The sequence below is a fragment of the Candidatus Pantoea bituminis genome (assembly GCF_018842675.1).
Lineage (GTDB): Bacteria > Pseudomonadota > Gammaproteobacteria > Enterobacterales > Enterobacteriaceae > Pantoea > Pantoea phytostimulans.
Genome location: NZ_JAGTWO010000005.1, coordinates 288,358 through 403,700, shown reverse-complemented (window position 1 = coordinate 403,700; position 115,343 = coordinate 288,358). Strand labels below are relative to the sequence as shown.

Sequence of the window (115,343 nt, the reverse complement as noted above, 5' to 3'; positions counted from 1 at the left end):
ATAAAGTTAACGAGTCGTTTGGTGTCACCGGCATTTTGCTCTTTAACGGCACCCACTTCTTTCAAGTATTGGAAGGCCCAGATGCAGCAATAAATAAAGTTTACGATCGCATCTGCGAAGATCCTCGCCATCATAATCTGGTTGAATTGCTGCGTGATTACGCACCCTTCCGTCGCTTCGGTAATGTCGGCATGGAACTCTTTGACTTGAGAGAGCATGACAAAGCGACCGTGCTTCAGGCGGTTTTAGATAAAGGCACCTCAAAATATCAACTCACTTATGAAGATCGTGCGCTGCAATTCTTGCGCACTTTTGTCGAATCTCGAGAAAAAGAAAACTACTTCGAGATCCCACCGGCGAGTGCCTGGGAGTTTATCGTTGATGATCAACCCGCAATAGAAAGAGAGATACCGCTTTCCATTGCTGAAAATTACAGCTTTGCCTTTCAGCCTATTATCGATCCGCTTTCACAGCGTATCGTCTCGCTTGAAGCCTTAATGCGAAACGCCACTGGCGGTTCTCCGCGTGAATTTTTTGCTCAACATTCCCAGGAAGCGTTTTATCGGTTAGATCTCGAATCTAAAAAACTCGCTTTTGCGCTGGCTAATAGGCTAGACGTTCAAGGATTGACGCTTTCTATTAATTTGCTGCCGATGTCGTTGGTTATGGTGCCCAACGCCGTTGATTTTTTGCTAAATGAAATTGCAGCAAATGGCTTAGTCCCAGAGCAAATTGTGGTTGAAGTGACCGAAAACGAAGTCATTTCACGCGCCGAAGAATTTGACTCTGCTATCAAGCAACTGAAAGCGGCGGGCATCAGCCTGGCAATTGATGATTTTGGTGCGGGATCTGCCGGGCTGTTATTGCTCGCACGCATTCAGCCGGACAAAATCAAAATTGATCGTGACATCATCTGTGATGTACACAAAAGTGGACCTAAACAGGCTATCGTCCAGGCAATTTTAAAATGTTGTTCTGCACTGGAAATATCAGTGATTGCGTCAGGCGTTGAAAAGCCCGAAGAGTGGATGTGGCTGGAAGCGGCAGGCGTCTGTTATTTCCAGGGTTCACTCTTTGCTCCACCAAAATTAACCGGCATTTCAGCGGTGGCCTGGCCTGAATTAAAATAATGTTCATTGCCCTTGTCAGGATATCGGATGCGCTGACAAGGTTTTCCGCTTATGACTCAACCATTTTGAGCATAGTGAAAAAACATTTCCTTTCTCTTCACGCTTCCCTTAAAAATTCCCATTCTTGTTTTGACTCTCTCGCCTCGCTTATTTAAACCATGTTCATTTCCTGACCAAATAAATGCCGAATCGAAGCAGCGCCTTATTTCTTACACTACGCTTTAACTTCATCGCCTGTTACGCAACAGCTTGTCTGTTAATCAATATATGCGTGCGATAAACAATTCGCTTTATATGAACAGCGCTGATTTGCTTGTGCTGCCACGAAAAACAATTTAACCCCTGTAAAAGGAGACCTTATGTCAACGAAAAATCGTCCACAGCCTCCCTTTCCAGAGCAACAGCTGAGCTGGCCGGGTAACACCGCCGAGATGCAGCCGCTGCCCGATCACGGTGAAAACAGTTACAAAGGTTCTGGTCGCCTGGCTGGCAAAAAGGCAATTATTACCGGTGGTGATTCCGGTATTGGCCGTGCGGTTGCCCTTGCTTATGCACGAGAAGGCGCAGATGTGCTGATTTCCTATCTCGATGAACATGAAGACGCGCAGGAAACCGCCCGTTTGGTCGAACAAGCGGGGCAAAAAGCGGTATTGGTGCCGGGTGATATTACCGAAGCCGAAATCTGTAAAAGCATTGTCGATAAAGCGGTTGAAGCCTTTGGTGAGATCAACATCTTAGTGAACAATGCCGCCTTTCAGATGACGCGCCAGTCACTGGATGAGATTAGCGATGAAGAATTTGATCGCACCATGAAAACCAATATTTACGCCATGTTCCGTATTACCAAAGCTGCGGTGCCGCACATGCCGCCGGGCGGCTCGATCATCAACACAGCCTCTATTAACGCCGATCAGCCCAAACCACTGTTAATTGCCTATTCAGCCACCAAAGCCGCCATTGTTAATTTTTCCGGCAGCCTGGCCGCGCTCTTGGCTGAAAAAGGGATCCGTTCGAATGCTGTGGCGCCCGGCCCCATCTGGACGCCGCTGATCCCAACCACAATGCCGACTGAAAAAGTTAAAGATTTTGGCAGTGAAGTTCCCTTAAAACGGCCTGGTCAGCCCGCAGAACTGGCTTCCAGTTACGTCATGCTAGCAAGCGATGAGGCAAGCTATATTTCAGGTGCAACGATTGCTGTAACCGGTGGCGTCGCGGTGATCTAATGCCATATGTTCAGCGCCTGCTTAGGGCAGTAAGCAGGCGCTTACAGAAGGAGCTGAACCATGAAAGCCTATCCTTTGTCACTCTCTTTACCGCTGGCTTATCACGTTTTTGGCGGTGATCTGATTCAATCCCGCTTGGGTAAAACAGGCTTGCCTGATAAACGAATCGCTGAAACCTGGGAAGTCAGCGATGTTGATGGCATGAACGCTACTGTAACCAACGGCGAGTACGCCGGCCAGACCCTACGCGAGCTCACGCAGCGCTATCCCGATGAAATGGTCGCACCCGGCTGGGTTGGGCCTCATTTCCCCTGCTAACCAAATTTATAGATGCGTCACATATGTTGCCGGTGCACCTCCACGCTAACGACACCGCCGCGCAGCAGCTTGAGCAGCAGCCCAATGGTAAAACCGAAGCCTGGCATATTTTATGGGCAGCTCCGAATGCGTCTTGTCTGGCTGGCATTAAACCCAATCTTACGCCTGAAGAGGTTCGCTCCGCCTTACTGGCTGAAAAGTACGATGAGGTGATGGTGCGTAAACCGGTCAAAACTGGCGATACCTTTTACATACCCGGCGGCATGCTGCATTCATTCGGACCCGATACGCTGATCTATGAAATAGAACAAACCTCCAATATTCAGCAGCACGCCATGCCGTGGCGAATGGAAGATGGCAGCGAAATTTCTCGGCCAGAGCGAGAAAAAATATTGATGCGCTCATGGCAGAACTTCGCCCGACGCTGACAACTGAACCGCAGCCCGGTTTAATCATTGAAGAAACAGCAAACATTTCCCGTCTGATGTGCTGTGCTGGCCCCTACTTCGCACTTGAGCGGTGGAAAATTGCCACAGCTTATGAATATGCATTTAACGGGACGCGCATTTTTTCCAACCTCGGTGATCCTCTTCATATTGAGGCCGCAGGCGAAAGTTACACCTTAGGACGCGCGGAGACGCTGCTCCTGCCCGCTGCTTTAGCCAATATTCGCTTGCAAGGCACAGGTGAGCTTCTGGTGGGTTATCTGCCGAACATGCAACGTGATGTCGTTGAGCCGCTAAGCAGGCAAGGTTACGACCAGCAAACCATTGAGCGCATGGGTGATATTTTGGGCAAAAAGCGCTAACGAGATACGCGGGCTCAAATCAATGGGTTCCAAAATAGCGATCACTTATGCTATGGGCCGAAAAAAGTTATCCACAGAAAATGGGGATAGCCTGTGTATGGATGCGTATGAATGGTAACGCAGCAGGCACAAACAGGCTTTATGCCTGCCCCAAAACCGCGAATTTTACGGGGCTGTATTCAACGCACCCCAAGATTTAACGTCAGCGCCTGCACTTTTCAATGCGCTCACTTCTTAACCAGCCTCGTCGTGGATCTTATGGTTAAAAAACCGTATCAACCTCTGTAGCTCTCTTATCAGACCGCCTTTGTAATGAAGTTTTACTCTTTTTTCGCACCCTCTTTTCCTTTCTCCGCCTTCCCTTTATTCAACACAGTAAACCTACCGCTGTAGAAAACCGCTTATAACTAAAAATTCCATTAACATATTGGTATTAACAAAATCCGCTAACGCGTTGTAATAAATCAAAAAGAAATGGAGCATTCGAATTCAAGGCGCGCTTTTCGTGCTTTATTAATAAGTACATAACATAAATTTGACATTTTTTACGGTCAAATACTCAGCAACACATTGATTCATAATAAAAACTCATAAAACTGCGCCCGCAAAATTAATCATTGAGTCCCACCTCAAAAAGTCCTATATTGGCCGCGCTTTTTTAATGAACGGTTCACTTTTTATTCAATTATTCAACTGAGACCTAACCTGACGTCTTGGTTGTAGGAGAGATATGATGACGGATAAAGTCCGTATTGACAGTGTAGATGCGCATTCATTAAACCGTAATAATGAGACTTATTTGGCCAGACAGGCTGAATTTGAATCAAACGTCAGAAGTTACCCTCGCAAATTGCCCTTAGCCATCGCCAAAGCACAAGGCGTATGGATTACTGACGTTGAAAATAAGCAATACCTCGATTGTCTGGCCGGCGCAGGAACACTGGCGCTGGGTCACAATCATCCTGATGTATTGCAAAGCATCCAAAATGTCATTACCAGCGGCTTGCCGTTACATACCCTCGATTTAACAACACCGTTAAAAGATGAGTTTTCAGCTTATCTGCTCTCGCTGTTGCCAGGCCAAGGTAAAGAGTATTGCCTGCAGTTCACCGGTCCATCGGGTGCCGATGCGGTTGAAGCAGCGCTGAAGTTAGCGAAAAACACACTGGCCGTACGGGTGTGATCAGCTTCTCCGGCGGTTATCACGGTATGACGCACGGCGCACTTTCCGTGACCGGTAACTTGTCACCAAAAGAAGCCATTAACGGCATGATGCCTGAAGTGCAGTTTATGCCTTACCCGCACCTTTACCGTTGTCCGTTGGGCATTGGCGGTGAAGCAGGCGTGAAAGCCTTGACCTACTACTTCGAAAACCTGATCAACGACGTGGAAAGTGGCGTTCGTAAACCGGCTGCCGTCATTCTGGAAGCGGTTCAGGGCGAAGGCGGTGTGAACCCAGCACCTGCAGAGTGGTTGCAACGTATTCGTAAAGTGACTCAGGAGCACGGCATCCTGTTGATCATTGACGAAGTACAAGCGGGCTTTGCGCGTACCGGTAAACTGTTCGCCTTTGAACACGCAGGTATTGAGCCAGACATCATCGTGATGTCAAAAGCGGTGGGTGGCGGTTTGCCATTAGCGGTTCTGGGCATCAAAAAACAGTTCGATGCGTGGGAGCCAGGCCATCATACCGGTACTTTCCGTGGCAACCAGTTGGCCATGGCTACCGGCCTGACCACGCTGCGCTACCTGAAAGATAACAACGTTGCCAGCAAAGTGGCTGAGCAAGGTGAATGGCTGAAAGGCAAACTGGCGGACCTGCAGAAACGCTATCCAGTGCTGGGTAACGTGCGCGGTTTGGGCTTGATGATCGGTATTGAAATGGTCAAGCCAAACGAAGCGAAAGATCACATGGGTTGCTTCCCGGCTGATGGCGAACTTTCCGCGCTGGTGCAGAAAAAATGTTTTGAAAATGGCCTGATCCTTGAGCGCGGCGGTCGTCACGGTAGCGTGCTTCGTCTGCTGCCATCGCTGCTGATCACCAATGCAGAGCTGGAAATCTTTATCGATAAGTTTGAAAACGCCCTGCTTTCCGCTGGCGTCAAACCGGTTTGAGTGGAGTGAATTCGATGTCCCGGTTAAATCCCATTCTGGCTGCCTCAGCACAGAGTACCGAAGCGTACCAGCAAGCGATTGAGCAGAGCAGCCAGGCCGTGGTTAAGTGGCTGCAACAGCCTGAAATGTATCAGGGAAAATCTGTAGCAGAACTGCGCGACCGCATTACGCTGGATTTCAATCCGCAAGGCCTGGGCAACCAGGCAGCCATTGAGCGTGCGATTGAATACTTCCTGAAAGACAGCTTGTTAGTGCACCATCCGCAGTGCGTGGCGCATTTACATTGCCCAAGTCTGGTGGTGAGCCAGGCTGCTGAGGTGATGATCAACGCCACGAATCAGAGCATGGATTCCTGGGATCAAAGCCCTTCCGCTACCATCATTGAGATGAAGCTGATTGAATGGCTGCGTACTCAGGTTGGTTATCAGCCTGGCGATGCAGGCGTGTTCACCAGCGGCGGTACGCAAAGTAACCTGATGGGTTTGATGCTGGCGCGTGATGCGTTCTTTGCGCGTCAGGGTCACTCCATTCAGCAGGATGGGTTGGTTGGTAATCTGCGTAAGATCAAAGTGTTCTGTTCTGAGAACGCACACTTTTCGGTGCAGAAAAACATGGCGCTGCTGGGTCTGGGTTATCAATCCGTCACGCTGGTGAAGACCGATCGCTTTGCGCGCATGGATCTCAACGATCTTCGCGAAAAAGTGGCGCAGGCGAATGCCAACGGCGAGCAGATTTTGGCTATCGTTGCCACCGCAGGCACCACTGATGCTGGCGCGATTGATCCGCTGCGAGACATTGCTGCGCTGGCTGCTGAACACAATATCTGGGTACATGTTGATGCGGCATGGGGCGGCGCGTTGTTGCTGTCTGAAAAATACCGCGATTATCTGGACGGCATTGAGCTGGTGGATTCCATTACGCTGGACTTCCACAAGCAGTTCTTCCAGACCATCAGCTGCGGTGCTTTCTTGCTGAAAGAGGCGCGCCACTATGAGCTGATGCGCTATCAGGCGGCTTATCTGAACTCTGAGTTCGATGAAGCACAAGGCGTACCTAATTTGGTATCCAAATCTTTGCAGACCACCCGCCGTTTTGATGCGTTGAAACTGTGGATGGGCCTGGAAGCGTTGGGACAAAAGCAGTACGCCGAGATCATCGATCACGGCGTTACGCTGGCAAAGCAGGTTGCGCATTACGTTGCTGAGCAAGCTTCACTGGAACTGGTGATGCAGCCGCAGTTAGCCAGCGTGCTGTTCCGTTATCGTCCCGCTTCACTGGCAACGGCTGACGACGCTGCCATTGCCTTGCTGAACCAACGCATTGGTGATGCGCTGCTGGACTCTGGCCGCGCGAATGTCGGCGTAACTGAATTTGATGGCGTAACCTGCCTGAAAATGACGTTGCTGAACCCGACAGTGACCTTAGAGGACATTCAGCTGCTGTTGGCATTAGTAGAGAAGACGGCTGAGCAGCTGCAAACCGCGTAATTTGCGTTAACGAAGAGATAAATAAAAAGCCGATAACGTTTTGTTATCGGCTTTTTTATTGCTGTGAAATTGCGTTAAACGCGCGTCCTATATCTCATCATCCAGATCACGCAGATGGTCATCTTTACGTAGCGTCATCAATGCCGTAATGCTGACCAGCGCAGTTGCCATCACATACCAGGCAGGAATATCCAGATTACCGGTTTGTTTAATCAACCCGGTGATGATCAGTCCCGCGCAGCCAGAGAACACCGCATTTGAGAGCGAATAAGCCAACCCAAGGCCGGTGTAGCGTACACGCGTGGGAAACATCTCCGCTAACATAGCCGGTCCCGGCCCCGCGAGCAGACCAACAATGGCACCAGCAATAAAAACCACCACGCTTTTAATCAACAGCGTGGAGGATTGATCCTGCAATACGTGTAACAACGGCAAGGCCAACAGCAGTAATAACACCGCAGCGAATACCATCACCGAGCGCCGGCCTATTTTATCGCTCAGCATGCCAGCGGGAATAATAGTGGCAGCAAAACCCAAATTAGATATTACCGCGATCAACAATGCCGTATTGAATCCGGTATGTAAGGATGATTGCAAATAGGTAGGCATGATCACTAAATAGGTGTAACCCGCTGCTGACCAAACCATAACGCGGCAAATTCCGATCATAATCGTTTTTAGCGTATCGCTGAGATTGGCTTTTTTCTGCGTCAAAACAGGCTCTGTTTTTTGCTTAATAAAAGTGGGCGTCTCTTCCATATTGACGCGCAGCCATAACGCCACCGCACCCAGAGGTAAAGCAATAAAGAAAGGAATGCGCCAGCCCCAACTTAGCATCTGCTCAGGGCTTAACAGCACGGAAAGCAAGGCGACAATGCCCGCACCCGCCAGCAAACCTAACGCAACGGTAAATGATTGCCACGCACCAAACAGACCGCGTTTACCGCGTGGCGCAAATTCTGTCATCAATGAAACTGCACCGCCATATTCTCCACCCGCAAACAAACCTTGCAGGATACGCAAACCGGTAATGATCAACGGCGCAGCAATACCGATGCTGGCATAGGTGGGAATAAGACCAATAGCTGCCGTGGCCAGCGTCATCATGATCAGCACCACGATTAAGGTTGGTTTTCGCCCTATTCGATCGCCGATGCGGCCAAAAACAATAGCACCCAGCGGTCGGAAGAAAAAGGCAATCGCAAAAGAGGCATAGGTAAGAATAATGCCGGTTAGTTCCGCTTCTCCCGCCAAGCGAAAAAAGTTTTGCGCAATAATTGTGGCCAGGAAGCCATAAACCGCAAATTCATACCATTCAATAAAGTTACCGACCGAACCGGCAATTAATGCGCGCTTTTGTGATGCGATAATATCAGCAGGTTGAAGATGAGAACTCATGGTGAAGCGATCCCTTTCGACAATTCATCAGTGCCTTACCAATACCACAACCCAACGATGAATGCCTGCCAGCGAATGACCGGGGTTATTTCACTATAGCCCCGTGAGTTGGCTGCAAGACGTTTTGGGGCAACCCGTGACGCAAGCGGTTTACAGCGTTTAGCCAGCCATATTGTGCCTGTTCGGCCAATTGACATGGATTTAAACCTGCTATCAAATGCGCCATCCTCTTTGCTGAACCGTTGTTATGAACAAACCGACTCTTCCTGGCTTTCTCTTTAGCTTGCTGATGCTTTCCACCAGCGCCTCTGCCACGCAATATAATGTCTGGTATGAAAGCAACGGTGTGCGTACTGGCATGACGCAAACCCCTGATGAACAACCCGTGATGATTAGCATCGCTTTTCCCGGTCATCCGCAGTCAAATATTATGATTTCGTATAGCGCGAATGAAAAATGCACCAACAGTGCCAACACCTTCTCTTTGCCGGTTGATAACACCACTTTTGAGGTTGATTACCGCTGTACCCTAATCGATGAAAAATCGAGCGTGCAGCATTTCACTATTACTGATGCCAAAGCCGTTGCTTACCTCTACGGAAGGCTACAGGCGGGATTTACCGTGGTGCTGCAACGCAGCATCAAAGTTTATGTCGCTAATTTTACCTATCCAAAACAGGGTTCCTCACCCGATTTGTAAGACTTCTCCTCACGCTTTTAATCGCAAATCTTGCACATCTGCACGCTGACCGTTAGGGTGTGCAAAATTTTCTGACATCGCTGGATACACCATGACTTCTCACACTTCAAAAGATCCCTTGCACGGCGTTACGCTAGAAATGCAGGTGAATAGCCTGGTTGCGCATTATGGTTGGGTTGAGCTGAGCAAACGCATCAACATCAACTGCTTCAAAAGCGATCCCAGCGTGAAGTCCAGCCTGAAGTTTTTACGCCGAACACCTTGGGCGCGCGCAGAGGTTGAAGCGCTTTATCTCGCTTCGCTAGATGAAGTGGATGATGTAAAAGAGGATGAGCCGGATGAATCGGCTGAGGATCCTTGGTCGAACTGGCGCGGCAACCAAGAGTAATTGCGGGATAAAGACAAAAAGGGCTGGTTTAAAACCAGCCCTTTTACTTTTTAATTCGCGGCATCAGCAATGATTTATCATCCGCGTATCCGCATCATTAATTTTTACGCGAGATTACAGCGCCATGTCGTGTTGCGCGTCTGCCGCTTTATGCTCAGTGGCTGGTGCAGCTGGCGCGTCCGCGGTTTTGCCCGTCATGTTAATCACCGGCGGTTTGGTCAGTTGCAGCGTTGCTGCGGTGTCATCCCAAACGCTTTGCGCCAATGCCGCATCGTCGTTCAGCTTTTTGCCGTAGCTCGGCACAAACTTGTGCACTTTTTCCTGCCACTCTGGCGTTTTAAACTGTTCTGGGAACAGTTTCTGAACCACACTCAGGGCGATCGGTGCTGCAGTTGATGCACCCGGTGATGCACCCAACAGTGCCGCAACGGTTTTCTGCTGATCGGTCACAATTTCGGTGCCCAATTTCAGCACGCCGCCTTTGTCTGCATCTTTCTTGATGATCTGTACGCGTTGACCCGCCTGGATCAGTTTCCAGTCTTCTTTCTTAGCGTTTGGATAGTACTCTTTCAGCGCCTCGAAACGATCTTCTTCGCTCAGCATTACCTGACCAACCAGATATTTGACCAGGTCAAAGTTATCCAGGCCCACGTGCGTCATTGGCACGACGTTTTTGGTAGTGGTCGTGCTTAACAGATCAAACAGCGAACCATTTTTCAGGAACTTGGTTGAGAAGGTCGCAAACGGCCCAAACAGCACAACCTTTTTGCCATCCAGGAAACGTGAGTCCAGATGCGGAACAGACATCGGTGGCGCACCTACAGAAGCCTGACCATACACTTTTTGGTTGTGGCGGTTAGCCAATACTGGGTTTTCTGTTACCAGGAATGAACCACCGACCGGGAAGCCCGCATAGTTATCCGCTTCAGGAATACCGGTTTTTTGCAGCAGCTTCAGTGCACCGCCACCTGCGCCGATGAAGACATATTTCGCATCAACCTCACGCTCTTCACCGCTCTTGCCATCTTTGATGGTGACATGCCAGGAATTGTCGCCGTTGCGTTTGAAGTCGGTAACTTCAGAAGAGGTTTCCAACTTGAAGTTTTCATTCTTCTTCAGGCTACCGATCAGCTGACGGGTGATTTCACCGTAGTTGACGTCGGTACCTACCGGCGTCCAGGTTGCGGCCACTTTTTGTTGCGGATCGCGGCCTTCCATAATCAGCGGAGACCATTGCGCGATCTGCTTATGGTCAGTAGAGAATTTCATGCCCTGGAACAGCACAGTTTTCTGCAGTGCTTCATAGCGTTTGCTCAGGAATTCAACGTTATCACCCCAAACAAAACTCATGTGTGGCGTTGAGTTGATGAAAGAGTGTGGATTTTTCAACACACCGCTTTTCACCTGCGCAGTCCAGAATTGACGAGAAATCATAAACGCTTCGTTAATTTCCAGCGCTTTGCTGACGTCGATTGAACCGTCTGCACGCTCTGGCGTGTAGTTCAGTTCCATGTTCGCTGAGTGGCCGGTACCTGCATTGTTCCAGCCATTAGACGATTCCAGCGCAACACCGTCGAGTTTCTCAACCATGATCTGTTTCCAGTCTGGTTGCAGCTCTTCAAGCCAGGTGCCTAATGATGCACTCATGATGCCGCCGCCAATTAACAGGACATCGGTTTTTTCTGGTGTGGTTGCAGCTTGCGTGGCAGATGTCACTAATAAAGCCAAAAGGGAAAGCGAAGGAAGTACTTTTGTTGATTTAATCATTACGGTCTGCAATTTAACGGTTGTGGTTAAAAAAAGTCCGCGAAGTTTAAAATATTGTTACTTATTAGTTGATTTGTTTTTAGTTAATTAATTAAAAAACAATGCCACTTATTTATTTAGTTACAAAATAATGTACGCTGTAATGCGTCACTTTCTTTGGTTAAGACGAGTCTTATCCCTGTTAAGCTGCAACGCAAGCCTATACTGATGAAGGTTCATCGCGTATGTTTCACAACGTTAAAATGAACTCACCCTTTTACTTTGAAGCATTGCCATGAACCCCTCTTTGCCGCGTAAACCGGGACGTAAACGTCCAATGAAACTTAGCACCCTGACCACGCTAATGATGGTGGCAGTGATCTTTACGGTGCTGCTTAGCGTTCATCTGCTCTATTTTATTCAGATAGATAATTTCACCCGCTCCCACGTCAAAGATAAAGCGCTGGCCGTTGCGCGCACCTTAGCTGACGATCCTCAAATCCAGCGAGGGTTAACACTATCTGCTGACCAGAGCATGATTCAACCTATCGCCAAAGCCGTACAAAAGCGCAACGATTTATTGTTTGTGGTGGTGACTGACATGAACGGCATTCGCCATTCGCACCCCAACACAGCCTTAATTAATCAGCGTTTTAAGGGCGCTGATTTGCTACCCGCCTTGGGCGGTCATGAAAATATCTCGGTCAATCACGGCACGCTGGTTGAGGCATTACGCGTTTTTACGCCCGTCTTTAACGCGCAGCATCAGCAAATTGGCGTGGTGGCGATCGGTATATCGCTTAGCGATGTGTCGGCGCAGATCTCTAAAAGTCGTTGGAATATCTTCTGGACCATTTTGCTTGGCGCTTCGGTGGGATTACTTGGCGTACTCATTCTTGTCAGGCGACTGAAAGGTATTTTGCTGGGTCTGGAGCCTCATGAGATTTCCAGCTTGTTTGAGCAGCGTCAGGCGATTCTCGATTCGATCAAAGAAGGCGTGATTGCCGTTGATGAACAGGCGCGCGTTACGTTGATCAATCAGGCCGCGCAGCAATTGCTACGTGAAACAGCCATTGAAGCCCCGCTTAGCGGCGATCGCGTGCCCGAAAACTCCCTGATGCTGAATCATTTGCGAGACGCGCTGCATGGCGGCAAAGCCTGGCACGATGAAGAGTTGAACGTGCGGGGTCGGATCATGATCAGCAATACCGTGCCGGTTCGTAGCCGTGACCGCATTATTGGCGCGGTGTGTACCTTCCGTGACAAGACCGAAATCAGCCAGCTGATGCAGCGTCTGGACGGCATGGTAAACTATGTCGATGCGCTGCGGGAACGCTCCCACGAATTTATGAATAAGCTGCATGTTATTCTTGGCCTGCTGCATATGAAAAATTATGCGCAGATGGAAGCGTACATTTTAAAAACCGCGAATAATTATCAAACGGAGATTGGTTCGCTGCTACAACGCATCAAATCACCGGTCATTGCTGGCTTTCTGTTAAGTAAAATAAATCGGGCCTCGGATCAGGGACATCGTTTGATGCTCAGCGATGCCAGTTATCTGCCTGACAGCGGCAGTGAACAGCAGGTAGCGGTATTGATTACTGTTATCGGGAATTTGATCGAGAATGCGCTCGAAGCGTTGGATCAACAACAGGAAGGTGAGATACACCTGCTGTTGCATTACCAGCGTGGTTGGTTGTCGTGTGAAGTGAGTGATGATGGGCCGGGCATCCCGGCTGAGATTGAAACCGCTATTTTCGAGAAAGGGTTCTCCTCAAAAGGCGATGATCGTGGCGTGGGCCTGTTTCTGGTTAAACAGCAAACAGAGAGCCTTGGCGGGAATATCAGCGTCGAATCAGAACCGGGCGTGTATACCCAATTTTTTGTACAACTCCCGTGGGATAAAGGAAATAAAGTTTCATGATCAATGTGTTAGTGGTTGACGATGATGCGATGGTCGCAGAGCTGAATCGCTGCTATATCGGCCAGGTTGCAGGGTTTACTTGCTGTGGAACCGCGTCGACCTTACAACAAGCGAAAGATCGATTAATGCAAACCGATCCACCCGTGGATCTCATCCTGCTGGATATTTATATGCAGCAGGAAAACGGTCTGGATCTGCTGCCAGAATTGCGCAGCTCTCAGCGCCCGGTTGATGTCATTATTATCTCTTCAGCGGCCGATGCAGCGACCATTAAAACATCGCTGAACTATGGCGTGGTGGATTATCTGATAAAACCGTTTCAGTTTTCGCGCTTTGAAGAAGCGTTAACCAACTGGCGGCAAAAACGTGTGCAGATGGACAACCAACACTATTATCAGCAAGCAGAGCTGGATCAGCTGATTCATGGTAATCCTCCCGCCACCAACGAACAAAAGCGCTTGCCCAAAGGGCTTACGCCGCAAACGCTTCGCACGTTATGTCAGTGGATTGATGCGCATCCCGGAACGGAATTTTCCACCGATGAGCTGGCAACGGAAGTCAATATCTCGCGCGTATCTTGTCGTAAATACCTGATCTGGCTTGCTGAAATAAATATTCTGTTTACCACTATTCATTACGGTGCCACCGGCAGGCCGGTTTATCGCTATCGTCTGCAAGCGGAATATCACTCTTTACTCAAGCATTATTGTCAGTAAAACAGCTCAACTGATATTGATGATCCAGCAACTCAAAATTGAAGTGGCGTTGTGATGAGCAGATAACGCGCTGATCACGGGTGACGAAAATGGCTTCTATGTCAGCGTGTTCGGCAAGATACGCGATGCCCTTTTCGACACCCATGCCATACAACAGCGTGGTATAGATATCGCCATCAATTGAACGATCAGAGATTATGGTCACGCTCAGTAATTCATTGTTCAGCGGATAGCCCGTTTTAGCATCCAGAATGTGATGATAAATTTGGTCATTAACCTGGAAATAGCGCTCATACACGCCTGACGTCACCACTGATTTATTCACTACTGTGATCACACCAATCAACGCATCGGTTGCGGCAAAAGGCTTTTTGAGGCCAATCGCCCAACCTTGTTGATCAGCAGGCTCGCCCAAGGTTTGTACGTTGCCGCCCAGATTAATCAATCCGCGCGTAACGCCTTGCTGGCGCAGAAAGCCCTGCACGCAATCGGCAATATAGCCTTTTGCAATCGCGCCAAGATCAATCTCCATTCCCTCTTTCGCTAAAAATACGGAATGCGTTGATTCATCCATTATCACGTCATGCGGATCACAGCGCGTCAGACAAGCCGACAGTTCGCTTTCTGGCGGTACACTGTTGCCCTGAAAACCAATCCTCCAACATTTTACTACTGGGCCGATGGTGAAGTTAAAAATGCTGCCGGGTAGCAAGCTGACTGCTTTGGCACAGCGAATCAGCTCGAAAACACGCGGGTTAACCTGAACCGGATGCTGACCTGCAGCCAGATTGATATTCATCACTTCCGAGGGCGTGCGGTTTACCGTAAGCAGATTTTCCTGATGCTTGATTAAACGGAAAACATCTCTGGCCAGGGTTTCATTATGATCGAAGAGTTTGAGCTGAATGGGCGAGCCCATTAATACAGCGGAGTAAGCATAGACTGCGTCGCTTGTTGACATGATCGCCTCTGCTTAAGCGTTGAAAAGCGCTGTGCCCATGTTGTCATGGGCACAGCTGGCGTTTAACGTCGGGCGAAAGCCGCAGCGTTACGTCCCGCCAGAATACCGAAAATGATAATATCTGCCACCGCGTTACCGCCAATGCGGTTAGCACCGTGGATACCACCGACCACTTCACCCGCAGCCCAGGCACCGTTGATCACCTGTTTTTGGCTGTCGAGTACGGCGGTATCAGGATTGATCGTCACGCCGCCCATTGTGTGATGCACACCCGGTGCAATGCGAATTGCATAGAACGGGCCTTCATTCAGCGGATGGCGCAGCGCAGTAGTACGGTTGAAGTCTTCATCTTTCTGCTTAATCACAAACTGATTGTAGCGATCCAGCGTCGCTTTTAAGGCGTTTTGATCCATATTCAGCTTCACCGCCAGCTCTTGCACAGTTGGCGCGCTGTTCACGAATCCTTTGGCAATGTATTCGTCAGCGGCTTTATTGTTTTGACGAACCTGTTCATCAAAGATAATCCAGGCACTTTTTTCCGGTAACGCGATGATCTCTGCAGAGACTTTGTCACGCGTTTCCATCTCATTGAAGAAGCGTTGCCCCGCCTGACTGACTAAGATGGCCCCGCCGCCACGAATAGACTCAGAAATCAGATAAGACGTGGTCTGCTCAACGGTGGGGTGTATTTGGATTTCGCCCATGTCCACGGTATCTGCACCGATGCGTTGCAACATAGCAATACCGCTGCCGGTGGCGCCTTTATGGTTCGTTGTAACAAAGCCATCCAGCTCAGGACGATACTGAACCACCATTTCGCGGTTTGCGCTGAACCCGCCCGTCGCCACAATCACGCTTTTCGCATACAGGATACGGCTGTCGTTATACTCATCAACAACCTTCACCCCAGCAACCGCGCCGTTTTCATACAGGATTTCAGCGACTGACGTTTCTAACAACACCTCAATGTTACGTTTATTAATGTTTTTCACTAATCCGCTGATCAAGAAGCCACCCACCGCAGAGCGGTCAGCTGGACGGTGCGTACGGTCAATACTCATACCGCCTGTGATGGTGATATCGTTCAGTTCGATGCCGTGATCAGCTAACCAGTCAATCGCTTCAGGGGCCAGTTCAACAAATTCTCTTAACAACACCGGATTGTTTTTGAATTTGCCGCCTTTAAGGGTTTCTTCATAGAACAGCTCTTTGCTGTCTTCAATGCCCCTGAGTTTCTGATAACGGGTTTCCGCTGCGTTCATGCCAACGGATGCTTTGATGGTGTTGCCCCCGATGGTAGGCATTTTTTCAATAATGACGACGCGCGCGCCTTCATCACACGCCTGAATCGCCGCAGCCAGACCTGCACCCCCGCTGCCGACAATCACCACATCATAGTTTTGTGGTGCCGCAGGATTACCGCCCTCCTCAATCACGTGCTCTTTGCTGGAGGTGGCCATGGCGCGAGAAACCGCTTTTTTCAACGCTTCACTTTGCGTAGTTGCTCCGGTGATGGCATCCACATGTGGGCTGTTTGCCACCAACATGCGGGTACGCAAGCTTTCAAAAGTGGTGGTGAAATCAACATCCAGCGAATCATCAGGCACCAGCGAAATATCGGTAATACGGTCGGTATCCAGCGTGACGTTGATTTTCAGCTTCAGCGCTTCCGCCTCAACTTTTTCCTGATAAACGCCCGCTTTGTATTTGCGACCGCTGTCGCTGACATCACGAATCATCGCGTCCACCAGCGAGAAGCGCCACAGCGGCTCAGGAATGTTCAGTGCCTCGCGCTGGGTGCTGTCGATGTAAAGTTCAAGCTGCTCATTATTGATAATGCGGTCAGCCCAGTTGGGATAGGCGATGCAGGCTTTACCCACCGCGACCAAATCAAAACCGTGTTCCAGCGCAGACTCCGCATCCGCTTTGTTCAACACGCCGCCGACACCGATCACCGGCACTTTCGCCAGCGTTTCTGAACGCATGGCGCGGAACTTGGTGATCAACGGTGTAGGGTCGCTGGTATCAACAATGGAAGGTCGCAGCAGTTGTCCGACAGAGAAATGCACATAATCCAGCCCGCGCGCCGCCAGTTTCTCCAGCAAATACATCGTGTCGTCAAAACGAATACCGGGCACTTCAAGCTCTTCTGGCGAGAATCGATAGCCAATGATGAAACCTTTGTGCGCGAAGCGGTCTGCCATTTTGTGAGTAATGTCGAGTACTTCCAGCGGAAAGCGGGCGCGATTATCGCGACTGCCGCCCCACTTGTCATCACGCTGGTTGGAGTTTGGCGAGTAGAATTGCTGGATGAGATAAGTATTTGCGCCGTGAATTTCTACGCCATCAAATCCGGCCTTGATGGCGCGGTTAACGGCATCACCAAATTTGGTGATCATCACGTCGACTTCTTCTGCTGTTAACGCTTGTGGCGTCGTAGCCCCTTCACGCGGTGCAGCGATGGCGCTTGGCGCTACCGGCTTTTTGCCGCCGATCAGCTCGGGTTCGACCATGCGGCCGCCGTGGTAAATCTGCAAAATGGCGAGTGAACCTTCCGATTTGATCGCGTCAGCAATGCGCTTTAATCCAGGTATTTTGTTGTCGCTATCAATGCCGATAGCGCCGGGAAACGCAGGGCCTTTGGTGTCAATAAAACAGCATTCAACGATCACGGTACCAATGCTGCCTGCGCGGCAACGATAATACTCCACTAATTCGCTGGTGACGGTTCCATCATAAAAACCGGTGCAGGTCGTCATGGGTGCCATGACAAGACGATTTTTAAGCACGGCACCGTTTGGCAACGTAAGAGGATTGAGGATCGGGGTGAGCGTATTCATTTATGATCGACTCCAAAAATTAAAAAACCTTGAATTCTTTTGCGGACGCTATTTCTCAAAGAATAAAGTGGTCCGATGTCATGCTGTAAATATACCAATTTCTTTAGCTATATAATCGATAAATTTAGTTTTTTAACTTTTTAATTATTTGGAGTTAATTATTGCTTCTTTGCAAAAATAATATTTTACTTAATTGTTAACCATAGGTTGACAAAAATCAACCTTTCATTTACAATTTAAATATATATTTATAAAACAATAAGTTATAAATAAGTAAGACCATACAAAAATAAAGTTTCTGGCTAATCTCAGCCTGCAATAGATTTAATGCATCTAAAATTCACGTTATAAAGAATGAAGCCTGTTAAAAAAGAAAACGTCATTAATTATTTCTTGATCTAGATCAAAATCATTAATTATATAAATCGCAAAATATTCTCATCCACCCAATAAACAGCTTCACAGCAATTGGGAAATAAAAAATGAAATACTTCACCTGTCGCGATTAAACCGCTAAATAATCAGAAAAGAAACTAAAGTAAATGTTAGCGAACTATCGTGGCGTAAACCGCATCCTTATCAACTTGTAGACCAAAACTATGAAACCACTATCAACGATGAGTGAACCCCCAAAAGCGGCACCTGCTGCAACCGGGCAAAAAAACGCTATATCATGTTGTTTCTTCCTGTCTTAGTCGCTGTTCTGTTACTCCTCGTTCCGGTCCCTGCGGGACTTGAACCTCACGCCTGGCATTTCTTTGCTATTTTCGTGGGCGTCATTATCGGTTTGATCTTTGAACCGCTGCCCGGCGCGGTCATTGGGTTAACCGGTGTGGTGGTCATCGCCCTGTTTAGCCAATGGCTGCTGTTTAGTCCGGCGGAACTGGCTGATCCGACATTCAAAACGGCAACGCAAGCCTTTAAGTGGGCAGTCAGCGGATTCGGCAACTCAACCGTCTGGCTGATCTTCGGTGCCTTTATGTTCGCTGCAGGTTATGACAAAACGCAGTTTGGTCGTCGGCTGGCGTTGATTTTAGTGAAGTATCTGGGACGTCGCAGCCTGACATTGGGTTATGCGATTACCTTCGCTGACCTGCTGCTCGCACCGTTTACGCCGTCTAATACCGCACGCAGCGGCGGCACTATCTATCCCATTATCGCTAACCTTCCTCCACTTTACGGCTCTAAACCCAACGACCCAAGCGCCCGTAAAATTGGCTCTTACCTGATGTGGGTTGCTATCACTGCCGCATGTATCACCAGCTCTATGTTCTTATCTGCCTTAGCCCCTAACCTGCTGGCGCTGGCGCTGGTAAAAAGCATCATTGGATTTGAAATCTCTTGGGGAACCTGGTTCCTGGCCTTCCTGCCGCTGGGTATCTTGCTGATTTTAACCATGCCTTTACTGGCGTACTTGTTCTATCCACCAGAAGTCAAAATCAACGATGAAGTACCGCGCTGGGCCAGCAGTGAACTGGAAAAACTGGGTCGTCTGTCACGCAACGAAATTCTGTTACTGATCTTCGTCGTTTGCGCACTGCTGATGTGGATTTTCGCAACAGCATGGATTGAACCGGCTATGGCTGCGCTGCTGGTGGTAGTACTGATGCTGTGGACCGGCGTCCTGAACTGGAACGATATCACCAGTAACAAACCGGCCTGGAACACCTTTGCCTGGTTTGCCACGCTGGTCGCGTTAGCGGATGGTTTAGCACGCGTTGGATTTATCGCCTGGCTGGGTAAAGAAGGTGGGCATTTGCTGAGCGGCTTCGACCCACAAGTCGCGGCGGTAATGCTCATGATCGCCTTCTTCTTACTGCACTACCTGTTCGCCAGCACCACTGCACATACCACCGCGTTGTTACCTGCCATGTTGACCATCGCGGCCTCAATTCCAGGTATCAACATGCCCGTCTTCTGTTTGATGATGGTTACGTCGTTGGGTGTGATGGGCATTATTACCCCATACGGCACCGGCCCAAGCCCGATTTATTACGGTAGCGGCTACCTGCCAACCAAAGATTACTGGCGCCTGGGCACTATTTTCGGTGCCATCTTCCTGGCCGCCATGATGCTGATTGGTTATCCATGGATGGTGTGGATGTTCTAAAAGCGCGATACAAAAGCGTGTAGATCAACGGCTTGTATTATACCATTCCAACACTTGCCAGCCCGTCATCTCCTCGGCGGCTGGCAAGATAATAAAAGATTTCATTCTGCCAATGGTGTTGTTTCTTCTGCGACAAGAGAGAACGAAGCAGCAGATCATTAAGTGAGCATAAAATGTCGAATAAGCCTTTCTATTATCAGAACCCTTTTCCACTTACCCATGAAGAAACTGAATACTATCTGCTGAGCAGCGATCACGTTTCAGTTGCCGAATTTGATGGTCAGGATGTATTGAAAGTTGATCCTCAGGCGCTGACGCTGCTGGCCCAACACGCGTTCCATGACGCCTCCTTTATGTTGCGTCCTGCGCATCAGCAGCAAGTTGCCTCAATCCTGCATGACCCGGAAGCCAGCGAAAACGATAAATATGTGGCGCTGCAGTTTTTGAAAAATGCTGAGATCGCCGCCAAAGGTATTCTGCCCACCTGTCAGGACACCGGCACCGCGATCATCATGGGCAAAAAGGTCAACGCGTCTGGACCGGCGGTGGCGATGAAGCCGCGCTGTCGCAGGGCGTTTACAACACATTTATTGAAGACAACCTGCGCTATTCACAGAATGCTGCGTTGGATATGTATAAAGAAGTGAATACCGGCACCAACCTGCCCGCGCAGATTGATCTCTACAGCGTGGATGGCGATGAGTATAAATTCCTTTGTATTGCAAAAGGTGGCGGTTCGGCCAACAAAACGTATCTCTATCAAGAAACCAAAGCGCTGCTTGCTCCGGGCAAGCTGACAAATTATCTGGTCGAAAAAATGCGCTCGCTGGGCACCGCAGCCTGCCCGCCTTATCACATTGCGTTTGTGATTGGCGGCACTTCTGCTGAAAGTACCCTCAAAACCGTGAAACTGGCCTCAACGCATTACTACGATTCTCTGCCCACTGAAGGTAATGAGCACGGCCAGGCATTCCGTGACGTGCAGCTTGAGCAGGAATTACTGGAAGCGGCGCAAGGTCTTGGTTTAGGCGCGCAGTTTGGCGGCAAATATTTTGCTCACGATATTCGCGTGGTGCGTTTGCCGCGTCATGGCGCATCCTGCCCGATTGGCATGGGCGTATCCTGCTCTGCCGACCGTAATATCAAAGCGAAGATTAACCGCGACGGTATCTGGATTGAAAAACTCGAAGACAATCCCGGCCAATATATTCCCGCAGAACTGCGTCAGAAAGGCGAAGGCAATGTGGTTAACGTTGACCTCAATCGTCCGATGAATGAGATTCTGGCCCAGCTTTCTGAATACCCGGTTTCTACCCGCGTCTCGCTGACCGGCACCATCATCGTGGCGCGTGACATTGCTCATGCCAAGTTAAAAGAGCGTATCGATAACGGTGAAGGTTTACCACAATACATCAAGGATCATCCGGTCTATTACGCGGGTCCAGCCAAAACGCCAGAAGGCTATGCTTCAGGTTCGCTTGGCCCAACAACCGCAGGTCGCATGGACTCCTACGTTGACCTGCTTCAGGCGCATGGCGGTAGCAAAGTGATGCTGGCAAAAGGCAATCGCAGCCAACAAGTGACGGATGCGTGTCATAAGCACGGCGGCTTTTACTTAGGCAGTATTGGTGGCCCCGCAGCGGTGTTGGCTCAACAAAGTATTAAAAGCCTGGAATGCGTTGAATATGCAGAACTGGGAATGGAAGCAATTTGGAAAATTGAGGTGGAAAACTTCCCTGCCTTTATTCTGGTCGATGATAAAGGCAATGATTTCTTCCAACACATTGAGCGTAATCTGTGTGCGAAATGCGTTAAGTGAAGGAATGAAGCCGATGCCGTCTAAACGTCACCTTTGACGGCAGACGGCACAGCCTGAATTGCTAAAAAGGTCTGAGTCCAACTCAGACCTTTTTTATTTCTTCCTGATCATTCATCGCTATTGAGCCATCTCATGACCCGAGGGTGTTCAGCCGCAGTCAGACGCTGAAAAGCGGGCAGCAGCGCTGCAGCGGCATCTTCCAGGGCACCAATCAAGGCTTGCGCTGCGACCGGCAGCTGTCGATTTTGCTGCGTGATAACGCCAAAGAAATAGGGAATATCCTCTTCCAGCGGAACAATCGTGACGCCTTCCAGCGGAATCCCCCACGCCGTTACCGGTTCAAGAATCGCCACGCCCAGCCCGGCGCGAACGCAGGCAAGAATATTGGCCGACGAATTGGTTTCAATCATTTCATGAGGCGCAACCTTGAGTTTTTTCAGCGCCTTTTCGAAACGGCCTCGCAAACGTAGCGGATTCAAGGGTGCAATGAGACGACGTCCTGCCAGGCAAGTCAGCGTAAGCTGCGGCTCTTTCGCTAAAGGATCATCGTGACGTAACGCAACCACACAGCGCGACTGCCCAATCCAGTGTAAATCCATCGCATGGTGTTCCAGCGGCAGGCTGCAAAGGCCGATATCCGCTTCGCCCGTAATCACCGCGTGCGCCGTTTGCTCGGCAGATTCGCTAATAATCTGCACTTTGTTTTGCAGATCCAATGTTGCCAACGCTTGGGGCAGCAGCCCGGCGGCCAAGGCAGGTGTCGCAGCAATACTCAACGGGCGATGCTGTTGATGACCAATTTCTTCCGCACGTAGCCGAATTTGTTGCAGTGATTGCAGCGCTTTTTGCACATATTGATGCAGTTGCAACGCTTCTTCACTGGGGTGAATACGCGGTCCATTACGGATAAAGAGCAGATATCCCAGCGACTGTTCCAGCTCTTTAATCAAGCGCGTAACAGCAGGTTGAGAGCGGTTTAACGCTTTGGCCGCAGCCGTGACGCTGCCGGTAGAAATCACTGCGGCAAAGGCTTCCAGCTGTTTCAAATCCAAATCATGTAACGTTGTCATTCAGAAAACATGTCCTGGCGAAAAGAATTCACGGCAATCATAGGGTAAACCATCATTTTTGTAGAAATCCTGCGACGACCCTTACCGCTTGATGGCGAAAGAAAGTGAGTTTACCGCTGAAAGCGTCACAGCCCGACACCTGCCGGGCTGTAACAACGTTGCGTTAAACAGGGGTTAACCCCATCAGGTTCTGACCCTGAGCGCTGCTTCAATTTTATCGGCGGCTTTTGTCACGATGTAAGCGATAACCATGTAGAACACCACCGCAATCGCAAAGGCTTCGAGATAATAGAAATTTAATGCTGCAGTCAACTGTGCCTGCGCAAAGATATCAATCACCTCAATGGCGAATGCCAGCGAAAGTGCCTTCATGATCACCATGAACGCGTTTGCCAGGTCAGGAATAGCCGCGACGATAATTTGTGGAAACAGCACGCGTCGAAACAATTGCGCTTGGGTATAACCTAAAGAGTGAGCCGCATCAGCCTGACCGGCATCAAAAGAGTTCAATGCGCCCTTCACCACTTCAGCCTGAAACGCTGCAACACAGGCTGTCAGCGCGACAATAATGATCACCCAGTTCGGCAACGAATGCGCATTCACGTCCACGCCAAACATCGACGCCACAAAATGCAGTGCGGGCGGCAAACCGTAGTACGCAAGGAAAATCACCACCACCATCGGAACGCCTTTAAAGGCGATCTTGTAAGTAATGACCAACTGTCGCAACACCATAATGCGTTTGTGTTCAATGAACGCAAACAGGCCGCCAACCAGCGTTGAGAAGAGAAAATCGTCACCGCCATCGCCAACGTGACAGGCACCGCCTCCATAATGCTGAGGAAGTCCGGCAGCAAAACGTCAATATCGAACATAATTATGGCTTCCCCTTTAGACGTTTGCGGTGAATTTGATCTTCGCTGACGCGGTTTTCGAGGTGTATTTCGCATGGCGAAGCTCGAAGAAACGCACAATGATCCAGGCGATCAAGCACAGCAATGAGTAGATACCAGCCAACACCAGATAAGTACCAAACTGATATTGGTTGTAGTCGCGTTCCATAATCAAATGCGCCGTTGCCATCACATCCGCCGCGCCGATATACATCACCAACGCCACATTGTGGATCAGGTAAATAATGGCGTTGCCGTAACCCGGTAAAGCAATGTGTACCGCCTGCGGTCCGATAACACGGGTAAGCTTTTGGCGAAAGGTATAGCCGAGGCTGTCGGCGGCATCATGCTGACCGCGCTCAACCGCCAAAAATGCTGGACGCATCACCTCAGACAAATAGCCGCCGTGGTAAAGACTCAATCCCACCATTGAGGCTGTTGTCGCCGAGAGGAAATCGTCCATCCCGAACAATCCTGTCACCAGCGGTAAACCGTAAAACGCCACAAACAGTTGCAGCACCACGGGAACACTTCGGGCATAGGAGACATAGAGATCGGCCAGCTGGCTAATCACCGCAATCCTGCGTACCCGGAATGTTGTCGCCACCAGCGCCAGCACAAAGCCGACGAGTAAGGCGACAAACATAATGGCGAGCGTCAGCGGCAAAGCCGAAAGTAGCTCGGGAATCATGGAAGAGAGATCCACTTGAAACACTCCTGATTAAAAATTCAGCGTTTACCTGTCATCATCGACTCTGTGATGTTAAGCGGATCGATTACTTCATGTACCGAACAACGTCTTCGCCAAACCATTTCTGTGAAAGCTTATCCAGCGTGCCATCATTTTTCAGCTCTTTAAGCGCCTTGTTAACGTCATCGTTCAGCGCTTTGTTTTCATCTGATTTATGAATCATCACGTAGGTGTTATTGATTGATACCGGTTCGCTCGCTTTGATCGCCAGTTTCTGATTATCAATCACTGTCTGCTCACCCAGGTTAGAGGGCAGAATCAGGGCATCATACTTGCCGCTTTGCACTTCTTTCAGGCGATCTGGATAAGGAATACCGGCGCTTGAGGCTTTAATAGTGACCTCATCACTTGGGTTCTCTTTCTGCCACTGAGTAACAAATTTATAGACGCCGCCACCTGCAGTTACCGGCACGATTTTCTTGCCTGCCAGATCTTTCATCCCGTTGATGTTGCTGTCTTTACGGCTGTAGATCTTCATCAGACTGGCACCGATTGGGCTATCTGGGATCAGGAACTGTTTGCTACGCGCAGGCGCTTTGTAATAACCGCCGGAGACCATGTCATATTTGCCGGTAACAAGGCCGGTTTCTTGTGCCAGATCGGCGGCCCCTCCATTACAAATTTGTACTGCGGCAGTTTAGCGTTGACCGCTTTAAGTACATCCGGCTCATAGCCTTGTGGCTCAACGCCGATAGCGCCCCATGACAGCGGCTTAGATTCTGCCGCCGTGGCAATTTTAATGGTACGCACGCTATCTGCGTAGCTAAACCCAGCGGTGGTCATTGCCAGGGCAATGATGCCCGGCATAGCAAGGCGACGTAATGTGGTTTTGATTGCAGGCATGTCTGTCTTTCCTTTTTAGTTTTTAGAGTACGCGTTCTGAACTGAGGAACTGAGCCAGTCGCGGTGTCGCAGGGTTGTCGAAAATCTCGGCTGGGCTGCCTTCTGCAGCGACCACGCCCTGATCCATAAAGACAATGCGGTTTGAGATACTTTTTGCGAACTGCATTTCATGCGTGACCAGCAATGACGTGATGCCTGAAGATGTCACTTCTTTGATCACTTTAAGCACTTCACTGACCAGTTCAGGATCCAATGAGGAAGTCGGCTCATCAAACAGGATCACATCGGGGCGAACTGCCAGCGCACGCGCAATACCGGTGCGCTGCAACTGCCCGCCAGAGAGCTGCGAAGGATAGTGATCTTGTTTGGCAGACAACCCAACGCGCTCCAGCTCCTGCATCGCAATGTCGCGCGCCTCTTCTTTAGACTTGCGCTGCACCACGACCAGCGGATCCATCACGTTTTGAATCACCGTCATGTTCTTGAAGACGTTGAATTGCTGAAACACCATCGCCGTTCGCAGGCGAATAGCGTTGATTGCCGCTTTGTTGGTGGACTGATAATCCATGCGGATTTGGTCCAAGGCGATGGTACCGGACGTTGGCTTCGCCAGATAATTGATACAGCGCAGCAGCGTGGTTTTCCCGGTTCCGCTTGGGCCGATGATTGATACCACATCACCGCGTTTTACCGAAAGATTGACGCCTTTGAGTATCTGGTTGCTGCCGTACGACAGTGTAATGTCATTGAGTTCAAGCATGGTTATTGACGCCCTTTTGCGTGAGAAACTCTGTTTAACGCGACTGAATTTGCCCTACCTGGCTTAAATAATGCGAATGGCAGAGAGGCGGCCAGCGTGTTCACCCTTAGGAATGGGATCAGATGCGTAGCCAGCGCCTTCGCGGTTCGAACGGTGACGGGAAGAAAGATCACTTTTCGATCTCTGCATGGCCAAGTACATGCATCAAACGATTAGCCCAACCGAAAATCGAAATAGCATGAATCAGGTCGAGTATTTCGTTGTCGTCCAGGCCTTCTGCTCGCAGCGCGTGAATATCTTCTGGCGTTGCCTGTGACGGTGTCACCGAAAGGCGACGGGCAAAACGGTAAATAGCCGCATCGCGTGCGTTAAGCGTTTCGGGTTTATTGAAATAGAGCGCGCTGACCACTTCATCGCTTTTGGTCAGTTGTGCATGGCGGCGGGCGTGAACAACCGCGCAATATTTGCAACCATTGACGATGGAAGCGCCTAACGCCCCCAGCTCACGGTCAGCGCGCGCCAGGCCGCCTTCGACATACATGATCGCGTTAAATAATTCGGTGCGAGCCACATAGCTGTCCGGGTCATGTGCCAGCGTGCGCACATATTCTGAGACCTTCTTGTTAGAAGGCGTCACCTTCATCGCATTAAGTTGCTCGGGCGTGGCCTCGGCAAGTTCAACCGGCGCGATATAGGGATGCCAGGTCAACGGTTTCAGGCTAACTAAGGGGATCATGCTGACCTCATCAGGCGTAAGCCAGCCGCAACGCGTGTCTGGAAATTCACAAATGCAATCAGTTCAGAGAGCGCGACAATCTGGGCATTATTCAGGCCCGCCTGCTCAAGACGCTTAATATCATCTGCTGCTGCCTGATCTGGCGTCACCGTTACCAAATCAACATGCCGCGCAACGGTTGCCAACGGCTCAGGCAAGTCTTGTGTGCCTGCGGCCAGCGCCTGCAATGTTTCTGTCGGTGACAGCGCGGTAAGCTGTGCGCCATATTCAGCAATCAACGCCTGATCTTCATTAAGAGCAGCAATGCGATGCGCTAACGCAATACGCAGATCGGACGCGAGTCCGTGATCATTTGCGGGTTCAAGCACTGAAAGCCGACATTGCTCTGCGCCCGCTACAAATTCTGGGCGGAACCGACGTGCATGGAAAAGCGCGTCTTCCTGTGAAAGCCCAGCGGCCTTATCAATAGCGTCGATCACAACGCATTCTCCTGTTTAATTAAAGGGGTTGAATCAGTCCATTCGTCGCCCTGAAGTTCAGGGATGTCGTAAGCGACCAGGTTGGAGAAATGGGTTTCGACATCTTCGGCAAACAATGAGGCGGTGATGCCGCGCACTAACCGCTCGGCTCCGGCGCTTACAGCGGGAATATCACCTGAAACCTTGCCGTGTGTGAGCATCGCCGCATCGTTAAAGCAGTGGACGTGCGCCAGCAACGGGCAGGAACCAGCAACGCGTTGCTGGAACTCAAATGCCGGGCCGAGATCGGGCGCTTCCAGCATATTGCTACGGGGCTCGCCCATATCTGGCGTGTAGCGACCATCAGCCCAGGTACGAATGTGCGGCGCAAGGGCAGCGAACTCCGCACGTCCGCTGAAATCATTTGAGAAACCCGTTGCTGCAATGAGAAAGTCGTAATGCATCGCCCCTTGCGTGGTGTCGATCAACAGACCTTTCTCATCTTGGTGAACCGCAACAATGCCGCAATCCAGCAAGAAACGGGCATTGGCATGGCGAGATACGCGCAGCGTCGAGGCGCGAGGCGGCGGCGTTTGCGTTGTCGCGGTGTAGTCGACAAATTTCCATTTCCACGCATCAGGCAGTTGATGCATTCCGTGCACCACGCCCTGGCTACCAATGCCGGTCATTTTATTGATACGTGGCATCGCTTTTCGGCGGATCAGCATATCAACAGAACCTGCCCCCGCTTCAAGTGCAGTGGCCGCATTGTCCATAGAAGAAGCCCCAGCGCCAATGACGGCGAGACGCTTACCTTTCAAGGCAGCGAAATTGATCTCATCGGCTGAGTGCGCCCAGAACTGACGGTCAATGCCTTGAAGGAATTCAGGCACAGCAAAGCCGCCTAAACCCGAGCGGCCTGTCGCCAGAACCAGTCGACGGGTATAAACACGCCCGGTTTCTGCGCCTTCAATATCTATCGCAATCAGATCGTCCACGAAGGCAATCGCGGTCATGCGCACGTTGTTCTGTACCGGCAGATCCAGCACGTTGCGATACCAAATCAGATAATCCATCCACTGATCTTTGGGAATTTTGTCCAGTGCTTGCCAGGCTTCCGCTCCCCACTGCGCGGTAAACCAGGCGCGAAACGTGAGTTGAGGTAAACCCAGCGCGGGGCCATGCAGGCTTTTGGGTGAGCGTAGCGTTTCCATGCGCGCAAAAGTGATCCACGGGCCTTCGCGACCCGCAGGTGCGGCATCATAGGCAACCACATTGTTAATGCCGCTCAGCACCAGCTTTGCTGTGGCTGCCAACCCGCACATGCCAGCCCCAATAACCACAACATCACGCACCGCATTGCCTTGGTAAGTCCGCTCGGGCACCCACGCTTTGGCGGGCAGTTCAAGGAATGTCAGGTCTTGCTGAAGCTGGGCTTCCAGCGTGGCAAGGCCACTTTGCCCTGCTGATGTTGTATGCGTCATTGAATGGTATCCCTTTCTAAACTGACATTGGTTAAGCCAGATCGCGTTAAGTAAAACAGCGAATAACCTACTGATAGTGAGGTTTTTTATTATTGATAAATTGCATTATCAAACACTCAACATCCAATAAATGGATAGTAAACAGCAAGGTTTTGGATAATCCTCTTCGCTATTAAAAGAGTCAATAATGTCGGTCACTTATCAACCAATGAATTTCTTATATCTTATTGCGAAATTGATATAACGCCATTTTACTCGCTTGAGCTTTTATGATTTGCCGCTAGCAGGTTGAGCTAAAAAGATGTCGAAATAATTAGCTTAGGTAATATCTTTTAAGAGAGGAAATCGGCGTTAGCCGTAAAGCGTGGGGATGAAATCAGGAGTAAACGCACGGTGTTCAGCGCAGAATAAAGCAAAACGGGTGACGCATAATGCGTCACCCGTTGCGCTATATATCAACTGTTTATATGACTATTAACGTCATGACAGCTTGTCAGACAAGCTGCGAACAGACAGCCCGCGAATAACGTCATTACTGCGGAATCACTTTCTCTTCTTTCAGCTTATCGAACAGCTCGGTGAATGAATCCAGCGAGCTGCGATAACCGGTAAAGCCCGCTTTCCGGCTTTTGCTCATATCAGTGAACGCTTCCATTGGTCGGCCTAGATCTGCATCGGTGTGCCACCACGAAACCAGTTTGTTGATATCGGTTTCACGCAGCTGATAACGAGTGGCGATCTCTGTCCATGCCGCTTCTGCTTCCTGCATACGGTTCTCCAGCGGCATGATCTGCGCCGGATAATCCGCCGCTTCAACACCAAAATAAGCAGCCAGACGCGGCCACATCCAGTTCCAGCGGAACACATCACCGTTGACCGAGTTAAAATCTTCGTTAGCCGCTTCAGGCGATGTCGCGGCCCAAAGCAGCTGCTCTGCCAGCAAACCTGCATCCGTCACATCGACTACACCGTTCCACTGTTCTGGCGAACCCGGGAAGATGAATGGCCAACCTTTCTCACGGCACAGCGTGGCGTAGACGGCCAGCGTCTGACCCATGTTCATCGCATTGCCCAATGCGTAACCTACAATGGTGTGCGGACGATGCACGCTCCAGCGGTAATCATATTTTTCCGCACCCGCAAACACTTCATCTTCCTGCGCGTAATAGAAGTTATCAACCGGCTGACGTCCCTGCTCTTCACGGAATGGCGTGACCGGCACCGCGCCTTTACCGTAGGCTTCGAACGGGCCGAGATAGTGTTTTAGGCCGGTGATCAGTGCAACATGCGCGCCTTTTAGGCGATCGCCTAACGCTTCGATCACGTTACGCACCATCGCACCATTGACGCGGATATTCTCTTTTTCAGTGTCCTGACGTGCCCAAACGCTGAAAAACAGGGCATCCGGCTTCACATCTTTCAATGCTTCGCGAACGGCAGTTTCGTCAGTTAAATCAGCGGTCAGGCTGGCGCAACCTTCTGGAACGGCGCCACGTCCCCGCGAAAGACCGCTGACCTGCCAGCCTTCATGCAATAATTTTTCTGCCAATGCACGACCATTAACCCCACTGATACCGACAATCAAAGCGTGTTTCTGCATTTCAATTCTCCTCATTTTGCGTATTTACTAGCTTAATAGAGAATTTAAGGCTTATCTGTGTCATTTTTTCACAGCATTCCCAACTTGAGTTCATCAATCTATGCACGATCAGCGTTTAAAAGACATTATCCCGTTCGTTGCCAGCGTAGAGCGCGGCAGCTTTACTGCCGCAGCCCAGCGTTTGCATGTCACAGGTTCAGCCATCAGTAAAAGCGTCAGCCGACTTGAGGCACGACTGGGGTCGCGTCTGTTGGAGCGCACCACACGCAGCCTGCGCCTGACTGATGCCGGAACCGCTTACTACCAGACCTGTATCCGTATTATGGAAGAACTGGCGGAAGCTGAATCAGTATTAGCCGCGCAGCGCACTATTCCATCCGGTCGCTTGCGGTTGGCAATGCCTAATACCTATGGCCGATTAAATGTCATGCCGCTGCTGATCCCGTTCTGCCAGAAATACCCCGAACTGGAATTAAGCCTTAGCTTTTCGGATCGCTTTGTTGACCTGTTTGATGAAGGCATTGATGTGGCTATTCGCATTGGTGAAGTACAGGACCTGCCGGAATCGTTGGGATTTCGCTGCATCGGCCGGGAACGTATGGTGTTTTGCGCTTCGCCGGATTACCTCAATCAGCAAGGTCGGCCGCAGAACGAAAGCGAATTGCTACAACATCGCGCCATTCTTTACGAGCGCGTGGATGGCTCCCCAAGCCCTGGCTGTTTATTAATGAGGAGGGCTATCCCACCTGGCGAACGCTACCGCATCGTATGGCGCTTGGAGACGTTGATGCGCAAGTTCAGGCCGTCTGTGCCGGATTGGGCGTGGCGCAAATGCCATCATGGTTGATTCGCCGCGCGCTTGATAACGGTGATTTGGATGTGATATTACCCGACCTTCAGCCGGATGGATTGATGCTGACATTAGTCTGGCCGCGGCGTAAGCAGCTCTTACCGAAAGTGGATGCGCTGTTAGGGACGCTGGCGGGGTTAGATATTCGTTGAAAGCGCTCTTTTGCGCATGTTGTCAGGCGTGAGAGAGCGTGTTAATCGCTTACCCGCAGTGGGGAGTTATTCCTTCATTATCCCTAATAAAGGGATATGAGTTAATGCTCCCGACAAGGGCAAAAAGTCTTCTATAGGATGACATCTGCCCTCGGCACTTCATCACTTTAGCGGCGGTTTATTGCAGAGAGCGTAATAGTTGCGCTTTACGCTGACGTTGGTCACACCAGACGGTAAATATTCCCGCCAGGGCAACAATAGACGCGCCCATTAACGTTGAAGGCCCAGGCAGGCTATTCAGGAACAGATAACCAATCACCATCGACCACACCAGCGTGGTGTAATCAAATGGCGCTAATAATGAAGCATCGGTATAGCGCAAACTCATCGTTACCAGAATTTGGGCCATGCCACCAAAGAAGCCGCAGCCAACCAGCAGTAATAGATGAAGCGGTGTTGGCATTTTCCAGCCAAACAGCGCGCTAGCCAGACCAATCATCATGGTCATTAACGAAAAATAGAACACAATGGCACCGGGTTTTTCGATGCCGTTAAGAAAGCGAATTTGTACGTTAGACGTGGCAGAACAGAGAGCAGCGATCAGAGCAAACAGTGCGCCTAATCCAGCACCGGTTGCCTGGCCTTCCGCTGCAAAAAGAGCCGCTAGCGGTCAGGTTTGCCGAAAGCATAATAATGATGCCGGAGAAACCGACGAGAACAGCCAACCAGCGGGATAAGCGCACATTTTCCTTCAACAGCAACGCCGCCATAATCACCGTAAATAGCGGCGCAGCGTAGCTAATGGCTGTGGCATCAGCCAGAGAAATATATACCAGTGCCATATAGTTAAAATACATGCCACCGGTACCGGAGAAGCCGCGAATAAGATGACCGAAGATATTTTTGGTTTTTATACTTTCAAGCACATTACCTTGAATCTTTAGCCAAATTAATAAGGGAATTAATGCCACAAACGATCGGAAAAATATCACTTCACCCGTGGGGATATTACCTTGTAATGCTTTTACGCACGCCAGCATTAATGTCGCACACAGGGCTGAAGAGATTTTCAGCAAAACCCCAAATCTGGCATTCATTTTATCCCCTTCAATAACGTTCATTCTCAGGCGCAGCCATTTCCCACACCAGGATCGGGATTACCATAGGGCGCAGCCGCTAAGAGCCGATAAGATAATTTTGTTCTGCCCGGATAGTTTTTGCTTATCACGGCGGCGTGAAGCGCGCTTTGATGGTCATATAATTAGCCTATCTCCCGACACTGTTTACCTCTTACCCTCCACCAGACAAAGTCGATATAGTCCAGAAATGTCGTCATAACCGAACTAATAACAGTGACGTTTTACGCCGTCAGGCTATATCGCCTGCTGCGCAACATCAGCCATGGGAAATGCACAATGACTTTGAAAAAATACGTCTGTTTGGCAATGGCCTTACCGTTAACCTTATCGGTCTTACCGGCCAAAGCCGATCTGTTGTCAGACATTCAATCTCAGGGCGAACTTAAATGTGCCGTCTATTCCGATGTGCCACCGTTCTCCGCTCCCGATCCTAAGACACGTCAACTCGTCGGCATGGATGTTGATCTCTGTAACGCGCTGGCTAAACAGATGGGCGTGAAATTGCAACTGATGCCAACCTCAATTGAAGCGCGTATTGCCGTCATTGCCACCGGCCGCGCGGATGTCTTGATTGCCAACCTTGCTTATACCAAGACCCGCGGTAAGCAGATTCAGTTCAGCGACCCGTATTACGTTGCCAAAGAAATGTTGCTGGTGAAAAAGCCCAACGCAGACAAAATGCTGGCAGATTTCAAAAACAAGCGTATCAGTGCCACCAAAGGCACCACCTCTGAGCAATCCATTGTGCTGAAAGGCGGCAAACCGCTGACTTTCCAGGATGCAGCTTCAGCTTTCCTGGCGCTGGAACAGAACAAAGCGGTGGGCTTTGTGACCAACACCATGACCGGCATCAAGATGATTAATCAAGCGAAAAAAGAGGGTATCGACCTGGCGATGATCAAAGAGCCGATGGCGCTGGAACCAATTGGTATCGGTATGAAGCGTGATGAACCGGCGCTGCTGGCTAAAGTCAATGACAGCCTGAAAGCCATGGACGATGACGGTACTATCGATAAGATTTGGGCCAACTGGATTGGACCAAACACTGAATACAAAATGGTGCGTGAAGAGCGCGTACAACCGCTTGCCAGCCTTAAATTCGAAGCCCTGGAATAACCGATGGATCGCTTGTCCAGAGAAGTGGCGTATTCCGCAACGGATAGTCCGGCAACCCTGTCAGAAAACATCCGGCTCTCGACCATGGGCAGTCGCGCCTGGCTGATAGAAGCGCCAGGTGCGTTTGACCTCCCCGCTCAGCGTCGTATCTGGTCGTTGGCGCGTATCCTGGCGAGCAGTGAAGATGTCGAGTCGCTGATCCCAGGCGTAACCAACTTACTGGTGCTGTTTCGCGCCACGCCCGCCGATCCCGACGTCATCCACCAGCGCTTGCGGGTCAGTTGGCAAGCGGCGCAGGCGATACATCCGCAGGGAAAATTAATCGAGATCCCGGTCTGCTATGGCGGCGAACACGCTACCGATCTGGATGCGGTTTGCCGTCATACGGGGTTGTCAGCGAAAGAGGTTATACGCCGTCATTACCAAGGCAGCTACACCGTTTTTGCCTTGGGTAGCGCACCTGGCTTTGGTTATCTGCATGGCCTGGATGCTTCCCTGGCGACGCCGCGTAAAAAAGTGCCCTCCCTGAACATGCTAAAAGGCACTGTAACCATCGGCGGCCCACAAGCGGGTGTTTCAGTCCTGACCGGACCCAATGGCTGGAATGCAATTGGCTATGCAGAACTCGACGTGTTTGATCCCTTGTCAGACGTTCCGGCCTTAATGGCACCGGGTGACAGCATAAGGTTTGTGCCAGAGAGGATTGAACTGTGATAATCATTGAAAAAACCGGCGCGCTGAACACAGTGCAAGATCTGGGCAGACGTGATTATCGCCACCTTGGGGTATCGGTAAGCGGCGCAATGGATACGCTGGCGCTGCGTGCCGGTAATCTTTTGCTGGGTAATGAAGAAAATGCCGCGGCGATTGAAATACAAGTTTTTCCTTTTCGGGTACGTTTTCAGGCTGACACCGCCATTGCTCTAACCGGCGCTGATTGCCGTGCTCAACTCGACGGCGTTGACTTACCGCCGTGGTGGGGCTGCAACGTTCGAAGCGGGCAGGTACTGGAATTGCGCTACCCGCGCCATGGCGCACGCGGCTATCTCTGTGTGGCGGGCGGCATTGATGTTCCTGTGGTGATGGGATCACGCAGTACCGCGCTGCGCGGTGGCTTTGGCGGTTTTGCTGGCCGTCAGCTCGAACGTGACGATGTACTGACATGGGGTGAAAGCCAGACACCAGGCTTACCGGAGAGCGGGATTGGCATCGAACCCCCTCTTCTGCTTTGCGCCACGCTTTCCCGTTGAACCGCAGCGGCCAGCGCCTGATTCGTGCCATTCCCTCCGGTGAGTACGCGCTATTTTCCGCAGACGCTGAACGCTTTTGGCAGCAACCATGGCAAGTTTCACTTCAAAGTAACCGCACCGGCTATCGCCTGGCGGGCGAACCGATTTTACCGTCAACGACTGTTGAGATGCGCTCTTACGGTTTGATTCCTGGCATTGTGCAGGTTCCTCCCGCTGGCGAACCGATTATCCAACTCAGTGATGCCAATACGGCGGGCGGTTATCCGAAAATTGCCTGTGTAATTGAAGAAGATCTCTGGCAGCTGGGGCAGGTTCAGCCGGGTCAGTTTATCCAACTCATTCAGGCCACACATCAGGATGCCATTGTTGCCCATGAAGCGATCAATCACTGGCTGGCGCGCCTACGCGTCTGGCTGCTTCCGCTCAAACGCGTCGTGGGACATTAATTTTTAACAGGAGAACAGCATGAAGATCGATGTGAATTCCGATATGGGCGAAGGTTTTGGCGTCTATCAGCTGTGCGATGATGAGGCTCTGATGAAGGTGGTCTCTTCCGCCAATATCGCCTGTGGATTCCATGCGGGCGATCCGGCCATCATGACGCGCATGGTGCGGCTGGCAAAAGCGCGCGGGGTGGGTATTGGTGCGCATCCCGGTTTGCCAGATCGCCAGGGTTTTGGCCGCAAAGAACTGCCTTTTTCACCCGATGAAATTTGCCAACAGGTGATCTATCAGCTGGGCGCGCTGAGCGCCATTGCCCGCGCTGAAGGTACGCGAGTTTCGCACGTCAGTTTCCACGCAGCGATGGGCAATATCATTAACCGCGACGAATCGCTGGCGATGCAGGTCATGCAAGCCATTGCACGCCTTGATACTGAATTGATCATTTTTTCACAATCCGATACCCATACCGAACGTGCGGCTCTCGCCGCTGGCTTAAAAAGCCTGACGCTGTTTCTTGCCGACCGCGCTTACGATAAGCACGGCCAATTGGTGCCGCGTAGCATTCCCGGCTCGGTGATCAAAGATGATGCAGCCGTGCGCGCTCGTGTGCGCCAATTTTTGCAAGAAGGCACGGTAAACACCTTTGACGGCACGCTGCTACCGCTTCGCGCACGTTCAATTCTGGTACACAGCGACACGCCGGGTTCGGTCGAACTGGCCACGCTGGTACGCAGTGAAATTGAAGCCAATGGCGCAGAAGTTGCCCCAGCGGCGTCCGTTTTAGCGGAGTAATTTATGAATATTCGGCGGCTGAAGTCTTTTATCACCATTGTCGATATGGGCAGCATAACGCGTGCCGCCGATGCCTTACACATCGCGCAACCTGCACTGAGTCAGCAATTGGTTGCGCTTGAGGAGCATTTCAAGCGCAAGCTGCTGATTCGTAGCCAGCAAGGCGTGGTTCCGACTGAGGCGGGCAACGTCCTTTATGGCCACGCTAACGTCATGTTGCGCCAGTTTGCTCAGGCCGAGCTGGATGTGCTGGATGCTGGACAAGCCCTTTCGGGTCGCGTTTCGGTGGGGCTTGCTCCTTTCAGCATTGCCGCCACGCTGGCAATGACGTTGCTGACAGAGATGCGCCAGCGCCATCCTGGCATTTTGCTGCATTTGGTGGAAAGCGTGGGTCAGGCTTATAGCGAACTCGTCGCCAATGGGCGGTTGGAAATGGCGCTGCTGCATGGTCGAGGCGGTATCAAAGGGCTGAATTATGAGCCGCTGGTTCAGGAAGAGTTTTTCTTTGTGGCACACGCTAATTTTGACTTTGATGATGATGGCGGCCCGCTTCAGGTTAAACAGCTCAGCACTTTGCCGATGCTGCTTCCGCCTGCGTATAACTTTGTCCGACGCGCTATCGACGAGGCTTTCAGCCTGAATAATATGTCGATTAATGTGGTCGGTGAACTGGAAGCGGTGAAAAGCATTGCCCGTGGTGTCGACGCCGGTCTGGGTTGTACCATCATGCCAAAAGCCATTGCAGAGCGAATTCAATCAGAATCACGTGACGTGGTCATCCGTTCTTTGGCTGGCCCGGCGATTAACGAAACGCTGTCGCTGTGCATCTCCGATCGCACGGCACTTTCTGAGCCGGCGGCAGCGGTGCGTGAGCTGCTGCTGGAGTTAACGGCGGGATTGAATTAATGGGGCACATTATGTGCCCCGACAGAATTACAGCATCGCCTCTTTGCGGCAGTTAATCAGCAGCTCCGCTACCGACAAGTTGTTTGGCAGCCGCAACAACAGCTCCACCATCTCAGCAAGATCGTCCGGTTGCGTCATCTCTTCACGACTGATTTCTGTCTCGCCCAACGTCATATCAGTCGCGATATAACCGGGGCAAAGTGCGGTGGCGCGTACGCCGTGATCCCAACACGCCTGACGAATACCGTGAGTGAGTGCCACGACGGCAAATTTGGTCATGGCGTAACCGACATTACTCCCTACTCGACGTCCGGCCAGCGAAGCTACATTAATCACTCGCCCTTCGCCGCAGTCGATCAAAAATGGCAGCGCAGCACGGCTTAGCCGCAGCGGGCCTTTGACATTGATCTGCCACATATCATCCAGCGCCGCTTCGTCCTGCTCCATCACCTGTACGCGCGGGTTGATCCCGGCACAGTTAACCAGCGCATCCAGCCGTCCCCGTTGTTCAAGCGTGTCAGCTACCCACTTTTCACCGGAGCCGGCCACACTGGCGTCGTAAGAAAAGAGATGCAAATTAGGCTGTGGCGCTAACGCAGAGGGATTGCGGACGCCAGCAGATACAATAAAACCGGCCTGAAGCAGGCGCTGTGTAATGGCTAAACCGAGGCCGCGCGCGGCCCCAGAAACCATCACCACACGTGATGATGCAGTCAACATGCAAACTCCTTAGTGGCAACCGGTACAGAAAGCAGTAATGCGATCACAGCCTGTTTGCAGACGCTCCATGCTGGTGGCATAAGAGAGGCGGAAATAGGGACTCATGCCATACGCCGCGCCTGGCACCGTCACCACATGCTGTTCTTCAATTAGCGCCATCACAAAGTCGGCATCGTTATTGATTGCCCGGCCACCCGCCGTGGTTTTGCCCACGAAGGCAGCAATATTAACGAAAAGATAAAAGGCGCCCTGCGGCGTATGGCAATGCACACCGGGAATGCTATTAAGGCGATCCAGCACATAATCGCGGCGTTGACGGTAAATCTCAGCGCGCTCTTTGAGCAGATCCTGCGGGCCATCCAATACGGCCACCGCCGCAGCTTGCGTAAGCGTGGTAACACCGCCGCTGTTCTGTGTGTTGACGTTGCTCATCGCCTTGATCAAGGGCAGCGGGCCGCCGCAAAAGCCTAAGCGCCAACCCGTCATTGAATAAGCTTTTGATACACCGTTAACGGTAAGTACCCGGTCATACAAACGCGGTTCTACCTGCGCCAGCGTCCAAAATGTTACGCCGTCGTAGATCAGATGCTCGTAAATATCGTCGGTGAGGATCCACACCTGTGGATGACGCAACATCACATCGGCGATGGCCTGCATCTCTTCACGCGTGGCCACTGAACCGGTTGGATTGCTGGGGTAATTGATCAGCAGCCATTTAGTATTTGGCGTGATGGCAGCATCAAGATCGGCAGCCAGCGGCTTGAAGCCGTTCTCTTCATGGCATGCCACCGGCACAGGTGTTCCACCCGCAAATTTCACAATATCGGCATAGCTGATCCAGGATGGCGTGGGGATCACCACTTCATCGCCAGGATTGATGGTCGCCATCATCGCATTGAAGATGATTTGTTTAGCCCCACCCGCCGTCAGAATCTGGTTGATATCGTATCTTAATTCGTTATCACGCAAGAATTTACGTTGAATCGCGGCACGCAGTGCAGGTGTGCCGTCGGTAGGAGGATAACGCGTATCACCTGCTTTAGCGGCGGCGTAGGCAGCGTCGATCGCATGGTCTGGCGTCGGGAAATCGGGTTCTCCGGTAGAAAGACCGACGACATCAACCCCTTGAGCGGCAAGGTCGCGCGCCTTTTGGGTCATTGCCACCGAGGCAGAAACGGAAACATTTTTTAAGCGATCAGCGATATCAGGCATGGTAGCGGTATTCCAGGTTGCAAAGTCGGCTTGAAACCGCGCGGAATATCCGCCTGGCAGGCATTCGCGCAGTGTGATGTTGTCAACAAAGAGGCAGAAGGTGACTTCCGCTGAGCATAAGTTGCAGGGGGCGGGCACAGTTAATAGTGCTTTGTTGTGGCGACATAACACAAAGCAATAGTTAACTTGCGATGCAACGTCACTGTGATTTTTATCGTCAAAGCGACTGCGAGAAAGGCGAGCAATGAAAATAGCCATAGCGGGAATGCATAGGCGTATCGCGAAAATGTATTGGGTGTTTATGGCGTAATCATATTAACGTTTTGTGACGCCCAAAATAGAAATTAAGCCATTTAATTTCAATAAATTATAATTCCACGCAATTCTCTACCCTACATAAATCCTTATTGCCGTCTTGCCTTCACCTGACGGCCTTAGCGCCCTTGTCTGGAGGAAGTATGATGGCTGACATCTCGACGCCGTTGGTGCAGGTTAGAAAATTCCGGGTTTGGCAGTCACCCGCGTTGTTAATTATTCCGTTGCTCGCCTTTCAGTTGTTTTTCTTTTTCGCACCGGCTATCCGGTTAATGTTATTTAGCCTGATGACCCAAACGCCGGAAGGCGATATAGGTGCCCCGCTCACGTTCAGCCATTACCTGCACTTTTTTAGCGTCGCGCTGTATAGCGATGTGTTGTGGAATACTTTGCGTATCAGCGTCATTACCGCGCTGATCGCCTCAATACTGGCTTATCCGGTTGCTACCGTACTGGTGCGAGGACAAGCCTGGGTAGCACGCATCATGACGTTAGTGATCATTGCGCCGCTGGCGGTCAGCGTTGTGGTGCGCGCGTATGGCTGGCAACTGATTTTAAATAATGGCCCAACCGGTTTACTCAATTACGTGTTACTGCATTTAGGACTTATCGATCGGCCAAACGCCCTGATGTTTACCGATTGGGCGGTGATTATCGGTTCACTGCATATTTTCTTTCCGATGATGGTGCTGCCGTTGGCCTCGGCACTGGGCAAAATCGATGCCAATCTGCCCTTTGCTGCCCGCACGCTTGGCGCACCTGCCTGGCAAGTTTTCTTTCGCATTACTCTACCGCTGAGTCTGCCCGGATTGGTGGCAGGCATGACGTTGGTGTTCTCACTGGCGGCAGGTTCCTATGTCATTCCTGCACTGATTGGCGGGCCGCGCGCGCAAATGCTGGGCAACCTCGCCGAGCAGCAGATTGTCGCCGTGTATGACTGGCCGTTCGGCGCCACCATCGCCACCATTTTGGTGTTTATCGTCATCGCCGTGAACACCTTGTCGATGAAGCTATTGGGTGGGCGTCGTCTGCCGGGAGCCAATACATGATCCCTCGCCTGCAAGGATTAAGCGGTTGGCTGCTTTATGGTTTTGCTGCCGCCATGATGGTGTTCATCCTGACGCCTATCTTACTCATCATGGTTATCTCATTCTCTGATGGCTATTTTGTCAGCTTTCCGCCGACCGGTTTCACGCTCGACTGGTATAGCAAGGTTTTGGGAAATCAGGAGTTTATCGATGCGCTGTTGTTCAGCACGCTGCTCTCTTTAGGCACTACCGTGTTGTCGCTGCTGCTCGGTGTGCCTGCTGCCATCGCGCTGGTAAGAGGCAACCTGCCGTTTGCCTCGTTAGCCAAAGGGTTGCTGCTTTCGCCGCTGATCTTCCCGGTATTGATTACGGGCCTGGCGCTGCTGCAGCTCTTTACCGGTTACGGCTGGGGCAACGCCAAACTCAACCTGCTGCTGGCGCATACCGTAGTGACAACGCCCTATGTGGTACGCACCGTGATCACCAGCCTGGAATTAGTCAATCCCAGTCTTGAAGAAGCTGCCCGCATGCTCGGCGCGACGCGCTGGGCGACATTTTATCGCGTGGTGTTGCCGCAAATTGCGCCTGGCGTGGTCTCCGGCGCCATTTTTTGTTTCATGGTCTCCTTCGATAATTATCCCGTCTCGATGTGGTTGGCGGACTCCGAAAACACGCCAGTGCCGGTGGTGCTTTATCGCCAGATTGGCACGGTATTCGATCCGTCGGTGGCCACCATGTCGACGTTGATCATCCTGCTGGCCACCGTGGTGGTGGTCATGCTGGAAAAAATGGTTGGCCTGCGTCGCGCGATGGCCGCGTAACTGTTCACCTCAGAGGAATCACTATGACATCCATGAAACGCCGGACGTTTATCAAAGCCGTGGCAGGCGCAGCGCTGCTGCCTTACATCCAGGTTAAAGCCAACGCCGCCGATCGTGTGTTGCAGGTTGGCGTCTATAACTCCGCGCAGGGCGCACTGATCAAGCAAAAAGTCCTGCCTGATTTCGAAAAAGAATATCATTGCAAAGTCTTGACCACCGAGGGCGCGACGCTGGCGAACATTGCGGCTTTGCGCGCGACCAAGGCGAAGCCGGTGTTCAGCGTGATGTCGATGGATGATATCGGCATACCGCAGGCAAAAGCGGAAAACCTGATTGAGCAATTGCCCGCAGAAGGCATCCCAAATCTTAACAACGTCTTTGATCGGTACGTACTCAGCGACCGCTATGGCGTCGGCTTTTCGGTCTCAATGGCTGGTCTGTTTATTAACCCACAGATGAGCCAGCCGATTGCCAGTTACAACGATATTTTCAATTCTCACTATGCGCATCAGATGATCCTCAACACGCCAAAAAATACCCAGAGTATTTTGATGCTCATCGTGGCGGCGTCGCTGGCGACCGGCAAACCGTTTCAGGAAGCGCAATACGATATCGATAAAGCCTGGGACAAACTGGCAGAGCTGAAAAACAACGTCATGACGGTTTATGACGGCGAAGCGCAGGTCATGATGGTGGCGCAAGGGCAAGCCATGATCGGCGGCATCGAATACTCCAAAGCCATTTACCCACACACCAAAAAGGGCATTCCGCTGGATATGACCTTCCCCAAAGAGGGCGCGTTTACCGGTATCAACGGCCTTGCCTTGGTGAAAGGCGCTCCGCAGCGGGAGTTGGGCCTGGCGTGGATCAATCGTCTTTTGGAACCTTCGGTACAGAAAATGTTGGCAGAGGTGACACTCAGCGCGCCAACCGTGCGTGGCATTGAGTTTGACGAGGCGACACTGAAATATCTGGCTTATCCCGAAGCCAAAATGCAGCAGCTCAACCTGTTTACGCCTGACTGGACCTCTCTCATCCCGCGCCGCGCCGAGCTGCTTGAGCGTTACAATCAGACCTTTAATGCGTGAGGATGACAATGCAACGATCTTTTGACGTTCAACTCGACAATCTCAGTAAGTATTACGGCAAAAGCATGGCGGTTGAGAACGTCTCATTGACGGTCAATGCTGGTGAAATTCTTGCCCTGCTGGGACCCAGCGGCTGCGGTAAAACCACCTGTTTACGCATGGTGGCGGGATTAGTTACACCGACCTCCGGCGACATTCTGGTCGGGGGTCGGTCGATTCTGGACACCGCCGTCCATCGCCGTAATATCGGCCTGCTGTTTCAAAACTATGCCTTGTTTCCCCACATGACTGTGGCGGAAAACGTCGCATTTGGATTGAAAATGCGTGGCATGTCGCGCAGTGATTATGACGATCGGGTAAGGAAAGCGTTGGATATGGTCCAGCTCACCTCTTTTTGCGATCGTTTCCCGGCGCAGCTTTCAGGCGGTCAACAACAGCGTGTTTCACTGGCGCGAGCACTGGTGATTGAACCCGATATGCTGCTGCTCGACGAACCTTTGGGCGCACTGGACAAGAGTTTGCGTGAAAGCATGCAACTGGAGATCCGCCAACTGCAACAGCGTCTCGGGCTTACCACAATCATGGTAACGCACGATCAGGATGAAGCCTTGACCATGGCCGATCAGATCGCCGTGATGCAGGGTGGCCGACTCGAGCAGCTGGCCTCGGCGACCGAAATTTATCAAAAACCGGCCACCGCTTTTGTCGCGGGTTTTATCGGTGCTTCGAATTTCCTCTCTGCCCGCCTGGTGCGCCGTGACGCTGAAGGTAGCGAGCTACAAACAGCTGATGGCCTGAAACTTTCCGTAGCAGGCGCACCCGCTGCCGACAGCGCGTTGACGGTCACTATTCGTCCAGAAGCGATTCGCCTACAACCGCTGACACCGCAGACCGCCCGCACTTCCCATAACGGCGTAATAGCTGAAGTGGCGCAGGTGATTTATCGCGGTTTCATGTTGCATTACGATCTGCGATTACCCAGCGGAGAAAAACTTATCGTCTGGAAGCAGACACAAGGCGAACCGGGCAATTCCGCATTTGCTCCTGGCGAACAGGTTTATGCGCATTGGTCACGAGAAAGTAATCATGTCATCAGTGGCTGAGACAGGGGTTTTGCACTTAAAGAGTGCATGCCGCCGCTGTGGTCAAAACGGGCCGCTGCGTTAAGCACGTGATGCTACTGATGCTTATGGATAAATAAGCACTCATTTGCACACGTTGGCACTGATCTTGCGTGTATCAAGCTACACGTTATGAAATGAGTATGTGCTTATGAATCTTCGCCGCTTGAAATACTTCATTAAAATTGTGGATGTCGGCAGCCTGACGCAAGCTGCTGACATTCTGCATATCGCGCAACCCGCTTTAAGTCAGCAGTTGGCGACACTGGAAGGCGAGGTCAATCAACAACTGCTGATTCGCACCAAACGTGGTGTGACGCCTACCGAAGCCGGTAAGATTCTGTATGCCCATGCGCAGGCGATATTGCGCCAATGCGATCAGGCGCAGAGCGCTATCGACGGCGCGGGCCTGGAACTATCCGGGCATGTTTCCGTTGGTCTCGCGCCGGGAACGGCGGCACAACAACTGGCGCTGCCCTTGATGGCCGAAGTGAACCGTCAGCATCCCGGCATCGTGCTCTATTTCAATGAGAACTTCGGCACTACGCTGAGCGAACTGATTATGAATGGACGCATGGACATGGCAGTGATTTATGACAACCGCAATATTCATGGCCTGCGTTTTATTCCCTTAATGAAAGAGGATTTGTACTTTGTTTGTCCTAACAGCATGGGCAAGCCGGTAAAGGAAATGACGCTGGCTGATGCAGCGCGTGATGATCTGTTCCTACCGCGCATCTATAACATTATGCGTAAAGTGGTGGACGATGCCTTTATTCAGCAAGGCCTGAGCTACCGCGTTAAATGCGAGATAGAGTCGCAAACCACGCTCAATGCCGCGCTTGCAGCGGGTATGGGTTGTACCATCATGCCTGAATCCGCGGCACGCGGTATGGTGAAAGCCGCTGACGCCTGGATGGCAAAAATTATCGAGCCCGATGTTCAGACCTCGCTCTCCTTCTGCATGTCCGATCACCTGCCGCTCTCGCAACCTGCCGAAGCGGTGAAAACCATTCTGCTGTCACTGATGGCGCGACGCACCACCGACAACCGACCCTTGACGCTGGTGGGATAATAAGACGCGCTTATTGCCGCAAAGCGAAACCCTCTTACTCGCGGTGATGGACATCGCGCTAGAGTGGCAATATTGCGCTTCCCGGCGCGTGCTGCCGGTGAGGCGCTGTATCACTAAAATCGCCTGCGATGGAATGGATATGGAAAAGAACCTACTTGCCCTCAAAGAATTACGCCAGATTGCGCAGAAAATGCGCGCCTCTGGTTTGCGTCTGATTGAACTGAACGGCAAAGCATGGTCCGTACGACTTAAATTCGACGAAACCTGCGCTCAATTACCCCTACGCCCCAGCCTGTTTTGTCTGCAACAGATGTTGCACCAACCCGTGTCTGCGCTCCGATGCCGGGAAAAATTATCTTGCAGCATCCGCTTCAGAATGTGGCCTATGCCCAACCGGGACAAACGGTGAAGCAGGATGAAGTATTGGCGCTGCTGAGTGTTGGTGGCTTCTACTTACCGCTGCGCAGCCCGATCAACGGAACGGTGCTGGCCGTCTCCGTAGATCAGGAACAAGCAGTGGAATATGGCTGCGAGATAGTCAGCCTGAGCGCGTCAGCCGGGGTTTTTGCATGATGCCCTCAAAATAAGTCAACGGGCAGAAAGACGGCAAGTGCGTTCTCTCCAGGAGATTACATAAACAGTGACTGGGATGGGCGAACGCAGCAACGTGAAGTATGGCGGGTCTATAAGAGAGCCTTATTGCCTCACACCTTTAATGTCTTATACCCGCTGCGCATAACTGAATAGAGTCAGAAAACACCACAAAAACGGCAGCGCGATAAGCCACGCTGCCTTAACAGGAGAGGCACAATGCCATTTTCAGATTATAAAGTTGCGCTGGTGACTGGCGCATCCGCCGGTATGGGCGAAGCCATCGTTGAGCGTCTGTGTCAGGAAGGCATTACCGTTCATGCCGTGGCGCGTCGTAAAGAGCAACTGGCCGCGCTGGCCGATCGCACCGGCTGCATTCCTCATGCAGTTGACGTTAGCAATTTGGCAGCCCTGACTGAACTGTGCCGTGACTTGCAGGTTGATATTCTGGTGAACAACGCAGGCGTCTCTCATCCAGGATCGATTCTGGAAGCGGATGAAAACGTGATTAATACCCAAATCGACGTCAACTTGCGTGCCGTGCTGCATCTTTGCAGCCTGTTAGTGCCTGGTATGATGAAGCGTGACCGCGGGCATGTCATCAACATCACCTCCATCGCTGCTATTTATAACTTCAACGGTAATTCGGTCTATCACGCCACCAAAGCGGGCGTACATGCATTGTCTCGCCAGTTGCGCGTTGACTGCTATGGCAAACGCGTTCGCGTAACAGAAATTTGTCCAGGTCGCGTCGCCACCGATATTTTTGGCAACGTTTCTGGTGATCATGAAGAAGCACATCGTCGCTTTATTGAAGGGTTTGAACTGCCGCAAGCTAAAGACATCGCCGATTGCGTGGCGTTTGCCCTGTCAGCACCGGTGGCGGTCAATATCGGCAACATTGAAATTACGCCAACACTTCAGGTGCCGGGTGGACTCTCAACCATGCGCCCAGGTGATGCAGTCGCCTGATTGACTGACTAAGAGGAACAACCATGGCACTCGATTTCTCCGCCGTAATGACGGGCCAATTTGGCCAGATGATCGTAAAGGGTGCGGTAGTCACTCTGGAGCTGGCGTTGGGTGCCTGGCTGCTAGCCATGTTCGTTGCGCTGATTCTGGTTGCGGTGCGCCTGTCGCCAAGCCGGTTAGCACAATGGGTAGTCGCTGCCTATGTTTCGTATCACCGTAACGTGCCCACGCTCATTCAATTAATGATGTGGTATTTCGCTATTCCTACTCTGCTGCCGGAATCGGTGCAGATGTGGATCAACGACTTCAACGCTGAGTTTCTCTTTTCACTGTTTGCGCTGGGACTGTGTCAGGCGGCCTATTTCTCTGAGGATATCCGCAGCGGTTTGCGGGCCATTCCAGACGGTCAAAACGAGGCCGCTCGCGCACTGGGAATGGGTTACGTCCGCGCCCTGCGTTCGGTGATCCTGCCACAAGGCATCCGAAATGCGTTACCCGCCATCATTAACCACACCGTATTGCTGTTTAAAAATACCAGTCTGGCGATGGTGATTGGCGTGGCAGAGCTGACCTACGCGACAAAAGATATCGAAAATCAGACCTTCCGTACCTTTGAAGCTTATCTGGTCGCCACGGTAGGTTATCTGGCCTTCTCACTGATGTTGATGGGCGCAGGTGCGCTTCTGGCGCGTCGCTTCCAGCGTGTGTATGCGAGGTAATCACGATGTTTGACGTTTTCACTATCCTGCACGACAACGGCATGCTGTTACTGATGGGACAGTATCCTAACGGCCCGCTAGGCGGCGTACTCTGTACTTTGCTGATCTCCTTGCTAGCGGTGTTATTTGCCTTTCCGGTCGGTGTCCTTCTCGGCTTAGCCCGGCTTTCGCCGTGGCGCTGGCTGCGTTGGCCCGCTGCCTGTTGGGTTTACCTGCTGCGCGGTATCCCGCTGATGATGGTGGTTTTCTGGACCTATTTTTGCGTTCCTTTATTGATTGGTCACAACATCAGTGGTTTCACCACCATGCTTTGCACGCTGGTTATTTATGAGAGTGCCTATATTGCTGAAATCGTCCGCGGCGGTATTCAGGCCCTGCCACAAGGGCAGTATGAAGCCTCTCGTGCGTTGGGGATGGGCCACATCAAAGCTTTGCGAATGGTGATCCTGCCTCAGGCCTTATTCAACACGCTGCCAAGCCTGGTAAGCCAACTGGTTTCAGTCATCAAAGACAGTACCTTGGGTTATGTCATCAATGTTCCTGAGCTGACGTATGCCGCTAATCAGGTGAGTAATCAGTTGCTGACCAAGCCTTTTCAAGTCTTCGCTATTGTGGCGGTGAGTTATTACATCATCTGCTTCAGTCTGACCTGGCTGGCAAACCGGCTGGAAGCGCACATTGCCGATAAACGCCGTAACGAACGCTCGGAACGTGGCGACCTCGCTGCACCGAGGGTTCTCACTCATCCTCATCTCAATAAGGAGCTGTCATGAGACCCATGATTATGTTCAACCAAGTGAACAAGTGGTACGGCGAATACCAGGCGTTAACCAACCTCAGCGCGGAAATTAAAACTGGTGAAGTGGTTGTGGTATGCGGCCCATCAGGTTCGGGTAAATCAACCCTGATTCGCACCGTGAACCGCCTGGAACCGATAGAGCAAGGTGAAATACTGTTTGATGGAACGGATATTCACGGCACCAGCACGCGGTTGAATCAGTTACGTACGCGTATCGGTTTTGTCTTCCAAAACTTCAACCTGTTCCCTCACGTTTCCGTTATAGAAAACATCATGATGTCGCCGATGAAAGTGTTAGGCGTTAAGCGTTCTGAAGCTAAAGAGCATGCGGGAGAATTGCTGGAGCGCGTGGGACTTTCCCATAAAGCTAACGCCTACCCCGCGCAGCTTTCTGGTGGTCAGCAGCAGCGCGTGGCGATTGCGCGCGCATTAGCCATGAAGCCGCCGGTCATGCTGTTTGATGAACCCACCTCTGCGCTCGATCCCGAAATGGTCGGCGAAGTGCTCAATGTTATGCGCGGTCTGGCGCAGGAAGGCATGACCATGATGTGCGTCACGCATGAGATGAATTTTGCTCGCGACGTGGCGGATACCATTTGGTTTATGGATCAGGGGCAAATTCTTGAAAAAGCCACACCAAAAAATTTCTTCACTGCTCCACAACATCCCCGCGCGAAAATGTTTTTAAGCGATTTGTTAGCGCATTAAGGGATAAATCCTTGTCTGTCATGATGTGCAGTTTTGATATTCAGAACTGCACATCAATAAAAAAGGTATTTTTGCCTCCCGTCATACATTTCGTCTTTCTTTCTACATTCCTCCCGGTAGCAAATAATACCAATGAAGAATAGTTCCCGTTGTTTATTAAAAGGGTGAGTACAAAACACGCTTTTATGATGTATAAATAAGCCACTCAAACGCTTATTTATTATTCGCTTCGCCATATTTCGTAACAAACTGACCTATCTTTTTACCTGTTAAACTTATTACAGCCTTCTCTGAAGCTTATGCTGCACTTTTTCTGCACCTAGGTGCAGAAAGTATTTGCATACGCCTGCTCGAGTTAACATAATCTCAACACGTTCTTAATGGTTGTCGAAAAGTCCATACGAATACATAACGTCAGTCACGTTGTGAGCAGGATGCGCTACAGAAAGTTTCTTTTCGTTTTCGTTTGACGTTCAATGTCGGTAACGGATGCAAACATGACTCAAGCGAATCTATGACAAAAGAAACCAAAACGCCGAAAAAAACGAAAGCCAATGCTAGCGCAGTGGCAAAACTCGCAGGTGTATCAAAATGGACAGTATCGAGAGCATTTACACCCGGTACCTACGTTGCGCCGGAGACCAAAGAGAAAGTGATGAAAATTGCGGCTGAGTTAGGATATCGCCCTAATTTACTGGCGCGCAGCTTGACCAAAAAAATACGCATATCATTGGTATTGCTATAGATGAGTTGAAAAACCCTCATTCAATGCAGGTGCTAAATGCGGCAACCAAGGCGCTACAGGCAAAAGGTTATCTTGCGCTAGTGCTGAATATTACTGCCGGTGAAAATTATCAATCGGTGATACAAATGGCCGATCAGCTACAGGTTGATGGCATTCTGTTTGTTGCAAACGATCTGAGTAATGAGCTTCTCGATATCGCTCAAAGCCTTCACTCTGTTCCGTTGGTGCAGATATGCCGTAACAGTGAAGATCACCGCAAAATTGAAGTCGTCAATGTTGATGGTTATCAGGCGGGTCGTGAAATAGCCGCATTGCTGCTTGCTCAAGACTATACGCGGTTTGGCTATATGAAAGGGCCTGACACTGAATCCAGTCATCTGCTTCGTATGGATGGCTATCAAACAGAACTTGAAGCACATAACTGTAAAGTCGATGTTTTGCTCATTGCTGGCGGGTATGAGCGTAAGCTCGGTTATCAAATGATGGTGGATTATTTAAACAGCACACCCGTTGATAAGCGTGTTGATGCCCTGTTCTGTGAAAACGACATTTTAGCTATTGGCGCATTGGAAGCGCTTTATGAAACTGGCGATTTCCATAGTATCGCTATTGTCGGTTTTGATGGTATTGAAGAAGCCGATTCACCTGTCTGGGCGTTAACGACTTATCACCAAAACGCAGAAACGCTGATTATGGAAGCGATCAATCGACTGACTGAAAATAAGTCTTCACCCGCGAGTGAATGGCAAAGAGGAGAACTCATTATCCGGCGTTCTCATCTTAAGCAATAAAAGAGCAAGCCAGCTTGCAGTAGCCTCTAACGCTACTCGCAAGCTGTGTTTACAAAGCAACCCATTACGCACAAATAGGTTTGACTATTATTACGTAATGATCTCAGACCTAAATTAAAAAACAAAGAATCCGTATTTAAACATTACTTTTCATTTTTAACATTTAACACACCAGAGGTATCACCATGCTCAATATCATCGCATTAACCTAAGCCCTTTTTAAAATAATAGACGAAAGCGTTTAAATAACTTTTGGTCCCCAAAAGCGCTCGCTGACGTCTCAAATAAATGATGACGCGCCTGATTACCGTGTTTTTAACAGGGTTGGTTTTCTATTGCCAATCTTCAGGGAAGTTCACTTATTCATTGGGTGAATATAAGTCGTGCTGGCAAGCATTAAGGAAATGGATATGAATCGTAGAGAAGCACTCTTTTCACTCAGTTCACTTGTGGCGACGGTAACGTTAGCGCCAAAGCTGAGTGCCAAAGAACTGCATAACGTTCCGCTTGAAACTCAATTAACTTCAGATGCTGTACCGTTACCGGCAATGACGGGCGGCTATCGGGTTCTGACCAATGAAACAGACAGAAAAAACCTGACGGCCATTTTTGATCGTCTTATTCCTGCTGACGATCATGGCCCTTCGGCCTGTGAAGAAGGGGCCATCGAGTTTATAGACGATCAGCTGGCTGGCGATTACGGTTCCGGCGCGGCGCTGTATCTGCAAGGGCCTTTGCGCCCGGAAAACGAAGAAAAATTAATGGGTTCGCCACAGTTTTTGTCAACGCCGAGAGAGCGTTATTTGACAGGTCTGCAAGCGTTGGAAGCCTGGTCTCAGGTCAATCATCACGCTTCATTTCATACCCTCAATGCAGAACAAATCGATACCTTTCTCACCATGATGGAAGCAGGGAAAATTTATCTTGGCAAGGAGGTGAACAGCCAGGCGTTCTTTGAATTAATGCTGCAAAACGTACGTGAGAGTTATTTAGCTGACCCGCTTTACGGTGGCAACAAAACCATGGCTGGCTGGAAGATGATTGGCTTCCCCGGTGCACGTTACGACTACCGCCAATATGTTGACCGTCGCGGCGAAAATTTGAAGTTAATTCCTGTAAGCCTTATTCCAAAAGATTGATTGTCGGAGCAGAGTAAATGTCACAAATAAGAAATAAAGCCGACGTCGTGATTGTCGGATTAGGCTGGGCGGGTTCCGTCATGGCAGAAGAGTTAACGCGTGCCGGACTGAACGTCGTCGCGATTGAGCGCGGTGCCTGGCGTGATACGTCAACCGATTTCCCGGTTGCCGTGGATCCTGATGAACTTCGCTGGCATACACGCCGTCAGTTGTTACAGCCGATGAGCGTTGAAACTACCACTTTTCGTAACCATAGCCGGCAGGATGCCGCTCCCGTTCGTGACTGGTCAGCCTATCAGTTTGGCTGGAACGTCGGCGGTGCAGGTACACACTGGGCCGGAATGTCATGGCGCTTTACGCCTTGGGATTTTGAAGTTGCGACGCAGACCCGCGAACGCTATGGCGCCCGCAAAATGAAGGACTTGCAGCTGCAAGACTGGGGTGTGACATATGCTGAAATGGAACCTTATTACGATCGCTTTGAGCGCATTGCTGGCACTTCCGGCATTGCAGGTAATCTAAATGGTCAGCCGCAGCCAAATGGCAATATCTTTGAGGGATCACGCAGCCGCGACTATCCAACGCCCCCCTCAAAGATACGCACTGGTTGAGAAAGTACCGCACCACCACAGCAGGTATGGGCTATCACCCTTTCACCATTCCGGCTGGCAACCTGTCCCAATCCTATGTTAATCCACTGGGTGTCACCATGGGCCCCTGCACGTACTGCGGTTTTTGTGATTTCCACGGTTGTGGCAACTTCAGTAAATCTTCTCCTCAAGCCTGTATTCTTCCGGTATTAATGCGTCGTCCAAACTTTAGCGTGTTGACTGAAACCGAAGTGTTGCAGGTCATCAAACATGAGGATGGAAAAACAGCCAAAGGCGTTCGCTTCATCACCAAAGAGGGTGTTGAAGGTTTTCAGCCTGCCGATGTGGTCTGTATCACTGCCTACCAAATGGACAATGTGCGCATGTTGCTGCTGTCGCAAATTGGTGAGCCGTATAGCCCAGAAACCGGTCGCGGTACGATCGGACGCAACTACAACTATCAAAGCTGTTCCTCAGTCACCGGTTTCTTTGATGGTGAGTTTATGAATCCCTTTATCGGGGGTGGTGCGTTAGCGGTACAAATCGATGACTTCAATGGCGACAATTTTGATCACAGTCACCTCGATTTCATCGGTGGTGCCGGGATCATGGCCTATAACACTGATGGCCGCCCTATCCAGCATATGAACAGTCTGCGTGAAGGAACAAAACGCTGGGGAAGTGAGTGGAAAGCAGGCTATGCACGTGACTATCAGACCGCTGCCACCGTGTTTTGTCAGGGCACATCAATGCCGGTGCGCGGCGCTTACCTCGATCTCGATCCTGTCTATAAAGACCGTCATGGTCGACCGCTGCTGCGCGTGACCTTCGACTGGAACAGTAACGATATCAAAATGGTGAACTACGTTACCGAAAAAGCCAAAAGCATCATGAAGGAAGCGGGCCCCACCACCACCATCTTTGAACGCCAGACAGACAGCAGCTGGAATCCCTACTTACAAGAGAGTTCACACACCATTGGCGGCGCGGTAATGGGCGCAGATCCCCATACCTCAGCAGTAAATACTTACTTGCAAAGCTGGGATGTCCATAACGTGTTTGTCGTTGGTGCATCAGCTTTTCCTAATAACGGCGGCTATAACCCGACCATTACCGTGGGCGCGCTGGCTGTTCGTGCTGCTCAGGCCATCCATCAGATGTACATCAAAAATCCTGCTCCCTTGGTGAAAGCATAATCATGAGTACAAAAAAGAAAATAGGATACAGTCTGGCGGCGCTGGCCGTTCTGGCGGGGATCGGGGTGTTCGGCAAATTATGGCTGGTGATGGACAGCTCACGCTCTGATGTTGCTGATAATAAAACCGTGTTGGCTGACTATCGCAGTTCAGATGCAGAGGCCATTAAGCGCGGCGAATACGTCATGCGTCTTAGCGATTGCGCAGCCTGTCATGAGCAAAGTTTTGCGGGCGGATACAAAATTAATACGCCGTTCGGGGAGCTTAAAACCTCGAATATCACGCCAGACCGCGAGACCGGTATCGGCAACATGACCGAGCGCGACTTTTTCAATGCTGTACGTCTCGGCCGTGGCGATAAGGGTTTCCTCTATCCTGCCATGCCCTATACCGCATACGCCAAATTAAACGATCAGGACATGCATGATCTCTGGGCCTATGTCTCAACACTCAAACCGGTAAACCATAAGATTGATGAAAATGGTGGGATGAATTTCCCGTACAACATTCGTCTGGCGATGGCGGGCTGGAACCTGCTGTTTTTTGATAACAGCGGTTTCAAGCCTGAAAGCCTTAAAACAGCGTCAAGCAGCGATCAATTGGACCTGATTAATCGTGGAAAATATTTAGTTGATGGGCCAGCGCACTGTAGCGTTTGTCACACGGCGCGCAATGCGCTGGGCGGGGAAATCAGCAGTAAATATTTACAAGGTGGGGCGCTCGGAGATTGGTACGCACCCGACATTACCCCTAATGCACATAGCGGTATCGGTAGCTGGAGCAATAAAGAGATCGCTGAATACCTGAAGACGGGATCAGATGGCAAGAGCGTCGCAGCCGGGCCAATGGCCGAAGCGGTTGAACACTCCATGCAATATTTCCGCGACAGCGATTTACAGGCCGTCACCGCTTATCTCAGAAGCCTTCCTGCATCCGACACGCCAGCCCCGAAGGCTTTTGTGATGGATGAAACACGTAAGAAGAACGCAGAGCTGAGCTTTGAAGTGAACTGTACCGCTTGCCATGGTGTGCAGGGCGAAGGGATCAGCGGCATGGTACCGGCGTTTGCGGGTAATAGATCAATGCTCAATAATCCGACTAACATGATAAATTCCCTGTTAAACGGTGCACGAGCTGCCAACACCGCAGACCGACCTACCGCAGCCGGAATGCCCTCTTTCGACTGGAAGATGAATGATCAACAGATGGCCGACATTCTCACCTATGTTCGTACGTCATGGGGTAATCAGGGAACGGAAGTGACGGCAGCAGACGTGGCGGCAATGCGTAAACAAACGGCGGCAAAAGAGAAACTCACGGTACCAACGTTAAAATAAGTGGCGCAGCCAGCCGCAATCTCGCTTGCGGCTGGTTTGTTTTGCAGGTGCCGGGTGTGCGTTACGCCTTTCGTCTGGCGGTGTGCTGGTCTAATTCGCGGTTAAATTGCTCCGCGCTCAGGTTATCCTGCAGCGCTTGCAGCAAGAGCTGCTGTTGCGTTTTTGGCACCAATCCACCTACCGGCGGATCGGTATCCAGATTAGTTGGGAAAGAATAGCCGCGCGCCGCAACGGCAATCACGGCATTGCGCGTTTCTTCCGAAAGCGTGCTGCCTTTGAGTGAGGGATAAATCACTTTAAGGATCTGCTCATGATTGACTTCCTCCATGGGAACGCCAAACGCCGATGAGATTTGCAGCAAGTTCGCCGTTCGTACGACATCGTGCGTCGAATTATTGCCTGCGGCATGGAACAGCGCCGGGTTAAAGAATAATCCATCCCCTTTGCGCAGCGGCAGCTGGACATAATTTTCATTAAAGAAATCGACAAACTCTGGGCGACGGTAAGCGATATAGCCCAGTTCATACTGATGCGACCACGGCAATAATCGCGTTGGGCCTGATTCGAGTGGCATGTCCGTATGGGCGACGGCGCCCTGCAGCGTCAAATATTGCGAAAGAATTTGCGCGGGAACAGGAAATTCAGCGGCAAAGGCGCTTTGTTGAAAACCCAAATGATAATCACGGTGCGCCTGTTGCGCTTCGCCACCAGGACGAACCTGATTAACCTGCGAAGTCATGCGCCAGGCTGGCCCTAACCACGCCTGGCAGATCAAACCCAGCGTGGTATTGGCATAGTAATTCGTGAACACGTGTGGATTAGCTTCAGCCAGTTTTTGCAGAGCATTCCAGATGCGACCATTGTTGCCAGCTTTTGAAAAGTGGTCAGCCTGTACCTTGGACTTAGCTTCCTCGTGCATAATCTCTTCAAAAACCTGAGAGGCGCTGTCAATGATTTCAGTATCGCTATAAAGCCCCCGCACCACAAAAACGCCAGGCCCATAGGAAAGCGCCTTGTGTAACTCACTCAGCACCCGCTTTTTGTCTGTTGCTGCAATCTCGTCAAGCACATGCCGATCGTAAATCAATACATCAGAGGTGACTTCGCTGGCCAGCGGATAGTCGGCGCGGTCGACATGTTGGGCACAAAAAGAACTGAAATCTTCAACTGAAACCTGATCTTCATTTACGAAATATTGAGATGTCATAGCAACCTCATTTTTGACTGTTGTAGGGTACGTTTTCTGCCTCATGCCATTCTAAAGCAGAAGAATTCCTTTCCAGGTTAGCAGTTACATTGCGTTAACAGAACCTCAAAAAAACCTCACAAAACCCTCATGTGATCGCTGCCCTGCTTCATGTCAAAACGGATCGCCACGCAAATGTGCTCTCTTGTGGTGCTACACGTATTTAGGTTTCATCCAGACCGAACCCTGTTCATGGCTGTCCACAACGGCATCGACGAAAGCCACGCCTTTTAATCCATCATAAATTTGCGGTATTACGTGGGTATTCTCTGTGAGATTGCGCTTTTCATCGCGCAGCCGAAGAATTGTCGCGAAGCCTTGGTAGAGATTTGAAAAGGCCTCAATGTAGCCTTCGGGATGACCGGGCGGCGTACGAGTGCGTGCTTTCGTCAAGTCGTGGAGCGTATCCCGGCCACGTTTGATAACCTGGCTATCGCCCTCCAGCGAGGTATAAAGCAACTCGTTAGGCTGCTCCTGAAACCACATCAAACTGCCTGTTTCACCAAAAACGCGCAAGCGTAAAGCGTTAGAGCAGCCGATAGCGACTTGTGATGACCAAAGCATGCCCCTTGCGCCGCCTTCATAACGGATCAGGACGTGTGCGTTATCATCCAATGCCCGGCCTTCAACGAAGGTAGCGAGATCGGCCAGTACGCTTTCGGCCTGCAGGCCAGTGACATAGCTGGCCAAGTGATAAGCATGCGTGCCAATGTCTCCGATTGAACCGCCCCGCCCATTCTTCTTAGGGTCAACACGCCATGCCGCTTGTTGATTGTTTTTAAGCTCAATGCCTGTCGCCATCCATTCCAATGGATATTCAACCTGTACCGTGCGGACTTTGCCAATCAGTCCTGCTTCGATTTTGATCCGGGCTTCCATCACCATGGGATAACCGGAATATGTATACGTTACCCCTAAAAATCTTCCGGTACGCTGCACGACTTCAGCCAGAGCCTCTGCATCATCAAGCGTGGTGGTCAGCGGTTTTTCACAGATCACATCAATGCCAGCGTCAAGACAGGCGCGGGCGATAGGATAGTGGGTAAAATTAGGCGTGCAGATGGCGATGATGTCCACGCCATCTTCGCGCGTGCTTTCAGCGGCAATCATCGTCTGATAATCCTTATAAGAGCGCTCTGCTGCGACAAAATTCTGTGCAGCAAAAGCATGCCCACGCCCAGGATCCACATCAAATGCGCCAGCCACTAATTCATATTGATTATCCATTCGGGCAGCGAATCGATGAATACCGCCGATATAAGCGCCTTCACCGCCGCCCACCATGCCGAGCCGGATGCGGCGACCTTTCAATGGCTGTTTATTCATGACACTCTCCCTAAATTCCAATGATTTTTCTGTTTAGCGACTGATCTGCATAGGATTTGCAGAAATCATCAAATGATCGTTCTGTCACATGAATGATCTTATCGTTGATGAAAAGCGCGCCTTCGCGTGCACCATCTTCTGGATTCTTGAAGCAACACTCCCACTCAAGTACCGCCCAGCCGTCAAAGTTATAGCCTGTCAGGCTTGAAAAAATGGCAGCGAAATCAATTTGCCCATCTCCTGGAGAACGGAACCGCCCCGCGCGGCTCGTCCAGGGCTGATACCCGCCATAGGCGCCGGTTTTCCCATTGGGACGGAACTCTGCATCCTTGACGTGAAAAGCTTTAATACGTTGGTGGTAGTGATCGATGAAGGCGAGATAATCAATACTTTGCAGGACAAGATGACTGGGGTCATACATCATATTGCAGCGTGAATGATTGCCCGTTTTTTCCAAAAAGCGCTCAAATGTCAGGCCATCATGCAGATCCTCAGTAGGATGGATCTCGTAACAAACATCGACACCCTGTTCGTCAAATACATTGAGGATTGGCATCCAGCGTCGGACCAGTTCATCAAATCCCTCTTCAATCAGACCCTCGGGCCATTGCGGATAGGGATAAAGAAACGGCCAGAGCAAGGTGCCTGAAAAGGTCACATGCTTATCCAGCCCTAACCGGCGTGACGCTTTTGCAGCCATCTTTAGCTGCTCCGTTGCCCAACGTTGGCGCTCCTCAGGATTGTTTCTGAGCGCAGCTGGCGCAAAACTATCAGCCGGCAAATCAAAAGCAGGATGCAAGGCCACCAGCTGACCTTGCAAATGGCTGGCGAGGTCGGTCAACGTCAGACCATATTCATTCAGGACACCCAGTATCTCATCGGCGTAAGTCTGGCTTTCAGCAGCCCGATGAAGATCGATTAGGTTTGTATTCCAACTGGGGATCTCCACGCCTTTAAATCCTTTTTCTGCCGCCCACGATGCCATGCCAGCAAGCGTATTAAAGGGTGCACTTTCTCCGGCAAATTGCGCCAGAAAAACGCCAGGACCTTTAATTGTTTTCATAACCACTCCCAATTAAAAAAGATGCACCTGCTCTATTAACAGGTGCAAAGACACAGGGAAAAGCATTCAATTTCTTTCACTTATTACGAGTTAAACTCATTTAAAAAACGATGAAATGAAAATTCAACTCCAGGTTGAAAATATAATTACATCGCTAGTCAAAAATCAGCACAGAATAATTCATTGATATTAATTATTGGACGTCAGAAAATTTTTATAATTTTCTGACGTGATAACCTGATAAGGAATCCAGGTGTAGGTTTCGACTTTCTTTTTATCCAGCAGCGCTCGGGTTACTTTAACCGCACCCGTTGCTTGCCCTTTTGCATCCTGAAATATGGAGAGCGCCATTTTTCCATTCTGAACGAATTTCAGACCATCTGGCGTACCGTCAATTCCTGCAATAAGAATATTTTTCTTTTTTGACTGCCCTAAAGCAAGAATAGCGCCTATCGCCATTTCATCATTATTTGCGGCAATAGCATCAATGGGCGTTGCGTTCAAAAGCCAGTTGGAAACCACATCTACTGCTTCATTGCGTTGCCACTTAGCCGTTTGTTTTTCAATGACTTTCATATCCTTATGCTCTTTAATCACCGCTTCAACGGCACGCGTTCTTTCGCGCGCCTCTTCAGTAGATAACGCCCCCATGATAATCGCGACGTTGCCTTTATAATTCATCATCTTAGCCAACGCTTCCATCTCCATTTTCCCACCCAGCGCTGAATCTGAGCCAACGTAGGCCATATTTTCGGGAAGTTTGACTTCGGGTTTGCGGTTAACAAACACCAGCGGAATATTGGCACTTTCGGCCGCCTTGATCATGGGTGCCACGCCTTGCGTGTCAACAGGATTGAGAATGATGGCATCAACCCCCTGATTGATGAAGTCATCAACCTGCTGTGCTTGCAGGGCAACGTCTCCTTTTGCATCAACAAACTGGCCGTCCAGTTTTTGCTGTTTTAGCTCTTTATCCATCTGCGTACGCAAGATTGAAATAAAGTTAAGATCAAAGTTGGACAATGCAACGCCGACTTTCATCTCTTTAGCTTGGGCAGAAAAAATCATGCCGGCAGCAATACCGGTAATGGCAATGCGTTTAATGAGATTCATTATGTCACCTGTAGGTTGAGGATGTGCTTTCTGTATTTATTTTCCGGTTATAGTGATGCTTCCTGCAAAAAGACAATCCCTGGCTCTTTCCCCGGCAAAAGAAGTTCATTAAATTATCCGATAAAGGATAACGGTAATCGTTTCCTGATAAATAAAGAGTCGCATCACAGCCTAAGGTGCGATTAATTAATCAATCTGTCATAGCATTAGGTGCCGATTTTTACGTTGAAAGTGGCCCACGTTAATCAGTAAAAAGCGCTCATGATTAAAGCGTTATTTAACTAAGACGTCTCAAGTAGATAAACGCAATTTTTATGAAGATTATTAATCCTGCGTTCAAGTTCTTTAACGCCGTAATTTTCAATTTCTTCATACATGCTCAAAATCTCATGTTTACAATGTACCCGGTAACGCTTACTTCGTTTTTGCTCTTCAAGCCAGGAGAGTAGCGCTGCTTTTATCTCAGCTTCATTTTTACGAAGCGGATCGTTTCTTTCTTGCCAAATGGCCAGTAAGAAATGGCGATAGAAACCGGTTATCTCTTCCATCTTCTCTACATTTTGCATACTAAAAAGACCAGACTTTGCGGGCAGCCAATCGAAATCGGCTGCCTGATTTAAATCACAGAGGCTGTGCCGGAGCCGGCGAGTTTTCATAGCCTCCCCAGACGGACTGGTCATAATTGACCACTGAGCCCGTCATGAGTCCTGACTGTTCACTTGCCAAAAAGACGACGGCGCGAGCAACTTCATGCGGATCAATCAAGCGCCCAAAGGGCAGATCGGCTGCCGCTTTTTCCAGCCAGTTATCCTCCGCGCCATGATATTGCTTCATAATCCGATCTTCGCCTTCGGAAGCCATCCAGCCAATATTCAGTGCGTTAACCCGAATATTGTTGCGCAGCGTGGCAAACGCGGTGTTGCGTGTCAGTGTCGCCAGTGCACCTTTTGATGCGCAATAGGCTGAAATGAAAGGCTGCCCGGCCAGCCCAGACATAGAGCAGATATTCACAATGCTGCCTTTCACTTCTGTGCGTTTCATCAGCTTCACGGTTTCTTGCATCAGGAAAAACGGCCCGCGTACATTCGTCGCAAACATTTGGTCAAACAGCTCTGGAGAAGTGTCGATAATTGTCCCGCGGTCGGTCATTGCGCCCGCATTGACCAGCACATCAAGTCGGCCAAAATGCGTTTCGGCGGTTTTGATCGCTTTGCGGCAGTCCTCAACGTTTGTCAGATCCGTTTTAACAAAATGTACGGCACACTCTGGGCTGGATAACTGTTCAGCCACTGCGGCTCCCTTCTCGGCATTACGACCACACAAAATCAGGCCCGCTGCACCAGACTGTTTAAACTCTTTTGCAATTGCCGCACCTAAACCCTGCGTCCCGCCGGTGATTACGGCAATTTTTCCATCAAGAAAATGAGTCATTCGTCTTCTCCTTCAGTGAGAACATAATTTGCCTGAGCCAATGCCTTTATCAGACTGGCATAGCCGATTCTTGCGTATTCCAGCGGAGGCGCCAGTGCAGGATCCTGCTCAGCCTCCACCACAAACCAGCCTTGATAACCGGTTTCTGCCAGCTCGCTGACGACCCTATCAAAGTTGATGCAGCCATCACCGGGCACGGTGTAAACCCCTTTAAGCACTGCATCCAGAAATGAATCGCGCTGCCAGTCCAGCGCGGCAAGAACCTCGGCACGAACATCCTTGGTATGTACATGGTTAATGCGATTAGCGTGCTTTTTCAGGATGCTAAACGGATCGGCTCCGGCGAAAACCAGATGACCAGTATCAAACAGCAGTCCCACTGACGGGCCGGTATGCGCCATTAACAAGTCGATGTCGCGCTCATCTTCAATAGCCGTTCCCATGTGATGATGGAAAGCCAGCGGGACACCAAACTCAGCGCAGTAGTCAGAAAAAGCTGTCAGCTTTTCACCGTAGCGTTGGATTTCGCTCTCGGTTAAGCGACGACGTTGACTGAGAGGAACATCCTGACGGTTTTGAATCGTTCCGGCCGTTTCGCCATACACAAGGCATGCCGCACCGCAATCTTTAAACAGTTGCAACTGTGGCGTTACTTTCGCGATTTCACTCTCCAGGTCGTTATCCAGCAAAGTGCCGGAATACCAGCCTGACACTAATTGCAGGTCATATTCAGCCAGCTGTGGGCGAAGCTCTGCGCTGCTCAACGGAAATTTCCCGCCTGTTTCAACCCCTGAAAATCCTGCTTCGCGACTCTCTGCCAGGCAAGTCGATAACGGTGTATCACCCCCAACTGAGGTAAATCGTCATTTGACCAGGCGATGGGAGCAATGCCCAGTTTGGCTTTTAAAATCATGGTTCTCTTTCCTGATTAGGTTAAATACCAATCCGCTGTTTTTTGCGGGCTTCTTCTTGCTCCCGTCTTGCTTCCATCACACTCTCCCGGGCGCTGACTTCGGGTACGCCAACATCCCACCAGGCATCGCCTGGTGTCCATTCATGCGGATGAGTGTCAATGCAGATAACTGTGGTGCGATCGTTGGATTTAGCCCATCCAATGGCGGTTTCCAGCTCATCAAGGTTGCTGACTTTACGTGCCAGTGCGCCCATCGACTGCGCATGCGCGACGAAATCGACGTGGAACGGTTCTTTTACTTTGCAATCTTTAAGTAGATTGTTGAATGACGCGCCGCCTTTGGCATTTTGCAGTCGGTTAATGACCGCATAGCCGCCGTTATCGCACACCAGCAGAATCATCTTGTGACCGGAGAGCACCGTTGAATAGACATCGGAGTTCATCATCATGTAGGTGCCATCCCCGATCATGACGAAAACATCTCGCTCTTCTTCAATCATGGCGGCACCCCAGCCGGCGGAAATCTCGTATCCCATGCAGGAGAAGCCAAACTCGCAATCAAAGGTACCGGGCGTTTTTACTTTCCACCCTTTGACTAACTCACCTGGCAGCCCCCGCTGCGCTGATGACATAATCCTCTTTCGCTGCACTGGCATTTACCACGCCAACCACCTGCGCATAAGTTGGAACGCCGTCAGGGGTGATGGCCCGCTCTTGTTTTTCTGCAATCAGATGATTCCACTCGCTGAACCATGCCTTTCCTTGTGGAAGCCACGCGGGATCGGCCTGATAGCTGCCTAATGCTTGATCGAGTTCAGACAAACCTTCTCGCGCATCGCATACCAACGGAATGGCAAAATGTTTGTTGGCATCAAAGCGTGCTGCGTTGATAGCAATAAATTTTGCTTCATGTGAAAAGACTGACCATGAGCCGGTCACAAAATCCATCAAGCGAGTGCCGACGGCGATAATCACATCTGCTTTTGCTGCCAGCGCATTAGCGGATGTTGAACCCAGGATGCCAATCGGGCCGGCATGTACCGGATGATCGTGAGTGAAAGCGCCTTTACCCGCGATGGTTTCAACCACGGGAATGCCGCGTTCTTTAGCGAGTTTTTCTAATGCCGCTTCCGCTCGCGAGTAACGGACGCCGCCGCCAGAAATAATCAGCGGATTTTTGGCTTGTTGCAGCAGTGCAACCGCTTTATTCAGCAACTGATTGTCCGGGCGTGGACGTGGAATGTGGTGAACACGGCGCTGGAAGAAGGCTTCGGGAAAATCCCACGCCATCTCCTGAACATCCTGACAAAGACCGATAAAAGCAGGCCCGCACTCGCCAGGATCCAGCATGGTTGCAACTGCCTGCGGCAGCGAAGAGACGATCTGCTCCGGCCAGGTTATACGGTCCCAATAACGCGTTACAGCTTTAAACGCATCGTTAACGGTATGCGTTGGATCGTTAAAATGTTCAACCTGTTGCATAACCGGATCGGGATGGCGTTGAGCAAAGGTATCACCGCAGAGCATTAAAAAAGGCAACCGGCTTACATGTGCCACGCCTGCAGCTGTCAATAGATTCGTCGTTCCCGGCCCGATTGACGCTGTAACCACCATAATCTGCTGGCGCAGGCGCGCTTTGGCAAACCCCGCCGCGGCGAATCCCATTGACTGTTCATTCTGGCCGCGCCACGTTGGCAGCACATCCTGAACACTTTCAAGGGCTTCCCCATGCAGGTCACGTTGCCATGACCAAAAATGCCAAACACACCAGGAAACAGCGGGACTTCCTGATCATCAATCTCGGTAAACTGGTTACTGAGATAGCGCACAATGGCCTGTGCAGTGGTGCAACGATACGTCGACATAATATCTACCTGCTGTAAGGCCCGTCGGTAAGAACAGGCGGATTGTAGGAATTTATGTTGCTATAAAACTTTACGCGCAACAAATGTTGCATTCCGGGGCGTAGCTTCCCTGTTGGGAAGCGGGTTCGGGCCGGTAATCAGGGAACTATTTTGCTGGCGTCTTTTTAAATTCTTCTACCCGTAAAGTACGCTCAGTGACCGTTTCAATCCTTGGCTGCTCTTCTTCCGGGTGCATCGCCGAAGCCACTGCGAGTGCGATGCACTGAACTAAACACACCGGCGCGGCCAGCGAACGGGAGAAGCTGTACTCTTCCTCTGGAATGGTGAAAAGTACCGAGGCATTTTTGGCTAACGGTGATAGCACGCTGTCGGTAATAGCGATCACGGGTATGCCTTTTTCTCAGCAATGTCAGCAATATTCATCACTTCTTGCGCATAGTGGCGAAACGAAACGGCAATTAACGCATCGTTTGCTGTCATGTTCATGGCCATATGAGGAGCAAGCCCGCCCGGCATATCCAGTAATACCACTTTGCGGTTAAGCATGGTCAGCAGATAACGCATCAACATCGCAACGGGTTCGGAACGGAGCTGACCCGCAATAAAGATGGTTTCGGCGTTTTTCAGATAGACCGCGCTTTGATCTAAGTCAGCTGCCTTGATGCTTTCCAGCATGCCCTGAAGCGTCGCGATATCTCTAACGACCAGACTGTGCAGAAATCCTAAACTTCCCTGCTGCTGGTTTTTTCTAAATCATTTTCAAGTGCAACAATACGCTCGTTGTAGCCAGGTGCAGATGTTGCCAGACGCGTTTGAAATACTGACTGCATCTGCTTGAATCCGCTGTACCCCAGATTTTGAGCAAATCGCACGAGCGTAGAGGGGTGCAGGCCGCATTTTTGGGCTATCGCATTAATCGATTCCAGCGCAACGGCATTTGGATTCTGCATAATAAAACGCGCCACCTGTTGAAAACGCTCTGACAAATGGGGATATCGCTCAGTGATATCGTTTACCACTTGTTCATAATTTTTGTGCGGTGGCCGCTGCAGTTTTTTCTGCATCTTTACGACTAGCCATGACAACGTGCCCTCAATACTCAATCAAAAAGTCATTTTAAACTGAGAATCAGGGTGCTTTCTCAGTAAATGTATGTCCTGCTCAGTTGACACTTCTGCCCGCTCACCACATCAAGTTATAGCAACTAAAATTGCATTTCAATTTACCTTGCAATTGAAATTTCAAATTACGTGATCTGATTCTTATATTTAGCATAAATATTCGCCTTTCCAGTGCATCAAAACATCCTTCGCAACAAAAATTGCAAGCAAATTTAATCATTATTTTCAATAGCATAAAAATTATTCTTCCTTAAAAACCTGACTCAAAAACTCAAAAAAAGCGCATTGCAATTTTTATTGCAGCGATCTAATCATTGCAACTAGATTGTTAGCTGTAACGCTGAACGGGGCTTCGATTTCGAGGTGTACATTTCATCGGTCTGGAGAAAACGGACCTCAGAAAAGACAGGAAGCGGGTATGTACAAAGAGTTTGGACAATTCATTAATGGTCGCTGGCGTGAAGGCCGCGGCGGCTACCCAATCGTGGTGACCGACCCAGGCCGCGATGAGAAGCTAGGCGAAATCACCTCAGCATCAGAACAGGATACGCTTGATGCCATTGCCAGCGCTGAACAGGCTTTTTCGCTCTGGAAACAGACGCCAGCATGGGAGCGCGCTGAAACGTTACATCGCGTGGCTCAGGAGATGGAAAAAGCCCGCGAGCGCGCCGCAACAATGATCTCACGGGAAAGCGGCAAGCCGCTGGGCCAGGCCAGTCGTGAGTGGACCTTATCCATCGACCAGTTTACCTGGTATGCCGAAGAGTCCCGCCGCATTTATGGTCGCATCGTTGAAAGCCGTGTGGCAGGGGTCGTTGTGAAGTTTCCCATGAACCGGTTGGCGTGGTTGCCGCTTTTACTGCGTGGAATTTTCCCGTTGTCCTGATTGCCCGCAAAGTGGCACCCGCGTTAGCTGCGGGTTGCTGCGTCGTGTTGCGCCCCTCAAGCGAGGTTCCCGGTTCTGCGATGATCATTATGGAATGTCTGCAGAAAGCGGGCCTTCCCGCTGGCGTAGTGAATATGGTGGTTGGCGGTACTGAACAGACTTATAAACCCCTGATTAATTCGGCAGCGGTGAAGAAAGTCACGCTGACCGGCTCCACTGCGATTGGACAGCAAATGATTCGGGATTCAGCAGCCACCATCAAACGTCTGAGCATGGAGCTTGGCGGCAACGCACCCATGATTGTTTTTGACGATGCTGATATCGAAAAAGCACTGGATCTGGCCGTGCCGACCAAGTTTGCCAACTGCGGGCAGGTTTGTGTGACGCCAGACCGTTTTTATGTTCAGGAATCAGTTTCAGCTGCCTTTATTGAAGGGTTTGCCCGTCGCGCAGCCAACATAAAAGTGGGTTATGGACAAGACGAAGGCACTGAAATGGGGCCGTTAATCAACACACGCAGACTGGAAGCGATTGAAAAAATCGTTGAGGACGCGCGCCAAAAAGGTGGCCGTATCGTTACTGGCGGTCAGCGTATTCAAGATAAACCCGGTTTTTATTTCGCACCCACGGTTATTGCTGATGTTCCAGATGATGCGCTGGCGTTGTGCGAAGAGAATTTTGGTCCCATCGCCGCTATTACAACCTTCAGTGATGAAAGCGAGGTCATTGAGCGTGTTAATCGCTCCGAGTTCGCTTTATCTGCTTACGCATTCACCCGCGATGCAGCACGGATCCGCCGCGTTTCTGCCGCCCTTCAGGCTGGTATGGTCGGCATCAACAGTTTCGCGCTCGCGGCGGCAGAAGTGCCTTTTGGCGGAATCAAAGCCAGCGGTATGGGAAGTGAAGGTGGGAGCGAGGGGATCCTCGAATACATGAACGTCAAACTGACTCAAGTTGTGCTGTAAGGAATACGCGATGATCAACAATAACGTTAAACGATTATGGGAACGCGGGTCGCCAGCGCTTAATGGCTGGCTTTCTATCGCCAGCCCTTTCACGGCTGAAATCATGTCGGCGCAAGGTTATGACGCTGTCACCATCGATATTCAGCATGGCTTTGTTGGTTATGAAACCGCCGCCACCATGTTACAGGCCATGCGTGCAAGCGGTGTGACACCGATGGTGCGGGTGCCGTGGCTTTCGCCAGGTGACATCATGAAAGCGCTGGATGCCGGTGCGTACGGCATCATTTGTCCGATGGTGAATAATGCCGAAGAAGCACGGCAACTGGTTTCCTGTGTACGTTACCCGCCACTTGGCAGCCGCAGTTTCGGCCCTACCCGCGTCACCTTCTCTGCGGGTCAGGATTATGGTCAGCATGCTGATAACGAAATTCTCTGCTTCGCCATGATTGAAACGGCAGAAGCCGTCAAGAATATCGATGAGATTGTCGCGACTCCCGGCCTTGATGGTATCTACATCGGCCCGGCAGATCTCACGCTGGGGATGACTGGCAGGAAATACCGTACCGGTTTTGATCGCGATGAGCCGGAGATCGTTGACTGCATCAGGCACATCATTGAACGCGCCCATGCTGCGGGTATTCGTGCAGGCCTGCATAACGGCACGCCGGAATATGCAGCCAAAGCGGTGGAATGGGGATTTGATCTGGTAACGGTATCCAATGATGTTCAGCTGTTACGCGGTGCCGCAGCGGCCAGCGTCAGTCGCTTTCGCCAGTTGACCGGCCAGCAGTCTGAGAAAGAGATTCCCGCCCAAAAGGGAGGTTATTAAAATGCCCCATGTCCTTGTAGCCGGAAAAATTCACGATGCCGGACTCGCTATTCTGAAAAATGCGCCAGGTTTTACCTTTGACTTGGTTCATGAAGTCAGCGTCTCCAGCTATGCCCCTTTTATTCAGAACGCTGATGCCTTGCTGCTGCGTACGCAACCGTTGACCAGCAAAGAGATCGCGCAGGCTGCAAAACTGAAAATCGTTTCACGGCACGGCGTCGGATATGACGCGGTTGATCTGCCCGCGCTGAATGAAAGGTCGATTCCGCTGACGATTGTCGGTGACGTCAATTCACTTTCCGTGGCAGAGCACACTCTTTCAATGCTGATGACCCTGGCGAAACAGCTGCGCGTATACGATGAGAATATGCGGTCAGGGCAGTGGAATTGCAGAAACAGTTTTTCAGCCATTGAGTTAGCGGGTCGCACGCTTTTTATTCTTGGTTTTGGCCGTATCGGACGTGAAGTTGCTCGAATGGCACGCTGCTTCAATATGAAGGTAGTGGCTTACGATCCCTTTATTCCTGCTGATCTATTTACTGATTCGGGTGTACAGCAAATAGAACAAATTGAAGAAGGTCTTAAAATCGCCGATGCCGTTACGGTGCATTTACCGCTGAGCGACACCAAGCCGCTGATAGGCCGAAAAGAACTGGCATTGTTGAAGCCGAGCGCCATTGTCATTAATACCGCACGCGGCGGAATTGTCGATGAAGCCGCTCTGATTGAAGCGTTGAACAATGAACGTTTGGGGGAGCCGGACTGGATGTATTTAGTGAGGAACCGCCTCCATCCTCCTCACCTTTATTACATGCTTCTTATCGCTTATTGCTGAGTCCGCACTCTGCTGGGTTGACACAGGAAGCGGCAATGCGGATGTCCGTCTCTGCGGTAAATAATATAATTAATTACTTCAACGGAACGCTCGAAGAGAATTTAATTGTCAATCATCGAGAAATAAATAAAGCCGGCATTGTTTAAGTCCTTTTAATTAGTCTGAACATCACTGACCTTACAGGAAATAATATTATGAAAATTGCCGTATTAGGTGCAGGTCGCATCGGGAATGTCCATGCGTCGAATGTCGCTGCACATTCAAAAGTCGAGTTAGTTGCCATTGCCGATCCTTTTATTGAGAACGCCATTAAATTAACCGAAATATATGGCGGAAAAGCGGTTAAAGATCCGATGGAGTTAATCGAAGATGATTCCATTGATGGCATTGTTATCGCGACGCCGACCGATACTCACGTTGATTTAATGCTGAGCGCTGCCCGAAAAGGGAAAGCCGTGCTGTGCGAAAAGCCGGTCGATCTGAATTTAGAACGGGCCAAGATTGCGTGTGAGGAACTCAAAAATCTCGATGCGACAGTGATGATTGCGTTTAATCGCCGTTTTGATCCCAGCGCCAGCGAAATTCATCAAGCCATCGCCAACGGTGAAATTGGTGAACTGCATCAAATTATGATTTCAAGCCGCGATCCCGGCTTCGCCTCAATGGATTATTTGCGTCACTCTGGCGGTATTTTTCGCGACATGACCATTCACGATTTCGATATGGCGCGCTGGTTATTGGGCGAAGAGCCGATTGAAGTGTATGCCTCCGCCAGCCGCATGTTGGAACCTGCGCTGGAAGCGCTCAATGATTACGACACGGTGATGGTGCAGATGACGACCCGCTCTGGCAAACAGTGTCATATCAACTGTAGTCGCCAGGCCGTTTACGGCCATGACCAGCGTATCGAGGCATATGGATCAGCAGGCATGTTGATGAACGATAACCTGCGCCCTTCTACTGTTCGTCGTTACAACCAAAATGCCACCGATTCTCGTTCACCTTTGGTGCATTTTTTCCTGGAGCGTTACGCCGATGCTTACCGAAAAGAGATGGATGCATTCGTCAATATGATCGGTCAGCCAAAAGCCGTTCCGATTACGCCTTTCGACGGTTATATGGCACTTAAACTGGCTGAATGCGCTCAGCGCTCAGTGGAAAGCGGTAAGCCTGTAAAAGTCGAAGTGTAAAAAGAGCGAACTGCGAGAAACATGATGAAAAAGATAGGCGTAGGGATTATCGGAACCGGATTTATGGGGCTTTCGCACGCGCTTGCCTACCGGGCAGCTGCGGGCATCTTCCCCGGTGAAGTCTCACCGGAGTTGATTTGCGTGGCGGATATTGAGGGTGCTGCGGCAGAGAAAGCGGCTCAGCGTTTTGGCTTTCGTCGCCATACCGATGACTGGCACACATTGATTAACGATCCTGATATCGATGTTGTCTCCATCACAACACCCAATCGTTTTCATCTTGAACAGGCGCTGGCCGCTATCAAAGCCGGAAAACACGTGCATTGCGAGAAGCCGATAGCGCCGGGCAGTCAGGATGCGGCAATCATGACGGAAGCGGCGGAAGCAAAAGGTGTCGTTACTCAGGTCGGTTTCAATTATCTGAAAAACCCCATGCTCAAATTGGCGAAAGAGATGATTGAGCAAGGTGAGCTGGGCGATATTGTTAGTTTTCGCGGCATTCATGCAGAAGATTTTATGGCATCACCGCTTACGCCTTGGTCGTGGCGCCTTGATCCTTCTGGTGGAGCAGGCGCGGTGGCGGATCTCGGTAGCCATATTGTCTCAATGGCACGCTTCCTGCTGGGGCCGATCGTCGCCGTCAATGCTGACCTGGAAACCGTCATTAAAAGCCGCCCAACGTCATCCGGTGCAGCGGAAAAGCGTGCGGTCGAAGTGGATGACATTGCTCGCCTGACGGTTGAATTTGCACGGGGTTGTAAAGGCAGTATTGAAGCGAGTTGGGTGGCAACCGGCCGCAATATGCAGCTGGGTTTCGAAATTTACGGCACGCGGGGTGCATTGCATTTCACTCAGGAGCGCTTTAACGAGTTGCATTTTTACCGTTCAGAAGGCAATAGCGGTCATCATGGTTTTCAACGAATCGAAGCTGGGCCAAAACATGCCCCTTACGCGGCATTCTGCCCTGCTCCCGGACACCAACTCGGCTTTAACGATCTTAAAACCATCGAGATCGCTGAGTTTCTGCGTGCCGTTGCAGGTCAGCCCGTTGCCGGGCCCGATTTCCGTGAGGCGTGGGAAATTCAGAAAGTGATTGATGCCGCTGTAGCCTCATCCAGAGAAAAGCGCTGGATGATTTTGTAAACGTTGCCCGTATAAACCTGCCTCCTGTTGTTTAAGGAGGCAATTTTATAACTCCTCACATTACTTCACCTTCGTGTGGCTTTAGGAGTGAGCGATATGAATAAGTCCTGCGCGACAGAAATCGAGACTGCCAGTGATGCACTGATTCGGCATTTCAAACTTATCGCCCGAATCGAAGGCGTCTCGCAGCGAGATCTTCAGTGGCATTTAATGGAACGCTATGTAAATACCTGGCTGACCCAGCAAGGTCGCTTCCATATTCTGTGTGATGTCTTGCCGAGCCTTAACCCATCGCGCAAAAGCGTGAGCTTCAATATCTCTTTGAAGATTATCGGTCTTGAACTCTCCTCAACTTTTTTCCGCTGACATTCCTGTTACCGGTGCCAGATGAGCCTTACGAAGCCTGGCGAATTTATCCGCAATCCCGCTTCGTTGATCCTGATAACGGCGCTGGGCAAACAACAAAACGTCAAAGCCTTCTGTTGCCTCACACTGTTTCAGACCGGTCTATTCTCTGCTGGGAAGGTCACTGTTTTATCTTTGACCCGCAGTTCCTACAGCCGCGAGCGTTCCAGGCAAAACAGAAAGAGATTAAACAAAAAGTTGAATACAGGGTTCGTCAAGGTATTGAGCTATGGGCTAACGCCAGTTGCAGCGCATTGTCTGCTTGAGACTTGTCAGGCAACACATTAATGCCCCGACAAACCACGCGAAAATTAAAACTAACGCACCTGCCAGCCTACAAATATTCAATTTTAAACAGGCTTCTGGCGCATTTAATTAGGGGTTAAAGCGACGGAATCTCTGCCATCGACAGCGGGTCGGATTAACACTGTTCAGCAACAGCAGTGCGTAGAAAATGGCTCGGTGGTGTTGTTCCGAGCCATTTTTCACATTAATTCAGTGACTACCAGCGCTGATGTACCCAAGGGGCGATCTTTTGCTGATAGAGCGTTTTAAGGGCTGTCATTGTTTCCTGATCCAGCGGGGCAAGATTGCTGGCCTGCGCGTTGGCCTCAGCCTGAGCCGGATTTTTTGCGCCGGGGATCACAACACTGACTGCGTCATCCATCAATATCCAGCGAAGCGCAAACATCGCCATGGTGACATCGCCTTTCACTAACTTGCGAATATCCTCTACAGCATCCAACGCTACGTCATAAGGCACCCCAGAAAAGGTTTCTCCCTTGTCAAACGCTTCGCCATTGCGGTTAAACGCCCGGTGATCGTCTGCGGAAAAAGCCGTATTCGCGTTCATTTTTCCCGTTAATAAACCTGATGCCAGCGGCACGCGAGCAATCACCGCAACATTACGCTTACGCGTTTCACGGAAGAAAAGTTCAGCCGGACGCTGCCTGAAAATATTATAAATAATCTGAACTGACGAAACGTTGGGATAGTCGATAGCCTTCAATCCTTCTTCAACTTTCTCAACGGAAACACCGTAGCTGCGAATTTTTCCCGCTGCCACCAGCTTATCCATGACGTCAAAGACCTCCGGCGTGTAATAGATTTCAGTCGGAGGACAATGCAGTTGAACAAGGTCTAACGAATCGACTTGCAGATTATTCAAAGAGCGCTCGACGAACGATTGCAGGTTGCTCTCTGTATAACCTTCGGCAACATGCGGAGAAAGACGTCGCCCGAGTTTGGTCGCCACAAACGGACGCTTGCCACCACGTTCGTTCAGGACTTCAGCAATGATTTTTTCGGAGCGGCCATCGCCATACACATCCGCGGTATCGATAAAGGTCATGCCCGCATCTAAAGCTGCATGCAGCGCGCTTTTTGCATCTTCATGAGAGACTTCGCCCCACGTTCCCCCAATAGCCCATGCGCCAAATCCAATTTCAGAAACGCGTTGTCCGGTCCGTCCAAAATTTCGATCTTTCATGAATCGTGTCCTCGTGATGTTCAGCTGAAGATGGGGAGGCGTTTTCCCACATGCGCAACGCCAATGAAAAAATAGACGTACTGACAGCAGCATAGCGTTAGCGCGTCGGGAGCGCTGGAGATAAAAAGAGAAATGCGATGAAAGGTCGCAACAACGAAAGATGTTTTTTCCCAGGCGAACTTACCGCGCCTATCAGGCCACGCTATAGCGGCTATTTCACCCTGCGCATAACCTTAGCGGGATCATTTATTAGCCTGGGGATAGCGGAAAAATTAACCTGAGTTCTTTTTACAGGGAAAGAGTCATGAAGATCCGTTGTTTATCGCTGTCACTGATGTTAGCGCTACTCTCAACTTCTGCGCTGTCTGCCGAATTGATTGTTGGCGACCAAAAGGGAATGCTCGCGCCGTCATGGAAGCCGCAGGCCAGTTGGAAAACCTCCCGTATAAACTGAGCTGGTATGAATTCCCGAATGCTGCGCCCTTGCTGGAGTCGCTTAATTCCAACCACCTGGATGCAGGCTTGGTGGGAGATGGCCCGCTTTCCTTTGCGGCGGCGGCTGGCGCAGAGATCAAAGCTATTCAGGCATCACAGTATCTGGGCAATGCCATCATTGTGAAAAAAGGAGCGGGATAAAAAATGCTGCTGATTTAAAAGGTAAAAAAATTGCTACCGTCAAAGGATCTTCCGGGCAGAACCTGGTGCTTAATGCCTTGAAGCAGGCAAACATTCCTGCTGACTCGGTTTCATTTATTTTCACTACGCCGGCAGAAGCCACGCTGGCACTAGATAGCGGCGCAGTTGATGCCGTTGCCAGTTGGGAACCCTATGTTTCCTTCGCCGTCGCGCAATCTGGCGACCAGATCGCGGTGGATGGACGCGCCTTCCCTGTATCTAACTATTTAGTCGCGACTGATACCGCGATTGCCGACAAACGAGACTTACTGCAGGATTTTCGTCAGCGACTGGTTCTCGCCCGTGAATGGGGTGTTGCTCATCCTGAACAGTATGCGGCGGGAATCGCTAAGGTGCTGCGACTGCCTGAAAACGTAGCATTGAGTAAAGTGCAACGAGAAAATAATGCGCCCATCAGTGACATCGCCACTGTGCGCCGCCAGCAGCAAAACGCCATTGACACGTTTACGCGCACAGGGTTGATTAAGCCCGGCCTTAAGGCCGATCAGTTAATTGATGCCAGCTTTTTTGCCCAGCAATAAGGAAAATCAGCATGATGAATTTGGCGCTTTATCTGGATGCCGGTATTCACCAAGGCGGCTGGCGTCACCCGGATGCCGTCGCGAGCGGCGGCACCAACTGGCCACTCTATCGCACCGTGGCACAGCGCGCTGAAGCGGCGAAGTTAGATATGATTTTTGTCGCCGACAAGCTGGCGATCGATGATATCTACGGCGGCGATCTGAGCAAAACCGTTCACAGTCGTCAGGTAGGCTGGGCCGAGCCCTTGACGCTGCTGGCAGCGCTGGCGGCTGTTACTGATCGCATCGGCTTGGGTGGCACAGTTTCATCCTCCTATTCCGTGCCTTACAGCACCGCCAGAATGCTGGCGAATATTGATCATATCAGCGGAGGCCGTGCCGCCTGGAACGTCGTTACTTCGTTAAGTGATACCGAAGCGCGTAATTTCGGCAGGGAAAAACACTATTCTCACGCGGAGCGTTACGCGCGCGCAGAAGAGTATATTGCGCTGATGAAAGCGTTGTGGGACAGCTTTGAAGAAGATGCGATCATCATTGATAAAGAGAATGCACAGTTCGCTTCACCCGAAAGCTTTCACTATATCAATCACCACAGCGACGCGTTTGATGTGCGCGGTCCGCTGAATGTTCCCCGCCCACCGCAGGGACATCCGGTGTTGATTCAGGCGGGGGTATCAGAAGCTTTCACTGAGCTGGCAGCAAAACAGGCTGAAGTGTTGTTTGTGGTGCAGCCAACCCGCGAGCGCGCCCAACAGTTTTACGCCACACTGAAAGAGAAAGCGCAGACAGCGGGACGTCAGCCCGATCAATTGCGCATCTTGCCGGGCATGGTTCCAGTGGTTGGCGAAACGCGCCGTGAAGCGGAAGAGTTGGATCGACATTTAAAATCGCTGATCACCACCGAGTCGGGACTGAGCTTCGTCTCTGCCAGCATGAACATTGATCTCTCGCAGTATCCTGCCGACGGACCGATGCCAGATTTGCGCGACCATATCACCGGCAGCAAAGGCCGTTTTCAGTATGTTATCGCTCAGGCGATTGAAGAAGGATTAACACTGGGAGAAATGGCGCGACGCTACGCAGAAAGCCTTTCTTTCCCTTCGCCGGTAGGCACACCCGATGATATCGCCGCGATGATGATCGACTGGTATCAATCCAAAGCCTGCGATGGCTTTGTCATATTACCGACCTATCTGAATAGTTCAGGCGATCTGTTTTTGGAGGAAGTGGTACCACGCTTGCAACAGGCTGGCGTGTTCCGCAAAGCGTATCCCGACGGCACGTTGCGCGATACGCTGGGGCTGGAAAAGCCGCTGAATCAGTTTAGCGTTTGATATTTGTAACCGTTTCGTCGCCGGGAAGCAGAGTCGCTTTCCCGGCGCTGTTGTGACGTTGCATGGGATATCACGACGCCCATGGCCTGTCATCATCATTCCCCGTAATGCATGCCTTCCAGTTTCATGCCGTCTGGATCGAGAAAAACACCGCGTAATAATCGGGATAATATTCACCGGCGGCATCAACAATGGTGACATTATTCTGCTCCAGCCAGGTCTGTAACTGATCAACATCCTGACGGCTATTAAGAGACCAGGCATAGTGATGAAAACCGGGATTACCCCGGCGATAGGGATTTTTCAAGCCCGGTTCATCAGCCTGATAGATCCATAATCGGGTCGTTCCGTCGCTCCATCCCATCGCCTGTGGCTTTTTATCCAGCACCTCAAAACCCAGGAAGGTCATTAATCCGTGATAAAAGTGTTGTGACGAAGCAAAATCGCTGACCGATAACACAATATGATCGACTGCGCGTACACGTGACATCTTACCTCCGCTCTTTTCTGACGCTTGATATTTAAGCGTAGACAATCACCCGCCATTCTTCATGAGGCGGCGCGGCTCGGTGTGATTTTAGCGTGATGAGATGTCAACGATGTGCAGTTTTTCACCGTATTGCGCGCGCTGTTTAATCGGCTGGCTGTTATCGGTAATGATGTGATCTATGCCTTGTAAGTCACAAACATGCGAAAGCGCGCGGTAGCCAATCTTGCTGCTGTCAGCCAACACCACGGTCTGCTCTGCCGCGCGGATCATCGCCTGCTTCACTGGAATTTCCACGGTGTTGATATTGGTTAAGCCACGTTCATAGTGCACGCCTTCGGCACCCAAAAACGCCCAATCAACATGCATGCTGTCGATTTTACTGATCGTATCCTGTCCAACCAGCGTATAGACGTTGTCCAGCATCAATCCGCCGGCAACGTGTAACGTAATGTCTGGATATTGGCTAAGCGTAAACGCGGTATAAATATCGTTGGTCAATACCGTCAGGTTCTTCTTCTCTTTTAACGCCAGCGCAAGTTCGTATACGCTGGAACCGTTATCCAAAATCAACGACTGACCATCCTGAACCAGGCTGGCAGCGTAATGACCAATAGCGCTTTTTGCCTCGCCATTCATCTGCCGCCGCACACTGTAGGGCGTGTCCGCATGGCTGGATGAAGCCACAGGCAGCAAACCACCGTGCGTGCGCATCACTTGTCCACTCTGTTCCAACCGTGAAAGATCGCGGCGAATGGTAGAGCTATCAACCCCAAATTGCGCCGACAGTTCACCGGCGTTGAGATATCCCTTCTCGTTGATCATTGCAAGAATCTGGTTACGTCGCTCAGCCGCTGTCACCTGTTCACTCCATTAAATACACACATTCGTGCATATCATGCCTGTTTTTAACTTTCACGTCACTACGCTCCGCACTCCTGACGCCTGCCAACGGCTATTTTTTCATAGCCATAAGTTTTTCGCTTGAAAACAGGCATTTACTGCACGAATTCGTGCAATGTATGTTGTCTCCTGTCTCATTAACCAGGAATGACGTATGACCACTCTGAGTGAATACGAAAAAGATATTCTTCAGCAACCGGACGCGCTGCGCGATCAGCTCAATTACCCGCTACCCGCTGAGCTTCACCAACTTGACCTGCATCGCTATGACCGAATTGTATTGGCTGGCATGGGCTCATCTGATTACGCCTTGATCCCCATTGAACGCGCATTAATTGCGCGCGGTTTACCGGTATGGCGCATTGATGCCGGCCGCCTGCTGGATATGCCCGATCTGATAACCGCCAACACGCTGCTGTGGATGACATCGCAATCGGGTATGAGTGGTGAAGTGGTTAAGCTGCTGGATATCATCACGAAACCGCTGACGCTGATTTCAGTAACCAACGACATCACCAGCACGCTGGCTCAGCGCGCTGACATTTTGGTGGAGTTGCGCAGTGGCGATGAAGCCACCGTCAGCGCGAAAAGTTACCTCAACACGCTGGTCGCCAGCTATCGCATCCTCGCCGCTCTGACGGGCGAAGCGGAGCAGCCGCTAACAGACAAAGTGGCTGCGCATCTAAACAATATTGCTGAGCGGGTGAGTCAACAGGCGCAAATCCAGCCGATCGTGACCCCTTTCTTTCTGCGTACTCAGCCACGTTTGGCCATGATTGGTATCGGTGCCGATGCGGCAACCGCCATGACCGGTGCGCTGATCACCAAAGAATCGTCAAAAGTCAGTGCAGAAGGCTTTATCGGCGGCGAGTTCCGGCATGGTCCGATGGAAACCTCCGGCAAGCAGATGACTGCCCTGCTGTTTGGTAATGGCAGCGAACCAACGCTGATTCAGTTAGCTGAAGATTTGCAGCGCAACGGCACGCACGTGGTCACTGTCGGTCCACGCGCTTACGCAGGCAGTGAACTGCTGGAAACGCCTGACGATGAGCTGCTGCGTTTAGTGTGCGCCATGCTCTTTGTGCAGCACCTGACCGTCGCGCTGGCACGCGGCAACGGCATGGTGCCCGGCGAATTCCTCTACGGTAAAAAATAACGGTAACGTTATGACCAATTCTGCTCGCCTGCTGCGCGCAGGCATTGATATGGGCGGCACCGGCACACGATTCATCCTGCTGGAGGGTCTGCGCGAGGTGGCGGCGTTAACGGTGCCTACCGCAGAGTTTGATGCGATCCCGCAATCCAGACGCAGCGATGAACTGGTCAGTCGGTTGCGGCAGCTCTGTCCGGCGGACGGGCAGATTATTTCGCTGGGCATCGGTGCCAGTGGACCGGTTAATAACCGCAGCGGTGTGATTGAAAACAGTGACACGCTGGCCTGTTTCTCATTTTTTCCGCTGCTCGACGAGCTGCAGCAGCGTTTAAACGTGCCTGCCGCCATCGATAACGACGCGGTGGTTGCGGCACTGGGCGAGTTTCACGCCGGGGCGGGTGTGGGAAGTCAGCGCATGTTGATGGTCACACTCGGCACCGGTATTGGCGTGGCGTTACTGGATAAGGGCCAGCCGTTTCGCACAATCGATGGCCGCCATCCTGAAGCGGGTCATATTCCTGTCTCAGGCAGCACACATCGCTGTTACTGCGGCGTCACGGGGTGTTGGGAAACGGAGGCGTCACGCGGTTGGCTACAACAGGCTTTGCTGCAACTGCTGCCAAATCTTCACTGGCCACAACTCACGGTTAAGCGACTTGATGCACTTAGCACGGACGATCCTCGCGTAGCCGCAATTTTAAGCGAGTACGGTGGCCGCGTGGGACGAGGGCTATCCACCCTGCTGGCACTTTATGGCCCCGATCTTACCGTGCTTAGCGGCAGCGCTGCGCGTTTGCTGCCGCTGTTTCGCCCGAGTTTAGATACGGCTCTGCAACGCGCCAGCGGCTACCACCTCTCTCCACAGATTATTTCATCTTCTCTCGGCGATGCGGCGGGCGCGCTGGGAGCGGCATTACTGCCAACGATCAGGGAACCCGTTAAACGCTCGTAAAACCATAATCGCGCACCATAGCGCGGCCTGGGCTGATGGCGTTCACCTGCATCAGCCATTATTTCACCTGTTTTTGGAGTGTCAGAATGAAAAGACGCGTCACCCTGCAGCTCAGCGGATGTCTGGCCGCGCTGCTGATTTCCGGCTATGCCAACGCCAAAACGGAATTAAGCGCACTGTTTATGTCACAGTCTGCTTATAGCGAAAGCGATATTCGCGCCATGACCGCCGATTATGAAAAGGCGCATCCTGATGTAACGATCAATCTTGAATTTGTCCCGTACGAAGCGCTACATGACAAGATCGTTGCCGCGCGTGGCGCGGGCAGCAACGGCTATGACGTGGTGTTATTCGACGATATGTGGCCAGCAGAATTTAACCGTTTTAACCTGTTGAAAGATGTCTCCAGCCACTTCACGCCAGATGTCAAAAACAAGATTTTTACCGGTGCCCTGAATACGGTTACCTGGAAAGATAAGCAGTACGGTATGCCGTGGATCCTCGACACCAAATACCTTTATTACAACAAAGCGATGCTGGCAAAAGCGGGGATTACCACGCCGCCAAACAGTTGGCAGCAGGTGATGGAACAATCGCAGCTGCTCAAGCAGAAAGGCATTGTTAACTATCCGCTGGTCTGGAGTTGGTCACAGGCGGAAGCCTTGGTCTGTGATTACACCACCATGGTTTCTGCCTTCAAAGGCGATTTCTATCAAGATGGCAAGCTGACCTTTAACGCGCCGGGCGCCTTAAAAGCCGTGACCTTTATGAAAGATTCGCTGGATAAAGGCGTGACCAACCCAAACTCCAACGAGTATCTGGAAGAGGATGTGCGCAAGGTCTTTTCCAACGGCGATGCCGCCTTCGCGCTTAACTGGACTTACATGTACAACCTGGCCAACGATCCGAAGCAGAGTAAAGTCGCTGGCGATATTGGCATCATGCCTGCACCGGGTGATGCGCCAGGTGAAGTGGCGTCCATGAACGGTTCCATGGGTTTGGGCGTAACCCAAACCAGCGGACATCCCGATCAGGCGTGGGATTACATAACCTATCTGACCTCGCAGCCGGTGCAGAACCATTATGCCCGTCTGAGCCTGCCTATCTGGAAATCATCCTATCAGGATCCGGCGGTGCGTCAGGGCCAGGAAGCGTTAATTGATGCGGCTGACAAAGCGCTAAACGTGATGTTAATGCGCCCGATTATTCCTGATTACTCGCGCCTTTCGAACATGCTGCAGCAGCATCTTCAGCAGGTTTTGCAAGGTCAGGAGACGCCAGAAGCGGGAATGCAGGCATTGACACAAAGCGCGTCGCGCCTTCGGTAAGGACTTTTCATGCTCAGTTTGCAACAACGTGAGCAGCGTCAGGCATGGGTGCTGTTGGCACCCATGTTACTGGTGATGTTTCTGCTCACCGGTTGGCCGCTGTTCCGCACCATCTGGCTTAGCTTCACCGATGCGGCACTGATCGGGAGTGATGGCGCAGCTAACCTGATTGGCTTCGATAACTATTTATATGCACTGACCGACCCCGATTTTGTCGCCTCTATTGGCCGCACGCTTTATTTCACTGTGGTCTCAGTGGTGATTGAAGGCGTGATCGGCGTGCTGGTCGCGCTGCTGCTCAACCAGCGCTTTTATGGCCGTAATGTCTTGCGAGTGCTGGTGATTCTACCGTGGGCGCTGCCGACCATCGTCAATGCAATGATGTGGCGACTTAATTTCAATCCCGATTACGGCAGTATCAATGCCCTGCTTACACAGCTTGGCGTAATGGATCATTACCGCAGTTGGCTCGGTACGCCTACCTCGGCGCTCAATGCCGTGATGCTGGCGGATATCTGGAAAAACTATCCACTGGTTACGCTGCTGGTGTTGGCAGCAATGCAGTCGATTCCTGAAGATCTTTATGAAGCTGCACGTCTGGATGGCGCATCGGCGCTGCGGCGGTTTCGGGCCATTACGCTGCCCGCTATCGCTGGGCCGCTGAGTGTTGCGCTGGTATTGCGCACTATCGACGCCTTCAAAATCTTCGACATTATTTATGTGATGACGCGTGGCGGCCCGGTGGACAGCACCAAGACCTTGAGTTTCTTTGTCTATCAAGAGTCTTTTAGCTATCTGCGTGCTGGCAGTGGTGCGGCTTACGCCATTTTAATGACGTTGATGTGTAGCCTGCTGATCGCCATTTATATGTTGATGCTGCTGCGTCAGCGCCGCCGGAGTAAAGTCAGTGAAACGTAAAATCCGCGCTGTTTTGCGCTATGCAGCCGCCATGCTGGTGGCGCTCTCTATCCTCGCACCGATGGTCTGGCTGTTTTTAATGAGCGTCAGCTCAACCGCCGATTTAACGCGCCTTCCGCTGGAGTGGTTGCCACGTCACTGGGACTTCTCGCGTTACGCCCGGCTGGTGTCACTGGCACCCGACCAGCCCGGTGTGCTTTTTTACACGCGCTACTCAACAGCCTGCTGGTGGCGTGTGGCGCAACGGCGGTATCGCTGTTACTGGCGATCCCGGCAGCATTCAGCTTCTCACGCTATCCTGGCCGTGACGGCTGGTTGTTCGCAAGTTTGGCGATCTACATGGTGCCGCCGGTGGCATTTGTGCTGCCGCTCTACTTTGTATTGCAACATCTCAACCTGTTGAACACGCATATCGGCCTGATTCTGGTCTATTGCTCATTGATACTGCCGTTTCTGACCTGGATGTTGAAAAATCAGTTCGACACCTTGCCCCAGGATATTGAGCAAGCGGCACGGTTAGATGGTCTGCGCTTCTGGCAGGTTTTGCTGCGCATCACGTTACCGTTAGCAAAACCGGTGCTGGGCGCGTCGGCTCTGTTTGGCTGGCTGCTGGCGTGGGACGAATTTTTCTATGCCCTGCTCTACACCAGCAGCATTGATGCACAAACGCTACCGGTGACTATTGCCGGTTTCACCGCCGGGCGCGCCACCGATGACGGCCTGATTGCCGCGGTGGGCATCCTCGCCTCATTACCTCCGTTGTTGATCGCCATCGTGCTACAAAAATCGCTGGTCAGTGGGCTAGCGAGCGGCGGCAGTAAAGGTTAGCGAAACATTTTTTGGAATCTACGATTATGGCAAGAGTTGAACTGGTACAAGTTTCCCGCCGTTACGGCAAACAGACAGTATTACAGCCGCTGGATCTGACCATTCCCGACGGCAGTTTTACGGTGTTGGTTGGCCCGTCTGGCTGCGGAAAATCAACGTTACTGCGGTTGCTGGCTGGACTGGACAGCGTCTCTGATGGCGCAATCTTGATGGATGATCAGCAGATAAACGATCGCGATCCAGCCGATCGTGATATCGCCATGGTATTTCAGAGCTATGCGCTTTATCCCCATCTGACCGTGGCGGAAAACCTGGCGTTTCATATGCAGGTTAAGAAGATCAAACGCAGTGAGCAACAGGATAAAATTACCCGTATTGCCGCTATTCTCGGGATAGATAAGCTGCTGGGTCGTTATCCGCGCGCGTTATCTGGCGGTCAACGTCAACGCGTGGCGATGGGTCGCGCCATGGTGCGTAATCCGCAGGTTTTCCTGTTCGATGAGCCGCTCTCTAACCTGGATGCGCAACTGCGCATGGAGCTGCGAGCAGAGATTAAATCCCTTCATCAGCGATTCAAGACCACCATGGTGTATGTTACGCACGATCAGGTTGAGGCGATGACGCTGGCAGACCAAATTGTGGTCATGCGTGAAGGTGTGATTGTGCAACAGGGCAGCCCGCTGGAAATTTACGATCGCCCTGTGGACACCTTCGTGGCACGCTTTATCGGCTCACCGCCCATGAACTTGCTTGAGGCACAGCTGGTTTCTCGTGAGGGGATCCCGGGCGTTGCCTGTGGCGAATATTGGTTGCCTTTACCCGCCAACTGGCGTGACGCCGCCATGCACCAGGGAGATAAACCGGTGCTGATGGGGGTTCGCCCTCATCACTTTCATCTGGCAGATTCGCCCGCCTTACCCGCCACCGTGAAGCTGGTGGAAGTCACAGGAGAATCCAGTTTGCTGCATCTTGACTGGCAAGGCTTGCCGCTGCATGTCCAGCTCGCTGGCCGCATAACCGCACAGCCGGGTGAAAAACTGTCGTTGGCGATTGATCTCTCACATTTGCATCTGTTCGATAAAGAAAGCGGTAAACGGTTGTAGCGTAGGCCGCAGCGAGCGACGGAGGCGAAAACCGCTCGCTGCGCCCTTTCGAACCTTTACTTCATTCCCTCGCTCGCCGCTTTAGCGATGGCAATTTCATTCGGATTAGCGGATCCGCTGACGCCCACCGCGCCGATAATCTTTTCCTGCCACACCACCGGCGAGCCGCCGCCCAGCGGGATTACGCCCGGTAATGTCGCGATAGCCGGTTCTTTGCCATTGGCGCGATCCATATATTTGTCTGTTGGTGTGCGATACAGCGCGGCGGCGCGACCTTTTAAGATTGAAGAATCAATACAGCCTGCGGGCGCGTTGTCCATGCGCTGAAAGGCCAAAAGTTGACCGGATTGATCCAGCACCGCAATGCAGACATTGGCATTCAATGCGTGCGCTTTTTCCTGAGCGGATGCGATCAGCTTTTGCACATCGCTTTGCGTCAAAATGGTTTGCGTTGTGGTCGCCTGCGCCGCAAAGCCACTCATCACACCCGCGCCGAGCAGCAGCGCAAGGGCGAACTTTTTGTTCACGATACGTTTTAAATTTCTGGTCATAACAAAACTCCTGTCTTAACGAGGGGCCCGGCTGCGGCCCGTCAGATTATGCTCGCCGACGGCGTAGCGGAAAGAATGCCCATAACAACACCAGCACTATCCCTGCCACCCCGCTCCAGGCAAGCCCGGCGGCGTGGCGTACAATCCAGCTGCCGCTCTCGCCATGAAGCGTTTCTTCAACCTGTTGCAGGGTTATGACGTGTTGAGGATTGCCAAACGTGACGGAAACATAATTCGCCACTTTCGCCAGCTCCTGCTGAGTGAACTGATGTTCAAAAGCGGGCATAAAGGCATGACCCGCAGGCATGTCACGGTTGATGCCTTCAGCGATAATCATGATCAAATTGGCGGGATCGTCAGCGGCCACCGAGGACAACCCCACCAGCGACGGATAAGCGTGTTGATCATCGCGCGTGCCACGTCCATCACTGGCATGACAGCTGGCACAAGCGCCATTATAAAGCTGTGCGCCACTCATCTGCTGACTCGACACGTAATCCTCGATGCTGTCACGCATGCCTGTTTCAATGGCCGAAACAGGCGTAGCGGCAGGGGGTTTTAAGGGCTGCCGATTAATACCGCCTGTTGCAGGAAGCTGCTTCAGGTAACGGGCCATCGCGTACAGATCGCTGCTCTGTAAGCGTGAGAAGGATTTTTCAATCGCGGTGCCCATTTCGCCTCCCGCTACGGCTTTACCGTGCAACACGCCGGTGCGCAGATAGGTCACGATCTCCGCTTCGCTCCAGCTGCCGATGCCAGCTTCAGCATCGGGTGTGATGTTCGGCGCGGTCCAGCGGCCCACCTTGCCGCCAGCCAAAAAATGTTCGCCCTGTTCGGCCATCATTCCGTTGCGTGGCGTGTGGCAGGTTGAACAGTGCGCCAGCGTTCGCACCAGATATTCACCCCGATCAACGCTGCCCGCGGCGGCATCGCTGCCTTTCACCGCAGATTGATCGAGGAACATCAGATTCCACATCGCCATCACCGGGCGAAATGAGAAGGGAAAGGGCAAGTCGGTTTTTGTCGCGGGATGATCGTCAGCGGCTACGCCATTCATGAGATAGGTGTAGAGCGCCCGAATATCATCATCTGACATCCCGGCAAAGGCGGTATAAGGCATGGCAGGGTAAAGATAATGATTGCCGGGCGCTTTGCCTTCACGCATCACGCGGGTGAAATCCGCCAGACTGTATTGACCAATGCCAGCGGTTTTCGATGGCGTAATGTTGGAACCATAAATCATGCCCATCGGCGATTGAATGCCGAAGCCGCCGGAGAAGGGTTTGCCGTTTTCCGGGTTGTGATGGCAAGCCGAGCAATCACCTGCAATCGCCAAATACTCACCGCGCTGAATCAACGTTTGCGTGGCGTCGGCAAGGCTGGCAGCGCTGAAAAGCAGTGAACAGACCGAGAAAAGCGCGTAGATGACCTGTTTCATCGCGTCAGATCTCCCGAATAATCGTATCAGCAAGGCGAAGCGCCAGCGCGATACCTGTTAGCGTTGGGTTGACCGTTGCCGACGTCGGCATTACGCCGGTGGTGGCCAGAAACAGATTGGGATGATCCCAACTGCGGCACTCGCTGTTGACCACCGAGTTTTTGGCATCGTCGCCCATGATGGTGGTACCCATGATGTGATACTGATTACGCCAGCCGGTTGGCGCTTCAATAACCTCCCCGTTGAATGCCTGAAGGAAGTTAGCGAAATCGTGGTAAGCCTGAGGGCGCATGCCGCGCACGTAGCTGTCGAGCTGGTAATTGACTTTTAACATCGGCAAGCCGATGGCATCCCTGCGGTCGTAATTGGGCACGACGCGGTTAGTGGGAACCGGTAAGGTTTCACTCATGGTGCTGATATTCATGATGCGTGAGGCGCGGTCAAAAATGGCGTCATCCAGCGCTTTGCCCATCAAGCCTTGCTTCAGCAGCGGAGCGGTGACATCCACGTTGGGGACTAAATTACGCAGTGAATAGCGAATAGCAGAGTGCTGTGCGCGGCTCGGTTCATCGCGACGATTAGCGATAGTGCCGTGTTGCACCGAACCGCGCCCAGTCCACAGCGGCTCATCAGCGAGAAACGTCAGGCTTAAACCGGTGTGATCCATCAGATTACGGCCAACCTGATCGGAGCTGTTGGCTAACTCGTTCATCAGCAGCAGCTTCGGCGTTTCGAGGCCATGCGCCGCAACGATAAACACTTTCGCGGTTAATCGGGTATTGCTGCCATCTGGCTTGCGATAATGCAGCGCCTCAATACTGTTTTTTGCGCCCTGCTCAAATTTCCAGGCTACGCATTCAGTACGCAGTTGCGCGCCCAGCGCCACCGCTTTATCAACGTGCATATCGCCGGAATACATCGCGCCAATCGGGCAGATCGGTTCGCAATTGTTATTCCCTGCGCAGGCGGGACGTCCATCATAAGGGCGTGAAACGCGACCATGCGGCTCGTGGATCACCTGATAACCCATCGGGCCAAGTTTGGCCTGCATGCGCTGCACCATATAAGGCTTGGCTTCAGGCGGCAGCGGATAGGCTGCGGATCGAGGCGGATAGTGACCGCGCCCTTGCCCGCTTTGATCTTCATCAGCGGTGCCCACCACGCCGACTTCGCGCTCGGCTTTTACATACCAGGGTTCCAGTTCGCTGTATTCAAAAGGCCAGTCACGCCCGACGCCATAGACGCTTTTCAGCTTGAAATCATTGGGCAGTAATCGCCAGCAGGCCGAGGCCCAATGCCGTGTACTGCCGCCTGCCACCCGCAGGGTGCTGGTGACATACTGAAAATCGTCGTCACCTTGTGCCTCAACGTAACCCTCGGTATAGCTGTTTGGTGCCCAAGGCAAATTGGGATACGGCGCACACCAGTTGCGTTTACTGGCGCCGTTGCGGTAATTCTCTACCACTTTCCAACGAGGAATGTATGGCCCCGCTTCTAACATAATCACTGATTTCCCGGCTTTAACCAGCTGGTAGGCTGCATTTGCGCCCAAGGCTCCCGAGCCGATAATCACGACATCAGCATCAAATTCACGCATCTTTATTCCTGGTTTTGTCTGTTCTTATTGTTTGGCAATCATCGCTTCGGCTTCTGCCAGCGTGCTGGCTTTTCCCTGTACCATTAATAACCACGGCGCTTCCGGCTCTCGAATGTGATTCGCTGCGGCGGGCGAGCGATCGCCCCAGTCACGAATCGCGGCGGGCATCGCAGGGGCCGTTACGCCAGCCGGCACCTCGGCCCAGTAATCCTGGCCCGAACGCGCATAGCTGGGCCGAAGGGTGTGATTGCGGGTTGGCTCATACATCAGTGCGGAAAGAAAAGTAACGAAATGCGCATCGTCCACCGCTTTCACGGTGGAGGGTTGACCGGTGTAGCCGAGATACCAAGGTGAAACGATGCTGAGCGCCGTTTTAACATCCTGATCGTCCAGGCTCGCCACCAGCCGCTCGCGATCGTCACTTTTCAACGTCGTTAGGTTAGAGAACAGCCGGGTAAGATGAGCCGGAAAGTTTTTATCCTGCTGACACAGTAACGCCCCCAGCCGCGCCGTAATATTGGCATCAAGGCCACGCCGTCCGGTGAGTAATTCACTGACACGTTGCAGTTGCGCGACGTGGCTATCTGGCTCGGAGGCGATCATTTCGGCGTTCAGCGGCATCGACAAGATCACCGGAGCCGCCACCATTAGCTGTAAAAAATGCCGTCTGTCCATTTCGATCTCCGCTATCCGGCGTTCAGGACGCTGAGGGCACCTTTCGCTGCTTCTGCATCCACGTTGCCGTCTGGCGTACTGACACCAATCGCACCCACCAGCACGCCCTGAATGATCACCGGCTCGCCGCCTGGCAGCGGAACCACCGCCGGATTGCCCAGCAGCGCGACATTACCGGCCACCACTTTTTGCTGGAAGCTTTCAGTCGGCACACCAAACGCAACCGCGGCATGCGCTTTCTTCGGTGCCAGTTCACTGTTAGCCAGCGTTGCGCCATCCAATCGGTCGTAACTCAGCGTTTGCCCCGCCGCATCAACCACGGTGACAACACCGCCCAGGTTATGGCTGCGAATAATCTGTTCGGCTTTGCCGATCAGCTGTTGCGCCTGTTGGTGATTCAGGGTTGATATTTGCGTAATGGGTTGTGCGGCGTGAGCGACAGCACAAAGCAGCCCGCCGCACAGCAATGCTAGCGATTTCATATATTCACCTGCGAAGTAGAAAGGGAAATTAAGCGCGCCTGGTCAGGATCTGGCGAAGCGGCGTTGGATAAGGTAATCGAGGCTCCATTTGCCGCTGCCGTTGAGATAAAGCAGCAGGAATGCGGCGGCGCAGGAGATGTTTTTCAGCCACACCATCAAATGGGCATGGCTGAATCCCTGATAAAACAGAAACCCCGCCACGACGGAGAAGATCGCCATGAAGACTGAGGTAAAGCGGGTAAGAAATCCCAGTGCAATGGCGGCGCCTCCGCCGACTTCAAGCAGAATCACCAGCGGCAAGAAGAAACCCGGCACCTGGTTGTCTGCCATCTGTTGCAGGTTGTCGCTGTAGTGCGAAATTTTGTCGAGGCCAGACGTAAAAAACAGCCCCACGGCCATGACCCGACACACTGCATTTAAAAGATCGTTTGAACATTTCATGACGTGACCAATTTGATGCAAAGTTGTTAAATTTATGCACGAATGAATCTGTGCATTTCGTTTAATCCACCTTGTGCGTTAACGGTCATATAACCGTTTTTCGCTGGCGGCGATGCTTAACCTAACGCATAACTTGCTGAGAAAAAGAGTAAAATATTTTCCTCAGATTTTATGGCTTCGGTTTTATTTGAAGAAAGTCACAAAAAAATTTGGATGTTAAATCAGGATCAAAGCCGCTTGAATCCGCTGCTAAATTTTTAACAAATCGATCGACCTCGCGTCGTCAGTGCCTTTCGCTGCTGTTTAGCAGAGACATCAAGCGCGATGAAGCGGCGCATAAGCCCTTCGTTGACCCAACCTATTCCCGTGGGGAATATATTGATAAGTAAATGGGAATACTTTTTATCGTTTGAAGCTGCCAGGATGAGGTAAATCTATTCGGGAGAGACAACATGGCTTATCGGTTTTTAGTCACCACCAGCGCGCTCGGCCAAGGTGGCGTTACGCTGCTGGCTGAAGCGGGTTGTCAGGTGGATTACCTCGACAATCCCAACGATGCACAAGAAGTGGAACAGCGCATGGCCAACGTGCCTTACGATGCCGTGATTTCGCGCACCGTTAATTTAACGGCTAAAGCGATCAACGCCTGTGCTTCGCTGAAAGTGATTTGCAAACATGGTGTTGGCGTAACCAATATTGATGTTGCTGCCGCCAGCGAGCGTGGTATTCCGGTATTAACCACGCCCGCAACCAACGCGCAATCCGTCGCTGAATTAACCCTTGCGCTGATGCTCAATGCCGCGCGTCGCTTGCCCTATTTTCAACACGAAGTGAATGCCGGACGCTGGACACGCAGCGGCGACGGTGAAGAGCTGCACGGCAAAACCCTGGGTTTAGCCGGATTTGGTGAGATTGGTCGCCGCGTTGCCCGCGCTGCGCAAGCTCTCGGCATGCAGGTGGCTTTTTTGATCCGGGCGTTAAGGCTGAAAATGGAGCAACCAATGTAACGCAGTGCGCCACGCTGGATCAGCTGCTGGCCTGTTCTGATGTGCTGAGCCTGCATTGTCCGGTGAATGATAAAACGCGCAACATGATCAATGCACAAACGCTGGCGCGTCTGCCGCACGGTGCCATTTTGATCAATACCGCCCGTGGCGAGCTGGTGGACGAAGTGGCGCTGTGTGAGGCACTGAAAAAGGGTCAACTGCGGGCCGCCGCGCTGGACACCGTGGCCAGTGAACCGCTGGCGGCTGATCACCCTTTCCGCGAACTTCCCCAACTAATTATCACACCACACATTGGCGGTTCCACTCCGCAGGCGCTGGATGCAGTGGCCTACAGCGCGGCGCATCAATGTCTGGCCTGGCTGGATGCACAGCAAATTAATGCGGCTGCCTGTGTAAATCCGCACGTTCTCAACAAGGAGTAAATCATGACACATCGTAGCGACTGGCCTGCTGGCTATTTCATTGGCGAACGCGGCCCACAAACGGACGCCGCCCTGGTTGATGCCTTCCGTAAACTGCCGGTGCCGAACATTGGTGATTGCATGGGCCGCAGCACCGCTGCGGTGGGGCTAACCGCCTATCATAACGATGCAAATTTAGTGCTATGCGGTCCGGCATTAACGGTAAAGGTGCGCCCGGGCGACAACCTGATGATTCACAAAGCCATTGAGATGGCGCAGCCGGGCGACGTTATTGTCGTCGAAGGTGCAGGCGATCTGACGCAGGCCTTGATAGGTGGCCTGATGCGCACCTCGGCGCAAACGCGCAAAATCGCCGGTTTTGTTATTGATGGTGCAATACGCGATCTGAATGAGTGGGCTGAAGGCGGTATTGCGGTTTGGGCGCGGGGTAATACGTTGCGTGGCCCGTCGAAAGAGGGGCCAGGAGAAGTTAATTCACGGGTGAGCTGCGCCGGTTTAGTGGTTTCGCCAGGCGATTTAATTGTGGGTGATGCCGACGGTGTGATTGCCATTCCGCACGATCAGCTCACCACCTTGCTGCCGCGTGTAGAAGCACATGCCCTGCGTGAAGCTAAAATTCGTGCCAGCAATCAATCTGGCACATCCGATCCTGAACGTTTTAACGCCATCCTGCGTGCCAAAGGCTGCCCAGTGTAATCGCCTAAAAACCCGTTTTTTACTGTGACAAGGCTTCTTAACCCCCAACGCCCCACTGCAACTACAGGAGATTTACCCATGCGGAGATTACTATGCAACGCGTTGCCCGTGTTAACCGTCGGATTATGGCTCAGCCAGCCGGTACTTGCTCAGGATGTGCTGCCCACGACATTACCGACTCAGGAAGATGCGCGACTCCAGCAGGTCGCAACCTCCAATCACGTCTGGAATGGCGTTACTGTCAGTCAGGATGGTCGGATATTCGCTTCGTTAACCCAATCCGAAGGCGCCGGCCCGCAACTGGTGGAAGTCGGTCAAAACGGTAAACTTACGCCGTTTCCTGATGAAGCATGGAATCGCTGGGATGAGAAAGATCCTGAGCATCATTTCCTGCACGTGAATGCCGCACGCTTTGGCCCGGAGGGTTATCTCTGGGCGATGGATGCGGGGAATAAAGGCATTGGCACCGGTGCACAAGCCGTTACTGGCGGTGCCAAGCTGGTCAAAATCGACATTAAAACGAAGCAGGTCGTGGCGAGCTGGGTGATTAAACCGCCCGTATTGAAAGCCACCAGCTATCTTGATGACGTTCGTTTTAATGGCGATTTCGCCTATATCACCGATCCAGGCGCGCCGGGATTAGTGGTGTTGAACCTAAAAACCGGCCAGGCGCACCGGGTACTGGACGATCATCCTCTGGCGATTGATCACTTGCCGCTTTACGCCGACGGTAAAAAGCTTTATCTCCCCAGCGGCAAAGAGAAACGCGTAGGTATCGATCAGTTAGAGGTTTCACCTGACGGTAAATGGTTGTGGTTCCAGGCCATTCCTGGGCCGCTGGCGCGTATCGAAACCCGTTATCTTGACGATGCCACACTGCCCGCAGCAACGGTGGCGAAACAGGCGCATAAAGTTGTGGATACCTGGACGACCGGCGGCACAGCGATTGACGCGGAAGGCAATATCTACGCTTCTGAATTGAATACGCGTAGCATCAAGCGCATTACGCCGGAAGGGAAAATCAGCACGGTTATCAGCGATCCCCGATTGGTTTGGGTTGATGCCATGTGGATTACCAAAGGCGCATTGTGGATGCCTGCCGCACAGATTAACCGCACGCCAGCCACCACCGGCGGCAAAGCGTCGACCGTTGAGTATCCGGTCAAAATGTATAAGTTAGCGCTGCCGATTGCGTCCGCCGATCGCGATCATCATTAAGCGGTGAAACCCCACCACGGTGGGGTTTTTTAATGCCTGATTTAACGGCGATAGGCTAATGAACGTACCAGTCGATCGCCAAGTTTTTGAATGATCTGCACCATAATCAGCAGCACGATGAGGGTCGCCGCCATGATCCGGTTATCGAAGCGTTGATAGCCGTAGCGAATGGCTAAGTCGCCTAATCCCCGCCGCCTACCACACCCGCCATGGCTGAGAAGCCAATCAGCATTACGATGGTCAGCGTCATTCCCGCCACCAAGGCAGGCAGCGCTTCAGGTAACAAGACGCGGCTCACGATGTGCCAGAGATTGCCGCCCATTGAGATCACCGCTTCTATGCGCCCGCGATCAACCTCATCCAAGGCATTTTCAACAATGCGCGCAAAAAGGGAAACGCACCCAAAGTGATCGGCACGATGGCGGCGGTGCTGCCTAAAGTGGTGCCTACCAGCAATCGGGTAACCGGGATCAGCGCAATCAACAACACCACAAATGGCAAGGCGCGTCCGATGTTAACCAGCGTGTTCAGCGTCAGGGCAACGGCGCGATGCGGCAATATCCCATTTTGTCGCGTTAGGAAAAGCAGTACGCCCACCGGCAAGCCAATGGCAACGGTAAATAGCGCGGCAAAAAAACCATGTAGAGCGTTTCATAGCTGGCTGTCAGCAGTAAATCCTGAAAGCGATCCCAGTTTACGCTACGCATCGGGTTAACTCCGCAGGCAGATATTTGGCGAGGAAGGCGCGATCGGCTTCACCTTCCTTCAGTAATAAATCTCGTAAACGGCTCTCTTCACGCTGCATGATTTGCGCCAGCGTGCCGCTTTCTATCAGCCTTCCTTTTTCGAGCAAGGCTGCGCTATCACATATCCGCTTTACTACCGACATTTCATGGGTGATCAGCACAATCGTGATGTTGAGCTGATGTTGAATAGAGGCCAGCAAATCCAGAATCGTCACGGTCGTTTCTGGATCCAGCGCGCTGGTGGCTTCGTCACACAGCAAATAGCGCGGTTGAACGGCCAGCGCACGCGCGATGCCGACACGCTGTTTCTGGCCGCCCGACAACTGCGAAGGCCAGGCGTTAGCAAAACTTTCCAGCCCCACCAGTTCTAACAATGCAGCCACGCGCGCGCGCCGTTGTTTTACCGGAAGTCCGGCAATCTCCAGCGGCAAATCGATGTTGTCGTGAACATTACGCGAGTGCAGCAAATTGAAGTGTTGGAAAATCATGCCCATTTGCTGGCGCTGCCGTCTGAGCTGAGTAAGCGACAGCGTTGATATCTCCTGGCCATCAATCGCTATCGAACCGGTTGACGGACGCTCCAGCAGATTCAAACAACGTAACAAGGTACTTTTACCCGCCCCGCTTCGTCCGATAATGCCAAAAATTGAACCGTCCTGAATGTCCAGCGAGATGTCTGCTAAAGCCGGCGCAGCGGCGCCGGTATAGTATTTGCTGACCTGTTCGATTTTAATCATGCGCGGCATCCGCAACCGGAATCACCGACCCGTTGTAGTTTTTGCGGATAAAGTCTGCCACCTGCGGCGAGGTCAGATCTTTTGCCAACTCAATCACGCGCGGATCTTTTGCCAGCTGCGGCGTAGTGACCAACAGATTGGCGTAAGGATTGTGCTTCGCTGATTCCAGTCCCAGCGCATCTTTCGCCGGTGACAATCCCGCTTCTAAGGCGTAGTTGCCGTTGATAATGGCCGCATCGACATCATCAAGTGAACGCGGCAGCTGCGGCGATTCAATCTCTACGATTTTAATTTTCTTGGGGTTTTCTGAGATATCTTTCGGTGTTACCAAGGTGGTACCGGCTTCACTGCTAGCGTTAAGACGCAGCACGCCTTTATCCTGCAATAACCACAATGCGCGGCTCAGGTTAGTGGTGTTGTTTGGCACGGCAATCGTCGCCCCTTCTGGCAGCGCATCCAGGCTTTTGACTTTGCGGGAATAGATGCCGAGCGGCTCGATATGCACACTGGCCACCACGTCGAACGTTTTACCCAACGCTTTTTCCTGATCTTTTAAATACGGCAGATGCTGGAAATAGTTTGCGTCCACATCACCCGATGCCAGCAGTTCGTTGGCATTGATCCCACCGCTTAACTCGACGATTTTTAAATCAAGTTTGGGATCGAGCGTTTTAACGTACTCCAGTATTTCGGCATGCGGTACCGCATCAGCGGCCACGCGCAACGGTGCAGCGTAGAGGTTTTGTGCAATCAGCAACGACAGTCCAGCCAGGCCTAATAGCGTTTTCTTCATGATTTTTCTCAGTGTCATTATTGTTGGGCGTATTCAGGATAAAAACGTTGTGCAACTTCGGGGTGCGAGCGCAGGCGTCCTTTGAGGTAATTCCAGCCCACATCACGCAGTAAAGGATTTTGAGGATCGCTGCTCGGCCCCTGCGCTAATTGCGAAAGCGATTCTGGAAGCGGGTAAAGCGGCACCACCGCATCAAGCTGTGCACCCAGAAAGAAGGCAATGGAAAGGCGTTCGCGCTGCGCTTGTGGCGATACCACGCGGTGCACGGTGGCACGCAGATAACCGTTGGTAGCAAGCTCCAGTAATTCACCAATATTCACCACAAAAGATCCAGGCAACGGCGAGGACGGCAATCCATTCTCCGGGATTAACTTCAACCTCTAAACCGGGCTGATCGTCCTGAAGCAACAAAGTCAAAAAGCCGGAGTCCTTGTGTGCGCCAACCCCTGACGTGATTGATCATCTGCACGGCCAGGATAGCGAATGAGTTTGATGTGCTCGTTGGGATAACGCCCGTAAAGGTTATCGAAAGCATTACGGGGTAATTGCAGCGCTTCGGCAAAGGCGCGGAGAAGCTCAAGAGCAACGTGAGTCATTTCCTGTTGCCAGCGCGTTAACAACGTTTTCAACGCTGGCAGCGCGTCGGGCCACTGATTGGGGCCTTGCAAGCGTTGCCAGGCGGGTGCGTCCTCTGAGGGAGGCAGCGCCTCTCGTTCAGCACCAATATCAAATTGCTCTCGATGGTCGGGTTGATTGCGGGTTATTTCTGCACCCGCGAGGTTATAACCACGAAAATGTGGAGAGTTAGCCATTTTAACTTTGCGTTTTTCATCTAAGGGCAAAGCAAAAAAAGCCTTTGCCACGCGCTGCACGTCATCTAATAAAACCTGATTAATACCATGGTTAATAAGATAGAAAAAACCCACTTCGCGAGCGGCGTGACCTAATTCATTTATTAATAATTGGCGCTGTTCTTCATCGCCTTGTAATTTCGCGAAATCAATAATCGGAAGCTGCACTTTATTTAGCGACTGCATGATTAACATCCTGCCTGACCGTAATGACACAACATTGCCATTGGCTTGTCTGGTTCACTACTAAGTTATCCTGCTATCGATATGCCATTCCCGGAAATAACAATAATTATTATCTTACTGATTTTTATAGACTTTTAATTATATTAATCACCCTGGTTAAGGATTAATTGTGGGATTAAACAGCGTATAGCGTTATTGAAAAAATACAGAGGGGATTGAATAAGGCATTATTAATGCGTAACAAAATGTTTGAAGGTGTGATCTGCTATTAATACGGCGTGCCCTGCTGGATTTGTCAACAATTGCGGTTATTCCGGCTATAAACTTGCAAAAACTGACAATAATAGTCTAAGGTTGGGCGGCTGAGGTGCTTACCGCTTCACTTACCCACAATTTGGGCTTCTTATAGCTTTCATTTCCTTCGTTCTTCTCGATCATATTTGCGGCTGCGAAAGCTATAAGACTCCCTCAATTAAGCTGTATGAGGAGAATATGACCACCAAAAACCAATCATCTGAACATCCGAAAAAACACTTCTGGAATAAGAAGCAGAAAGAACTGACCGTTGATGACATCACCGTCATTGATAACGGTATGCTGAAACGTGCTGTCGGTGCGGCTGCCTTGGGTAATGCCATGGAGTGGTTCGATTTCGGTGTTTATAGCTATCTGGCGGTGATTATTGGGAAAGTCTTTTTCCCAGATGCCAACAACGCGGTGCAGCTGATCGCGACCTTCGGTACATTTGCCGCCGCCTTCCTGGTACGCCCCATTGGTGGCCTGGTCTTTGGGCCGCTTGGCGACCGTATTGGACGGCAGAAAGTGCTGGCGATGACGATGATCATGATGTCGATCGGGACATTCTGTATCGGGCTCATTCCCGCGTACTCCTCCATCGGTATCATGGCGCCGATTCTGCTGCTGGTGGCCCGACTCATTCAGGGCTTTTCTACCGGGGGTGAATATGGCGGAGCAGCGACCTTCATAGCGGAATACTCCACTGATAACCGCCGTGGCTTTATGGGCAGTTTTCTTGAGTTCGGTACTATCGCCGGTTACTTGCTCGGCGCGAGTCTGGTGACGGCCATGACGTTGCTGCTTTCTAATGACGCCATGATGTCGTGGGGCTGGCGTGTCCCGTTCTTTATCGCCGCACCGTTGGGCTTGTTCGGCCTGTATGTACGCCTGAAACTAGAAGAAACACCCGCATTCCAGCAGCACATGGAAAAACAGGAAGCGCTGGAGCAGAGCAAGCCGCGTCTTACTTTGATGCAGATGCTGAGCAAATACCGCGCGCCGATGATGAAATGTATTGGTCTGGTACTGCTGTTTAACGTGTCCAACTACATGTTGACTTCCTACATGCCGAGCTACCTGACGGGTGTGCTGGGTATGAACGAGATGAGCGGTTTGCTGCTGGTAATGGTAGCGATGTTTGTGATGATGCCGCTGACCTTGTTATGGGGTCGCTGGACCGACAAAATTGGCCGTCGCCCGGTGATTGGCTTTGGTGCCGTAGGCTTGATCCTGCTGTCGATTCCCAGCTTTATGCTGCTCGGCACCGGCAACATGTGGGCGGTTTTTGCTGGCTTGCTGATTCTGGGGGTATTGCACACCTGCTTTAGCGGCACCATGCCTTCAACGCTGCCTGCGCTGTTTACCACCGATATTCGTTACAGTGCGCTGGCAATCGGCTTTAACCTTTCCGTTTCACTGTTTGGTGGTACCACACCGCTGATTACCGCCTGGTTGGTGGACACCACCCACAACGTGATGATGCCTGCTTACTATATGATGGGTGCAGGCGTCATCGGCTTGGTGACTATCCTGACAGTACGCGAAACTGCACGTCAGCCACTGAAAGGCTCTTCGCCTGCTGTGGCCACTAAAGCAGAAGCACATAAGCTGATTGATAAGTTACGTTTGCGGAACAGTAAATCGAAGCCGGTTCCGGCACCGTCAAAATAATGCGTTAATCACTAAGCAAGCCGGGATAATCCCGGCTTTTTTAATGCGAGATTAGCCCCTCTCTCGACACACCATCAACATCGGCTTTATTACGTAGAGCATCAACCCTTCTTAGTTAAAAGCGATCAAAACGGTAAGGATGCGGATCAATAATCGGCGTATGGTTCATCACAAGATCTGCCGCCAACTGCCCCGCTGCAGGCGAAGTGCCAAATCCATGACCTGAAAATCCTGTTGCCAGCGTTAAGCCCGAAAGCCGGGCAACGGGTCCGATAACCGGGTTGGAATCTGGCGTTACATCAAGGGTTCCTGCCCAGGCTTCAGCGATTTCCGCACGCTGGAAAGCAGGCCATGCGGCTTGCAGATTATTCATTGCATCCTCATTAAGAGAAGATTTAGCTGATAAGAAGAGTGCGCTGTAGGGATAAGCGCGCTAAATGCGGGTTTGTAGCATCAAAGAGTCAGGCGAATTGCCGCGTTAAGCGACAATCTTCTGGGATTCGCTTTAACGAAAAAGGCCGCCGATAGGCGACCTTTATAAAACGCGTACCCCACCCGGCGCTTATCTCCGGCACTCGCAATGGCTTAGCTCTTGAAGGGGCAAAAGGATTCTCTCATCAAACACGACGTCAGATTTAACCGTTATTGCTATCGTTATTATTAGCCTGCTACCTTTTTACCAGGTGTGTTGTGCCACATCGCAATACGGCTTCTGTGAAACCGAAGCGCTGTAAGCGATATTCATTGTCAGTTCTGGTAAATATGGGTAAAGAACTAAGATGAGCGATCAATAACGCCGGTTTGATTATCAGAATATATTTACCGCAATCGATATGAATCCGCATTTTTCATATTGCGTACATATTAAATTTTTATTTGACCACTAATTATACAAATTTAAATATAATGATTTCTATTTTTTAAAATAAAGAGAGGCTCTACTTAGCTCGCGCCTACTTTCAGGCCAAGTTCAATATGTTGTGGGCGGGCAAAAATAGCGGGGAAATACAGGCATAAAAAAACCCGCTCGAGGCGGGTTTTTTAATCATCAGGTATTTTATCTGCTCAGGCTGTTGCCTTCATCGCTGTTGTAAACGTACCTGAAGATGCAAATTAGATTGCTACAACGTTTGCCGCTGATGGGCCTTTAGCACCACTTTCGATGGTGAATTCAACGCGTTGGCCTTCATCTAAGGTTTTGAAATCGTTGCTCTGAATGGCTGAGAAGTGTACGAATACATCCTTGCTGCCATCCTGAGGAGTGATAAAGCCAAAACCTTTACCTGCGTCAAACCATTTTACTAAACCAGTCATTTTACCAGACATAGATACTTCCTTAATTTTTGAGCCACTAATGCGGCGAAGATGGTCTGTTGTGCAGAGAATTACTTACTTGGCACTTAGGAGGAGGCTCTCGAAGAAGGGTATCGCTGGATATCACTTTAACTGAGGACTGCTTTACTAAAACTGCTTTCATAAGGTCTGTATTACAAACCGATGGAGCTATTAAGCCATTGTTCAGAAGATTTAGCAATGCCTTATTTTAATTATTTTCACAGGGCTTGCTGAATGAGATAGCGAGAAGAAATTTTCTCATGAGTACAACGTTACCGCGATTAAAATATCCCGCCTCGCTAATGAACCGTCACGCTTGAAATATTATTTTCCTGCCTTTTATTTATTCCTGCCGGTTTCATCCGCTGCCTGTTTTTCTGCTCGGTCTTTTAGTCAGACAGTTTTAACGTCATGCACTCAGCAGGGCGATGAAGAGGGTTCCCTGAATCGCCCTGCCCTGTTACTTACGCAATGTCTACCCGATTAAAAGCTTTGCCAGTTTTCCTCAGCCGCGCTTTGACTCGGTTTAGGCAGCAAATTTTTCTCCTTCTGTATTGTGCCTGATTCAGCAAGTGACGATTTGCCCACAAGGGCGTGTTTGCTTTCTCTGTTATCAATGCGGAACTCGCCAACCATTCTGGTTAGCGCGGCCGCCTGTTCCTGAAGTGACTGTGACGCAGCAGAGGCTTCTTCCACCAACGCGGCGTTTTGCTGAGTCACATCGTCCATTTGGTTTACCGCTTTATGAACTTGCTCGATTCCCTGGCTCTGTTCTTGAGCTGCCGCCGCAATTTCATTAACTAACGCGCTAACCTGGCGAATGGCGTCTTTCATTACCGACATGTTTTCGCCCACGTTGCTTGCCTGATCCGCACCGGTTTCAGTTAGCTTGAATGATTCGTTAATCAGCTGCTTAATTTCTCTTGCCGCCGTGGTCGAGCGCTGCGAAAGGTTTCTGACCTCGCCGGCGACTACCGCAAAACCTTTGCCGTGTTCACCCGCGCGAGCGGCTTCAACTGCCGCATTCAGCGCCAGGATATTCGTTTGAAATGCAATGCCTTCAATCAACGCAACAATCTCTGAAACGCGACGCGAGCTTCCTTGTATATCTTTCATCGTCACCAGCATTGCATCCAGTGACGCTGAACTTTTTCTGACAACTGATTAGCATTAACTGCCAGCAAACTGGCCTGGCGAGTGTTATCTGCCGTCTGACGCACCGTTTCACTCAGCTCTGTCATACTGGCTGCTGTTTGCTCCAGCGAGGCGGCTTGCTGCTCGGTTCGTGAGGAGAGATCTTCATTGCCTGCGGCAATCTGTGCTGAGGCGCTACCCACTGAATGAGACGCCGCATTAACTGACGCCAGCGCGTCCGCGACACGCTTCATCAGGGCATTAAATGAGCGTGCCATATTGCCGATTTCGTCCCGACGACTTTCATCAGCACTGACCGTAAGATCAAGGTTATCACTCGAATGCGTCATGATGCTGCCGATAGCAGAGAGATTGTTGCGTATGCGGATAATCGTGGATGCGGCAAAGAGACCAAACACCAGAATCGTGGCGCAAACGCCGGCAATGGTGCCCCAGAAAAGGGTGTTGTAAATGCTATGGTTCGTTGCACGAAGGTCCTCCCCAATCGCGATATTCAGCGCTAACTGCTTCTGATAGCCCGCTACCAGTGTGCGAATAGCATCACCAACACCCTCTTTCCTCTCAAGAATGGAGCGGCTGAGCTCATCCTGATGCGCGCGAGAGGCTGCAATAAAGTCGGGCAGTCGCTGCTCAATCACCTGAAGGTTATCAAAAGCCATGTGGGTCAGCCTTTCATCTTCATCGTTTGAAATGTCGTGCTTCAAATAGTAATCCGTCAGCGTCTTCAGACCGGCAACACGCTGCTGAATTTCATCTTCAATCGCGGGCAGTTTGCTGTTATCAGCCTGACTCTGATGTTGATAAAGCGTAAGCGCGAGCTGATTACTTTGTTCAGTCAGCTGACCTAAATCCTTGATGGAGGAGATGGTATTGATCTGGACATACTCGAAGCGATCTTGAAAGCCAGACAGAAAATATATCGCAAGTACTGCCTGGCTAATAATGGCTAAAAACAGCACTGAGAATGTCAGTATGAGGCGCTGTGTGATGTTCATGTTTACCCCTGAATTTTTTATACGATCTTCCTGCGTGCAGGTGACCATCCGCAAAGGGTTATCGGCAGGCACTGACAAATAGTTATTACTTATGGTGAGGAAGTGCTGATGTAAGGTGCGGCGACTCTTTTATCTCACCAGGCAGGATTGATAGAGCGTAATAACCGGGCATAAAAGAGAAGGTTTGGCTGTAGACAGAGCGGCAAGAAATTCGTAGTGAATTTCTCTGTCGAAGAAAGGATGAGTAAGAGATGATCCGCGAATAAAGTTATACGGGCGCGCAACTGCTCTGACAGACCAAATCTGCGAGCGGGATTTGGCCTGTCAGGAACAGCATTATGATGCTTTTGCGCGTTCAGGCGCTTCACTTTTAACGCATTACCCCATTGCAGCGACTCACTTTCCCCCACACTGCAGGTTTTTCTGAGTCACATTGCTGAAGGTTTTTCTTATGAACATCTGCGTTAATGACACTGATGATTCATCATAACTGGCTGCGCTGCTTCTGATCTCCCAAAGCATCTTCCAGGCATTTGCGAATGATGTCTGGCAGGCAACTGTAATCATGGTATTTCTCTGCTATCCGCTGTAACTGCTCTACAAGTGGATCTAATTCATTTCGGGCGATATCTTTTCTGTTCGGATAAAGATAATAAATGTTGCTCATGACGACTCCACGCAGAACATTCTGTCTGATCCCTATCATCATGCTGCCATTTCATTCTAAACAATCGGTCCTGAAACGCCTAAACAAGGGCTGTTTTCTTGCGTTAAAGTTTTTTAACATCTGACGAAAGTACCTAACATACAAGTAGAAATTACTACATCGTTGCTGAATAAGCGGGTGCTGATGAACCCAAATCGTACAGAACAGCACCCTTTTTGCTCATTTGAGTTAATACTGACCGGGTAAATGCCTTATCGGTGTAGGACAATTGGTCAGCCCAAAAGCCGGCTTTTTTCTTGCATGGTTAAAGTTATTCAAACAAAGCGGGCACTGCGTGGCATCAGGATGATGAATTTTAGCAACCGTTACTGCCTGACCCTTGGTATATAAAGAGCCGATAAAAATCCTGTTTACATCTGCCGGCAGATTAACGCAACCCGCTTGATGAATTACCCAGTTGCCAGTAATCGCGTTTTTTAACAAATAATAAAATGATGGTTTAAGCATAAAAGTCTCAAGTAGTTTGCTGAAGTAGTAAATGGATCAAATAAGAAAAGTCATTACACACTGAATTTTCATTAATCATATCTGTTTTTTTATCATCAACTATTAAACCACCGCGCTTTTTTTGAATTTAGGAATTCCCCCTTAGGCAATGTTAATTTATATAAACTATATCCATTCTGGAATTAAATCATTAACGCAAACTCCGCCACCAAACTTAAACACTACTTATCTCTAATGCGGGTGCAATTATGAATTTAAATAATATCACTTTAAAATCAAGTGCTTACGATGAGGTAAGCAATCATAAAATTGCATGATTCTAATGAATTAAGATGTTTATCGCCATCAGAACCTATCAAATAATGTACATAAGTTTTTTCAGGTAATGATTCAAAAAAAGCCAAACGGCACTTTTCAATTTAAGAAGGTACTAGCGCAAAATCTATTCGTAAAGCAAGTCTGTAGTATTGCTGACCAATTGAAGACGCTGAGTGAAATGCTTTAATCGTGAAAGAGGGTGTTCTTTAAAGATAAATCGAGGCTTTGCTCCACAACAAGGATTAATTCCAAATATGCTGCGTACTTCACAATCAGAAGCAGCAAAAAAATTTGGCTGTGCCAGGCTTAGCGCTACAGACACCGAAACGGCTGTCTGCCAAAGCAATAAATTAAAAGAAACATTATTAAGGAAAGCGAAAATGAATGAAGATCGAATTGGTGGTAACTGGAAACAGTTCAAAGGAAAAGTTAAGGAAAAATGGGGCGATCTTACTGATGACGACATGACTGTTGTGGAAGGCAAGCGTGATCAGTTGGTGGGCAAAATTCAGGAACGTTACGGTTACGAAAAAGATCGTGCAGAGAAAGAAGTAAAAGATTGGGAAGATTCAAACAAATATCACTGGTAAGTCTGCCAAAGGTGCCGGTTTCCCCTTCCGGCACCTTCTCTACTTAAAAACAACAATCCTATTACTTACCGAAACGCGCGATCGTACTGGCTGCACCCAACGAATGGTTTTTGCGTTGTTCAAATCATTCATCGTGTGTTAAGCCCGATTTCTGATGAGAAACGAGCAAATCAGGAATGTGAAAACGAAAAAAACGGCCATTTCTGACCGTTTTCAAATCGCTGTTTTTGTCAGCGATTAATGTGCAGGACGATTCACTTCAACGGGACGCAAATCGAACAGCAGCACCTCAGCATTATCACCGGCGGTAAAACTAAGCGAAGTTTCATTACGAACCCGCGCGCCATCACCTGCGTTAAAGCGAATACCGTTCACTGTGACAGAACCCTGCGCCACGTGAATATAAGCGTAACGATCTTCATCTAACGTCATGGTTTGCTGCTCATCACCATTAAACAAACCGGCATAGATACGCATATCCTGACGCACGCTTAACGCGTTGCCTTGCCCTTCTGGCGAGACGATCAGGCTAAACTTGCCTCGTTTATCCTCCTCAGGCACAGAAACTTGCTGGTAACCTGGCTGCGTGCCGTTTTCAGCTGGCACAATCCAGATTTGCAAAAAATGGACGCCATTGGTGCTGGAATGGTTGAATTCACTGTGCGTGACTCCGCTACCGGCGCTCATCAGTTGCACGTCACCGGGAACGATTACCGAACCGGTACCCATGGAATCTTTATGTGCTAACTCGCCTTTCAGCACATAAGAGATGATCTCCATGTTGCTGTGAGGGTGCGCGCCAAAACCGCGAGCGGGTGCCACCTGATCATCGTTAATCACCAGAAGGTCAGAAAAACCCATCTGTTTGGGATCACGGTAGCCCGCAAATGAGAAGGTATGACGTGATTTCAACCAGCCGTGATCACCTAAGCCGCGTTGTTCTGATAATCTTTGCTCGATCATGGTCTGCTCCTAAATTTTTTGGGGAAGTGGATTTGCCCTTCCGATAGAGAAGCAGTATACGTAAACTAATTTGCTCAACAATTAGCTCTGATATGAATCACTGTCACCTTTAAGTGGACAATATGCAAATCGAAGATCTTCGGATATATGTGGCGGTGATGAACGCCGGAAATTTCACGGCAGCGGCCGACCAGCTCATGCTATCGAAACAATATGTCAGTCGGCGCATGGCAGCGCTTGAGGCTTCACTGGGCGCGCGTTTGTTGATACGTAATACGCGAAAATTATCGGTAACGGATGCGGGTAAAGTCTTTGCCCAGCACGCGCAACGCATCCTTGATGACATACAGGAAGCCGAACAAGCCGTTTCTGAGCGACGGCAAGAGTTGCACGGCACATTTCGAATCAGCATGCCGATGTCGTTTGGCATGAGCCATCTTTCACCGTTAATCGCGGATTTTTTGGCTGAACATTCCGCGTTGCAATTTCAGGTTGAACTGGCCGATCGCTATGTTGATGTGATTGGTGAAGGCTTTGATATGGCGATTCGCATTGGCACCTTGAGCGACTCAACGTTGATCGCCCGTCAACTTGGCGAGCTGAAGCGGGTAATCTGTTGCAGTCCCGCTTACTTAAAGCGTGCAGGTGAACCCAAGGTTCCTGAGGATCTACTGCAACACGCTTGCCTGCGTTACGGTAGGGAAGGCCAAAACGGTTGGGAGCTAAAGGTCGACGGGAAAAAGAAAGTGCTGGCGGTACAAGGCCCGATGATGAGCAATAACGGTGAAGTGCTGTGCGACGCGGCGATCTCTGGTTTAGGCTTGGTGCTTTTGCCTGAATTTATTGTAGGCCCGGCATTGCAACGCGGCGAGTTGGTGTCGGTGTTAGATGCCTGTCATCCCGACTCACTCTGTTTGAATGCGGTCTACCCGCAGCACCGACAAAGAAGTGAAGTCAATCGGGTGCTGCTGTCGTTCTTACAACAAAGGCTTAATGCGTAAACTCTCCCTGTTTTGATCGACAACAGGGAGAGTGGCGAGCAGGTTAATTTACGGTTTTCAGCGCCGCAAATACGCGCGCAATTGCCACCGCACCAGGATCTTGTACGTCTTTCAAATTATCGCTATTGAGGTAAGAAGAACGCCCCGCTTTTGCTTTGGTCATGTTGGCGGTATTTTCCGCGCCTTTATGTGCCGCATCCGCGACGGCGTTGAAATCCTTGCCTGCGATCATCGCTTCGATAGCCGGTTGTAGCGCATCTATTAACGTGCGGTCGCCAAGTTGTGCACCGCCATAATGCTTCATTTTTTCCAGCCCCTTCTGCAAAGCCTCCGCTAATGCGCTCCCTTCTGCCAGCTGCTGACCCGCCGCGGTGAAGAAAATGGCCATTAATACACCGCTGGACCCGCCCATGACTTTTGCCAGTCGCTCGCCAATGACCGCAAACAGATCGGGCAAAGAATTCAGCGGCAAGTGCTGCTCTTTGCACTCATCAAGAATGTGTCGTGCACCGGCAGCGAAGGTCGAACCGGTGTCACCATCGCCCACCTGAGCATCCAGTTTGTTTAGATCATTTTCATTTTTGATCAGCGTGTCGCAAACGGCGCTGAGAATGCGGGCGACATGGGCGTTTTCAGACGCTTCGAAGGCAATTTCGCTCGCCTGCTTTTCAGCTTTATGCGGTTTCAGAGCCTCAACTTTGACCGCTTTACACCAGCCAGCCGCTTCCACGGGCGCGCAAATCGCCTCCTCAAACAATGGCGAAAGTTCAAGGCTGGTGACGGAATAGCCTTTCATATCCAGCGCCGTCATCATTGCTGCAGGGCCAATCAGATACTGCACACTGTTGCTCAATGGTGATTCGATCAAATCGCGCGTGACGAGATTCATTTCCAGCGCTGACATTCCGCCAAGATTGTTCACCAACAAGACGCGCGGCTTGTCGGCATCTCGATTCTGCAGCACGTTTTCCAACAGCTGTTTAGCAATCTGCTGGCTGCTCTGGGATTTAATCACCTCAACGCCCGGCTCACCATGAATACCCAACCCCATTTCAACGCTGCCTTCCGGCACGCGTTCGTCGGTATCTTCACCTGGCAAATGGCAGCTCGACATCGCAACGCCCATCGTTGACATGGCTTGGTTTGCCGCCTCCGCCGCTTTGGTCACGGTGGCTAAATCATCTCCGCGCTCGGCGACGAAACCCGCAATTTTATGCACCAGCAAGGTTCCTGCCACGCCACGCGGCTGTGGATTCTCAGGCAGCGCAATATCATCGCCAACGATAACCATGCTGACATCAAAACCTGCTTTACGCGCTTTTTCTGCCGCCAGGCCGAAGTTAAGGCGATCGCCAGTATAATTTTTAACAATCAACAAACATCCGGCCTCGCCGGTGAGATTAACGATGGCGTTATACACCGCTTCGACGCTGGGAGAAGCAAACAGATCACCACACACTGCGGCGGTTAACATCCCTTTGCCGATGAAGCCAACATGCGCAGGCTCATGTCCTGATCCTCCGCCAGAGATCAGCGCCACCTTTTTTATCCCAGTCATTACGCATCACAATACGTATCCATGGATCGACGTCTAATCGCACCAGATTGCGCCATGGGTTGGCATAAATGATGCCATCCAGCGCATCAGCAACCAGATCTTCTTTCTTATTCATCATGAATTTAGCCATTACTTATTCCTCATCTGAATGTTTCGATGTCGATTCCACGAAAAGGAAGTGTTGCACATGGAAACCCACCGCGTGGGCTAAAAGTGGCGAAATCATTCCTAAAGTCGCCATCATTGATGCTGAAATGGTGGCGTGGAATGCGCCGTTTACGGGTGAGAAGTAGCGCGATATCGCCGATGCAGGACGACATCATTTCGCTTTATCAACAAGGCTAAAAACGGCGGCGCTTTACTTAACCTTGCCGTGAAAAACCCAAAACGCCCACGTGTGATAAATCAAGGTTATCGGCATCACGATAGCCACACCCGTCAGCACAAAAATTTGTGTAACCTGATCCGCAGCACTGTTATGCAGATCAATCTGTTGCGGAATGAGCCACGGATAAATCCCCCAGGCAATGCCTGCCATTACGGCGGCGATTAAAGCCAGCGTTATGGCGATTTGCCACTTGGGACCCAATCGGTAGAGCGCAATCAGCAACATGAGCCACAATGCCGCAATGAATAAACAGATCGCTTTTCCCCAGCCATGCCACGTTTGTTGCCACGGATCGGGGTTTAATAAGATCAGCGCCAAAAACAGCACCAGTGCAACCACCCAAAAAAACCATGCCAGCGTGTTTGCTCGCTCTTCAACCGATTCTCCAATGCGCCAGCGGATCCAGCAGCAGCCTAACATCAGATAAATAGCCATCAAGCCAAAGCCCGACAACAGGGCATACAGGCTGAAGCCGAATAAACTCTGCCCTTCCATCACTTTGCCCGCGCACCAACCCTGACAAAAAGCGGCCAGTGCGGAGCTTAGCGGCAGCAATTTATCCAGCCAGTGACGCAGTTCGCCAGCGGCCTGAGCACGATACTCCAGTGCTAGCGCACGCAGAAACAGGCAAAGTAGCATAATGAAAACCGGTAGATAGAGTGCGCTAAACAAACTGCTGTAAGCGGCAGGAAACAGTGCCAGCAGGCCACCCGCTACCAGCACCAGCCAGGTTTCATTGGCATCCCATACCGGCAAAATACTGTGCACCATGCGCTGTTTCTGCTCTTCATCGTGAAACCAGAAAAAAGCATCCCGACGCCAAGATCCGCACCATCCAGCCAGACATACATCAGCAGTGAAAATAACAGTGTCAGGGCGCAGAGATCGGCTAAGTTCATTGTCCGCTCTCCGAAGAGGTCGTTAAGCTATTCGCAACAACCTCAGTTTCCTTTGGCAGCGGCGCATTAACGTAACGCAACAGATAACGTAGCCCAAGAGCGAAACTGAAACTGTAAATCAACAGCACGCCAATAACCGAAGCCAGCGTCAAGCTCAGGGACAGCGATGAAACACTTTGCGCAGTGCGCAACAACCCGTAAACGGTCCAGGGTTGACGCCCCAGTTCCGTCACCAGCCAACCCGACAGCATCGCGACAAATCCGCTGGGCGACATCAACACCAGCCACCACAACAAGCGGCGTGACGTGAGCAACTTATTACGCCAGCGCTGAAGGTTAGTGACACAGGTGGTGATCAGCATTAACGCCCCTAATCCCACCATGACGCGAAAAGCAAAAAACACCGGCAGCACCGGCGGCAGCGAGTCAGCGGGAAATTCACTCAGGCTTTTAATATGTCCGGTTAAGTTGTGACGCAAATAGAGCGAACCCACATTAGGAATGGCGATTTCAGCACGATTACGCTGCATTTGTTGATCGGGTATCGCAAACAGCCGCAGCGGTTCTCCATCTCCCGGCGCAGGTGATCTCCAGCTCCCTTCTATCGCGGCCAATTTGGCGGGCTGATAGCGCAGCGTATTTTCACCATGAAGATCGCCAATAACCAGCTGCAGCGGCACGGCAAATAGACAAAAAGTCAGGGCGCTGGTCAACATGATACGTGCTGCCGCTTCCTTTGGACGGTGCAGAATTCGCCATGCCGCTGCACCTGCCATCATAAAAGCCACCGCAATCAAGGTTGCCAACACCATATGCGTAAAGCGCCAGGGAAATGAGGGCGCAGAAAGCAGAGTCATAACGCTGTTAGCATGAAATACACCTGCATCATCGCGAGAAAAATCAACCGGCGTTTGCATCCAGGAATTAGCGGCCAGGATCCAAAACGCACTGATAAAGGCACCAAGAGCCACCATGCAGGTAACGATAAAATGAATACCGGGGCGGATACGCCCCATCCCAAACAGCATCACGCCAGTCAGCCCTGACTCCAAAAAGAAAGCCACCAGCACTTCATAAAACATCAGCGGGCCGATGATTCCACCTACGCGTTGAGAGAAGGGGGCCCAGTTGGTGCCAAACTGAAATTCCATCACCACGCCAGAAACCGCGCCTATCGCCACCGTCAGCGCGAAAATCTTTAACCAAAAATGCAGCGCCTCGCGCGCGCCGGGCTGTTTACCCCAAAGCCAGCGTGCCTCAAACCAGACCAGAAAAGGGGCAAGACCCAGCGTTAATGCCGCCAGCGTGATATGCATACCCATTGTCAATGCGAACTGCCCGCGTGACAGCAGCAGCACCCAATCAGCGTCACTCACGGGTCGATTTCCCGCTATAACGGGTGACCGGTGGCTCCTCTGCGCGCTGTAACTCTTGAGAGAACGCTTCCATTCCGGCAAACAGAGGCCGCAGGCTTTGCCATAACGCCTCGTCATTCAACAGAGACATTACACCTTTCAAGCCCGGTGCAGCTGAGTGCTGTTTCGTCTCTTCGCTGGCGGGTTTTAACGCCATCAGTGCGGCCCGAACTGCCAGAATCATGTGATTAAAGCGTTCGGGCGGAATGGTACCTAGCGCCATCATTAGCAATGAGAGATTTTGAATGGCGTTTTGCGAGCCGGGCCGATTCAGCCCATCAACCAAAATTTTACCAATGTCGCTGTTGGCCTTTACGACATCGTTGGCGAGACGTAAAAAGCCGTGTTGGTGCAAGCTTTCCAGCAAAGTATCAAGCGATTCTTTTGCGGTAGGTTCGGTGCGCGTCGGCGGCACATCGTATTGCATGCGTTCGGCCATTAAAATTTCTCCGGATGTTTTACGTGCGCGGGTGGCTGTTGATAACCCGCCTGTTGCCATTTATCTTCTACGGGCAAATGATCGAGCGGCGTGCGCTGACCATAACGGAAATTATGCTGAGGCAGAGGGTTCGGTTGCGGTGGATGATCCAGCGCCTGCATTTTTACTGCGATTTCTTTATAGGCGGGCGTGTTCACGTCAGGATCGTGATGATCGCCGGTCAAACCATTTACGCCAGGTTTACCATGATGAATCGGGATAAACAGTACATTGCCCTGAACCCGCTCGGTGATCACCACCGGTACTTCAAGCGTGCCGCGCCGCGAAGTAATCGCAACCCAATCTCCCTCTTTCAAATGACGTTCAGCGGCAAGTTGCGGTGAAATTTCCACAAACCAGTTCGGTGACAGCGAGGATATACGGCCGCCTTGCCCAGTCTGATTGGTGGACTGAAAATGCTCCAGCATGCGGCCATTGTTCAGTAGCAGATCGTACTCACTATCTTCACGCTCTTCCGGCGGACGCCATTCCAGTGGATAGAGTCGCGCTTTGCCATCCGGGAAATGGAAGGATTCGGTATAGAGCAGCGGTGTACTGCTGCCATCGGCCTTCACCGGCCACTGTTGTGATTGCCAGCCCACCAGCTGTTCATAGCTAACCCCGGCGAAAATCTCCGCAATACTTGCTGTTTCTGCCATGATCGCGCCAGGATTAGGATAGCGCCACGGATGTCCCAGCCTGGCGGCTAAATCAGTGAGAATTTGCCAGTCGGGGCGGCTATCGCCCAGCGGCGGCATTGCCGGAGAGAAATGTTGAATACGCCGTTCGGTATTCACAAAGGTGCCCTCCTTCTCAACGCTTGGGCAACCTGGCAATACCACGTCAGCAAATTCGGCGGTACGGCTCATGAAAATGTCCTGCACCACCATAAAGTCGAGCTGTGTAAAGGCTTGGTGAACTTTAGTTGAATCCGCGTCAGAGAACGCGGTCTCTTCGCCAATGATGTACATCGCCCGCACTTTTTCTCGTACGCTTCCTGCACCATTTGGAAGTTGTCTGCACCAACCTTGTCAGATAACGCTTCAGGCGAAACGCCCCACGCTTTAGCCCACTTTTCACGCGCGGCATGATCCGTGACTTTGTCATAGCCCGGATAGATATTGCTGAGGCAGCCAAAGTCGCTGGCACCCTGCACATTGTTGTGGCCACGCATTGGATAACCGCCAGTGCCGGGACGACCATAATTTCCTGTCACCAACAGCAAGTTAGAGAGCGCGGTGCTGGTATCTGCCCCATGGCTATGCTGGGTAATTCCCATTGCCCACAGCAGGCAGACGCTACCCGCGTTACCAATCATCTCTGCGGCGGTGGTCAATTCTTCAACGCTTAGCCCGGTAATATCGCTGGCAAACTCAAGCGTAAAAGGCGCAAGCGAGGCGCGATATTCCTCAACCTGAATCACCCGTTCACTCAGGAATTTGTCATCGGCATAGCCGTGGTCAAACATATAGCGCGCCATGGCTGAAGCCCATACCATGTCGGTACCAGGCCGCACGCGCAGATAACAATCGGCTCGCTCGGCCATTTCGTGGCAGCGCGGATCAACAACCAGCAGCTTTTGACCTTGGTGCTTGTGGCTCTGTTTGATATGGGAAGCGATAACAGGATGGTTTTCAGCCAGATTACTGCCAACAATCACAATTAATTCAGTAAGCTGTAAATCCTTGATACTGCCCGCATCACCTCCGTATCCAACCGTCCGAAACAGACCTTGGGTTGCAGGGTTTTGGCAGTAACGTGAAGAGTTATCGACGTTGTTGGTGCCAAAGATCAGGCGGGCAATTTTTTGTGTCAGGTAGGCTTCTTCGTTGCTGGCCTTGCTTGAGCCGATAAACCCAATGGCATCACCGCCGTGCTGGTTGGCAACGGCACGCAATCCTTGCGCCACGCGATCCAGCGCCTCATCCCAACTGGCTGGACGGAAACGCCCTTCTTCACGTATCAGGGGTGTGGTTAGACGCTTCGGACTGTTAACAAAATCCCAGCCAAACTTGCCCTTGATGCAGGTCGAAATGCCATTCGCAGGCGCTTCAGCTACCGGCTGAATTTTTAGGATATGGCGATCGCGCGTCCACATTTCAAAGCTGCATCCAACGCCGCAATAGGTGCAAACGGTTTTGGTTTTCTTGATTTCAGCTTTGCGCAAGGCGGTATCAATCACGGATATCGCCGTGATCGGTTCCATGCTGATGCTCTTTTCCAGCGCCTTAACGAAATCAATCATCGGGCGTTTTACCTTTTGCGGCATAGCGGTAAAAGGCCCGGCATCAGGCTGCATGGTTTTTTCCAGTAAAGCATTGCAGGGACAAACTGTTACGCAGTGTCCACAGCTAACACAGCTGGAACCCGCAATCTGCGTTCCGCCATCCCACAGCACGCGTGGATGCTCCGCAGTGTAATCGATGGATAAAGTTTCATTCACTTCTACGTTTTGGCAGGCTTCGACGCAGCGCCCACATAAAATGCATTGATCCGGGTCGTAGGTATAAAACGGATTGGAGTGATCTTTCTCGCTGGGTTTGCGTTCATAAGGGTAATACTGAATCGGAATGTGCATATCAGCGACGGCATTGTGTAAGGTGCAGTCGCCGGTGTTGTGTTCACAAACGGTACAATAAAGCTCATGACGATTAAGGATGCGATCCATCCCCTCTTCCTGCGCGGCACGCGAGGTGGCAGTTTGACTGCTGATTTGCATACCGTCTTGCGTGGTTAACGTACAACCGCGCACCTGTTCGCCATCCACGTCAACCCAGCAGACATCGCATGTTTGCAGCGGGGGAAGAGCCGGGTGATAACAAACGTGAGGTAATTTTTTCCCGTGGTCATCAAGAAAATCAATTAAAGGTCGATTCGCGGCTCCGCTTAACGCTTCGCCATTATAAATAATGGTACAAGTCTGCTCACTCATTTTCCGCCTCATTTCCGACATTGCTCCTGGCATCCTGCCAAGGTATACCCTGGGTTATTCGAGCCACAGCTAACCGCTGTATAACTTGAAGCCTGATGGGTATATTTATTGTAAAGTTATGTCCTTGATGATAGCGGTTATTAACCATTCTGCCATATTGCCGCGCTTTGTTAATTGACCCAATTAGTGAACGGCGCGCCTAATTTCATTTCCGCCTCGCTTAAAAGCCATATAATATTTAATCTTATTTTTCATAGAGTTAAATATTAGTAAGTCATAGGGTCAAGAAATTAATATTTATTAACAATAATTGCGCCATTAATAGTCTGATTTTTATTCAGATTTCTCTGTCTCGATAAATAGCATTCAGAATCAGTTCTATAATCTTTACTTGGTATTTTTAATACGTGACGATCCCTTAATGTTATCGGAGGAAATATGCGCGCATTAGTCTGGCACGCGGTAGGTGATATTCGCCTGGATACCGTTCCTGACCCTCAAATTGAGCAGCCCAGTGATGCAGTAATTAAATTAACTGCTTCAGCTATCTGTGGCACTGATTTGCATTTTATTCGTGGCACCTTCAGCAATATGCAGCAGGGAACCATTCTCGGGCATGAAGGCGTAGGTATTGTGGAAAGCGTTGGCGATGAAGTCCGCAATTTCACCCCCGGCGATCGTGTGGTGGTGTGTTCAACGGTGTCGTGCGGTGTTTGCCCGCCCTGTCGTGCTGGCCATACCGCACAGTGTGACAACGCAAATCCCAACGGGCCAGAAGCCGGAACCTGTTTCTTCGGTGGCCCGCAAGCCACAGGCCCAGTAAATGGCCTACAGGCCGAAAAAGCCCGCATTCCTTATGCAGCGAATACGTTGGTAAAAATTCCCGACGGCGTCAGTGACGAGCAAGCGATCTTGATCAGCGACATCTTCCCTACTGCCTGGTTTGGTGCGGAGTTAGCAGATATCAGCCGTGGCGATATCGTTGTGGTATTTGGCTGTGGCCCGGTTGGGCAATTCACCATCGCCAGCGCCTTTTTGATGGGAGCCGCACGCGTCATCGCCGTTGATAGTCATGTTGATCGTCTGGCAATGGCGCGTCGTCAGGGGGCCTTCACCGTTAACTTTGAGCGTGAAGATCCGGTTGCCGTCATTAAACAGTTAACGGGCGGAACCGGTGCAGACGCTGTTATTGATGCGGTAGGTGTTGATAGCCAACATGCTCATCATGGCCCCGCCAGCGATGAGGCCGAACAAAAAGCCGATAAATTTAAGCAAGAAGTTGAACAGGTCGCACCTGAAACCCATCCGCAGGAGGGCAACTGGGTGCCGGGTGATGCGCCGACGCAAGCGCTGGAATGGGCCATTGCCAGCGTGAAAAAAGCGGGTCGCCTCAGCATTATTGGCGTTTATCCTCCCACGGCGGAAATTTTCCCTATTGGCAAAGCGATGAACAAGAACCTGACAATGAAAATGGGGAACTGTAATCATCACACCATCATCCCACATTTACTGGAACTCACCCGCAGTGGCGTAATCGATCCCGTTGATGTTCTGACCAATGTTGAACCGCTGAGCAATGTGATTGATGCGTATAAACACTTTGATAAGCGCGAGCCGGGATGGATTAAAACGGAGCTGATGCCTCAAGCCTAGCGAGCTGGCCTGAATGAGCGTCTTGGGGCGCTCTTTTTTTGCTATCAATGCCCTGAGGCGCGAATGTGGAATGTCTCTTCGCCGTGCGGTTTTTTGTCGATAGCGCTGCGTAGCGCAAGGGTTTTAAGCCGTTTTACCGGGCCGCTTTCAGGCTGAAATCGCCTGAGCTTTGAAATCACAGTTTTCACGCTACAGGTCGGAGATAAACAGCGTTTTATGGGGAGAAAAAGCGGCTTTTTACTTGATCTGGATCACGAAAATCAGCATCATGCGCAGCGAAAACCCTTACGACGCTGCGGAGATATTGATGACCCTTTACCAACATATGCTGGTTTTTACGCCGTGGTGGCCTCTGTCGCGGCGCTTATCACCTTCTTTATCGCTAAAGATAAGTTCAGCATTAAGTTGTTGAGCGCATTTCTGGTCGGCGCAACCTGGCCAATGAGTTTTCCCGTCGCGTTAATGTTTGCCCTGTTTTAATTGACATTATTTGTTCACTGACCACACTTAGGCGATACGCCTCTGGTCTGCTGGACGCTTTATAGACCACCGACGTTTGTTTGCTCTCTCAAAATCCTAACAAGGAGCGGATATGCGTTTATTCACCCTGATTTTCTTCATTACCACGTTAACCGCCTGCAGTTCGCCGTGGGGCCCCGAAAAACCGGTGCCTAAAGGTGAAACGCGTCAACAAACCTGTCAGCCAAATACCAGTCCTAATCAAACCGATTGCGGTCATTTTCCTGAGCCTGAATTCCACTGATCACTGAGTTTGCAACCGCTGATAATCGCGAATTAATTGCGCCAGGCTGTTTGCACCAGACTTGGTTAAAATCGCCGCCCGGTGCGCTTCTACCGTTCGCGGCGATAGATCCAGTTTTCTTGCGATCGCTTTACTGGTTAATCCTTCTACCAGCAAATTCAACACTTCATTTTCCCGCACGCTGAGTTGGGCATAACGCGTAATCAAGACCTGCTGCTGTTGCCAGTTCTCAGCAAGCCGTTGGCTTTCACGTAGCGCGCGGTTGATCACCTCAATCAGCGCGTCGACATCAATGGGTTTCGTGAAGAAATCAAACGCGCCGTGATGGAAAGCGCGTCGACACGTGTCGATAGTGCCATGCCCAGTCATCACGATGATGGGCAGCAGCGGGAACGGCATTTCACCCTCTTCCAGCCAGGCTAAGCCACTTTTCCCTGGCATACGCACATCAAGCAGCAAACATCCGTGTAAAGCGGTGTTATTTTGCTGCATCAAAGCATCGATACTGGCGAAACTTTGACAATCCCAGCCCATAGATTGCATCAGGAACATCAGCGATTCACGCACCGATGCATCATCATCAACAATGTAAATTGTTTCCATCACTCATTTCCTTGCTGCCGGTAGTCGCAACGTAACCCGTGCACCACCGGCGGGATCGTTGCTCAGGGTGATATCTCCATTCATACGTAAGATGAGCGTTTCGGTCAATGTCATGCCTAATCCAATGCCTTCCTGACGCGTGGTGAAGAACGGCATGAAAGCGTGCTGTAACGCTTCATGACTGAATCCCGGCCCGCCGTCATGCAGCACGATTTCTATCTTATTCTGGAGGCGACGACTTTCGATGCGGATCGTTCCTCGCGCGCTATTCTGTTGCGCCTGAATGGCGTTGCTCATGAGATTGTGAAAGATTTGCTCCAGCCACAGCGCATCGGCTAATACCGATGAGGCATCCTGCGCAAACTGGCTGTTGAGTGTGATGTCTGCCGCGCGCATCTCACGCTCAAGCAACGCCGCAACGCGCGCTAGCATGACACTCAGATCAACCGCTTCTAGCAAAATCTCTTTTGGGAAACATTGTCACGAAAACGTTTAAGCAGTTCACTGATGCGCTGCGTCTGGCGCAATGAGGCTTCCAGCGCCTGGGGCAGCATGGCATATTCCCCGCGCGCCACCAGCCGCTGTGCACTCTGGACATAGGTTTGAATAGCGGTAAGCGGCTGATTGATCTCATGCACCATCCCAGCCGTGATTTCACCCAGCGCATTGAGGCGGGAATGTTGATAATAGAGCGCGCGCTGCTCTGCTCGCTTCTGCTGCTGACGTTGGCTGAATAAGGCCAGCGTAGCCGCCACAATGAGGCCCCACAACATCGTCGCTGAAATCAGCGGTAGCCAGGAAAGCTGTCGCCAGGCTGGATTGGCATCCGCTTCCAGAACAAAGGGTTGCAGCGGATGCGCCAACGCTTGCTGCCAATGCCAAAACGCTTTCGGTTTCGCGCTGCCCTCGATAATCATTGGCTGCTGCTGCCATAGTAAACGCAGCGACAGAAAGTCGGTTTTATTGCGCATCAATGGTTCCAGCTCAATTAAAAAGCGGGTTTGTTGATAAGGATTATAAAGCCAGTAACGCCCTGCCTGAGCGGGCTCGACACGCTGACTGTCAAGCGCACGGCCTTGGGTCTTTTCCATCGCCAGCAGTTGAGGGAATTTGTGTTGCAGTGCCGCCAGCGATTCGTTACCGGATAGCAGTGGCAAGAACGTTTCGTTTTGAGTGAGGATATTGCTCAGCGCACGTTGAATGCGGTAAAACTCAGCATTACGCAGATCGTATTGCTGTTGTATCTGCCACAGACCCGCCAGCCCGGCAGACAAAATGCTTAGAACGAGCCAACTCATTAAAGCGATGTTTCGCAGGCGCAATGCGTAAAATTCCTGATAGAGAAAGGGCGAATGATATCGCCCTAAACCTTAGA

At 51.1% G+C, this 115,343-nt stretch carries 96 protein-coding genes and 19 pseudogenes (1 of these 115 running past the window's edge); 59 read left to right on the top strand and 56 right to left on the bottom strand.

The window, feature by feature from the left end:
- From KQP84_RS24415 to KQP84_RS24395, 7 genes and pseudogenes are all read left to right on the top strand, one after another.
- A protein-coding gene (locus KQP84_RS24415; protein ID WP_215848651.1) for a diguanylate phosphodiesterase crosses the window boundary here: on the top strand, positions 1 to 1,130 show its 3' portion. 82 nt of this gene lie to the left of the window's left edge; 1,130 of the gene's 1,212 nt are visible here — the last part of the coding sequence; its start codon lies off the left edge, out of view; the stop codon is at positions 1,128 to 1,130.
- Positions 1,131 to 1,489: 359 nt separating this feature from the next.
- On the top strand, positions 1,490 to 2,353 hold the full coding sequence (locus KQP84_RS24410) for an SDR family oxidoreductase (RefSeq protein WP_215848650.1): 864 nt from the start codon (positions 1,490 to 1,492) through the stop codon (positions 2,351 to 2,353).
- Between the two features lie 60 nt (positions 2,354 to 2,413).
- On the top strand, positions 2,414 to 2,671 hold the full coding sequence (locus KQP84_RS25705; RefSeq protein ID WP_252515542.1) for a hypothetical protein: 258 nt from the start codon (positions 2,414 to 2,416) through the stop codon (positions 2,669 to 2,671).
- A 23-nt stretch (positions 2,672 to 2,694) separates the two neighbouring features.
- Positions 2,695 to 3,099 (top strand): class I mannose-6-phosphate isomerase, encoded by a 405-nt coding sequence (locus KQP84_RS25700; RefSeq protein WP_252515541.1) that lies wholly within the window; start codon positions 2,695 to 2,697, stop codon positions 3,097 to 3,099.
- Positions 3,075 to 3,479, top strand: a complete 405-nt coding sequence (locus KQP84_RS25695) for a hypothetical protein (RefSeq protein ID WP_252515540.1) — start codon at positions 3,075 to 3,077, stop codon at positions 3,477 to 3,479. The genes KQP84_RS25700 and KQP84_RS25695 overlap by 25 nt, the downstream gene beginning before the upstream one ends.
- 730 nt (positions 3,480 to 4,209) lie before the next feature.
- Positions 4,210 to 5,594 (top strand): annotated as a pseudogene (locus KQP84_RS24400) (diaminobutyrate--2-oxoglutarate transaminase).
- Between the two features lie 14 nt (positions 5,595 to 5,608).
- Positions 5,609 to 7,081: a pyridoxal phosphate-dependent decarboxylase family protein gene (locus tag KQP84_RS24395; RefSeq protein WP_215848649.1), complete on the top strand. Its 1,473-nt coding sequence runs from the start codon at positions 5,609 to 5,611 to the stop codon at positions 7,079 to 7,081.
- Between the two features lie 87 nt (positions 7,082 to 7,168).
- Here KQP84_RS24395 and KQP84_RS24390 read toward each other — a convergent pair whose 3' ends face one another.
- Positions 7,169 to 8,479, bottom strand: a complete 1,311-nt coding sequence (locus tag KQP84_RS24390) for an MFS transporter (RefSeq protein ID WP_215848648.1) — start codon at positions 8,477 to 8,479, stop codon at positions 7,169 to 7,171.
- Positions 8,480 to 8,726: 247 nt separating this feature from the next.
- On the opposite strand from KQP84_RS24390, the gene KQP84_RS24385 reads away from it, so the two are divergent.
- Together KQP84_RS24385 and KQP84_RS24380 are read left to right on the top strand one after the other, a co-directional pair.
- The gene (locus tag KQP84_RS24385) at positions 8,727 to 9,179 is read left to right on the top strand and encodes a hypothetical protein (protein ID WP_215848647.1); all 453 of its coding nucleotides are present in this window, start codon (positions 8,727 to 8,729) and stop codon (positions 9,177 to 9,179) included.
- Positions 9,180 to 9,270: 91 nt separating this feature from the next.
- The gene (locus tag KQP84_RS24380; protein ID WP_215848646.1) at positions 9,271 to 9,567 is read left to right on the top strand and encodes a VF530 family protein; all 297 of its coding nucleotides are present in this window, start codon (positions 9,271 to 9,273) and stop codon (positions 9,565 to 9,567) included.
- Between the two features lie 114 nt (positions 9,568 to 9,681).
- Here KQP84_RS24380 and mqo read toward each other — a convergent pair whose 3' ends face one another.
- Positions 9,682 to 11,334, bottom strand: coding sequence for a malate dehydrogenase (quinone) (mqo, locus tag KQP84_RS24375; RefSeq protein ID WP_215848645.1), 1,653 nt, complete (start codon positions 11,332 to 11,334; stop codon positions 9,682 to 9,684).
- Between the two features lie 274 nt (positions 11,335 to 11,608).
- Between mqo and KQP84_RS24370 the strand changes: the two genes are divergently transcribed.
- Complete coding sequence (locus KQP84_RS24370) at positions 11,609 to 13,240, top strand: sensor histidine kinase (RefSeq protein WP_243079184.1); 1,632 nt, start codon at positions 11,609 to 11,611, stop codon at positions 13,238 to 13,240.
- A complete protein-coding gene (gene dcuR, locus KQP84_RS24365) occupies positions 13,237 to 13,956 on the top strand; it encodes a two-component system response regulator DcuR (RefSeq protein WP_215848644.1) in 720 nt (239 codons plus the stop codon). The genes KQP84_RS24370 and dcuR overlap by 4 nt, the downstream gene beginning before the upstream one ends.
- On the opposite strand, the gene KQP84_RS24360 is transcribed toward dcuR, so the two are convergent.
- Both KQP84_RS24360 and KQP84_RS24355 read right to left on the bottom strand, forming a co-directional pair.
- Positions 13,937 to 14,917, bottom strand: coding sequence for an FAD:protein FMN transferase (locus tag KQP84_RS24360; protein WP_215848643.1), 981 nt, complete (start codon positions 14,915 to 14,917; stop codon positions 13,937 to 13,939). The two genes, dcuR and KQP84_RS24360, sit on opposite strands and share 20 nt — an antisense overlap.
- 62 nt (positions 14,918 to 14,979) lie before the next feature.
- The gene (locus KQP84_RS24355) at positions 14,980 to 17,757 is read right to left on the bottom strand and encodes a flavocytochrome c (RefSeq protein ID WP_215848642.1); all 2,778 of its coding nucleotides are present in this window, start codon (positions 17,755 to 17,757) and stop codon (positions 14,980 to 14,982) included.
- 599 nt (positions 17,758 to 18,356) lie between these two features.
- Between KQP84_RS24355 and KQP84_RS24350 the strand changes: the two are divergent.
- Positions 18,357 to 19,867, top strand: a pseudogene (locus tag KQP84_RS24350) (anion permease).
- Between the two features lie 173 nt (positions 19,868 to 20,040).
- Positions 20,041 to 21,686: pseudogene (gene fumA / locus KQP84_RS24345) on the top strand (class I fumarate hydratase FumA).
- A gap of 107 nt (positions 21,687 to 21,793) precedes the next feature.
- On the opposite strand, the gene KQP84_RS24340 reads toward fumA, so the two are convergent.
- The 9 genes and pseudogenes from KQP84_RS24340 to KQP84_RS24300 all read right to left on the bottom strand — a co-directional run bounded on the left by KQP84_RS24340 (position 21,794) and on the right by KQP84_RS24300 (position 30,281).
- The gene (locus KQP84_RS24340; protein ID WP_215848640.1) at positions 21,794 to 22,756 is read right to left on the bottom strand and encodes a LysR family transcriptional regulator; all 963 of its coding nucleotides are present in this window, start codon (positions 22,754 to 22,756) and stop codon (positions 21,794 to 21,796) included.
- 183 nt (positions 22,757 to 22,939) lie between these two features.
- Positions 22,940 to 23,631: pseudogene (locus tag KQP84_RS24335) on the bottom strand (amino acid ABC transporter permease).
- A 16-nt stretch (positions 23,632 to 23,647) separates the two neighbouring features.
- Entirely contained in the window at positions 23,648 to 24,340 is a 693-nt protein-coding gene (locus KQP84_RS24330; protein ID WP_215848717.1) for an amino acid ABC transporter permease, read from the bottom strand.
- Positions 24,341 to 24,425: 85 nt separating this feature from the next.
- Positions 24,426 to 25,243 (bottom strand): annotated as a pseudogene (locus tag KQP84_RS24325) (transporter substrate-binding domain-containing protein).
- A gap of 22 nt (positions 25,244 to 25,265) precedes the next feature.
- Positions 25,266 to 26,003: an amino acid ABC transporter ATP-binding protein gene (locus KQP84_RS24320; protein ID WP_215848639.1), complete on the bottom strand. Its 738-nt coding sequence runs from the start codon at positions 26,001 to 26,003 to the stop codon at positions 25,266 to 25,268.
- 169 nt (positions 26,004 to 26,172) lie between these two features.
- The gene (locus KQP84_RS24315) at positions 26,173 to 26,739 is read right to left on the bottom strand and encodes a peroxidase-related enzyme (protein WP_215848638.1); all 567 of its coding nucleotides are present in this window, start codon (positions 26,737 to 26,739) and stop codon (positions 26,173 to 26,175) included.
- Complete coding sequence (locus KQP84_RS24310) at positions 26,736 to 27,218, bottom strand: CMD domain-containing protein (RefSeq protein WP_215848637.1); 483 nt, start codon at positions 27,216 to 27,218, stop codon at positions 26,736 to 26,738. The genes KQP84_RS24315 and KQP84_RS24310 overlap by 4 nt, the downstream gene beginning before the upstream one ends.
- Complete coding sequence (locus tag KQP84_RS24305) at positions 27,215 to 28,681, bottom strand: NAD(P)-binding domain-containing protein (protein WP_215848636.1); 1,467 nt, start codon at positions 28,679 to 28,681, stop codon at positions 27,215 to 27,217. Before KQP84_RS24305 ends, KQP84_RS24310 begins: the two co-directional genes overlap by 4 nt.
- A 532-nt stretch (positions 28,682 to 29,213) precedes the next feature.
- Positions 29,214 to 30,281: an SDR family oxidoreductase gene (locus KQP84_RS24300; protein ID WP_215848635.1), complete on the bottom strand. Its 1,068-nt coding sequence runs from the start codon at positions 30,279 to 30,281 to the stop codon at positions 29,214 to 29,216.
- A 100-nt stretch (positions 30,282 to 30,381) separates the two neighbouring features.
- Here KQP84_RS24300 and KQP84_RS24295 point away from each other — a divergent pair.
- Positions 30,382 to 31,283 (top strand): annotated as a pseudogene (locus KQP84_RS24295) (LysR family transcriptional regulator).
- A 178-nt stretch (positions 31,284 to 31,461) separates the two neighbouring features.
- On the opposite strand, the pseudogene KQP84_RS24290 reads toward KQP84_RS24295, so the two are convergent.
- A pseudogene (locus tag KQP84_RS24290) lies at positions 31,462 to 32,380 on the bottom strand (DMT family transporter).
- Positions 32,381 to 32,728: 348 nt separating this feature from the next.
- Between KQP84_RS24290 and KQP84_RS24285 the strand changes: the two are divergent.
- The 5 genes and pseudogenes from KQP84_RS24285 to nac (KQP84_RS24265) all read left to right on the top strand — a co-directional run bounded on the left by KQP84_RS24285 (position 32,729) and on the right by nac (KQP84_RS24265) (position 36,930).
- Complete coding sequence (locus KQP84_RS24285) at positions 32,729 to 33,538, top strand: transporter substrate-binding domain-containing protein (RefSeq protein WP_370661515.1); 810 nt, start codon at positions 32,729 to 32,731, stop codon at positions 33,536 to 33,538.
- 84 nt (positions 33,539 to 33,622) lie between these two features.
- Complete coding sequence (gene pxpB, locus KQP84_RS24280; RefSeq protein WP_215848716.1) at positions 33,623 to 34,252, top strand: 5-oxoprolinase subunit PxpB; 630 nt, start codon at positions 33,623 to 33,625, stop codon at positions 34,250 to 34,252.
- Positions 34,249 to 35,234: pseudogene (locus KQP84_RS24275) on the top strand (5-oxoprolinase subunit C family protein). Before pxpB ends, KQP84_RS24275 begins: the two are co-directional and overlap by 4 nt.
- 19 nt (positions 35,235 to 35,253) lie before the next feature.
- Positions 35,254 to 36,024: a 5-oxoprolinase subunit PxpA gene (locus KQP84_RS24270; protein WP_215848633.1), complete on the top strand. Its 771-nt coding sequence runs from the start codon at positions 35,254 to 35,256 to the stop codon at positions 36,022 to 36,024.
- A gap of 3 nt (positions 36,025 to 36,027) precedes the next feature.
- A complete protein-coding gene (gene nac / locus KQP84_RS24265; RefSeq protein WP_215848632.1) occupies positions 36,028 to 36,930 on the top strand; it encodes a nitrogen assimilation transcriptional regulator NAC in 903 nt (300 codons plus the stop codon).
- Positions 36,931 to 36,957: 27 nt separating this feature from the next.
- Here the strand turns inward: nac (KQP84_RS24265) and KQP84_RS24260 are convergent, their stop codons facing one another.
- Both KQP84_RS24260 and KQP84_RS24255 read right to left on the bottom strand, forming a co-directional pair.
- Entirely contained in the window at positions 36,958 to 37,650 is a 693-nt protein-coding gene (locus KQP84_RS24260) for an SDR family NAD(P)-dependent oxidoreductase (protein WP_215848631.1), read from the bottom strand.
- A gap of 9 nt (positions 37,651 to 37,659) precedes the next feature.
- Positions 37,660 to 38,862 carry a pyridoxal phosphate-dependent aminotransferase gene (locus KQP84_RS24255; protein WP_215848630.1) on the bottom strand — a complete coding sequence of 401 codons (1,203 nt, stop codon included), beginning with the start codon at positions 38,860 to 38,862 and terminating at the stop codon, positions 37,660 to 37,662.
- A 458-nt stretch (positions 38,863 to 39,320) separates the two neighbouring features.
- Here KQP84_RS24255 and KQP84_RS24250 point away from each other — a divergent pair, with 458 nt between their 5' ends.
- From KQP84_RS24250 to KQP84_RS24185, 14 genes and pseudogenes are all read left to right on the top strand, one after another.
- The gene (locus KQP84_RS24250) at positions 39,321 to 40,226 is read left to right on the top strand and encodes an ABC transporter permease (protein WP_252515536.1); all 906 of its coding nucleotides are present in this window, start codon (positions 39,321 to 39,323) and stop codon (positions 40,224 to 40,226) included.
- Positions 40,223 to 41,026, top strand: coding sequence for an ABC transporter permease (locus KQP84_RS24245; RefSeq protein WP_215848629.1), 804 nt, complete (start codon positions 40,223 to 40,225; stop codon positions 41,024 to 41,026). The genes KQP84_RS24250 and KQP84_RS24245 overlap by 4 nt, the downstream gene beginning before the upstream one ends.
- 23 nt (positions 41,027 to 41,049) lie before the next feature.
- Positions 41,050 to 42,114 (top strand): extracellular solute-binding protein, encoded by a 1,065-nt coding sequence (locus KQP84_RS24240; RefSeq protein ID WP_215848628.1) that lies wholly within the window; start codon positions 41,050 to 41,052, stop codon positions 42,112 to 42,114.
- 8 nt (positions 42,115 to 42,122) lie between these two features.
- On the top strand, positions 42,123 to 43,217 hold the full coding sequence (locus tag KQP84_RS24235) for an ABC transporter ATP-binding protein (protein WP_215848627.1): 1,095 nt from the start codon (positions 42,123 to 42,125) through the stop codon (positions 43,215 to 43,217).
- A gap of 169 nt (positions 43,218 to 43,386) precedes the next feature.
- Positions 43,387 to 44,310 (top strand): nitrogen assimilation transcriptional regulator NAC, encoded by a 924-nt coding sequence (gene nac, locus KQP84_RS24230; protein WP_215848626.1) that lies wholly within the window; start codon positions 43,387 to 43,389, stop codon positions 44,308 to 44,310.
- A gap of 339 nt (positions 44,311 to 44,649) precedes the next feature.
- A complete protein-coding gene (locus KQP84_RS25685; RefSeq protein ID WP_370661514.1) occupies positions 44,650 to 44,883 on the top strand; it encodes a biotin/lipoyl-containing protein in 234 nt (77 codons plus the stop codon).
- 237 nt (positions 44,884 to 45,120) lie between these two features.
- Positions 45,121 to 45,873 carry an SDR family oxidoreductase gene (locus tag KQP84_RS24220; RefSeq protein ID WP_215848625.1) on the top strand — a complete coding sequence of 251 codons (753 nt, stop codon included), beginning with the start codon at positions 45,121 to 45,123 and terminating at the stop codon, positions 45,871 to 45,873.
- A gap of 23 nt (positions 45,874 to 45,896) precedes the next feature.
- Positions 45,897 to 46,592, top strand: a complete 696-nt coding sequence (locus KQP84_RS24215; RefSeq protein WP_215848624.1) for an amino acid ABC transporter permease — start codon at positions 45,897 to 45,899, stop codon at positions 46,590 to 46,592.
- A gap of 5 nt (positions 46,593 to 46,597) precedes the next feature.
- On the top strand, positions 46,598 to 47,365 hold the full coding sequence (locus KQP84_RS24210; RefSeq protein ID WP_215848623.1) for an amino acid ABC transporter permease: 768 nt from the start codon (positions 46,598 to 46,600) through the stop codon (positions 47,363 to 47,365).
- Complete coding sequence (locus KQP84_RS24205) at positions 47,362 to 48,099, top strand: amino acid ABC transporter ATP-binding protein (RefSeq protein WP_279234028.1); 738 nt, start codon at positions 47,362 to 47,364, stop codon at positions 48,097 to 48,099. Before KQP84_RS24210 ends, KQP84_RS24205 begins: the two co-directional genes overlap by 4 nt.
- Before the next feature lie 514 nt (positions 48,100 to 48,613).
- Positions 48,614 to 49,635 (top strand): annotated as a pseudogene (locus tag KQP84_RS24200) (LacI family DNA-binding transcriptional regulator).
- 410 nt (positions 49,636 to 50,045) lie between these two features.
- Positions 50,046 to 50,774: a gluconate 2-dehydrogenase subunit 3 family protein gene (locus tag KQP84_RS24195; RefSeq protein ID WP_215848622.1), complete on the top strand. Its 729-nt coding sequence runs from the start codon at positions 50,046 to 50,048 to the stop codon at positions 50,772 to 50,774.
- A gap of 17 nt (positions 50,775 to 50,791) precedes the next feature.
- Positions 50,792 to 52,560: pseudogene (locus tag KQP84_RS24190) on the top strand (GMC family oxidoreductase).
- A 2-nt stretch (positions 52,561 to 52,562) separates the two neighbouring features.
- Positions 52,563 to 53,897, top strand: a complete 1,335-nt coding sequence (locus KQP84_RS24185; RefSeq protein ID WP_215848621.1) for a cytochrome c — start codon at positions 52,563 to 52,565, stop codon at positions 53,895 to 53,897.
- Positions 53,898 to 53,958: 61 nt separating this feature from the next.
- Here KQP84_RS24185 and KQP84_RS24180 read toward each other — a convergent pair whose 3' ends face one another.
- The 13 genes and pseudogenes from KQP84_RS24180 to KQP84_RS24120 all read right to left on the bottom strand — a co-directional run bounded on the left by KQP84_RS24180 (position 53,959) and on the right by KQP84_RS24120 (position 63,918).
- Positions 53,959 to 55,104 carry a phytanoyl-CoA dioxygenase family protein gene (locus KQP84_RS24180; protein ID WP_215848620.1) on the bottom strand — a complete coding sequence of 382 codons (1,146 nt, stop codon included), beginning with the start codon at positions 55,102 to 55,104 and terminating at the stop codon, positions 53,959 to 53,961.
- A 192-nt stretch (positions 55,105 to 55,296) separates the two neighbouring features.
- The gene (locus KQP84_RS24175) at positions 55,297 to 56,469 is read right to left on the bottom strand and encodes a Gfo/Idh/MocA family protein (protein WP_215848619.1); all 1,173 of its coding nucleotides are present in this window, start codon (positions 56,467 to 56,469) and stop codon (positions 55,297 to 55,299) included.
- A gap of 10 nt (positions 56,470 to 56,479) precedes the next feature.
- Entirely contained in the window at positions 56,480 to 57,532 is a 1,053-nt protein-coding gene (locus KQP84_RS24170; RefSeq protein WP_215848618.1) for a sugar phosphate isomerase/epimerase family protein, read from the bottom strand.
- Between the two features lie 189 nt (positions 57,533 to 57,721).
- Positions 57,722 to 58,600 (bottom strand): substrate-binding domain-containing protein, encoded by an 879-nt coding sequence (locus KQP84_RS24165; RefSeq protein ID WP_370661513.1) that lies wholly within the window; start codon positions 58,598 to 58,600, stop codon positions 57,722 to 57,724.
- A gap of 326 nt (positions 58,601 to 58,926) precedes the next feature.
- Positions 58,927 to 59,301, bottom strand: coding sequence for a hypothetical protein (locus KQP84_RS24160; RefSeq protein ID WP_215848616.1), 375 nt, complete (start codon positions 59,299 to 59,301; stop codon positions 58,927 to 58,929).
- Complete coding sequence (locus tag KQP84_RS24155; RefSeq protein ID WP_215848615.1) at positions 59,267 to 60,076, bottom strand: SDR family oxidoreductase; 810 nt, start codon at positions 60,074 to 60,076, stop codon at positions 59,267 to 59,269. Before KQP84_RS24155 ends, KQP84_RS24160 begins: the two co-directional genes overlap by 35 nt.
- Positions 60,073 to 60,989, bottom strand: a pseudogene (iolE, locus tag KQP84_RS24150) (myo-inosose-2 dehydratase). The gene KQP84_RS24155 and the pseudogene iolE overlap by 4 nt, the downstream one beginning before the upstream one ends.
- Positions 60,990 to 61,009: 20 nt before the next feature.
- A complete protein-coding gene (locus tag KQP84_RS24145) occupies positions 61,010 to 61,621 on the bottom strand; it encodes a thiamine pyrophosphate-dependent enzyme (protein WP_215848614.1) in 612 nt (203 codons plus the stop codon).
- Complete coding sequence (locus tag KQP84_RS24140; RefSeq protein ID WP_252515534.1) at positions 61,590 to 62,654, bottom strand: thiamine pyrophosphate-binding protein; 1,065 nt, start codon at positions 62,652 to 62,654, stop codon at positions 61,590 to 61,592. Before KQP84_RS24140 ends, KQP84_RS24145 begins: the two co-directional genes overlap by 32 nt.
- A complete protein-coding gene (locus KQP84_RS24135; protein ID WP_215848612.1) occupies positions 62,558 to 62,854 on the bottom strand; it encodes a hypothetical protein in 297 nt (98 codons plus the stop codon). The genes KQP84_RS24140 and KQP84_RS24135 overlap by 97 nt, the downstream gene beginning before the upstream one ends.
- A 145-nt stretch (positions 62,855 to 62,999) precedes the next feature.
- The gene (locus tag KQP84_RS24130; RefSeq protein WP_215848611.1) at positions 63,000 to 63,239 is read right to left on the bottom strand and encodes a MurR/RpiR family transcriptional regulator; all 240 of its coding nucleotides are present in this window, start codon (positions 63,237 to 63,239) and stop codon (positions 63,000 to 63,002) included.
- Complete coding sequence (locus KQP84_RS24125) at positions 63,236 to 63,529, bottom strand: MurR/RpiR family transcriptional regulator (RefSeq protein ID WP_215848610.1); 294 nt, start codon at positions 63,527 to 63,529, stop codon at positions 63,236 to 63,238. Before KQP84_RS24125 ends, KQP84_RS24130 begins: the two co-directional genes overlap by 4 nt.
- 47 nt (positions 63,530 to 63,576) lie before the next feature.
- Positions 63,577 to 63,918, bottom strand: coding sequence for a MurR/RpiR family transcriptional regulator (locus KQP84_RS24120; protein WP_215848609.1), 342 nt, complete (start codon positions 63,916 to 63,918; stop codon positions 63,577 to 63,579).
- 475 nt (positions 63,919 to 64,393) lie between these two features.
- Here KQP84_RS24120 and KQP84_RS24115 point away from each other — a divergent pair, with 475 nt between their 5' ends.
- The 7 genes from KQP84_RS24115 to KQP84_RS24085 all read left to right on the top strand — a co-directional run bounded on the left by KQP84_RS24115 (position 64,394) and on the right by KQP84_RS24085 (position 70,189).
- Complete coding sequence (locus KQP84_RS24115; RefSeq protein WP_215848608.1) at positions 64,394 to 64,861, top strand: aldehyde dehydrogenase family protein; 468 nt, start codon at positions 64,394 to 64,396, stop codon at positions 64,859 to 64,861.
- The gene (locus KQP84_RS24110) at positions 64,819 to 65,826 is read left to right on the top strand and encodes an aldehyde dehydrogenase family protein (RefSeq protein ID WP_215848607.1); all 1,008 of its coding nucleotides are present in this window, start codon (positions 64,819 to 64,821) and stop codon (positions 65,824 to 65,826) included. The genes KQP84_RS24115 and KQP84_RS24110 overlap by 43 nt, the downstream gene beginning before the upstream one ends.
- Before the next feature lie 10 nt (positions 65,827 to 65,836).
- Positions 65,837 to 66,655, top strand: coding sequence for an HpcH/HpaI aldolase family protein (locus KQP84_RS24105; protein ID WP_215848606.1), 819 nt, complete (start codon positions 65,837 to 65,839; stop codon positions 66,653 to 66,655).
- 1 nt (position 66,656) lies between these two features.
- Positions 66,657 to 67,490, top strand: a complete 834-nt coding sequence (locus KQP84_RS24100) for an NAD(P)-dependent oxidoreductase (protein WP_215848605.1) — start codon at positions 66,657 to 66,659, stop codon at positions 67,488 to 67,490.
- Positions 67,491 to 67,684: 194 nt separating this feature from the next.
- The gene (gene iolG, locus KQP84_RS24095) at positions 67,685 to 68,680 is read left to right on the top strand and encodes an inositol 2-dehydrogenase (protein WP_215848604.1); all 996 of its coding nucleotides are present in this window, start codon (positions 67,685 to 67,687) and stop codon (positions 68,678 to 68,680) included.
- A 21-nt stretch (positions 68,681 to 68,701) separates the two neighbouring features.
- Positions 68,702 to 69,823, top strand: a complete 1,122-nt coding sequence (locus KQP84_RS24090) for a Gfo/Idh/MocA family protein (RefSeq protein ID WP_243079218.1) — start codon at positions 68,702 to 68,704, stop codon at positions 69,821 to 69,823.
- Positions 69,824 to 69,919: 96 nt separating this feature from the next.
- Positions 69,920 to 70,189 (top strand): hypothetical protein, encoded by a 270-nt coding sequence (locus KQP84_RS24085; protein WP_215848603.1) that lies wholly within the window; start codon positions 69,920 to 69,922, stop codon positions 70,187 to 70,189.
- 541 nt (positions 70,190 to 70,730) lie between these two features.
- On the opposite strand, the gene KQP84_RS24080 is transcribed toward KQP84_RS24085, so the two are convergent.
- On the bottom strand, positions 70,731 to 71,717 hold the full coding sequence (locus KQP84_RS24080; RefSeq protein ID WP_215848602.1) for an aldo/keto reductase: 987 nt from the start codon (positions 71,715 to 71,717) through the stop codon (positions 70,731 to 70,733).
- Between the two features lie 411 nt (positions 71,718 to 72,128).
- On the opposite strand from KQP84_RS24080, the gene KQP84_RS25680 reads away from it, so the two are divergent.
- From KQP84_RS25680 to KQP84_RS24070, 3 genes are read left to right on the top strand one after another with little or no spacing between them, the layout of a single operon-like run.
- Positions 72,129 to 72,353: a type 2 periplasmic-binding domain-containing protein gene (locus KQP84_RS25680; RefSeq protein ID WP_252515533.1), complete on the top strand. Its 225-nt coding sequence runs from the start codon at positions 72,129 to 72,131 to the stop codon at positions 72,351 to 72,353.
- A complete protein-coding gene (locus KQP84_RS25675; protein WP_309140198.1) occupies positions 72,305 to 72,934 on the top strand; it encodes an ABC transporter substrate-binding protein in 630 nt (209 codons plus the stop codon). The genes KQP84_RS25680 and KQP84_RS25675 overlap by 49 nt, the downstream gene beginning before the upstream one ends.
- A gap of 11 nt (positions 72,935 to 72,945) precedes the next feature.
- Positions 72,946 to 74,268 (top strand): NtaA/DmoA family FMN-dependent monooxygenase, encoded by a 1,323-nt coding sequence (locus KQP84_RS24070; RefSeq protein ID WP_215848601.1) that lies wholly within the window; start codon positions 72,946 to 72,948, stop codon positions 74,266 to 74,268.
- Between the two features lie 124 nt (positions 74,269 to 74,392).
- Here KQP84_RS24070 and KQP84_RS24065 read toward each other — a convergent pair whose 3' ends face one another.
- The gene (locus tag KQP84_RS24065) at positions 74,393 to 74,758 is read right to left on the bottom strand and encodes a VOC family protein (protein WP_215848600.1); all 366 of its coding nucleotides are present in this window, start codon (positions 74,756 to 74,758) and stop codon (positions 74,393 to 74,395) included.
- An 87-nt stretch (positions 74,759 to 74,845) separates the two neighbouring features.
- Positions 74,846 to 75,616: a DeoR/GlpR family DNA-binding transcription regulator gene (locus KQP84_RS24060; protein ID WP_215848599.1), complete on the bottom strand. Its 771-nt coding sequence runs from the start codon at positions 75,614 to 75,616 to the stop codon at positions 74,846 to 74,848.
- 196 nt (positions 75,617 to 75,812) lie between these two features.
- On the opposite strand from KQP84_RS24060, the gene KQP84_RS24055 reads away from it, so the two are divergent.
- From KQP84_RS24055 to KQP84_RS24030, 6 genes and pseudogenes are all read left to right on the top strand, one after another.
- Positions 75,813 to 76,814, top strand: coding sequence for an SIS domain-containing protein (locus KQP84_RS24055; RefSeq protein WP_215848598.1), 1,002 nt, complete (start codon positions 75,813 to 75,815; stop codon positions 76,812 to 76,814).
- 10 nt (positions 76,815 to 76,824) lie between these two features.
- Positions 76,825 to 77,763: an ROK family protein gene (locus tag KQP84_RS24050; protein WP_215848597.1), complete on the top strand. Its 939-nt coding sequence runs from the start codon at positions 76,825 to 76,827 to the stop codon at positions 77,761 to 77,763.
- A gap of 86 nt (positions 77,764 to 77,849) precedes the next feature.
- The gene (locus tag KQP84_RS24045) at positions 77,850 to 79,091 is read left to right on the top strand and encodes an extracellular solute-binding protein (RefSeq protein ID WP_215848596.1); all 1,242 of its coding nucleotides are present in this window, start codon (positions 77,850 to 77,852) and stop codon (positions 79,089 to 79,091) included.
- Positions 79,092 to 79,100: 9 nt separating this feature from the next.
- Positions 79,101 to 80,009: a carbohydrate ABC transporter permease gene (locus KQP84_RS24040; protein WP_215848595.1), complete on the top strand. Its 909-nt coding sequence runs from the start codon at positions 79,101 to 79,103 to the stop codon at positions 80,007 to 80,009.
- Positions 79,999 to 80,837: pseudogene (locus tag KQP84_RS24035) on the top strand (carbohydrate ABC transporter permease). Before KQP84_RS24040 ends, KQP84_RS24035 begins: the two are co-directional and overlap by 11 nt.
- A 26-nt stretch (positions 80,838 to 80,863) precedes the next feature.
- Positions 80,864 to 81,940: an ABC transporter ATP-binding protein gene (locus KQP84_RS24030; protein ID WP_215848594.1), complete on the top strand. Its 1,077-nt coding sequence runs from the start codon at positions 80,864 to 80,866 to the stop codon at positions 81,938 to 81,940.
- A 56-nt stretch (positions 81,941 to 81,996) separates the two neighbouring features.
- Here the strand turns inward: KQP84_RS24030 and KQP84_RS24025 are convergent, their stop codons facing one another.
- Genes KQP84_RS24025 through KQP84_RS24000 form a run of 6 tightly spaced genes read right to left on the bottom strand, consistent with a single transcriptional unit; the run spans position 81,997 to position 87,124 of the window.
- The gene (locus KQP84_RS24025) at positions 81,997 to 82,491 is read right to left on the bottom strand and encodes a GlcG/HbpS family heme-binding protein (protein WP_215848593.1); all 495 of its coding nucleotides are present in this window, start codon (positions 82,489 to 82,491) and stop codon (positions 81,997 to 81,999) included.
- Between the two features lie 46 nt (positions 82,492 to 82,537).
- Positions 82,538 to 83,929: a c-type cytochrome gene (locus KQP84_RS24020; protein ID WP_215848592.1), complete on the bottom strand. Its 1,392-nt coding sequence runs from the start codon at positions 83,927 to 83,929 to the stop codon at positions 82,538 to 82,540.
- A 4-nt stretch (positions 83,930 to 83,933) separates the two neighbouring features.
- Positions 83,934 to 85,526, bottom strand: a complete 1,593-nt coding sequence (locus KQP84_RS24015; RefSeq protein WP_215848591.1) for a GMC family oxidoreductase — start codon at positions 85,524 to 85,526, stop codon at positions 83,934 to 83,936.
- A gap of 24 nt (positions 85,527 to 85,550) precedes the next feature.
- On the bottom strand, positions 85,551 to 86,201 hold the full coding sequence (locus tag KQP84_RS24010) for a sugar dehydrogenase complex small subunit (protein ID WP_215848590.1): 651 nt from the start codon (positions 86,199 to 86,201) through the stop codon (positions 85,551 to 85,553).
- An 11-nt stretch (positions 86,202 to 86,212) separates the two neighbouring features.
- Positions 86,213 to 86,683, bottom strand: a complete 471-nt coding sequence (locus tag KQP84_RS24005; protein WP_215848589.1) for a GlcG/HbpS family heme-binding protein — start codon at positions 86,681 to 86,683, stop codon at positions 86,213 to 86,215.
- Positions 86,684 to 86,725: 42 nt separating this feature from the next.
- On the bottom strand, positions 86,726 to 87,124 hold the full coding sequence (locus tag KQP84_RS24000) for a DoxX family protein (RefSeq protein WP_215848588.1): 399 nt from the start codon (positions 87,122 to 87,124) through the stop codon (positions 86,726 to 86,728).
- A 452-nt stretch (positions 87,125 to 87,576) separates the two neighbouring features.
- On the opposite strand from KQP84_RS24000, the gene KQP84_RS25670 reads away from it, so the two are divergent.
- From KQP84_RS25670 to KQP84_RS23985, 4 genes are all read left to right on the top strand, one after another.
- Positions 87,577 to 88,131: an NAD(P)-dependent oxidoreductase gene (locus KQP84_RS25670; RefSeq protein WP_252515532.1), complete on the top strand. Its 555-nt coding sequence runs from the start codon at positions 87,577 to 87,579 to the stop codon at positions 88,129 to 88,131.
- A gap of 14 nt (positions 88,132 to 88,145) precedes the next feature.
- Positions 88,146 to 88,553: an NAD(P)-dependent oxidoreductase gene (locus KQP84_RS25665; RefSeq protein ID WP_309140197.1), complete on the top strand. Its 408-nt coding sequence runs from the start codon at positions 88,146 to 88,148 to the stop codon at positions 88,551 to 88,553.
- A gap of 3 nt (positions 88,554 to 88,556) precedes the next feature.
- Complete coding sequence (locus KQP84_RS23990; RefSeq protein WP_215848587.1) at positions 88,557 to 89,249, top strand: RraA family protein; 693 nt, start codon at positions 88,557 to 88,559, stop codon at positions 89,247 to 89,249.
- Positions 89,250 to 89,327: 78 nt separating this feature from the next.
- The gene (locus tag KQP84_RS23985; protein WP_215848586.1) at positions 89,328 to 90,467 is read left to right on the top strand and encodes an L-dopachrome tautomerase-related protein; all 1,140 of its coding nucleotides are present in this window, start codon (positions 89,328 to 89,330) and stop codon (positions 90,465 to 90,467) included.
- A 41-nt stretch (positions 90,468 to 90,508) separates the two neighbouring features.
- On the opposite strand, the pseudogene KQP84_RS23980 reads toward KQP84_RS23985, so the two are convergent.
- The 4 genes and pseudogenes from KQP84_RS23980 to KQP84_RS23965 all read right to left on the bottom strand — a co-directional run bounded on the left by KQP84_RS23980 (position 90,509) and on the right by KQP84_RS23965 (position 93,780).
- Positions 90,509 to 91,174: pseudogene (locus tag KQP84_RS23980) on the bottom strand (methionine ABC transporter permease).
- Positions 91,162 to 91,950, bottom strand: coding sequence for a methionine ABC transporter ATP-binding protein (locus KQP84_RS23975; protein ID WP_215848585.1), 789 nt, complete (start codon positions 91,948 to 91,950; stop codon positions 91,162 to 91,164). Before KQP84_RS23975 ends, KQP84_RS23980 begins: the two are co-directional and overlap by 13 nt.
- Positions 91,943 to 92,743 (bottom strand): MetQ/NlpA family ABC transporter substrate-binding protein, encoded by an 801-nt coding sequence (locus tag KQP84_RS23970; protein ID WP_215848584.1) that lies wholly within the window; start codon positions 92,741 to 92,743, stop codon positions 91,943 to 91,945. Before KQP84_RS23970 ends, KQP84_RS23975 begins: the two co-directional genes overlap by 8 nt.
- A gap of 17 nt (positions 92,744 to 92,760) precedes the next feature.
- Positions 92,761 to 93,780: pseudogene (locus KQP84_RS23965) on the bottom strand (isopenicillin N synthase family dioxygenase).
- A gap of 492 nt (positions 93,781 to 94,272) precedes the next feature.
- Here KQP84_RS23965 and proP point away from each other — a divergent pair.
- On the top strand, positions 94,273 to 95,748 hold the full coding sequence (gene proP / locus KQP84_RS23960) for a glycine betaine/L-proline transporter ProP (protein ID WP_215848583.1): 1,476 nt from the start codon (positions 94,273 to 94,275) through the stop codon (positions 95,746 to 95,748).
- A gap of 115 nt (positions 95,749 to 95,863) precedes the next feature.
- On the opposite strand, the pseudogene KQP84_RS23955 reads toward proP, so the two are convergent.
- From KQP84_RS23955 to KQP84_RS23935, 5 genes and pseudogenes are all read right to left on the bottom strand, one after another.
- Positions 95,864 to 96,136 (bottom strand): annotated as a pseudogene (locus KQP84_RS23955) (NAD(P)/FAD-dependent oxidoreductase); the annotation flags it as partial.
- A gap of 725 nt (positions 96,137 to 96,861) precedes the next feature.
- Positions 96,862 to 97,074: a transcription antiterminator/RNA stability regulator CspE gene (gene cspE / locus KQP84_RS23950; protein ID WP_215848581.1), complete on the bottom strand. Its 213-nt coding sequence runs from the start codon at positions 97,072 to 97,074 to the stop codon at positions 96,862 to 96,864.
- Between the two features lie 492 nt (positions 97,075 to 97,566).
- Positions 97,567 to 99,233 (bottom strand): annotated as a pseudogene (locus tag KQP84_RS23945) (methyl-accepting chemotaxis protein).
- A gap of 484 nt (positions 99,234 to 99,717) precedes the next feature.
- Positions 99,718 to 99,900 (bottom strand): hypothetical protein, encoded by a 183-nt coding sequence (locus KQP84_RS23940; protein WP_215848580.1) that lies wholly within the window; start codon positions 99,898 to 99,900, stop codon positions 99,718 to 99,720.
- A gap of 228 nt (positions 99,901 to 100,128) precedes the next feature.
- Positions 100,129 to 100,407 carry a hypothetical protein gene (locus KQP84_RS23935; protein ID WP_215848579.1) on the bottom strand — a complete coding sequence of 93 codons (279 nt, stop codon included), beginning with the start codon at positions 100,405 to 100,407 and terminating at the stop codon, positions 100,129 to 100,131.
- 698 nt (positions 100,408 to 101,105) lie between these two features.
- Here KQP84_RS23935 and KQP84_RS23930 point away from each other — a divergent pair.
- A complete protein-coding gene (locus KQP84_RS23930; protein ID WP_215848712.1) occupies positions 101,106 to 101,315 on the top strand; it encodes a CsbD family protein in 210 nt (69 codons plus the stop codon).
- A 237-nt stretch (positions 101,316 to 101,552) separates the two neighbouring features.
- Here KQP84_RS23930 and KQP84_RS23925 read toward each other — a convergent pair whose 3' ends face one another.
- Complete coding sequence (locus KQP84_RS23925; RefSeq protein ID WP_215848578.1) at positions 101,553 to 102,278, bottom strand: pirin family protein; 726 nt, start codon at positions 102,276 to 102,278, stop codon at positions 101,553 to 101,555.
- A 122-nt stretch (positions 102,279 to 102,400) separates the two neighbouring features.
- Here KQP84_RS23925 and KQP84_RS23920 point away from each other — a divergent pair, with 122 nt between their 5' ends.
- A complete protein-coding gene (locus KQP84_RS23920; RefSeq protein WP_215848577.1) occupies positions 102,401 to 103,279 on the top strand; it encodes a LysR family transcriptional regulator in 879 nt (292 codons plus the stop codon).
- Positions 103,280 to 103,322: 43 nt separating this feature from the next.
- On the opposite strand, the pseudogene KQP84_RS23915 reads toward KQP84_RS23920, so the two are convergent.
- From KQP84_RS23915 to fdhF, 5 genes and pseudogenes are all read right to left on the bottom strand, one after another.
- Positions 103,323 to 104,967, bottom strand: a pseudogene (locus tag KQP84_RS23915) (glycerone kinase).
- A gap of 228 nt (positions 104,968 to 105,195) precedes the next feature.
- Positions 105,196 to 105,996, bottom strand: a complete 801-nt coding sequence (locus tag KQP84_RS23910) for a cytochrome d ubiquinol oxidase subunit II (RefSeq protein WP_215848576.1) — start codon at positions 105,994 to 105,996, stop codon at positions 105,196 to 105,198.
- A gap of 124 nt (positions 105,997 to 106,120) precedes the next feature.
- Positions 106,121 to 107,500 (bottom strand): cytochrome ubiquinol oxidase subunit I, encoded by a 1,380-nt coding sequence (locus KQP84_RS23905; RefSeq protein ID WP_215848575.1) that lies wholly within the window; start codon positions 107,498 to 107,500, stop codon positions 106,121 to 106,123.
- A complete protein-coding gene (locus KQP84_RS23900) occupies positions 107,493 to 107,978 on the bottom strand; it encodes a DUF1641 domain-containing protein (RefSeq protein ID WP_215848574.1) in 486 nt (161 codons plus the stop codon). Before KQP84_RS23900 ends, KQP84_RS23905 begins: the two co-directional genes overlap by 8 nt.
- A pseudogene (fdhF, locus tag KQP84_RS23895) lies at positions 107,978 to 110,949 on the bottom strand (formate dehydrogenase subunit alpha). Before fdhF ends, KQP84_RS23900 begins: the two are co-directional and overlap by 1 nt.
- Before the next feature lie 438 nt (positions 110,950 to 111,387).
- Here fdhF and KQP84_RS23890 point away from each other — a divergent pair.
- From KQP84_RS23890 to KQP84_RS23880, 3 genes and pseudogenes are all read left to right on the top strand, one after another.
- Entirely contained in the window at positions 111,388 to 112,602 is a 1,215-nt protein-coding gene (locus KQP84_RS23890; protein ID WP_215848573.1) for a zinc-dependent alcohol dehydrogenase, read from the top strand.
- Positions 112,603 to 112,909: 307 nt separating this feature from the next.
- Positions 112,910 to 113,082: pseudogene (locus tag KQP84_RS23885) on the top strand (GhoT/OrtT family toxin).
- A 112-nt stretch (positions 113,083 to 113,194) separates the two neighbouring features.
- Positions 113,195 to 113,365: a hypothetical protein gene (locus KQP84_RS23880; protein WP_215848572.1), complete on the top strand. Its 171-nt coding sequence runs from the start codon at positions 113,195 to 113,197 to the stop codon at positions 113,363 to 113,365.
- Here the strand turns inward: KQP84_RS23880 and KQP84_RS23875 are convergent, their stop codons facing one another.
- The 3 genes from KQP84_RS23875 to KQP84_RS23870 are packed head-to-tail and all read right to left on the bottom strand — an operon-like array spanning position 113,366 to position 115,266.
- Positions 113,366 to 113,968, bottom strand: coding sequence for a response regulator transcription factor (locus KQP84_RS23875; RefSeq protein ID WP_252515531.1), 603 nt, complete (start codon positions 113,966 to 113,968; stop codon positions 113,366 to 113,368).
- Between the two features lie 3 nt (positions 113,969 to 113,971).
- Entirely contained in the window at positions 113,972 to 114,427 is a 456-nt protein-coding gene (locus tag KQP84_RS25660; protein ID WP_252515530.1) for an ATP-binding protein, read from the bottom strand.
- Positions 114,421 to 115,266, bottom strand: a complete 846-nt coding sequence (locus KQP84_RS23870; protein WP_252515529.1) for a histidine kinase dimerization/phospho-acceptor domain-containing protein — start codon at positions 115,264 to 115,266, stop codon at positions 114,421 to 114,423. Before KQP84_RS23870 ends, KQP84_RS25660 begins: the two co-directional genes overlap by 7 nt.
- Positions 115,267 to 115,343: the final 77 nt, after the last annotated feature.

Coding starts and splice junctions, on each gene's coding strand:
- KQP84_RS24140 (WP_252515534.1), bottom strand. CDS start 62,654: ATGGGATTCGCCGCGGCGGGGTTTGCCAAAGCGCGCCTGCGCCAGCAG.
- KQP84_RS23880 (WP_215848572.1), top strand. CDS start 113,195: ATGCGTTTATTCACCCTGATTTTCTTCATTACCACGTTAACCGCCTGC.
- KQP84_RS24045 (WP_215848596.1), top strand. CDS start 77,850: ATGAAAAGACGCGTCACCCTGCAGCTCAGCGGATGTCTGGCCGCGCTG.
- KQP84_RS24120 (WP_215848609.1), bottom strand. CDS start 63,918: ATGCAGAAAAAACTGCAGCGGCCACCGCACAAAAATTATGAACAAGTG.
- KQP84_RS24010 (WP_215848590.1), bottom strand. CDS start 86,201: ATGGACAGACGGCATTTTTTACAGCTAATGGTGGCGGCTCCGGTGATC.
- KQP84_RS24270 (WP_215848633.1), top strand. CDS start 35,254: ATGAAGATCGATGTGAATTCCGATATGGGCGAAGGTTTTGGCGTCTAT.
- KQP84_RS24025 (WP_215848593.1), bottom strand. CDS start 82,491: ATGACCAGAAATTTAAAACGTATCGTGAACAAAAAGTTCGCCCTTGCG.
- KQP84_RS23940 (WP_215848580.1), bottom strand. CDS start 99,900: ATGAGCAACATTTATTATCTTTATCCGAACAGAAAAGATATCGCCCGA.
- KQP84_RS24040 (WP_215848595.1), top strand. CDS start 79,101: ATGCTCAGTTTGCAACAACGTGAGCAGCGTCAGGCATGGGTGCTGTTG.
- KQP84_RS24330 (WP_215848717.1), bottom strand. CDS start 24,340: ATGATTCCCGAGCTACTTTCGGCTTTGCCGCTGACGCTCGCCATTATG.
- KQP84_RS24020 (WP_215848592.1), bottom strand. CDS start 83,929: ATGAAACAGGTCATCTACGCGCTTTTCTCGGTCTGTTCACTGCTTTTC.
- KQP84_RS25685 (WP_370661514.1), top strand. CDS start 44,650: ATGCCGGGAAAAATTATCTTGCAGCATCCGCTTCAGAATGTGGCCTAT.
- KQP84_RS23925 (WP_215848578.1), bottom strand. CDS start 102,278: ATGATCGAGCAAAGATTATCAGAACAACGCGGCTTAGGTGATCACGGC.
- KQP84_RS24170 (WP_215848618.1), bottom strand. CDS start 57,532: ATGAAAACAATTAAAGGTCCTGGCGTTTTTCTGGCGCAATTTGCCGGA.
- cspE (WP_215848581.1), bottom strand. CDS start 97,074: ATGTCTGGTAAAATGACTGGTTTAGTAAAATGGTTTGACGCAGGTAAA.
- KQP84_RS23970 (WP_215848584.1), bottom strand. CDS start 92,743: ATGAAGAAAACGCTATTAGGCCTGGCTGGACTGTCGTTGCTGATTGCA.
- KQP84_RS24005 (WP_215848589.1), bottom strand. CDS start 86,683: ATGAAATCGCTAGCATTGCTGTGCGGCGGGCTGCTTTGTGCTGTCGCT.
- KQP84_RS24185 (WP_215848621.1), top strand. CDS start 52,563: ATGAGTACAAAAAAGAAAATAGGATACAGTCTGGCGGCGCTGGCCGTT.
- KQP84_RS24250 (WP_252515536.1), top strand. CDS start 39,321: ATGATGGCTGACATCTCGACGCCGTTGGTGCAGGTTAGAAAATTCCGG.
- KQP84_RS24285 (WP_370661515.1), top strand. CDS start 32,729: ATGGCCTTACCGTTAACCTTATCGGTCTTACCGGCCAAAGCCGATCTG.
- KQP84_RS24000 (WP_215848588.1), bottom strand. CDS start 87,124: ATGAAATGTTCAAACGATCTTTTAAATGCAGTGTGTCGGGTCATGGCC.
- KQP84_RS23935 (WP_215848579.1), bottom strand. CDS start 100,407: ATGCTTAAACCATCATTTTATTATTTGTTAAAAAACGCGATTACTGGC.
- KQP84_RS23920 (WP_215848577.1), top strand. CDS start 102,401: ATGCAAATCGAAGATCTTCGGATATATGTGGCGGTGATGAACGCCGGA.
- KQP84_RS24100 (WP_215848605.1), top strand. CDS start 66,657: ATGCCCCATGTCCTTGTAGCCGGAAAAATTCACGATGCCGGACTCGCT.
- KQP84_RS23975 (WP_215848585.1), bottom strand. CDS start 91,950: ATGATTAAAATCGAACAGGTCAGCAAATACTATACCGGCGCCGCTGCG.
- KQP84_RS23890 (WP_215848573.1), top strand. CDS start 111,388: ATGCGCGCATTAGTCTGGCACGCGGTAGGTGATATTCGCCTGGATACC.
- KQP84_RS24180 (WP_215848620.1), bottom strand. CDS start 55,104: ATGACATCTCAATATTTCGTAAATGAAGATCAGGTTTCAGTTGAAGAT.
- KQP84_RS24215 (WP_215848624.1), top strand. CDS start 45,897: ATGGCACTCGATTTCTCCGCCGTAATGACGGGCCAATTTGGCCAGATG.
- KQP84_RS24260 (WP_215848631.1), bottom strand. CDS start 37,650: ATGTTGACTGCATCATCACGTGTGGTGATGGTTTCTGGGGCCGCGCGC.
- KQP84_RS24370 (WP_243079184.1), top strand. CDS start 11,609: ATGAACCCCTCTTTGCCGCGTAAACCGGGACGTAAACGTCCAATGAAA.
- KQP84_RS24300 (WP_215848635.1), bottom strand. CDS start 30,281: ATGCAGAAACACGCTTTGATTGTCGGTATCAGTGGGGTTAATGGTCGT.
- KQP84_RS25695 (WP_252515540.1), top strand. CDS start 3,075: ATGGCAGAACTTCGCCCGACGCTGACAACTGAACCGCAGCCCGGTTTA.
- KQP84_RS24240 (WP_215848628.1), top strand. CDS start 41,050: ATGACATCCATGAAACGCCGGACGTTTATCAAAGCCGTGGCAGGCGCA.
- KQP84_RS24385 (WP_215848647.1), top strand. CDS start 8,727: ATGAACAAACCGACTCTTCCTGGCTTTCTCTTTAGCTTGCTGATGCTT.
- KQP84_RS25670 (WP_252515532.1), top strand. CDS start 87,577: ATGGCTTATCGGTTTTTAGTCACCACCAGCGCGCTCGGCCAAGGTGGC.
- KQP84_RS24070 (WP_215848601.1), top strand. CDS start 72,946: ATGATGAATTTGGCGCTTTATCTGGATGCCGGTATTCACCAAGGCGGC.
- dcuR (WP_215848644.1), top strand. CDS start 13,237: ATGATCAATGTGTTAGTGGTTGACGATGATGCGATGGTCGCAGAGCTG.
- iolG (WP_215848604.1), top strand. CDS start 67,685: ATGAAAATTGCCGTATTAGGTGCAGGTCGCATCGGGAATGTCCATGCG.
- nac (WP_215848632.1), top strand. CDS start 36,028: ATGAATATTCGGCGGCTGAAGTCTTTTATCACCATTGTCGATATGGGC.
- KQP84_RS24050 (WP_215848597.1), top strand. CDS start 76,825: ATGACCAATTCTGCTCGCCTGCTGCGCGCAGGCATTGATATGGGCGGC.
- KQP84_RS24030 (WP_215848594.1), top strand. CDS start 80,864: ATGGCAAGAGTTGAACTGGTACAAGTTTCCCGCCGTTACGGCAAACAG.
- KQP84_RS24160 (WP_215848616.1), bottom strand. CDS start 59,301: ATGAAAACTCGCCGGCTCCGGCACAGCCTCTGTGATTTAAATCAGGCA.
- KQP84_RS24090 (WP_243079218.1), top strand. CDS start 68,702: ATGATGAAAAAGATAGGCGTAGGGATTATCGGAACCGGATTTATGGGG.
- KQP84_RS24315 (WP_215848638.1), bottom strand. CDS start 26,739: ATGATCCCCTTAGTTAGCCTGAAACCGTTGACCTGGCATCCCTATATC.
- KQP84_RS24125 (WP_215848610.1), bottom strand. CDS start 63,529: ATGCTGGAAAGCATCAAGGCAGCTGACTTAGATCAAAGCGCGGTCTAT.
- KQP84_RS24380 (WP_215848646.1), top strand. CDS start 9,271: ATGACTTCTCACACTTCAAAAGATCCCTTGCACGGCGTTACGCTAGAA.
- KQP84_RS23930 (WP_215848712.1), top strand. CDS start 101,106: ATGAATGAAGATCGAATTGGTGGTAACTGGAAACAGTTCAAAGGAAAA.
- KQP84_RS24155 (WP_215848615.1), bottom strand. CDS start 60,076: ATGACTCATTTTCTTGATGGAAAAATTGCCGTAATCACCGGCGGGACG.
- KQP84_RS23875 (WP_252515531.1), bottom strand. CDS start 113,968: ATGGAAACAATTTACATTGTTGATGATGATGCATCGGTGCGTGAATCG.
- pxpB (WP_215848716.1), top strand. CDS start 33,623: ATGGGCAGTCGCGCCTGGCTGATAGAAGCGCCAGGTGCGTTTGACCTC.
- proP (WP_215848583.1), top strand. CDS start 94,273: ATGACCACCAAAAACCAATCATCTGAACATCCGAAAAAACACTTCTGG.
- nac (WP_215848626.1), top strand. CDS start 43,387: ATGAATCTTCGCCGCTTGAAATACTTCATTAAAATTGTGGATGTCGGC.
- KQP84_RS24145 (WP_215848614.1), bottom strand. CDS start 61,621: ATGTCATCAGCGCAGCGGGGGCTGCCAGGTGAGTTAGTCAAAGGGTGG.
- KQP84_RS24360 (WP_215848643.1), bottom strand. CDS start 14,917: ATGTCAACAAGCGACGCAGTCTATGCTTACTCCGCTGTATTAATGGGC.
- KQP84_RS24105 (WP_215848606.1), top strand. CDS start 65,837: ATGATCAACAATAACGTTAAACGATTATGGGAACGCGGGTCGCCAGCG.
- mqo (WP_215848645.1), bottom strand. CDS start 11,334: ATGATTAAATCAACAAAAGTACTTCCTTCGCTTTCCCTTTTGGCTTTA.
- KQP84_RS24210 (WP_215848623.1), top strand. CDS start 46,598: ATGTTTGACGTTTTCACTATCCTGCACGACAACGGCATGCTGTTACTG.
- KQP84_RS24165 (WP_370661513.1), bottom strand. CDS start 58,600: ATGATTTTTTCTGCCCAAGCTAAAGAGATGAAAGTCGGCGTTGCATTG.
- KQP84_RS24015 (WP_215848591.1), bottom strand. CDS start 85,526: ATGCGTGAATTTGATGCTGATGTCGTGATTATCGGCTCGGGAGCCTTG.
- KQP84_RS24205 (WP_279234028.1), top strand. CDS start 47,362: ATGAGACCCATGATTATGTTCAACCAAGTGAACAAGTGGTACGGCGAA.
- KQP84_RS23990 (WP_215848587.1), top strand. CDS start 88,557: ATGACACATCGTAGCGACTGGCCTGCTGGCTATTTCATTGGCGAACGC.
- KQP84_RS24355 (WP_215848642.1), bottom strand. CDS start 17,757: ATGAATACGCTCACCCCGATCCTCAATCCTCTTACGTTGCCAAACGGT.
- KQP84_RS24340 (WP_215848640.1), bottom strand. CDS start 22,756: ATGACAACGTTACATGATTTGGATTTGAAACAGCTGGAAGCCTTTGCC.
- KQP84_RS24055 (WP_215848598.1), top strand. CDS start 75,813: ATGACCACTCTGAGTGAATACGAAAAAGATATTCTTCAGCAACCGGAC.
- KQP84_RS24085 (WP_215848603.1), top strand. CDS start 69,920: ATGAATAAGTCCTGCGCGACAGAAATCGAGACTGCCAGTGATGCACTG.
- KQP84_RS24065 (WP_215848600.1), bottom strand. CDS start 74,758: ATGTCACGTGTACGCGCAGTCGATCATATTGTGTTATCGGTCAGCGAT.
- KQP84_RS23985 (WP_215848586.1), top strand. CDS start 89,328: ATGCGGAGATTACTATGCAACGCGTTGCCCGTGTTAACCGTCGGATTA.
- KQP84_RS24235 (WP_215848627.1), top strand. CDS start 42,123: ATGCAACGATCTTTTGACGTTCAACTCGACAATCTCAGTAAGTATTAC.
- KQP84_RS24395 (WP_215848649.1), top strand. CDS start 5,609: ATGTCCCGGTTAAATCCCATTCTGGCTGCCTCAGCACAGAGTACCGAA.
- KQP84_RS25680 (WP_252515533.1), top strand. CDS start 72,129: ATGGAAGCCGCAGGCCAGTTGGAAAACCTCCCGTATAAACTGAGCTGG.
- KQP84_RS24220 (WP_215848625.1), top strand. CDS start 45,121: ATGCCATTTTCAGATTATAAAGTTGCGCTGGTGACTGGCGCATCCGCC.
- KQP84_RS24080 (WP_215848602.1), bottom strand. CDS start 71,717: ATGAAAGATCGAAATTTTGGACGGACCGGACAACGCGTTTCTGAAATT.
- KQP84_RS25700 (WP_252515541.1), top strand. CDS start 2,695: ATGTTGCCGGTGCACCTCCACGCTAACGACACCGCCGCGCAGCAGCTT.
- KQP84_RS24410 (WP_215848650.1), top strand. CDS start 1,490: ATGTCAACGAAAAATCGTCCACAGCCTCCCTTTCCAGAGCAACAGCTG.
- KQP84_RS24320 (WP_215848639.1), bottom strand. CDS start 26,003: ATGCTTGAACTCAATGACATTACACTGTCGTACGGCAGCAACCAGATA.
- KQP84_RS23900 (WP_215848574.1), bottom strand. CDS start 107,978: ATGGCCGAACGCATGCAATACGATGTGCCGCCGACGCGCACCGAACCT.
- KQP84_RS24245 (WP_215848629.1), top strand. CDS start 40,223: ATGATCCCTCGCCTGCAAGGATTAAGCGGTTGGCTGCTTTATGGTTTT.
- KQP84_RS23910 (WP_215848576.1), bottom strand. CDS start 105,996: ATGGTGCACAGTATTTTGCCGGTATGGGATGCCAATGAAACCTGGCTG.
- KQP84_RS24195 (WP_215848622.1), top strand. CDS start 50,046: ATGAATCGTAGAGAAGCACTCTTTTCACTCAGTTCACTTGTGGCGACG.
- KQP84_RS24255 (WP_215848630.1), bottom strand. CDS start 38,862: ATGCCTGATATCGCTGATCGCTTAAAAAATGTTTCCGTTTCTGCCTCG.
- KQP84_RS23870 (WP_252515529.1), bottom strand. CDS start 115,266: ATGAGTTGGCTCGTTCTAAGCATTTTGTCTGCCGGGCTGGCGGGTCTG.
- KQP84_RS25705 (WP_252515542.1), top strand. CDS start 2,414: ATGAAAGCCTATCCTTTGTCACTCTCTTTACCGCTGGCTTATCACGTT.
- KQP84_RS24135 (WP_215848612.1), bottom strand. CDS start 62,854: ATGTCGACGTATCGTTGCACCACTGCACAGGCCATTGTGCGCTATCTC.
- KQP84_RS24390 (WP_215848648.1), bottom strand. CDS start 8,479: ATGAGTTCTCATCTTCAACCTGCTGATATTATCGCATCACAAAAGCGC.
- KQP84_RS24175 (WP_215848619.1), bottom strand. CDS start 56,469: ATGAATAAACAGCCATTGAAAGGTCGCCGCATCCGGCTCGGCATGGTG.
- KQP84_RS24115 (WP_215848608.1), top strand. CDS start 64,394: ATGTACAAAGAGTTTGGACAATTCATTAATGGTCGCTGGCGTGAAGGC.
- KQP84_RS24305 (WP_215848636.1), bottom strand. CDS start 28,681: ATGACGCATACAACATCAGCAGGGCAAAGTGGCCTTGCCACGCTGGAA.